The sequence below is a fragment of the Desemzia sp. C1 genome (genome assembly GCF_020882875.1).
Taxonomy (GTDB): Bacteria; Bacillota; Bacilli; order Lactobacillales; family Carnobacteriaceae; genus Desemzia; species Desemzia incerta.
This window is the reverse complement of the sequence record NZ_JAJIZP010000003.1, coordinates 1,127,786-1,243,128: the sequence shown is the minus strand read 5'-3', so window position 1 is coordinate 1,243,128 and position 115,343 is coordinate 1,127,786. Positions and strand designations below refer to the sequence as shown.

The 115,343-nt window shown below is 40.0% G+C and carries 102 protein-coding genes, 1 pseudogene, 3 riboswitches and 1 other annotated feature (1 of these 107 cut by a window edge); of the genes and pseudogenes, 38 read left to right on the top strand and 65 right to left on the bottom strand.

The window, feature by feature from the left end; all coding sequences use genetic code 11:
* The 4 genes in view from LMF32_RS06425 to pth are tightly spaced (at most 60 nt apart) and all read right to left on the bottom strand, a layout consistent with a single transcriptional unit that may run on beyond the window.
* On the bottom strand, positions 1–364 hold the 5' portion of the coding sequence (locus LMF32_RS06425) for a MazG nucleotide pyrophosphohydrolase domain-containing protein (protein ID WP_230524222.1). The gene continues 350 nt to the left of window position 1, outside the view; the window shows 364 of its 714 coding nt (coding positions 1–364); the start codon lies at positions 362–364; its stop codon lies off the left edge, out of view.
* Between the two features lie 8 nt (positions 365–372).
* Positions 373–1,953 carry a polysaccharide biosynthesis protein gene (locus LMF32_RS06420; protein WP_230524221.1) on the bottom strand — a complete coding sequence of 527 codons (1,581 nt, stop codon included), beginning with the start codon at positions 1,951–1,953 and terminating at the stop codon, positions 373–375.
* 24 nt (positions 1,954–1,977) lie between these two features.
* On the bottom strand, positions 1,978–5,490 hold the full coding sequence (gene mfd / locus LMF32_RS06415; protein WP_230525089.1) for a transcription-repair coupling factor: 3,513 nt from the start codon (positions 5,488–5,490) through the stop codon (positions 1,978–1,980).
* A gap of 60 nt (positions 5,491–5,550) precedes the next feature.
* A complete protein-coding gene (gene pth, locus LMF32_RS06410) occupies positions 5,551–6,111 on the bottom strand; it encodes an aminoacyl-tRNA hydrolase (protein ID WP_188204844.1) in 561 nt (186 codons plus the stop codon).
* Positions 6,112–6,383: 272 nt separating this feature from the next.
* Here pth and LMF32_RS06405 point away from each other — a divergent pair, with 272 nt between their 5' ends.
* Positions 6,384–7,358: an L-lactate dehydrogenase gene (locus LMF32_RS06405; protein ID WP_188204843.1), complete on the top strand. Its 975-nt coding sequence runs from the start codon at positions 6,384–6,386 to the stop codon at positions 7,356–7,358.
* Between the two features lie 325 nt (positions 7,359–7,683).
* Here the strand turns inward: LMF32_RS06405 and LMF32_RS06400 are convergent, their stop codons facing one another.
* From LMF32_RS06400 to glmU, 4 genes are all read right to left on the bottom strand, one after another.
* Positions 7,684–8,496, bottom strand: coding sequence for a nuclease-related domain-containing protein (locus LMF32_RS06400; protein WP_230524220.1), 813 nt, complete (start codon positions 8,494–8,496; stop codon positions 7,684–7,686).
* Positions 8,497–9,614: 1,118 nt separating this feature from the next.
* Positions 9,615–10,952 (bottom strand): M20 family metallopeptidase, encoded by a 1,338-nt coding sequence (locus LMF32_RS06395; RefSeq protein ID WP_230524219.1) that lies wholly within the window; start codon positions 10,950–10,952, stop codon positions 9,615–9,617.
* 140 nt (positions 10,953–11,092) lie between these two features.
* Positions 11,093–12,076, bottom strand: coding sequence for a ribose-phosphate diphosphokinase (locus LMF32_RS06390; protein WP_188204840.1), 984 nt, complete (start codon positions 12,074–12,076; stop codon positions 11,093–11,095).
* Positions 12,077–12,290: 214 nt separating this feature from the next.
* The gene (gene glmU / locus LMF32_RS06385; protein ID WP_092480290.1) at positions 12,291–13,661 is read right to left on the bottom strand and encodes a bifunctional UDP-N-acetylglucosamine diphosphorylase/glucosamine-1-phosphate N-acetyltransferase GlmU; all 1,371 of its coding nucleotides are present in this window, start codon (positions 13,659–13,661) and stop codon (positions 12,291–12,293) included.
* 223 nt (positions 13,662–13,884) lie between these two features.
* On the opposite strand from glmU, the gene LMF32_RS06380 reads away from it, so the two are divergent.
* Positions 13,885–14,400: a cupin domain-containing protein gene (locus tag LMF32_RS06380; RefSeq protein ID WP_230524218.1), complete on the top strand. Its 516-nt coding sequence runs from the start codon at positions 13,885–13,887 to the stop codon at positions 14,398–14,400.
* A gap of 1,686 nt (positions 14,401–16,086) precedes the next feature.
* On the opposite strand, the gene purR is transcribed toward LMF32_RS06380, so the two are convergent.
* From purR to metG, 12 genes are all read right to left on the bottom strand, one after another.
* Complete coding sequence (purR, locus tag LMF32_RS06375) at positions 16,087–16,914, bottom strand: pur operon repressor (RefSeq protein WP_230524217.1); 828 nt, start codon at positions 16,912–16,914, stop codon at positions 16,087–16,089.
* A 243-nt stretch (positions 16,915–17,157) separates the two neighbouring features.
* A complete protein-coding gene (locus LMF32_RS06370; protein WP_230524216.1) occupies positions 17,158–17,979 on the bottom strand; it encodes an iron chelate uptake ABC transporter family permease subunit in 822 nt (273 codons plus the stop codon).
* Positions 17,925–18,632, bottom strand: coding sequence for a metal ABC transporter ATP-binding protein (locus LMF32_RS06365; RefSeq protein ID WP_230524215.1), 708 nt, complete (start codon positions 18,630–18,632; stop codon positions 17,925–17,927). The genes LMF32_RS06370 and LMF32_RS06365 overlap by 55 nt, the downstream gene beginning before the upstream one ends.
* A gap of 32 nt (positions 18,633–18,664) precedes the next feature.
* A complete protein-coding gene (locus tag LMF32_RS06360; protein ID WP_188204834.1) occupies positions 18,665–19,594 on the bottom strand; it encodes a metal ABC transporter substrate-binding protein in 930 nt (309 codons plus the stop codon).
* Positions 19,595–19,947: 353 nt separating this feature from the next.
* The gene (locus tag LMF32_RS06355; RefSeq protein WP_230524214.1) at positions 19,948–20,418 is read right to left on the bottom strand and encodes a threonine/serine exporter family protein; all 471 of its coding nucleotides are present in this window, start codon (positions 20,416–20,418) and stop codon (positions 19,948–19,950) included.
* On the bottom strand, positions 20,418–21,176 hold the full coding sequence (locus tag LMF32_RS06350; RefSeq protein WP_188204832.1) for a threonine/serine exporter family protein: 759 nt from the start codon (positions 21,174–21,176) through the stop codon (positions 20,418–20,420). The genes LMF32_RS06355 and LMF32_RS06350 overlap by 1 nt, the downstream gene beginning before the upstream one ends.
* A gap of 96 nt (positions 21,177–21,272) precedes the next feature.
* The gene (ispE, locus tag LMF32_RS06345) at positions 21,273–22,124 is read right to left on the bottom strand and encodes a 4-(cytidine 5'-diphospho)-2-C-methyl-D-erythritol kinase (protein ID WP_230524213.1); all 852 of its coding nucleotides are present in this window, start codon (positions 22,122–22,124) and stop codon (positions 21,273–21,275) included.
* A gap of 769 nt (positions 22,125–22,893) precedes the next feature.
* A complete protein-coding gene (locus LMF32_RS06340) occupies positions 22,894–23,151 on the bottom strand; it encodes a Veg family protein (RefSeq protein ID WP_092480301.1) in 258 nt (85 codons plus the stop codon).
* Between the two features lie 163 nt (positions 23,152–23,314).
* Positions 23,315–24,199, bottom strand: a complete 885-nt coding sequence (gene rsmA, locus LMF32_RS06335; protein WP_230524212.1) for a 16S rRNA (adenine(1518)-N(6)/adenine(1519)-N(6))-dimethyltransferase RsmA — start codon at positions 24,197–24,199, stop codon at positions 23,315–23,317.
* Entirely contained in the window at positions 24,189–24,755 is a 567-nt protein-coding gene (rnmV, locus tag LMF32_RS06330; RefSeq protein WP_230524211.1) for a ribonuclease M5, read from the bottom strand. Before rnmV ends, rsmA begins: the two co-directional genes overlap by 11 nt.
* Positions 24,752–25,522, bottom strand: coding sequence for a TatD family hydrolase (locus LMF32_RS06325; protein ID WP_230524210.1), 771 nt, complete (start codon positions 25,520–25,522; stop codon positions 24,752–24,754). Before LMF32_RS06325 ends, rnmV begins: the two co-directional genes overlap by 4 nt.
* Before the next feature lie 300 nt (positions 25,523–25,822).
* On the bottom strand, positions 25,823–27,841 hold the full coding sequence (metG, locus tag LMF32_RS06320) for a methionine--tRNA ligase (RefSeq protein ID WP_230524209.1): 2,019 nt from the start codon (positions 27,839–27,841) through the stop codon (positions 25,823–25,825).
* Between the two features lie 376 nt (positions 27,842–28,217).
* On the opposite strand from metG, the gene LMF32_RS06315 reads away from it, so the two are divergent.
* From LMF32_RS06315 to LMF32_RS06305, 3 genes are all read left to right on the top strand, one after another.
* Positions 28,218–28,439 (top strand): DUF6290 family protein, encoded by a 222-nt coding sequence (locus LMF32_RS06315; RefSeq protein WP_230524208.1) that lies wholly within the window; start codon positions 28,218–28,220, stop codon positions 28,437–28,439.
* Position 28,440: 1 nt separating this feature from the next.
* Positions 28,441–28,713 (top strand): type II toxin-antitoxin system RelE/ParE family toxin, encoded by a 273-nt coding sequence (locus LMF32_RS06310; RefSeq protein WP_230524207.1) that lies wholly within the window; start codon positions 28,441–28,443, stop codon positions 28,711–28,713.
* A gap of 210 nt (positions 28,714–28,923) precedes the next feature.
* Complete coding sequence (locus LMF32_RS06305; protein ID WP_230524206.1) at positions 28,924–29,334, top strand: hypothetical protein; 411 nt, start codon at positions 28,924–28,926, stop codon at positions 29,332–29,334.
* 171 nt (positions 29,335–29,505) lie between these two features.
* Here the strand turns inward: LMF32_RS06305 and LMF32_RS06300 are convergent, their stop codons facing one another.
* The 6 genes from LMF32_RS06300 to LMF32_RS06275 form a co-directional block, all read right to left on the bottom strand.
* Positions 29,506–31,101, bottom strand: a complete 1,596-nt coding sequence (locus tag LMF32_RS06300; RefSeq protein ID WP_230524205.1) for a CTP synthase — start codon at positions 31,099–31,101, stop codon at positions 29,506–29,508.
* 178 nt (positions 31,102–31,279) lie between these two features.
* Complete coding sequence (locus tag LMF32_RS06295; RefSeq protein ID WP_230524204.1) at positions 31,280–32,092, bottom strand: carbohydrate ABC transporter permease; 813 nt, start codon at positions 32,090–32,092, stop codon at positions 31,280–31,282.
* A 27-nt stretch (positions 32,093–32,119) separates the two neighbouring features.
* Entirely contained in the window at positions 32,120–33,013 is an 894-nt protein-coding gene (locus LMF32_RS06290; protein ID WP_230524203.1) for a sugar ABC transporter permease, read from the bottom strand.
* A 102-nt stretch (positions 33,014–33,115) separates the two neighbouring features.
* Complete coding sequence (locus tag LMF32_RS06285) at positions 33,116–34,390, bottom strand: extracellular solute-binding protein (RefSeq protein WP_230524202.1); 1,275 nt, start codon at positions 34,388–34,390, stop codon at positions 33,116–33,118.
* A gap of 344 nt (positions 34,391–34,734) precedes the next feature.
* Positions 34,735–35,034, bottom strand: a complete 300-nt coding sequence (locus tag LMF32_RS06280) for a hypothetical protein (RefSeq protein ID WP_188204820.1) — start codon at positions 35,032–35,034, stop codon at positions 34,735–34,737.
* 28 nt (positions 35,035–35,062) lie between these two features.
* Positions 35,063–35,887, bottom strand: coding sequence for a Cof-type HAD-IIB family hydrolase (locus tag LMF32_RS06275; protein ID WP_230524201.1), 825 nt, complete (start codon positions 35,885–35,887; stop codon positions 35,063–35,065).
* Positions 35,888–36,202: 315 nt separating this feature from the next.
* Between LMF32_RS06275 and LMF32_RS06270 the strand changes: the two genes are divergently transcribed.
* The 3 genes from LMF32_RS06270 (at position 36,203) to LMF32_RS06260 (ending at position 39,259) form a co-directional block, all read left to right on the top strand.
* Positions 36,203–37,480 (top strand): ABC transporter substrate-binding protein, encoded by a 1,278-nt coding sequence (locus tag LMF32_RS06270; protein WP_230524200.1) that lies wholly within the window; start codon positions 36,203–36,205, stop codon positions 37,478–37,480.
* Positions 37,481–37,574: 94 nt separating this feature from the next.
* The gene (locus LMF32_RS06265) at positions 37,575–38,441 is read left to right on the top strand and encodes a sugar ABC transporter permease (protein ID WP_092480312.1); all 867 of its coding nucleotides are present in this window, start codon (positions 37,575–37,577) and stop codon (positions 38,439–38,441) included.
* A complete protein-coding gene (locus tag LMF32_RS06260) occupies positions 38,438–39,259 on the top strand; it encodes a carbohydrate ABC transporter permease (protein WP_092480313.1) in 822 nt (273 codons plus the stop codon). Before LMF32_RS06265 ends, LMF32_RS06260 begins: the two co-directional genes overlap by 4 nt.
* A gap of 1,326 nt (positions 39,260–40,585) precedes the next feature.
* Here the strand turns inward: LMF32_RS06260 and LMF32_RS06255 are convergent.
* Entirely contained in the window at positions 40,586–41,860 is a 1,275-nt protein-coding gene (locus LMF32_RS06255) for a transposase (RefSeq protein ID WP_230523769.1), read from the bottom strand.
* A gap of 188 nt (positions 41,861–42,048) precedes the next feature.
* Complete coding sequence (locus tag LMF32_RS06250; RefSeq protein ID WP_230524199.1) at positions 42,049–43,032, bottom strand: MsnO8 family LLM class oxidoreductase; 984 nt, start codon at positions 43,030–43,032, stop codon at positions 42,049–42,051.
* Positions 43,033–43,269: 237 nt separating this feature from the next.
* On the opposite strand from LMF32_RS06250, the gene LMF32_RS06245 reads away from it, so the two are divergent.
* Entirely contained in the window at positions 43,270–43,908 is a 639-nt protein-coding gene (locus LMF32_RS06245; protein ID WP_230524198.1) for an MBL fold metallo-hydrolase, read from the top strand.
* 53 nt (positions 43,909–43,961) lie between these two features.
* On the opposite strand, the gene LMF32_RS06240 is transcribed toward LMF32_RS06245, so the two are convergent.
* On the bottom strand, positions 43,962–45,248 hold the full coding sequence (locus LMF32_RS06240; protein WP_230524197.1) for a hypothetical protein: 1,287 nt from the start codon (positions 45,246–45,248) through the stop codon (positions 43,962–43,964).
* A gap of 27 nt (positions 45,249–45,275) precedes the next feature.
* Positions 45,276–45,908, bottom strand: coding sequence for a hypothetical protein (locus tag LMF32_RS06235; protein WP_230524196.1), 633 nt, complete (start codon positions 45,906–45,908; stop codon positions 45,276–45,278).
* A 169-nt stretch (positions 45,909–46,077) separates the two neighbouring features.
* Here LMF32_RS06235 and LMF32_RS06230 point away from each other — a divergent pair, with 169 nt between their 5' ends.
* Both LMF32_RS06230 and LMF32_RS06225 read left to right on the top strand, forming a co-directional pair.
* Positions 46,078–46,398, top strand: a complete 321-nt coding sequence (locus LMF32_RS06230; protein ID WP_230524195.1) for a transposase — start codon at positions 46,078–46,080, stop codon at positions 46,396–46,398.
* On the top strand, positions 46,395–47,303 hold the full coding sequence (locus LMF32_RS06225; RefSeq protein ID WP_347401930.1) for an IS3 family transposase: 909 nt from the start codon (positions 46,395–46,397) through the stop codon (positions 47,301–47,303). Before LMF32_RS06230 ends, LMF32_RS06225 begins: the two co-directional genes overlap by 4 nt.
* 44 nt (positions 47,304–47,347) lie before the next feature.
* Here LMF32_RS06225 and LMF32_RS06220 read toward each other — a convergent pair whose 3' ends face one another.
* The 3 genes from LMF32_RS06220 to LMF32_RS06210 are packed head-to-tail and all read right to left on the bottom strand — an operon-like array spanning position 47,348 to position 48,590.
* Complete coding sequence (locus tag LMF32_RS06220) at positions 47,348–47,515, bottom strand: hypothetical protein (RefSeq protein ID WP_230524194.1); 168 nt, start codon at positions 47,513–47,515, stop codon at positions 47,348–47,350.
* A complete protein-coding gene (locus tag LMF32_RS06215) occupies positions 47,512–48,201 on the bottom strand; it encodes an ABC transporter ATP-binding protein (protein WP_230524193.1) in 690 nt (229 codons plus the stop codon). Before LMF32_RS06215 ends, LMF32_RS06220 begins: the two co-directional genes overlap by 4 nt.
* The gene (locus LMF32_RS06210; protein WP_188204849.1) at positions 48,198–48,590 is read right to left on the bottom strand and encodes a GntR family transcriptional regulator; all 393 of its coding nucleotides are present in this window, start codon (positions 48,588–48,590) and stop codon (positions 48,198–48,200) included. Before LMF32_RS06210 ends, LMF32_RS06215 begins: the two co-directional genes overlap by 4 nt.
* Positions 48,591–48,818: 228 nt before the next feature.
* Positions 48,819–49,043, top strand: a binding site (T-box leader).
* Positions 49,044–49,104: 61 nt separating this feature from the next.
* On the opposite strand from LMF32_RS06210, the gene tyrS reads away from it, so the two are divergent.
* The 3 genes from tyrS (at position 49,105) to LMF32_RS06195 (ending at position 53,229) form a co-directional block, all read left to right on the top strand.
* A complete protein-coding gene (tyrS, locus tag LMF32_RS06205; RefSeq protein WP_230524192.1) occupies positions 49,105–50,385 on the top strand; it encodes a tyrosine--tRNA ligase in 1,281 nt (426 codons plus the stop codon).
* 746 nt (positions 50,386–51,131) lie between these two features.
* The gene (locus LMF32_RS06200; protein ID WP_230524191.1) at positions 51,132–51,620 is read left to right on the top strand and encodes a GNAT family N-acetyltransferase; all 489 of its coding nucleotides are present in this window, start codon (positions 51,132–51,134) and stop codon (positions 51,618–51,620) included.
* Between the two features lie 145 nt (positions 51,621–51,765).
* Positions 51,766–53,229, top strand: a complete 1,464-nt coding sequence (locus LMF32_RS06195; RefSeq protein WP_230524190.1) for an amidase — start codon at positions 51,766–51,768, stop codon at positions 53,227–53,229.
* Positions 53,230–53,468: 239 nt separating this feature from the next.
* On the opposite strand, the gene LMF32_RS06190 is transcribed toward LMF32_RS06195, so the two are convergent.
* The 3 genes from LMF32_RS06190 to LMF32_RS06180 form a co-directional block, all read right to left on the bottom strand.
* On the bottom strand, positions 53,469–54,128 hold the full coding sequence (locus LMF32_RS06190; RefSeq protein WP_230524189.1) for an SDR family oxidoreductase: 660 nt from the start codon (positions 54,126–54,128) through the stop codon (positions 53,469–53,471).
* A gap of 90 nt (positions 54,129–54,218) precedes the next feature.
* Positions 54,219–54,434, bottom strand: a complete 216-nt coding sequence (locus tag LMF32_RS06185; protein WP_230524188.1) for a helix-turn-helix domain-containing protein — start codon at positions 54,432–54,434, stop codon at positions 54,219–54,221.
* An 8-nt stretch (positions 54,435–54,442) separates the two neighbouring features.
* Positions 54,443–54,751 (bottom strand): DUF6442 family protein, encoded by a 309-nt coding sequence (locus LMF32_RS06180; RefSeq protein ID WP_230524187.1) that lies wholly within the window; start codon positions 54,749–54,751, stop codon positions 54,443–54,445.
* A gap of 396 nt (positions 54,752–55,147) precedes the next feature.
* Here LMF32_RS06180 and LMF32_RS06175 point away from each other — a divergent pair, with 396 nt between their 5' ends.
* Positions 55,148–55,912: an IclR family transcriptional regulator gene (locus tag LMF32_RS06175; protein ID WP_230524186.1), complete on the top strand. Its 765-nt coding sequence runs from the start codon at positions 55,148–55,150 to the stop codon at positions 55,910–55,912.
* An 82-nt stretch (positions 55,913–55,994) separates the two neighbouring features.
* On the opposite strand, the gene LMF32_RS06170 is transcribed toward LMF32_RS06175, so the two are convergent.
* The 3 genes from LMF32_RS06170 to LMF32_RS06160 are packed head-to-tail and all read right to left on the bottom strand — an operon-like array spanning position 55,995 to position 57,982.
* Positions 55,995–56,177 (bottom strand): hypothetical protein, encoded by a 183-nt coding sequence (locus LMF32_RS06170; protein ID WP_092480327.1) that lies wholly within the window; start codon positions 56,175–56,177, stop codon positions 55,995–55,997.
* A gap of 28 nt (positions 56,178–56,205) precedes the next feature.
* Positions 56,206–56,901 carry an NAD(P)H-dependent oxidoreductase gene (locus tag LMF32_RS06165; RefSeq protein WP_230524185.1) on the bottom strand — a complete coding sequence of 232 codons (696 nt, stop codon included), beginning with the start codon at positions 56,899–56,901 and terminating at the stop codon, positions 56,206–56,208.
* A 31-nt stretch (positions 56,902–56,932) separates the two neighbouring features.
* A complete protein-coding gene (locus LMF32_RS06160; RefSeq protein ID WP_230524184.1) occupies positions 56,933–57,982 on the bottom strand; it encodes a hypothetical protein in 1,050 nt (349 codons plus the stop codon).
* A 238-nt stretch (positions 57,983–58,220) separates the two neighbouring features.
* Between LMF32_RS06160 and dhaK the strand changes: the two are divergent.
* From dhaK to dhaM, 3 genes and pseudogenes are all read left to right on the top strand, one after another.
* Positions 58,221–59,209, top strand: a pseudogene (dhaK, locus tag LMF32_RS06155) (dihydroxyacetone kinase subunit DhaK).
* Positions 59,210–59,225: 16 nt separating this feature from the next.
* Positions 59,226–59,822: a dihydroxyacetone kinase subunit DhaL gene (dhaL, locus tag LMF32_RS06150; protein ID WP_092480331.1), complete on the top strand. Its 597-nt coding sequence runs from the start codon at positions 59,226–59,228 to the stop codon at positions 59,820–59,822.
* Complete coding sequence (dhaM, locus tag LMF32_RS06145; protein WP_218147495.1) at positions 59,809–60,186, top strand: dihydroxyacetone kinase phosphoryl donor subunit DhaM; 378 nt, start codon at positions 59,809–59,811, stop codon at positions 60,184–60,186. The genes dhaL and dhaM overlap by 14 nt, the downstream gene beginning before the upstream one ends.
* Before the next feature lie 432 nt (positions 60,187–60,618).
* Here the strand turns inward: dhaM and LMF32_RS06140 are convergent, their stop codons facing one another.
* Positions 60,619–62,025, bottom strand: coding sequence for an ISNCY family transposase (locus LMF32_RS06140; protein WP_230523607.1), 1,407 nt, complete (start codon positions 62,023–62,025; stop codon positions 60,619–60,621).
* A 188-nt stretch (positions 62,026–62,213) separates the two neighbouring features.
* Here LMF32_RS06140 and LMF32_RS06135 point away from each other — a divergent pair, with 188 nt between their 5' ends.
* Positions 62,214–63,428, top strand: a complete 1,215-nt coding sequence (locus LMF32_RS06135) for a chloride channel protein (protein WP_230524183.1) — start codon at positions 62,214–62,216, stop codon at positions 63,426–63,428.
* A 324-nt stretch (positions 63,429–63,752) separates the two neighbouring features.
* On the opposite strand, the gene LMF32_RS06130 is transcribed toward LMF32_RS06135, so the two are convergent.
* The 4 genes from LMF32_RS06130 to glpK form a co-directional block, all read right to left on the bottom strand.
* On the bottom strand, positions 63,753–64,619 hold the full coding sequence (locus LMF32_RS06130; protein ID WP_278046274.1) for an MFS transporter: 867 nt from the start codon (positions 64,617–64,619) through the stop codon (positions 63,753–63,755).
* Complete coding sequence (locus tag LMF32_RS06125) at positions 64,620–64,760, bottom strand: hypothetical protein (RefSeq protein WP_188204803.1); 141 nt, start codon at positions 64,758–64,760, stop codon at positions 64,620–64,622.
* Positions 64,761–65,014: 254 nt separating this feature from the next.
* A complete protein-coding gene (locus tag LMF32_RS06120; protein ID WP_230524182.1) occupies positions 65,015–65,740 on the bottom strand; it encodes an MIP/aquaporin family protein in 726 nt (241 codons plus the stop codon).
* A 164-nt stretch (positions 65,741–65,904) separates the two neighbouring features.
* Positions 65,905–67,428: a glycerol kinase GlpK gene (gene glpK / locus LMF32_RS06115; RefSeq protein ID WP_188204802.1), complete on the bottom strand. Its 1,524-nt coding sequence runs from the start codon at positions 67,426–67,428 to the stop codon at positions 65,905–65,907.
* Positions 67,429–67,667: 239 nt separating this feature from the next.
* Here glpK and LMF32_RS06110 point away from each other — a divergent pair, with 239 nt between their 5' ends.
* Positions 67,668–68,555 carry a fructose bisphosphate aldolase gene (locus LMF32_RS06110; RefSeq protein ID WP_230524181.1) on the top strand — a complete coding sequence of 296 codons (888 nt, stop codon included), beginning with the start codon at positions 67,668–67,670 and terminating at the stop codon, positions 68,553–68,555.
* Between the two features lie 53 nt (positions 68,556–68,608).
* On the opposite strand, the gene LMF32_RS06105 is transcribed toward LMF32_RS06110, so the two are convergent.
* The 6 genes from LMF32_RS06105 to LMF32_RS06080 form a co-directional block, all read right to left on the bottom strand.
* Positions 68,609–69,772, bottom strand: coding sequence for a cation diffusion facilitator family transporter (locus tag LMF32_RS06105; RefSeq protein WP_230524180.1), 1,164 nt, complete (start codon positions 69,770–69,772; stop codon positions 68,609–68,611).
* Between the two features lie 333 nt (positions 69,773–70,105).
* Positions 70,106–70,885: a serine hydrolase gene (locus tag LMF32_RS06100; RefSeq protein WP_230524179.1), complete on the bottom strand. Its 780-nt coding sequence runs from the start codon at positions 70,883–70,885 to the stop codon at positions 70,106–70,108.
* Between the two features lie 223 nt (positions 70,886–71,108).
* Complete coding sequence (locus LMF32_RS06095; RefSeq protein WP_230524178.1) at positions 71,109–71,750, bottom strand: copper homeostasis protein CutC; 642 nt, start codon at positions 71,748–71,750, stop codon at positions 71,109–71,111.
* A 7-nt stretch (positions 71,751–71,757) separates the two neighbouring features.
* Positions 71,758–72,369 (bottom strand): hypothetical protein, encoded by a 612-nt coding sequence (locus LMF32_RS06090; protein ID WP_230524177.1) that lies wholly within the window; start codon positions 72,367–72,369, stop codon positions 71,758–71,760.
* A 179-nt stretch (positions 72,370–72,548) separates the two neighbouring features.
* Positions 72,549–73,193 carry a hypothetical protein gene (locus LMF32_RS06085; protein ID WP_230524176.1) on the bottom strand — a complete coding sequence of 215 codons (645 nt, stop codon included), beginning with the start codon at positions 73,191–73,193 and terminating at the stop codon, positions 72,549–72,551.
* Positions 73,194–73,363: 170 nt separating this feature from the next.
* A complete protein-coding gene (locus tag LMF32_RS06080; protein ID WP_177192519.1) occupies positions 73,364–73,903 on the bottom strand; it encodes a guanylate kinase in 540 nt (179 codons plus the stop codon).
* Positions 73,904–74,167: 264 nt separating this feature from the next.
* Here LMF32_RS06080 and guaC point away from each other — a divergent pair, with 264 nt between their 5' ends.
* The gene (gene guaC / locus LMF32_RS06075) at positions 74,168–75,142 is read left to right on the top strand and encodes a GMP reductase (RefSeq protein WP_092480342.1); all 975 of its coding nucleotides are present in this window, start codon (positions 74,168–74,170) and stop codon (positions 75,140–75,142) included.
* A 673-nt stretch (positions 75,143–75,815) separates the two neighbouring features.
* On the opposite strand, the gene LMF32_RS06070 is transcribed toward guaC, so the two are convergent.
* From LMF32_RS06070 to LMF32_RS06050, 5 genes are all read right to left on the bottom strand, one after another.
* Positions 75,816–76,691: an aldose 1-epimerase family protein gene (locus LMF32_RS06070; RefSeq protein WP_230524175.1), complete on the bottom strand. Its 876-nt coding sequence runs from the start codon at positions 76,689–76,691 to the stop codon at positions 75,816–75,818.
* Between the two features lie 75 nt (positions 76,692–76,766).
* Positions 76,767–77,282 (bottom strand): ECF transporter S component, encoded by a 516-nt coding sequence (locus tag LMF32_RS06065; RefSeq protein ID WP_230524174.1) that lies wholly within the window; start codon positions 77,280–77,282, stop codon positions 76,767–76,769.
* Positions 77,279–78,259, bottom strand: a complete 981-nt coding sequence (locus LMF32_RS06060) for a biotin--[acetyl-CoA-carboxylase] ligase (protein ID WP_092480346.1) — start codon at positions 78,257–78,259, stop codon at positions 77,279–77,281. The genes LMF32_RS06065 and LMF32_RS06060 overlap by 4 nt, the downstream gene beginning before the upstream one ends.
* 156 nt (positions 78,260–78,415) lie before the next feature.
* Positions 78,416–80,131 carry a Na+/H+ antiporter NhaC family protein gene (locus LMF32_RS06055; RefSeq protein WP_230524173.1) on the bottom strand — a complete coding sequence of 572 codons (1,716 nt, stop codon included), beginning with the start codon at positions 80,129–80,131 and terminating at the stop codon, positions 78,416–78,418.
* Positions 80,132–80,225: 94 nt separating this feature from the next.
* Positions 80,226–80,397, bottom strand: a riboswitch (Lysine riboswitch).
* A gap of 19 nt (positions 80,398–80,416) precedes the next feature.
* On the bottom strand, positions 80,417–81,106 hold the full coding sequence (locus tag LMF32_RS06050) for a hypothetical protein (RefSeq protein WP_230524172.1): 690 nt from the start codon (positions 81,104–81,106) through the stop codon (positions 80,417–80,419).
* Positions 81,107–81,299: 193 nt separating this feature from the next.
* Here LMF32_RS06050 and LMF32_RS06045 point away from each other — a divergent pair, with 193 nt between their 5' ends.
* Both LMF32_RS06045 and pulA read left to right on the top strand, forming a co-directional pair.
* On the top strand, positions 81,300–82,199 hold the full coding sequence (locus tag LMF32_RS06045; RefSeq protein ID WP_230524171.1) for a DUF368 domain-containing protein: 900 nt from the start codon (positions 81,300–81,302) through the stop codon (positions 82,197–82,199).
* Between the two features lie 138 nt (positions 82,200–82,337).
* The gene (gene pulA / locus LMF32_RS06040) at positions 82,338–84,329 is read left to right on the top strand and encodes a type I pullulanase (RefSeq protein WP_230524170.1); all 1,992 of its coding nucleotides are present in this window, start codon (positions 82,338–82,340) and stop codon (positions 84,327–84,329) included.
* Positions 84,330–84,652: 323 nt separating this feature from the next.
* Here pulA and LMF32_RS06035 read toward each other — a convergent pair whose 3' ends face one another.
* From LMF32_RS06035 to LMF32_RS06020, 4 genes are read right to left on the bottom strand one after another with little or no spacing between them, the layout of a single operon-like run.
* Positions 84,653–85,672 carry a LacI family DNA-binding transcriptional regulator gene (locus LMF32_RS06035; protein WP_230524169.1) on the bottom strand — a complete coding sequence of 340 codons (1,020 nt, stop codon included), beginning with the start codon at positions 85,670–85,672 and terminating at the stop codon, positions 84,653–84,655.
* A gap of 55 nt (positions 85,673–85,727) precedes the next feature.
* Complete coding sequence (locus LMF32_RS06030) at positions 85,728–86,732, bottom strand: aldose epimerase family protein (protein ID WP_230524168.1); 1,005 nt, start codon at positions 86,730–86,732, stop codon at positions 85,728–85,730.
* Positions 86,719–87,390: a beta-phosphoglucomutase gene (gene pgmB, locus LMF32_RS06025; protein WP_230524167.1), complete on the bottom strand. Its 672-nt coding sequence runs from the start codon at positions 87,388–87,390 to the stop codon at positions 86,719–86,721. The genes LMF32_RS06030 and pgmB overlap by 14 nt, the downstream gene beginning before the upstream one ends.
* 15 nt (positions 87,391–87,405) lie before the next feature.
* The gene (locus tag LMF32_RS06020; RefSeq protein ID WP_230524166.1) at positions 87,406–89,697 is read right to left on the bottom strand and encodes a glycoside hydrolase family 65 protein; all 2,292 of its coding nucleotides are present in this window, start codon (positions 89,695–89,697) and stop codon (positions 87,406–87,408) included.
* 284 nt (positions 89,698–89,981) lie between these two features.
* Between LMF32_RS06020 and LMF32_RS06015 the strand changes: the two genes are divergently transcribed.
* The 5 genes from LMF32_RS06015 (at position 89,982) to LMF32_RS05995 (ending at position 97,341) form a co-directional block, all read left to right on the top strand.
* Positions 89,982–91,640 carry a PTS transporter subunit IIBC gene (locus LMF32_RS06015; RefSeq protein WP_230524165.1) on the top strand — a complete coding sequence of 553 codons (1,659 nt, stop codon included), beginning with the start codon at positions 89,982–89,984 and terminating at the stop codon, positions 91,638–91,640.
* Positions 91,641–91,643: 3 nt separating this feature from the next.
* Complete coding sequence (locus LMF32_RS06010; RefSeq protein WP_230524164.1) at positions 91,644–92,459, top strand: endonuclease/exonuclease/phosphatase family protein; 816 nt, start codon at positions 91,644–91,646, stop codon at positions 92,457–92,459.
* Positions 92,460–93,334: 875 nt separating this feature from the next.
* The gene (locus LMF32_RS06005) at positions 93,335–94,135 is read left to right on the top strand and encodes an SDR family oxidoreductase (RefSeq protein WP_230524163.1); all 801 of its coding nucleotides are present in this window, start codon (positions 93,335–93,337) and stop codon (positions 94,133–94,135) included.
* A gap of 21 nt (positions 94,136–94,156) precedes the next feature.
* Entirely contained in the window at positions 94,157–95,380 is a 1,224-nt protein-coding gene (locus tag LMF32_RS06000; protein WP_230524162.1) for an FAD-dependent oxidoreductase, read from the top strand.
* 314 nt (positions 95,381–95,694) lie between these two features.
* Positions 95,695–97,341: a peptide ABC transporter substrate-binding protein gene (locus LMF32_RS05995; RefSeq protein ID WP_230524161.1), complete on the top strand. Its 1,647-nt coding sequence runs from the start codon at positions 95,695–95,697 to the stop codon at positions 97,339–97,341.
* A gap of 98 nt (positions 97,342–97,439) precedes the next feature.
* Here the strand turns inward: LMF32_RS05995 and LMF32_RS05990 are convergent, their stop codons facing one another.
* Positions 97,440–97,811 (bottom strand): DUF3899 domain-containing protein, encoded by a 372-nt coding sequence (locus tag LMF32_RS05990; RefSeq protein WP_230524160.1) that lies wholly within the window; start codon positions 97,809–97,811, stop codon positions 97,440–97,442.
* A gap of 153 nt (positions 97,812–97,964) precedes the next feature.
* Between LMF32_RS05990 and opp3b the strand changes: the two genes are divergently transcribed.
* From opp3b to LMF32_RS05960, 6 genes are all read left to right on the top strand, one after another.
* Positions 97,965–98,906 carry an oligopeptide ABC transporter permease gene (gene opp3b / locus LMF32_RS05985; protein WP_230524159.1) on the top strand — a complete coding sequence of 314 codons (942 nt, stop codon included), beginning with the start codon at positions 97,965–97,967 and terminating at the stop codon, positions 98,904–98,906.
* A gap of 3 nt (positions 98,907–98,909) precedes the next feature.
* Positions 98,910–99,959 (top strand): oligopeptide ABC transporter permease, encoded by a 1,050-nt coding sequence (gene opp3C, locus LMF32_RS05980; RefSeq protein WP_230524158.1) that lies wholly within the window; start codon positions 98,910–98,912, stop codon positions 99,957–99,959.
* An 11-nt stretch (positions 99,960–99,970) separates the two neighbouring features.
* Complete coding sequence (locus LMF32_RS05975; protein ID WP_230524157.1) at positions 99,971–101,137, top strand: ABC transporter ATP-binding protein; 1,167 nt, start codon at positions 99,971–99,973, stop codon at positions 101,135–101,137.
* Positions 101,121–102,065 (top strand): ATP-binding cassette domain-containing protein, encoded by a 945-nt coding sequence (locus LMF32_RS05970; RefSeq protein WP_092480362.1) that lies wholly within the window; start codon positions 101,121–101,123, stop codon positions 102,063–102,065. Before LMF32_RS05975 ends, LMF32_RS05970 begins: the two co-directional genes overlap by 17 nt.
* A gap of 531 nt (positions 102,066–102,596) precedes the next feature.
* Positions 102,597–102,768, top strand: a riboswitch (Lysine riboswitch).
* 145 nt (positions 102,769–102,913) lie between these two features.
* The gene (locus LMF32_RS05965) at positions 102,914–104,491 is read left to right on the top strand and encodes an ABC transporter permease subunit (RefSeq protein WP_230525087.1); all 1,578 of its coding nucleotides are present in this window, start codon (positions 102,914–102,916) and stop codon (positions 104,489–104,491) included.
* Between the two features lie 12 nt (positions 104,492–104,503).
* Positions 104,504–105,238, top strand: a complete 735-nt coding sequence (locus tag LMF32_RS05960) for an amino acid ABC transporter ATP-binding protein (protein ID WP_230524156.1) — start codon at positions 104,504–104,506, stop codon at positions 105,236–105,238.
* 366 nt (positions 105,239–105,604) lie between these two features.
* On the opposite strand, the gene LMF32_RS05955 is transcribed toward LMF32_RS05960, so the two are convergent.
* Positions 105,605–106,759 carry a pyridoxal phosphate-dependent aminotransferase gene (locus tag LMF32_RS05955; protein WP_230524155.1) on the bottom strand — a complete coding sequence of 385 codons (1,155 nt, stop codon included), beginning with the start codon at positions 106,757–106,759 and terminating at the stop codon, positions 105,605–105,607.
* 135 nt (positions 106,760–106,894) lie between these two features.
* Positions 106,895–107,066: riboswitch (Lysine riboswitch) on the top strand.
* 83 nt (positions 107,067–107,149) lie between these two features.
* Here LMF32_RS05955 and dapF point away from each other — a divergent pair.
* Entirely contained in the window at positions 107,150–107,935 is a 786-nt protein-coding gene (dapF, locus tag LMF32_RS05945) for a diaminopimelate epimerase (RefSeq protein ID WP_230524154.1), read from the top strand.
* Between the two features lie 42 nt (positions 107,936–107,977).
* Positions 107,978–108,673, top strand: a complete 696-nt coding sequence (gene dapD / locus LMF32_RS05940; RefSeq protein WP_230524153.1) for a 2,3,4,5-tetrahydropyridine-2,6-dicarboxylate N-acetyltransferase — start codon at positions 107,978–107,980, stop codon at positions 108,671–108,673.
* A 198-nt stretch (positions 108,674–108,871) separates the two neighbouring features.
* Here dapD and LMF32_RS05935 read toward each other — a convergent pair whose 3' ends face one another.
* From LMF32_RS05935 to LMF32_RS05920, 4 genes are read right to left on the bottom strand one after another with little or no spacing between them, the layout of a single operon-like run.
* Positions 108,872–109,351 carry an S-ribosylhomocysteine lyase gene (locus LMF32_RS05935; RefSeq protein WP_188204116.1) on the bottom strand — a complete coding sequence of 160 codons (480 nt, stop codon included), beginning with the start codon at positions 109,349–109,351 and terminating at the stop codon, positions 108,872–108,874.
* A gap of 16 nt (positions 109,352–109,367) precedes the next feature.
* Entirely contained in the window at positions 109,368–110,021 is a 654-nt protein-coding gene (locus LMF32_RS05930) for a class I SAM-dependent methyltransferase (protein WP_230524152.1), read from the bottom strand.
* Between the two features lie 3 nt (positions 110,022–110,024).
* Positions 110,025–111,182 (bottom strand): cystathionine gamma-synthase, encoded by a 1,158-nt coding sequence (locus LMF32_RS05925; RefSeq protein ID WP_230524151.1) that lies wholly within the window; start codon positions 111,180–111,182, stop codon positions 110,025–110,027.
* Complete coding sequence (locus LMF32_RS05920; protein ID WP_188204119.1) at positions 111,179–112,111, bottom strand: cysteine synthase family protein; 933 nt, start codon at positions 112,109–112,111, stop codon at positions 111,179–111,181. The genes LMF32_RS05925 and LMF32_RS05920 overlap by 4 nt, the downstream gene beginning before the upstream one ends.
* A gap of 570 nt (positions 112,112–112,681) precedes the next feature.
* On the opposite strand from LMF32_RS05920, the gene LMF32_RS05915 reads away from it, so the two are divergent.
* Together LMF32_RS05915 and LMF32_RS05910 are read left to right on the top strand one after the other, a co-directional pair.
* On the top strand, positions 112,682–114,022 hold the full coding sequence (locus tag LMF32_RS05915) for an NAD(P)/FAD-dependent oxidoreductase (RefSeq protein WP_230524150.1): 1,341 nt from the start codon (positions 112,682–112,684) through the stop codon (positions 114,020–114,022).
* Between the two features lie 123 nt (positions 114,023–114,145).
* Positions 114,146–115,336 carry a coenzyme F420-0:L-glutamate ligase gene (locus LMF32_RS05910; RefSeq protein WP_230524149.1) on the top strand — a complete coding sequence of 397 codons (1,191 nt, stop codon included), beginning with the start codon at positions 114,146–114,148 and terminating at the stop codon, positions 115,334–115,336.
* The last annotated feature ends 7 nt before the right edge of the window (positions 115,337–115,343 follow it).

The window sequence follows — 115,343 nt, the reverse complement described above, 5'->3', positions numbered from 1 at the left end:
AATAAAACTGCAGCGTTTGGAACGACTTGGTACGTTCGTCTTGCTTTAAAGCGGGAACAAATAGCGCGCCTGATTTGGATTCCATTTGAAAAGAGGGTTCTTCATTCAAGGCGAACCATTCTACGTGTTCTTCTTCGGTTCCGGGTTGTTCAACGAAAGCTACCCGATGAGTCGAAGGATACTTTTTATCTAGGATAGACGCCACTAAGCTCAGCGCCGGAACCTCTTGGATGCCATCAATGATCACAGCTTGACCCGAAACGACTTGGTCGCCGTCCAGCTTGTTTACCGGGATCCATTGAAATCCAGCTGATGTATCTTGTTCGACTGCTTTAAAAACAGCTTCTAGTACAGATAATTCCATATGCTTCCCTACTTTCTCAGTACTCTTTTGCCAAATGGGAGTGACAACCATTCCCGAAGCGTCAAGAGTTTGAATGAAATAATGATTTTCACGAAAACGGCAGCACCCACTGCTACTCCAGCCAGAGCCAAGACAAACGACCCTAGACGACCAGCATCTAAACTAGTCAAGCTCAAAAGACTCACAGTTGCTAGAACGGTTGCTCCCATAATGAAGGAACTGGCAGCTAACTTCCAGCCGAATCCTTTTGCAAAGACCGCTATTTTGATTGGATCCGTCAGTTTCCACCAGCTGAAAGCCAGCGTAGACAAGAGCGCCAACACCGTTCCCAGACTAGAGCCTGCTGTGCCTAATAACACCACTAAAGGAGTATTGAGGATGCTTTTGACCACTAGCCCCAGCAGCAGACCTACAAAAGCTAAGCGGTGCTGATTGCGGCTTTGGAAAATAGCGTTCACTGCTCCGATCAATGAGGCTTCAAATACAGACACCACATAAATGGCGATCGTTACATCGCCTTCCTTGTCGCCGAACAACGTGTGGTTCAAGTAAGGCGTCAAGACGATCATCCCTATCGTTGCAGCTGCAGCGATCGTTGTCGTGATGCGTAAGAACGACTTCGCGATATGGTTAAAGTCGTTCGTTTTTCGTTCAATCACACTTGTCGTCAATGTCGGCAGCAAACTAGAAGAAAAGGCTGTGGCTACGACCATCCCTAATTGAACAAGCGGCTGGCCTCTGTCGTAAACCCCTTTGATGCTTCGGGCGACAGCAGGAGTGACTCCCGATTGAACCAATCCGTTATACAACGTGAACGAGTCGATCAATTGCAGCAAGATTAGCATGGCACTCAGTAAGCACAGCACCAATCCTTCTGTTCCTAACCGTTTCAACAGCGTTTGATAGGTCGGTAAAGGCACTGATTCTGGATACATGACACCAGAAAATGGGCTCTTTTTGTGATGAGATACCATAAACACCACCATCGTAACCGTTGCAGCCATTCCTGCGATCCATGCGCTGCTCATCGCATCCGCACCCATTTGATAAACGGAATCTTTGCTGGTTGTATAAGTATACGCCACCAACAAAATCACGGCTACTCGCACCACTTGTTCAACGACTTGAGAGACTGCGGTGGGAATCATTTGAAAGGTGCCTTGGAAATAACCGCGCGATACCGATAAGAAAGGCACCAGCAGAAATTGCCAGGACACGGCTTGAATGATGCCGCTGAGTTGGCGGTCTCCCATCCCGTCTGCGATCCTATTTGCGCCAAGATATAAAGCTAAAAAGATCGCAAGGGAAAATCCCGTTAACAGGATAAATAAGCGTTGTTGGACTTTTCGCTGCAGACCAGCTGGAGTTTCTGCAATGATCTTGGATAAGAAGACCGGCAACCCGTTCAGCGCCAGCGTCATCCCTAACCCGTACAGCGGGTAAATCTGCTGGTAGACGTAAAATCCCGTATTGCCGACCATATTTTGGAAGGGGACTCGGTAGACAGCGCTAAGGACTTTCGCTATAAAAGCAGCAATCGTTAAAATGACCGCACCGTTCATTGTTTTTTTCAGCTGCTGGTTTCCCATACATTTTCCGTCCTTCTTCTGCGTTTAGTTGTCTTGCTCTTTTTCTTTGATGCGGTATTCCGCAATGTGCTGCACAAATTTTTCGATGTGCCCCAACCATTTGTAAATGGATTTGAGGTAATCTTTTTCTAAGCGCAACGTTACTTTCAGCTGATCTTTTGCAGCTGCTACATTGGCTTTCAACGGTACCTCGCTTAACGCACGGAAGGTTTCTTCTCCAGGAAGAGTCTTCGTGCCTTCTTTTGAGAAGGTGATCTCTACTTCGTCGTCTTTGCGTCGGATATTTTCGACCAGCGCATATTCTCCGTAGTATTTGATAAGACCGATCGTCAACAGATCCGCTACTTCATCTGGGAAGTTGCCGAAGCGGTCGATCAAATCATCTTGCAGCTGCACGTATTCCTCGTGGCTGTTCAACTCGCGAATGCGTTTGTAAATCTCAATTTTTTGGCGTTGATCCGAGATGTATTCGTTTGGCAAGTAAGCATTGATGCCCAAGTCGATCTCCACTTTGGTTTTCTTCTCTTTCTCTTCCATACCGCGCTTACGTACAACGGCTTCGCTCAGCATTTCAGAGTACAAATCAAATCCGACTGAATCGATGAATCCGTGCTGTTGTTTTCCAAGCAGATTACCGGCTCCACGAATCGACAAGTCGCGCATCGCGATCTTGAATCCTGAACCTAATTCTGTAAAGTCTTTGATCGCTTGCAGACGTTTTTCGCTGACTTCGTTCAAGACTTTATTTTGCTGGTACATCAAGTACGCGTAAGCCACGCGGTTGCTTCGACCCACTCGTCCTCTCAATTGGTACAACTGAGACAATCCCATGTGGTCAGCATTTTCGACAAACAACGTGTTCACGTTCGGCATGTCGACTCCCGTTTCAATGATCGTCGTCGTGACCAGTACGTCATATTGACCATCCACAAATTCATACAATACATTTTCCAATTGCGATTCCGTCATTTGCCCATGCGCATAAGTGATTCGCGCATCCGGAATCAAAGCTTCCAGTTCACTAACTCGTCTTTCGATCGTTTCGACACGGTTGTACAAGTAGAATGCTTGTCCGCCACGAGCCATTTCGCGCTCGACAGCTTCTCTAATAGCACCTGGATTTTGTTCCATGACATACGTTTGGACAGGGTAACGACTGGAAGGCGGTGTCTCAATAACCGACAAGTCCCGCACTCCCAACATCGACATGTGCAAGGTTCTTGGGATAGGCGTAGCCGTTAGTGTTAGTACATCCACTTGTTTTTTCAGAGCTTTCAGTTTTTCTTTATGCTTCACACCGAATCGCTGCTCTTCATCAATGATCAATAATCCTAAATCACTGAATTCCAAGTCATTCGACAGCAAACGATGAGTTCCTACAACGACATCTATCTGTCCGTTCTTGATACCTTTCATCGTTTCCGTTTGTTGTTTTTTAGTTCGGAAACGACTCATGATCGAAACGTTCACAGGAAAATCAGCAAATCGTTCCACCATCGTTTCGTAATGTTGCTGCGCTAAAATCGTTGTCGGGACTAAAAAGGCGGCTTGCTTGCCTTCTTGAACAGCTTTGAAAACAGCTCTTAAAGCAACTTCCGTTTTCCCGTACCCAACGTCTCCGACCAATAAGCGGTCCATCGGTTTTTTTCGTTCCATGTCGCGTTTAATTTCTTCCGTACTTCTCAACTGGTCTTCCGTTTCTGAATAAGGGAAGGCGTCTTCGAATTCTTTTTGGTATTCCGTGTCCGGCCCAAATGCATACCCTACTTCTTGATCACGCGCTGCATACAGCTGGATCAATTCGTCGGCGATGTCTTCTACTTTGCTGGCTACTTTGTTTTTCGTTTTAGCCCATTCTGTTCCGCCTAGTTTGTTGACTTTAGGTTTCTTGGATTCAGAAGATACGTATTTTTGCAGCAAATTCAACTGCGTGACTGGGATGAACAATTTCGCATCGTCTTTATAGATAATGGACATGTAATCTTGATGGACCCCATTGATCTCAAGGGTTTCCATTCCGACATATTTCCCGATCCCGTGGTTTACGTGAACGACAAAATCGCCAGGATTCAATTCGCTGTAGCTCTTGATCCGTTCGGCGTTGGTCATCGTTTGACGGCGAGTCGGTTTTTTCTTCGCTACTTTATTGAACAATTCGCGCTCTGTCAGCAACACAAACTTCTCAGTCGGCAGCTCAAATCCATTACGGAAATTCCCGATCACGATTTGGACTTGTCCGGTTTCTACCGCATCTACATCGACGATCTTGCTATGGATTTCAAAGTCTTCAAATGTCTGATGTACTTTTTGCGCTCGTTCATTGGTTGGGACGGTCACTAAAACCGTATGGTGTTGCTTTTCCCAACGAGTCATCTCTGTTTTCAATAGTGGCATTTGCCCAAAGAATTGCTGCATGTTGCGGTATTGGAAAGCATGGATAGCGTCAAATCGCACATTTCCCATTCCTTTTTGGAACAAGACAAAATACAAACGATCCGCTTCTGTTTCTTTGATGACAGATTTAAAATCATGCGAAAACTTTTGATTCTGCAATATTTGACGAGCCCCTAATTTGTTGACGACCCATTCAGATTCTTCCGTTTCTGCATGGCGTTCCGCTTCCAAAATGCGCGGGTAATCGTCCAGTATCATCACACTGTCGTTCGACATGTAATCCAAGATACTGTTTTTTTCGTTGTAGATATAATCGGTGTACATCACCAATTCATTGATCGACTCTCCATAATTGAAAGCATCCACTATCGGCGCCAGATTTTTAGCAAATAACTGCTTATCGGCATCGTCAGTAATCAAACTCTTATTGTGTTCTACCGCATCATTGAAGGCTCCAGCGTTTTGCTGCAACAGCTCTTTTGTATAGATCGTGTCGCTGGCCGGTAAAATCTTGATGGATTCAATCGTGTTCACAGAACGCTGCGAACCGACTTCAAAAAAGCGCATCGAATCGACTTCCGTATCAAATAAGTCAATACGAACCGGATTTTCTTCCGTTAGAGGATAAATGTCGATAATCCCTCCGCGAATACTGAACTCCCCGTGATTTCCGACTAATTGTTGGCGCACATACCCCATATCGACCAGCTTTTGCGCCAGTTCGCTGGGATCCAATTCGCCGCCCATTTCCACTTCAAATGAATTCTCTTTCCATAGTTCCACAGACGGTAATAATTTGCGCACACCAGCCACCGGAACCAGTACGATCCCCGGCTTACCGGACAATAAGAAATCCATCGCCGCAATCCGCTCACTGCGGGCTTCTGGCGAGGCAATGGCCATTTCGGCATACACCATTTCATCTACCGGAAAAATGTGCAGCTGGTCTTCATCGACCATTCCGCTGAAATCTTCCATCAATTGATTGGCATGGAATAAATTGTGCGCAATCACAACGATCGGCTTTTGCTTTTGCTCTAAGATGGCAGCTATAACTAAAGTTCTAGCTGAACCAGACAAACCGGTAATCAGTTGCGATTGCTTCTTACCGATAGGATCGATCACTGCTTTTACATTATCCATACCAGCCAGTAACTGTACTACATCTCCCATATCAAATTTCCTCCGTTTGCATCTTCTGCATTAGTTAAAATGGTTCATTGTATCAATAAATTCATGACCTTCCAGCCAATAGTTCGTTGCTTCAGCACTTTTTTTGACAGCATTCAACATGTCTTCATGCACTTCTTTCGGAAAACCGCTCAACACATGTTGAACTACTGTTTGTTTAGGATACGGGCGATCGATTCCGATTCGGATGCGGTTGAAATCTTGCGTTCCGATGTGTTGGATGATGCTCTTGATCCCGTTGTGTCCGCCAGCACTTCCTTTTTGGCGCAAGCGAACTTTTCCGACCGGCAAATCTAAATCATCGTAGATCACTAATAGATCTTTTGTGTCTATATTGTAATAATCCATCAATGGTCGAACAGCTCTTCCAGACTCATTCATGAAAGTTTGCGGTTTAATGAACAACGTCTTTTCTCTGCCTACCCAACCTTCTGCTACGTCTGCTTCAAATTTTGATTTGTTGAAAGTAAATTTGTGTTGATAAGCTAATTCATCTAATGTAATAAAACCAATATTGTGTTTTGTGTCTTGATATTTTTTCCCAGGGTTTCCCAGGCCTACAATCATCTTCATTGTGCACTCTCCAATTTGATAGTTAATGGACGCAAAAAAGCGCTGCACGAAACAACTTTCGCCCAGTACCACTCTTTTTTTACTTTTTACTAGTATAGCACAATTCAAATCACAAAAGGAATAGGATGCTTGATTTAAAAAGTTTATGAAACTTTTCACATGATAGCGTTTTAATTAATCGCTAACTCTGTAAAAATGATTCCTTTTCAAGTATACTGAAAGTAGTCCAAAGAGGATCTAACATACTTACAAAGATTATGGGGGAATTGAACATGGAGACTAAAAAAAACAACGACAATCAAAAAATTATTTTGGTGGGGGACGGAGCAGTAGGTTCTAGCTACGCATTTTCTCTGGTCACACAAAATATTGCTCAAGAATTAGGGATCATCGACATCGACAAAGCAAGAACAGAAGGCGACGCATTGGATTTATCTCATGCTTTAGCTTTTACTTCTCCAAAAAAAATCTATTCAGCTAGTTACAGCGACTGCCACGATGCGGATATCGTCGTCATCACTGCAGGAGCAGCACAAAAACCCGGCGAAACTCGTCTGGATTTAGTAAAGAAAAATATGCGCATTTTTAAAGACATCATTGGCCAAATCATGGACAGCGGATTTGACGGCATCTTCTTAGTGGCGACAAACCCAGTGGACATCTTAACTTACGCAACATGGAAATTTTCAGGACTTCCAAAACACCGCGTTATCGGATCAGGTACATCTCTAGACAGCGCTCGTTTCCGTCAAGAGATTGCTACTTTATTGGACGTCGATGCTCGTAACGTGCATGGTTACATCTTAGGCGAACACGGTGACACTGAGTTCCCGGTTTGGTCACACGCCAACGTTGCCGGTTTACAAATCTACGAATGGATCAAAGAAAATCCTGGCGTAGACGAAGAAGCTTTAGTAGATGTTTTCTTCAAAGTTCGTGACGCTGCTTACGACATCATCGAGAAAAAAGGTGCTACATTCTACGGTATCGCCGTAGCATTGACGCGTATCACTAAAGCAATCTTAGACAACGAAAACGCCGTATTGCCGATCTCCGCTTATTTAGACGGCGAATATGGTCAATCAGACGTTTACATCGGAGTTCCAGCAATCATCAACCGCCAAGGAATCCGCAAAGTCGTAGAGATTCCACTAAACGACTCTGAACGAAGCAAAATGACTCACTCTGCTGAAACCTTAAGAAAAATTGGTTTAGAAGCATTGGAAGAAGTTATGAACGAGCAATAGCCTATGAAATTTTGCAAGCCTCTCTTTTTGAGAGGCTTTTTTGTTGATGTGGTATTGATTTTCGGCCATGAGCACGGTAATTAGTTCGCTCATGGCCGGAATTCAAAATTAATGTGCCATGAGCCTACTGTTTTATCGTCTGATGGCTGAAAGGCTGCTTCATTTCGGCCATGAGCACTTTATTTACTCTCTTCATGGCCGAAAAAGGTCTGCTCTACAATTTACCCCACCTAAAAAGACCATTGCTTAAAGCAGGTAATTTATAAGCCTGCTTTAAGCAATGGTCTTTTCCCGATATTCTTTCAAAAGTCATCAATCTTTTAAGTCATTTCTTTTTTAAGACTTGTCGTATTCTCTTTTCTGGAACCATCCCACCGCACCACTCTTTTATAGCAGAAACACCCACTTTGCGTTCAGGAAACAAAAGTTGATACTCTTTCACATGACGCTCGATTGCTTCTTGAACCTTCTCTCTGCTCCCACACTGCTCACAACAGATCGATTGATGTTTGGGTGCCAACGACTCAATAAACGAGTTACAATTTAAACAAATCATTCCTTTTTTCAACATTTCGTATTCATACTGCGGCAAGTTATCTTCGTACTTTTTAGGTTGGTTTAAACTGCATAATTTATCTGCGAGTGCTGTATGCACATGAGTCAACGGTTCTAAATTTTTTTCTACTTGTTCGAAGTAGCTGTTTATATTTGTCGGTAAAACAAGATGAGAAAAGTAAGGAGCTTCATACAAAGAAAAATTCGGATTTACATATACAAGAACAGCTTCAACCGGCATATGACCATAATTGAGTTCTTTGAGCACCTGCTTTAGTAATAGTTTACTACGGGGAAGCCTCAGCAGTGGATTATAAATTTCTATTTTAGAATCTAGTTTGTATAAACTCTCTTCTCTATACACAAACTCCCCTTCATAATTCTTCACCTCACATAAAATAACTTCCTTACTAGTAATGATTACCGTATCTAATTGAACATCAACGCCTCCAATGGTGAAGGACAAATCTTTAAGTACTATGCAATGTTTTATTTTATCTATTCTGTCATCTAAACAGCATTCGCCACCATACCCTTTTGACAAATTCACATAACGGACGTGGTATTTATGTTCTAAAGTCATTCGATTCCCGAGCGCCTCCAACACTAGTAAATCATACGGCTTTCCCCTCTTTTGAGTCATCACCTTTACATCCCCTCACCAAATTCAACAGTCTCTATCTATTAAGATACGCAAATGAAATGAGATTCGGTGTATAAAGACTCTCTAGTGAGTATGTTCTTTTAGGTAATCAGCTTTTTCTGTTGTTAATGAAGCAAAGAATGATTACTTTTCGGCCATCAGCTGGTCTTATTCCCCCTTCATGGACGGAGATGGCCGAGATGTCGGCTATGGTGATCTGGATTTTCTGGCTCATGGCAGGATTTACTTGCCCAAACGGCCATGAGCACTCAACTTTCTTTGCTCATGGCCGAAAAACACTAAAACAAAAAGCTTTAGTGAAGATGCTCTTTTAGGTAGTTGTCTTTTCCACCTCTAAACCAAGCAAAGATTGATTACTTTTCGGCCATCAGCTAGTCTTGCTGCCCCTTCATGGACGAAGATGGCCGAGATGTCGGCCATGGTGAGCTGAATGTTCTGGCTCATGGCCGAATTCACTTGCCCAAACGGCCATGAGCACTCAACTTTCTTTGCTCATGGCCGAAAAACAAACTAAAAAAAAGCTCTAGTGAGTATGTTCTTTTAGGTAATTGTCTTTTCCTCCTCTAAATCAAGCAAAGATTGATTACTTTTCGGCCATCAGATAGTCTTGATTCCCCTTCATGGACGGAGATGGCCGAGATGTCGGCTATGGTGATCTGGATTTTCTGGTTCATGGCCGGATTTACTTGCCCAAACGGCCATGAGCACTCAACTTTCTTTGCTCATGGCCGAAAAACACTAAAACAAAAAGCTTTAGTGAAGATGCTCTTTTAGGTAGTTGTCTTTTCCACCTCTAAACCAAGCAAAGATTGATTACTTTTCGGCCATCAGCTGGTCTTGTTGCCCCTTCATGGACGAATATGGCCGAGATGTCGGCCATGGTGATCCGGATTTTCTGGTTCATGGCCGGATTTACTTGCCCAAACGGCCATGGGCACTCAACTTTCTTTGCTCATGGCCGAAAAAGAGCAACCTAACCCCAAAAAAAACTCCATCTCTCCGAAAAAACGGAAAGATGGAGCCTAAATTCAATAATGTTACTTACCAGCCAATTGATAAATCGCTTCTGCATAGATTTCCATTGCTTTGTATAATTCATCTAAGGGCAGGGCTTCGTTTTCTTGATGAGCCAAGCTTTTAGAGCCTGGGAAGTGTGCGCCGAACGCTACCATGTTTGGCATTTGGCGAGCGTACGTTGCTCCACCAGATACGAATGGTTCTGTTTGGTCGCCAGTTTTTTCTTGGTAAACGCTCATCAATGTTTTTACTAATTCACTGTCTTTTTTCACGTATAATGAAGGAATTGAGTCGTACTCTTCGTACATCAAGCCGTAATCTTCCGCTGCTTTAGTAATTCCTGTAACTAATTCTTCTTTGTCATACGTTACTGGGTAGCGGATATCCAATGTAATCACTGATTTATATTCGTCGATCACTAATTTACCTGTGTTCAGCGTCATTTCTCCAGATACTTCATCTTTGATTTCGCCTAAAAGACTGTATCCGTTTGTTTCGTTGCCGATTTTTTCAGCAATGAAGCGTAACGCTGGATGAGATTCTACTTTGTTCAATCCTTGAACTAATTTGTTGATCGCATTGATTCCTTCACCTGAAACACTTGAGTGAACGGATTTACCTTTGACGATAACTTTTCCGTCTTCTTCAACGAACTCAACATCCAATTGTTTCAATTCATCTACCAAAGCTGCTGCTTTGTCGCCATCATAGATTGCTTCTCCTGGAACCACGTTAGAAGCTTCTCCTAATGCCAAATTCAATGAGTCGCTGCCTGGACCGATCAAGTTGATTTCCCATAATCCTTTTTCAGCATATGTCAGAGGGAATACACCATCCGGAACGAAACCTAATGATGGAATCTCTTCTTTTTTCGTATAGTGTTCCATACAACGCCATAGACTTTCTTCGTCAGTTCCGAAAATGAATCGAATGCGTTTATTGAAGGTTACGCCCTCGTCTAAAACTGCTTTAAATGCATATAATGCAGCTATCGTTGGTCCTTTGTCATCTTGAGTCCCGCGACCGTAGATTACGCCGTCACGAACATCGGGTTCAAATGGAGGAGTGATCCATTTAGCTAAGTTTCCGCCTGGAACAACGTCTAAATGACAGAGAATACCCAGCATTTCTTCCCCTTCGCCGTATTCTGCATATCCGTAATAACCTTCTGGATCAATGAACGTTTTCATGCCTAATCGTTCAGAGATTTCCAATGCTTTTTCTAAACATTCTTGGATTTTTTCTCCAAATGGCGGGAAACTCGAACCGTCTCCAGCATTTACTGAACCGATAGCAATCAGCTCTTTCAGTGCTTCAATACTTTCTTGTTGGTGATTTTCTTTTACCCATGTTGTCATTCCTTGACCTCCTAGCTGAATTTTAATCTTAAATAAATAGTACCATAAAAAAACAGCGAACATACACCCTAATAGGCTAAATATTGAATGAATATACAAAAAAACCGGATCTGCAGCTGCGCAAATCCAGTTCATCGTACTTATTTATTATTTGATGGGAATTTCTTTTCAAATAGTGGGCTGACAGATTTATTTTCATGAATCCGTTTAATGGCATCTCCCATTAATTCACTCACACTGATTTGAACGATTTTGTCACTCATTTTGTCCTCAGTCAGTTGAATCGAGTCCGTAACAATAACTTTCTTCATAACTGAATTTTCAATCCGTTCGATCGCTGGACCGGATAAAACTGGGTGTGTACAACATGCATAAACTTCTGTTGCACCCGCATCTTCTAAAGCTTGAGCAGCTAAAGTGATTGTTCCAGCAGTATCGATCATGTCATCGATCAAAATACATTTCTTGCCTTCAACGTTACCGATAATATTCATTACTTCTGCTACGTTTGCTTTAGGACGACGTTTGTCGATAATCGCAATTGGAGCTTTCAGGAATTCAGCTAATTTACGTGCACGAGTAACTCCACCATGATCTGGTGAAACAACTACTGTGTCTTCATTAGCAATACCGTTGTCTAAGAAATAGTTAGCTAATAGTGGAGCGCCTAATAAATGATCCACTGGCATATCAAAGAATCCTTGAATTTGAGCAGCATGTAAATCCAGTGTTAAGATACGATCTGCACCAGCTCTAGTAATCATGTTCGCAACTAGTTTAGATGTAATCGGTTCTCTTGAACGAGCTTTACGGTCTTGACGAGCATATCCATAGTAAGGAATAACAATGTTAACCGTTTTTACACTTGCACGTTTTAAAGCATCAATCATGATCAACAATTCCATTATATTATCATTTACTGGACTCGAAGTTGATTGAATGATGTAAACATGATCTCCACGGATACTTTCTTCAATATTGATTCTAATTTCTCCGTCACTAAACTGATTTACTGAAATTTTCCCCAGTTCAACACCAACAACTTTAGCGATTTTTTCAGCTAAAGGCTTGTTTGAGTTTAAGGCAAAGATTTTTAACTTCGGATCGAAATATTGTTCGGACATAATGACCTCCACTTTCTTTTTTAGACGAGCTGCGCAAGGCTGCTTCCACGTCTATAAGTGGAATACGCCCTGTTAGTGAAAAGAACTAACTGGTCGTGTTCCTCTTATAGCCGGAAAGCATGACGCCTTGCTTCACTCTCTCATAACGTATCTTATCATCAAACTAATGTTAGTCATTTTCGTTCAAGAAATCAAGCCTTATTCCAAATTTTGCTTATTTACGAGGCATTTTTTTATAGTAATCTAATTTATTCACTTGTTTTGCTCTTGCAATAGCTAATGATTCGCTCGGAACGTCATCTGTGATCGTAGAACCGGCAGCCACATAAACATTTTCTTCTACTGTTACAGGTGCGATCAAGTTGGCATTACATCCGATAAAGGAGTTGTCGCCGATCGTTACGCGGTGTTTTTTCGCACCATCGTAATTTACGAATACTGTACCGCATCCGATATTGATGTTTTTGCCCAAATCAGCATCTCCAACATAAGTTAGATGTCCGACTTTCGTATCTTCACCAATGTTCGCGTTTTTCACTTCAACAAAGTTTCCGATATGAACAGATTTCCCAATATTGCTGTTAGGACGCAAGTGGCTGTAAGGTCCGACATTGCTGTCTTCTTCCATAACTGAATCTTCAATATTACTGCTGACAACACGTACACGGTCGCCGATCTTGCTGTTTGAGATCTCAGAATTTGCTCCGATAAAGCAGTCTTCGCCGATCACTGTTTTCCCTTTTAATACTACACCGGCTTCTACTACTGTATCCGAACCGATCACTACTTCACTGTCGATGTAAGTCGATTGAGGATCCATGAAAGTCACACCATTGCGCATGTGCTTTTCATTGATTCTTGCACGCATCAAACGAGTCGCTTCAGCTAAAGCAACACGGTCGTTTACACCTAGAGATTCTGCTTCGTGTTCCATTTGGTAAGCTCCGACGATCTCGCCTTTGTTTTTCAAGATCTCAATTACGTCCGGCAAATAGTATTCGCCTTGAGCGTTGTCATTACCTACTTCATTCAATGCTTCAAACAACAATTTGTTGTCAAAGCAGTATGTTCCAGTGTTGATTTCTTGAACCGCTGCTTCTACAGGAGAAGCATCTTTTTGCTCAACGATTTTTTCAACCGCTCCAGATTCGCTGCGGATCACACGTCCGTACCCAGTTGGGTCTTCTGCATGAGCTGTCAGGATTGTTGCTTTTGCTCCTTGATTTTGATGATAATCAAATAGACCAGTCAGCGTTTCAGCTGTCAATAAAGGCGTATCTCCACAAATGACTAATACCGTTCCTTCTTTACCGCTTAATAACGATTCTGCTTGCAATACGGCATGTCCAGTTCCTAATTGCTTTTCTTGTAAAGCATATTCTGAACGGTCTCCTAAGTATTCTTGAACTTTTTCAGCTCCAACGCCTACGATTGAGACGATTTTATCTGCTCCAGCTGCTTCCACTTGGTCTACCACGTGACCTACCATCGGTTTACCTGCTACAGGATGCAATACTTTGTATAATTTAGATTTCATACGTGTTCCTTGACCAGCTGCTAATACCACTGCGAATCTTTGTGTCATTTTCAAACTCCTCATAAGTGTAATTTTTAATTTTCATTATTTAAACGTTTTTATTTTTTCAACTGTTTTTATAATAGCTTAATAAAGGCTTGTTTTCAAGGAATGCTCATATATTCGTCTTTCGCACACTTTGGCCGCGTCAAAACTTTGCCACCTTTAAAATAGGTTTTGCATTCTCTCTTTAACTCGCTTAGACTAAAAAGAAAATGATAGGAGCGCATTTATGACCACACACTCAGAACAATTTTGGATAGACCAATTGCAATTGGACCCGCATACTGAAGGCGGTTTTTACAAATCAGTCTACAGCAGCGATCACTCTACGACCACTTGGGACAAACGCGAGCGTCCTTATTACACGAGTATTTATTTCTTGTTGAATCTATCTAGTCCGTCTCACTTCCACCGTTTGAAATCAGATGAAATTTGGTATTACCATACCGGTGAGTCCCTGACTGTCCATATGATCCACCCGAACGGCAAGTATGAAGCTGTCAAATTAGGTTTGGCGGCTGACAAGGGAGAAGTTCTGCAGTATGTGGTTCCTAAAGGGACGATTTTTGGTTCCAGTGTAGAATCCGATGAGCCAGACGCTTTCTCTCTGGTCAGCTGCATGGTTTCACCAGGATTTGACTACCACGACTTTGAATTGTTCACTCAATCTGAATTGCTGAAAGAGTACCCAGATCACCAAGAAATTATCGAGAAATTGGCTTATAAAAATTTACCTGAAAAATGATTCACGTGAAACATTTTGTGAAACTAGCGAAAGTTTTCGCCCGATAAAACTTGTGCAAGAATGTCGAGTTTCACTGGGGCTGCTTTGGTAATATGCTTGGTTAATTAGAAGTCTCCATTCTTTAATTCTCCAAGCCAAAACCTGATTACTCATATTAAAAAGGCCATGAGCTTCGTTTATAGCTGTCTCATGGCCGTCAACCAACTTCAAAAGCATCAGTAGCTGTACTTTTAAAATATGCACTTGGGTAATAGAGGTCTTAACTCTTTAACCATCTAAGTCAAATCCTGATTACTCATATTAAAAAGGCCATGAGCGGGGGAAAATTCACACTCATGGCCGAGTTTCTGTTCTAAAACTGCCATGAGCATTCAATTTAATCTCTTCATGGCCGAACGCAACCTCTAATTCGGCCATGAAGTTCGTTCCTAGGTGTCTCATGGCCGTCAACCAACTTCAAAAGCATCAGTAGCTGTACTTTTAAAATATGCACTTAGGTAATAGAGGTCTTAACTCTTTAACTCTCTAAGTCAAAACCTGATTACTCACATCAAAAAGGCCATGAGTGGAGAAAACTTCATACTCATGGCCGAGTTTCTGTTCTAAAACTGCCATGAGCTTTCAAGTTAATCTCTTCATGGCCGAAAGAACCATTAATTCGGCCATGAGCTTCTTTTTTTGCTGTCCCATGGCCGTCAACAAACTTCAAAAGCATCAGTAGCTGTACTTTTAAAATATGCACTTAGGTAATAGAGAAAGGTCTTAACTCTTTAACTCTCTAAGTCAAAACCTGATTACTCACATCAAAAAGGCCATGAGCGGAGAAAACTTCATGCTCATGGCCGAGATTCTCTCCTAAAACTGCCATGAGCATTCAATTTAATCTCTTCATGGCCGAACGAACCATTAATTCGGCCATGAGCTTCTTTTTTTGCTGTCCCATGGCCGTCAACAAACTTCAAAAGCATCAGTAGCTGTACTTTTAAAATATGCACTTAGGTAATAGAGGTCTTAAATCTTTAACTCTCTAGGTCAAAACCTGATTACTCACATCAAAAAGGCCATGAGCGGGGGAAAATTCATGCTCATGGCCGAGATTCTCTCCTAAAACTGCCATGAGCATTCAATTTAATCTCTTCGTGGCCGAACGCAACCTTTAATTCGGCCATGAAGTTCGTTCCTAGATGTCTCATGGTCGTCAACAAACTTCAAAAGCATCAGTAGCTGTACTTTTAAAATATGCACTTAGGTAATAGAGGTCTTAACTCTTTAACTCTCTAAGTCAAAACCTGATTACTCACATCAAAAAGGCCATGAGCGGGGGAAAATTCATGCTCATGGCCGAGATTCTTTCCTAAAACTGCCATGAGCACTCAATTTAATCTCTTCATGGCCGAATGTGCAACTTAAATCGGCCATGAGCCAGGTTTCTTGCAGTCTCATGGCCGTAAATTATCTTCCAATACTGCTTGAGTGTTTATTCATGACTTCAATTATTAATCAAAATAAAAAAGCGAGGCATCTGCCTCGCTTTTTTACTCTCTTCAATCTTCAAAACGCCTTGCTTAGCGCTCTTTTCTTAGACGCGCTGCGTAAGGCTGCCTTTCTATGATTTCATTTAAGGTTTTTGTTGGTAAAGAACACCAACTAAAACCTTAAAGTGAAATCTACAAAAGTCAAAACGCCTTACTTAGCGCTCTTCTCAAAGTAATTGCCTGGTTTTACGTGGATGGATTTGTTGCGGACGTCTACTTCGTCTACACATAACAATGAAGTATAGTCGTCTACCATTCGATTGCCTTGGAAAGTGGATTCTGCAAATACAGTGATACCCACCAATTCGGCTTCGAACTCTTCAATCAAGCTCTTCATTCCGTTGACGGTTCCGCCGCCTTTCATGAAATCATCTACCACTAAAACACGCGAACCTCTCTTCAGGCTGCGTTTGGACAATTCCATTTTTTCCACCCGATTGGATGATCCAGAAACGTAATTGATGCTTACTGTTGATCCTTCTGTAATTTTTGAATCTCGTCTCACCATTACAAATGGGACATCTAAGTAAGTTGAAACAGCTTGTGCAATAGGTACACCTTTAGTAGCTACGGTCATAACTGCATCTACTCGTTGATTCAAATACTGAGTAGCAATAATTTTTCCAATTGTTTTTAAAACGGCTGGTTCTCCAAGCATATCGGACAAGTACACATATCCTCCAGGAAGAAGACGGTCTACTTCTGATAAACGTTCACACATTTGTGTGATGAATTCTTCGGTTTCTTCTTCTGTGATGCTTGGGATATAACGGACGCCGCCTGCTGCTCCGGCGATGGTTTCTAAAATACCTGTTCCTCTATCTTTGAATGTTTTTTTGATGATAGTCAAGTCTTCACTAATCGATGATTTTGCTGAATCATATCGATCCGCGAAAAAGGTCAATGAGACCAATGCATGCGGGTTCTCCAGCAAATAACGAGTCATATCTATCAATCGTTCACTTCTTTTTACTTTCATTATGACACCTCTCTTTCTTAAGTCATTTTCTGGCCAAAGGGCTCTCTTCCTATTATACGCATTTATATGAATAAAAGGTAGTAAATCGGTGTGAAAAAGATAAAAATGTTCGTTTTTCCTCCTCATTTAACCTTTTTTTGACTTCAACTTTCGTATACGCGGAAAAATGATAGTTCGTTTTTTGCCAAATGAAAAATCACCCGATACTAGAAAGCATCAAGTGATTCCATTTGCAAAAGAATGTTATTTGCTTGCTCGAGCCAATGTCATCAGCTTTTTGCCGGCTGAAGTCAGGATGAATAAAGCAATAAAGACTAATGCAATCGTAGCTCCTGCTGGTGTTCCAGCATAATATGAGACCGACAATCCAGACAGCATACCAATCACACCGATCACCATACCGACTAAGATTACTGTATTGAAATGTTTACTCAATCGCATGGCAATAGCTGCCGGCAAGATCAAAATCGCTGATACTAATAATGACCCGGCAATCGGCATGATCACTGAGATTGCTACTCCGACCAGCACGTTGAAGCAAACTGACATCAAGCGGACAGGCAACCCTGTTGTGTAAGCTGTGTCTTCATCAAATGTCAAAACGTACATCGGCTTGCGGAAAACCAAGTACATCACGACTGTCAGCACACATAATACCGCTAAAATCAGTACTTGCTGCGAGCTGATGGTAACGATCGATCCAAATAAGAATTGGTCGATACTGATATTGGTTCCGCCGTCTACTAGGCTCATCAGTACTAAAGCCAATGCCAAGCCTCCAGACATCAAGATAGCTAAAGACACTTCAGAGTACGACTTAAACTCCAACCGCAAATATTCTAAAATAACCGCGACTACGATAACCACTAATAATGTCATGATAGTAGGGTTGAAATTTAATAAAAATCCGAGCGCAATTCCGACTAAAGAAACGTGAGACAGCGTATCTGCCATCAAAGACTGTCTGCGCAAAATCAAGAACAGCCCTAATATCGGTGCAATGACGGCGATTAAGAGTGAAGCTTGGAAGGCTCTTTGCATGAATCCATAGAAAAACATCTCCAAGGGGAATCCTCCTTCCGTACCAAGTGAATGTGGCGATCTGCGTATTCCTTGATGTCTTCGTGGTCATGCGTGACCATCAAGATGCCTTTGCCGTGAAATTCACTGTTGTGTTTTAATAATTCATAAAATTGCGTCCGCGACTCGATATCCATTCCAGTCGTCGGCTCATCAAGGATAAACAAATCAGGATCTGTCGCAAATATACGTGCTAACGAAATCCGTTGTTTTTGCCCACCGGAAAGATCCCCGACTTTTTTATTGCGCTGATCCCACATGCCGACAGAGTCTAGTGCTCGTTTGACATGGACATGGTCTTCTTCATCTAAGCGCTTGAACCATTTACCACGCTGGTAACGCCCGGATTGCACCAGCTCCAGTACTGTGCTGGGAAAACCGGCATTATAAGAAGCCACTTGTTGAGAGATGTAGCCTATCGCCAATTTTTCATTTCGTGTATTAACGGGAGAGATTTTTGCCGATCCGTGAGACGGCTTCAATAAACCTAAGATATTGCGCAATAGTGTTGATTTTGCTGCTCCATTTTCGCCGGTCAAGATCACGAACTCGCCTGGATCCACTGTGAAATGAATGTTTTGCAAGACCGGTTCGTCTTCGTAACGAAACGATAGATCGTCCACTTCAATATAGTGCATAGTATTCCCTTCTTTCTGTTCCATTCCTGTTTTTATCGGATGCTTAATTTCAAAGCTTCCAAATTATTGCGCATGGCTGTTACGTAGTCAATGCCTGCTTCTTGGTCTTCTTTAGTAATGCCTTCGATCGGGTCTAAAACAGCTAACTCAGTGTCTGTTTCATTTGCTAACGTTTCTGAAATGTTAGAAGATGTTGTTTTTCCAAAGTAAATGTAATCCACGTTTTGATTTTGGATGAATTCTGTCATCTCTGCCAACTCAGACGGACTTGGTTCTGCGTCTGTTGATAAGCCGGCAATCGAAATTTGTTCCAAATCGTAACGCTCTGCTAAGTAAGCAAAAGCTGCATGCTGTGTTACAAACAGACGATTCTCAGCATTTTCAAAAGCAGCCGCATACTCTGCATCCAATTCTTGCAATTCAACTTGGTAAGCTTCAGCATTTTTTGTGTAATCCGCTTCGTTTTCAGGGTCTGCTTCCACTAATCCTTCTTTGATGTTCATCACTTCGTCTTGCGCCAAAACGGGATCCAACCAAATGTGCGGATCCACTTCACGCGAGTGTCCCTCTTCTTCGTGGTCGCCGTCCAGCAATTCAATGCCTTCGCTGGCATCAACGATCACGATGTCTGTTGAATCAATCGTTTCTAGAATACTTGGCACCCAAGTTTCCATTTCGACGCTGTTATACACGAATACATCAGCTTCTTGAATCTTCGCAACGTCTTTCGCACTTGGTTCAAATCCTTCTATGTCTGTCCCTGATGGAACCAGGACACTAACCTCTGCTAAGTCTTGGGCTACGTGTTTTGTAAAGTCGTACATTGGATAAAATGTCGTAACGACTTGCAGCTTTTCTTCTCCAGCTTGTTGTTCCGTCTCTTGCGCCGAACCGCAAGCCGCTAAGAATAATACTAAACTGGAAACAGCTGCGACTAAGGCTCCTTTATGTAATTTTTTCATTGTTACCTCCAGATAAATGCTTTTTTTAGGTTCTTTTTTCTAAATCGTAATTGTTCCTATTTACGAACCCTTAAGTAGCTTATCACTATCTCTCGTTTACGTCAATAAAAAATTTTGGAAGATTACTGGCTCCTTTATTTTCTTCTCAAATTAGCCTCTGGCACGGGTTTTACGTACCATTTTGGCTCTATATTTTATAAAAATGAAACACAAATTTTATTTGCGTCCTATTTTTTAAGTTAGATTGTCTAAAATGGCTCTAAAATGAAACGCAAATCCTCACTCGGATTCCATTTGCGCATAAAAAAGGCAGGACCTGTACGCCAAGTCCTGCCTGTTCAAATCTAATTCTATTAAGCTGTACGTTTTTTACGTTTGTTGAAACGCTCGATTCCTCGAACGATTTGGTAAATCGCAGCTGCGGCCATGATTCCTGCAGCAATACTGACAGCAATCGTCACCGTCTCGATACCCATCTCAGAAAACAGCGTCATCTCTCCGTTTAATGCATAGCTCATTGTGTAGTACAGCCCTCTTCCGGGAACAAACGGAATGATTCCAGGAGACAAGAAAACTACAGCCGGCATTTTTAATTTGCGCGCCATGAACTCTGAATACCACGTTACCAATGCTGCTGCGAAGAAGTATTGGACGATTTCATTTGGATAAAAATACCCGATCCCTAAGTAAAGTGTCCAAGAGACCATCCCGCCGATCCCAGCCAAGTTGACCGCATTTCCTCGAATGTTGTACAACAAAGCAAATGATACGGAAGTGAAATAAGCGGCTATAATCTGTATCACGTCCTGCATATCCATCATCATTAGACCAGACCTCCCATCAGCAATGTTGCCAAACTGAATCCGGAGGCAATCGAAACGGCAATCACAAAGGCTTCATTCAACCGTAATAATCCAGAAATCGTATCGCCGCTGATGATGTCTTTGATAGCATTTGTCAACGCTAATCCAGGAATCAACAGCATGATATTTCCGATAATGATGTGGTCAACATTGGTCCCGAACCCCAAACTAACGGAGAGGATCGTGACCAATCCTACGATAAAGGAACAAAATACGTTTGTGATCACGGTGTTCTTGTCGATTTTCCGTATGAATCCCATCATTAATTTCAACAGCATCCCAATCAATGCAGATACTATAGCATCACTGACGTCTCCTCCAAAGAAGACTGTAAACGATGAAGCCACCAAGGCATAGATTCCGTATTGTTGTTTAGGGGAATAAATGCCTACTTCATCGACGATTTCGATTCTTCGTTCGATCTCTTCCAAATCTGGTTTATGGTCGCAAATATACCGCGACAGATCATTTAATTTGTCTAATTTATTCAAGTTCGTCAGATAAGATCTGATGCGTCTCGTTTGAGTATACATCTCGCCATCATCCATCTTTACCGTCACTAAAATACTTGACGTGATCGTCAACACATTTACGCGCTTCGCTCCGTATGCGCTGCACATTCTCGTAATCGAATCTTCCACTCGATTGACTTCCGCTCCACTGATAAGCATTTGTTCACCAATATCTAAAACAAATGTAATCAATTCCTTCGTCCTCATGTCTAAAACTCCAATCTACCCAATCTTGATGACGCAACTGCTTATTCAGTTTAATTATATCTTTCATTTAAAAGAATGTAAGCATTACGGGTTATCTTACTTCAACGTGCGGACTAGATAGACCTCGTTGCAAAAACCTTTTAATCCATTGAATACGCGTTTTGCCCGTGAATATTTCTGACACAATCCATAAATCGTTGGTCCTGTCCCGCTCATCAAAGCAGTGTCTGCCCCAAACTGCAGCATCTTATCTTTGATCTGCTCGATTTTCGGCTGTTTTACGATCGAAACGTTTTCCAATGCATTTCCTAAGCAATTGGTCATTTCTTCATAATCAACCTCTTCTATGGCTCTTAAAATGTCTTCTGTGTTGGGATGAGTCAGTGTATCGACTTCCAATCCTTCAAATACAGTCCATGAAGAAATTCCTCTACGTGGTTTTACCAATACGACCCAACATTGAGGAATTTCAGTTATCGGTTCAATTTTTTCGCCGCGACCATACGCATACGCTGATCCGCCATATACACAAAATGGTACATCTGAACCAATTCTAGCACCCAGTTCAGCCAATTCATCCATACTCAATCCTAAGTTCCACAAGCGATTCAATCCGCGCAATGTTGCTGCCGCATCACTGCTGCCGCCGCCAAGACCAGCTGCTATTGGAATATTTTTTTCGATATACACATGAACGCCTTGCTGCACATCAAATTCTTTCTGCAGCATCAGTACCGATCGGTAAACAATGTTTCGTTCGTCTAACGGTAAAAAGCCATTATTGCTCTCAATGACGATACGATTTTCATCCAGTAAGTTCAGCGTTAAGCGATCCGCCAAATCAATCGAAGTCATCACCATTTCCATTTCATGGTAGCCGTCATCTCGTTTATGAAGGACATCCAGACTCAAATTGATCTTAGCGGGCGCTTTTTCTATAATTTCCATGATCGTTCCTCCTTTCTGCTTTTCTTTTGCTTCTCTGTAAAATATAGTAGCTGAAAAAAGCCGCTTTGAAAAGGACGAGTTGTCAATCTCATGAAAAGTTCATGAAACTATTAAGATATTGCGTCTTTTGAAGGATGAGAATAGATAATTTTACTATAGTCGGCCATGAGTGAAATGTAATGGGTGCTGTCGATTGTTTTTGATGTGAGTAATTCGGTTTTAGGCTAGTTAGTCAAAGATTCAAAACCGTTTACTACTCAAGGGCATATTTTAAAGACTTAAAGAAAGGTGTGTCATGGTTTAAACGGCCATGAGCGGTCAGAAAAAGATGCTCATGGCCGTTTTGAGCGGTGGATTGGGCCATGAGAACTTTCATTCAGGTGCTTATGGCTGTTTTAGGAATGTGGTCGGCCATGAGCAGCAAATTTTCTCAGCTCATGGCTTTTTTAATAGGAGTAATCAGGTTTTAAGGTGATTAGTTAAAGATTCAAAATCGTTTATTACCCAAGAGCACATTTTAAAGACTTAAAAAAAGGTGTCTGATGGTTTAAACGGCCATGAGCTAGCAGAAAAAGATGCTCATGGCCGTTTTGAGCGGTGGATTGGGCCATGAGAACTTTCATTCAGGTGCTTATGGCTGTTTTAGGGTTGTGGTCGGCCATGAGCGGCAAATTGTCTTAGCTCATGGCTTTTTTAATAGGAGTATTTCTGACCACAAAAAAAGCCAAACCTATCAGGTTCAGCCTACTTTGGTTTTACTATTTCTGTTTTAAGCGTATTGCATAACTTCTTCGTCTAAAAATTCGACTTCAACAGCGTGAGTCAATACGTCCGTGTAACTATAAGAAACACGTTCAAATGCATTTTCTTCTTGGTCTAATTCTACTACAAATACGGAATGATAAGTATCTCGTAAAATACCTTTTCTTTCTGTCTTTCTCTTACGACCAGTTTGCGCGGTCACCATAATCTTCTTACCTAATCGACAATCTAAGCTTTCTTTAATGCTTCCCAATGTTATTGGCATTCAGATTCACCTCACCTAATATATTCTATTATAACACATTTAGGCAAAGATTTAAAGTGTATCATAAGAAATAATTTTGCACAAATAATATTTCTCTAATAATAAAGCGCTACTAAAACCTTTAAATAAAGGTTTTAGTTTTTTTACTCGCTTAATTTTAATCCTATTTTAACAATTCAATTCGCAAGCTGTCTGCTAATTTGGCGAACTCGGCAATGCTCAATGATTCCCCGCGGCGCTTAGGATCAATACCTGCTTTTTCTAATCCGGCAGTCAATTCCGCTTTTATCTCATCCGTTTTGCCGTAACGAATCAGCAAGTTGTTCCAAATCGTTTTACGACGCTGTACAAATGAAGCGCGAATCAGTTCAAAGAAAAACTTCTCGTCTTTGACTTCCACAACCGGTTTATCTCTGCGGGTCAATTTGAGGATCGCTGAGTCAACATTTGGTTGAGGCACGAAAACGGTTTTTGGCACGATGAACGCTATTTCTGCTTCCATATAATATTGGATGGCGATCGACAACGAGCCGTAAGCTTTGCTGCCTGGAGCCGCTGTGATGCGATCTGCAACTTCTTTCTGCATCATAATAACTAATCCGTCTATTCTTAATTCCGACTCTAAAAAGTGCATAATAATCGGTGTAGTGATGTAGTAAGGCAAGTTGGCAACGACCATTAAAGGTTCCTCTAGATCAATTGTTTCAGCTAATACTTCTTTCAAATTAGCTTTCAATACATCTTGGTGCACCACACGAATATTGTCATAAGGACTCAAAGTGTCTTCCAGTACTGGGATCAATCGGTCATCGATTTCGAATGCAACGACTTGTTTACTGCTTCGCGCCACGTATTCCGTTAATGCACCAATTCCTGGTCCAACTTCGATGACATTTGTATTCTCATCTAGTCCAGCAGCTTTTACGATGTTGGCTAAAATGTTGGGTTCGACAATAAAGTTTTGACCCAAACTTTTCTTCAGTGAAAAACCATGTTTTTGTAAAATTTCTTTTGTTCTGCTCGGAGTTGCGATATCTTTAAGATTCATTTTGTTGTGCCTCCATTATTTGTTCCATTGTCTGAATCAGGGTTTCGGGTGTAATTTGAAACATTTGCAATCGTTTTTGAAGTTGTTTGCCGTTAGTATAGCCGATTTTCAACGCGTCACCAAGTTGTTTTCGGTATTGACTGGCGTTTGGTCCGCTAGTCAATCCTAAGTGGATCAGCAACTCTCTAGGAATCAATTCCTCTTGGTCGATTGTTTGCGTGTAAGCTTTTGCCAGCGCTTCTTGGATACTTTGAGGTGTTGCATGTTCAATACCTAAGCTGCCTTTGTATTTTGGACGAGCTTCGTCGATCGTCAAAAATGCATGCTTCACACCGGGAATCGCTTGAGAAATCGTTTTGCGGATTTTTTCGCCTGGGTAATCAGGGTCCGTAAACACGATCACGCCTCGGTCGTGCTGCGCCTTTTCGATCAACGCCAATGTTTGTTCGTTGATCGCTGATCCGTTTGTTTCGATCGTGTCCGCAATAACGGATTCTTTGATGCGACGGGTATCGTCTCGCCCTTCGACTACAATGATCTCTTTTATTTTTTTCATGCGTCTAACCCAAACAATCGGTTAGCATTGATCATCGTTTGCTGTCCAACTTCTTCATATGTGATGCCGCGTTGTTTCGCGACTTCTTCCGCTACATATTTGACATAAGCTGGTTCGTTGCGTTTGCCGCGGAAAGGAACCGGAGCCAAGTACGGCGCATCCGTTTCGATCAAGAGCTTATCAAATGGAACAGCTTTAGCTACTTCGCGTACTTCAGGAGCATTCTTAAAAGTCACCACTCCGCTCAATGAAATGTGCATGCCTAAATCCAAAAAGCGTTCCATCCAATCTGTGCTCTCACCAAAACTGTGCATGATTCCGCCGATATCTTCAATGTGTTCTTCTTTTAGAATCTTGTAAACATCTTCAGTCGCTTCACGGTTATGGATCGATACTGGAAGTTTCAATTCTTTAGCGATCCTAATTTGGCGGCGGAAAGCTTCGAATTGTTCTTCTTTCGTTGAATCCGGCCAGTGATAATCTAAGCCCATTTCGCCCATAGCAACGATTTTCGGCAATTGCAATTGGTGGTACAGCTTTTCTTCGATAGCGTCCGTATAAGAATGACTTTCTGTTGGGTGCCAGCCGACGATGCTGTAGATGTGATCGTATTGTTGACTCAAAGCAAGTGATTTGTCGATCGTTTCTGCATCAAATCCAACAACTGCCATTCTGGTTACATCATGTTCGGCAGCTTTTTGAACCGTCTCAGGAACATCTTCATCAAATTGCACAGCATTCAAATGTGTGTGTGTATCAAATAACATAACTACATTATCCTTTCTCTCAAACTGTAAACCAAAAGAAGGGCTGGGACAACTGATCCCATCCCTTACTTTTGGAGTTTTTTATTGGTTGATTTTACAGATTTCTTATTTTGCGTTCCCTTTTTTACTGAATTTCCTCAAAAAAGGTACGCAAAACTATAAGCGGTCGGTTTTAAAACGCGTTGCGAAAAGCAGCCTATGCGCCTATAAGCTAATTCCAACTGCCAGGTGAAAAGAACCTGTCTGTTGGAATTTTCTTATTGTCGATAGGCTGAGCGCTTTTCTCCACGCTCTGAATCTCTACGCTACTTCTGACCCATTAGGTGCATCAGCTGGTGCTTCGATGATTTTTAGTTCGCCGTCTTTTTCAGCGGATAGGATCATGCCTTGGCTGATTTCGCCGCGCATTTTGCGTGGTTTCAAGTTGGCTACGATAATGACTTTTTTACCGATCAATGCTTCTGGATCTGGATACCATTGTGCAATTCCGGATAGGATTTGACGGTGTCCTTTGTCTCCAGCGTCCAAGCGGAATTTCAAGAGTTTGTCGGCTCCTTCAACTTTTGAGCACTCAATAACTTCTGCTACTTTCAATTCTACTTTTTCAAAAGCATCAAATTTGATTTCTTTATCTTTGATAGAAACCAATTCTGTTTCTTCTGGGTTCCATTCTGCTGCAGCTTCTTCCTCTTCGACAGCAGGAGTTCCGCCAGCCATTTGCTCTTGGATGTAGTTGACTTCTTCTTCTGTTTCTAAACGTGGGAAGATAGGTGTTCCTTTAGCCACTACTTGAGTTTCAATATTCATTGAACCAAATTTAACTGTCTCCCATGAACCGGCTGCATCTTCCATACCTAGTTGAGTGAAGATCTCTTTTGGAGAATGCGTCATGAATGGTTGTAATAAGGTTGCAGTTACGCGCAAGCTCTCTGCCAAATGAACCATGATATTAGACAACTCTTCTACTTTGCTTTCGTCTTTAGCCAGTTTCCAAGGTTCTGTTTCATCAATGTATTTGTTCGCGCGAGAAACCAGTGTCCATACGTGGCTCAATGCACTGCTGAATTGCATATTGTCCATTTCTGTTTGGTATTCTTCAACGACTTTGTCCGCTAGAGCTTTTAAGTCCGCGTCAAATTCTGTTTGATCGCCTTTATAAGCCGGCAATTTGCCGCCGATATATTTGTTGATCATGGCTACAGTACGGTTCAACAAGTTTCCTAAGTCATTTGCCAAATCATAGTTGATTCTTGAAATGTAGTCTTCTGGAGTAAACACGCCGTCGCTTCCAAATGGAACTTCACGCATCAAGTAGTAGCGCAATGAATCCAATCCATAACGTTCTACCAGCATTTCTGGGTACACAACGTTTCCTTTAGATTTAGACATTTTACCGTCTTTCATCAATAACCATCCGTGTCCAAAAACTTTTTTCGGCAATGGCAAATCTAATGCCATCAACATGATCGGCCAGTAGATGGTATGGAAACGAACGATTTCTTTTCCAACCATGTGCACATCTGCAGGCCAGAATTTGTTAAACAATTCGTCGTCTTCCGTACCGTATCCCATCGCAGTGATGTAGTTTGCCAACGCATCGATCCACACATATACAACGTGCTTAGGATTGCTTGGAACTTTTACTCCCCAGTTGAAAGTTGTACGAGAAACCGCTAAATCTTCCAATCCTGGCTTGATGAAGTTGTTGATCATTTCGTTTTTACGCGATTCTGGTTGGATGAAATCCGGGTGCTCTTCATAGTATTTCAATAAACGGTCAGCGTATTTGCTCATTTTGAAGAAGTAAGACTCTTCTTTGACCAATTCTACAGGGTGTCCGCTGTCAGGTGATTTTCCGCCAATGACGTTACCTTCTGCATCGCGTTCAACATCTTCTAATTGAGTTTCAGTATAGAATGTTTCGTCTGGAACAGAGTACCAGCCTTCGTATTCGTCCAAATAAATATCGCCTTGCTCCAAGAAACGCTCGAAAATAGCTGCGACAACTTTTTCATGAGTCGGATCTGTTGTGCGGATGAATTTATCATTGCTGATATCCAAGGTTTTCCATAATTTTTGCATTCCTTCAGCCATACCATCTACGTATTCTTGAGGAGAAACACCTAATTCTTCAGCTTTTTGCTCAATTTTTTGACCGTGCTCGTCGCTTCCTGTCAAATAAAATACGTCATACCCTTTCATGCGTTTGTAACGTGCCATAACGTCGCACGCAATCGTTGAGTACGCATTTCCAATATGCAATTTTCCACTTGGGTAATAAATCGGGGTCGTAATATAAAATGTTTCTTTATCTGCCACGGGAAATCCTCCTTAGTTTCAGTAAAATCATGAGTGTCTAGTTTATAAAGCATAAATCATTTACTCGTTTTCATATCAATAGTTATGTTTGTATCCATTACTCTATTGGTCTTTTTTCAAAAATCATTCCTGAATAGTATACCACAGAACTGTAGTGTTATGCGACTTCTTCTTTGATCAATGGCTCTTTATAAACGCTTTGTGTTCATTTATTAGTTACTAGCTAGACTTCATAGATTGGATGTTTGTCATTTATACATTACACACAACGAAAGTGCTTTTTTAAAAGTCACAAGGCATGTGAAAAATTTGCAGCCTCTTCGCTTTTGTAATACAATGTATATACAAACAAAGGAAGAAAGAGAGGTTGATTATAATGGCCGTCATATCATTACGAATTGATCCTGAAGAAGAAAAATTGATCAAAGAATACGCTAAGACTAAGAATACTTCGGTTTCGGCTCTCTTTAGAGATTCTGTCTTGGAAAAAATAGAGAATGAGATCGATTTGGGATTGTACAATCAAGCAATGAAGGATCACGAAGATAACCCACAAAGTATATCTTTTGAAGATATGCTAAAGGAGCTAGCTGATTAAAATGAGCTTGGGATATCAGGTGGAGTTTGAAAAAGGAGCTCGAAAAACGTTAAAAAAATTGGATAAGCACCAAGCGGTTTTAATCATGGGATGGATTCAAAAGAATTTAGTAAATTGTACCGATCCGAGGCAGCACGGAAAAGGGTTAACAGCGAATCGATCAGGTGCATGGCGCTACAGAATTGGCGATTATCGTTTAATAGCTGATATCAATGATAATACTGTAACCATTTTGATCTTAGAAATTGGTCATAGAAAAGATATTTACAAGTAATCTTAAAATCAAACCTAAATTATTTCGATTAAAAAAGCGAACGCCCATCGGCTCTCGCTTTTTTGTTATTTTTCATGGATGCTTCAATCAATCCTAAGAACAATGGATGCGGTGCATTTGGTCTGGAAAAAAATTAATTTTTGTCATATATGACCCAATACAAAACGTTTGCACTTTTTAGTGCTATAGTTATCCTAAGGGGGAATAAGAATGAAACGAAAAAGTTTATTGGTTTTTCTTAGTGTATTGATGATAGGACTATTTTTATCCGCTTGTTCAAATGAGGAAGCTTTCAACGACGAATGGCACAGTACAGCTGAAGAGGAAGGTATCTTGCTTCAAGCTACTGATCCGGTCACGTTGATGTTTTCTGAACAGGGAATTGAAACAGACTACAGCTATTGGGATCCGGCTAATATCATTGATTTTCCATTTGAAAACGGGAAAGTTTATGAAAATTATGAAGTGAGCCGAAAAGATGATACCATCACGATTGAAGTAGATGAAAAGATTCGTTACGAATTGACTGTTTTAGGAAATCGATTATTTAGGGATGAAGTGAATGCTCTTTTGTTTAAAACTGATGATGCTTTCTTGGATTTAGAACCTATTGAAGAGTAATCAAAAAAGCGAAAGGGAGATAGTTTACGAATATTGAATTCGTAAACGTGCTCAAAAAGGCAGCCCCGACATCCATTTCACAAACAAAGCTCGGATGGTCTTCGACCACTCGAGCTTTCTTCGTGCATGGATATGGGGCTAAACGTTTTTTTTCACACTCTCGCTTTTTTGCTATTTTTTCATGGATGCTTCAATCAATCCTAAGAACAATGGGTGTGGTGCATTTGGTCTGGAAAGAAATTCTGGGTGGTATTGGCTGGCAATGAAGTATGGATGATCAGCCAACTCGATCACTTCTACTAAGCGTCCGTCTGGAGATAATCCGGAGAAGACCATCCCTTTATCTTCAAGCACTTGGCGGTAATCGTTTTTGAATTCATAACGATGGCGATGGCGTTCTTCAACCGATTCTTTTTGGTACAACGAACGCGCCAGTGACCCTTCTTTCAACTCACACGGGTACAAGCCTAGACGTTGTGTTCCGCCTAAGTCGCCTTGCTCATCTTGATCCGCCATCAAACTGATGATCGGATGTTCAGCGTCTGGATGAGTTTCTGTAGAATGAGCGCCTTTCAATCCAGCCACATTGCGGGCAAATTCAATACTTGCCAACTGCATTCCTAGACAGATCCCTAAGAATGGCACTTTATTTTCACGGGCAAATTGAATCGCTGCGATTTTTCCTTCCAATCCTCTATGGCCGAATCCGCCGGGAACTAAAATGCCGTCTGCATCTTTCAATCGTGAGGTCACATTTTCTGGCGTCACTTCTTCAGAGTTCACCCAATCGATATCGATTTTGTGTTTGGTTTGGTAGCCTGCGTGTTTCAACGATTCCACTACGGATAAATAAGCATCCGGCAACTCTACATATTTTCCAACGACCGCGATGCGGACTGTGTCTTCCAAATGAGTGATATTGTCTACTAAATGTTCCCAGTGAGCCATATCAGCTTGAGGAGCTTCGATATTTAATTTGCGCAAAATGTTGTCGTCCATTTTTTGTTCTTTCAGCAATAACGGAATTTCATAAATAGAGTTCACGTCTTGGTTTTCAATAATGTCTTCTTCTTCGACATCGCAGAAACTAGCCAATTTGCTTTTAACAGATTGCGGCAAATCTTCTTCTGTACGCACGACTAATAAGTTCGGTTGGATTCCTAAACTACGCAATTCTTTTACACTATGTTGTGTCGGTTTGGTCTTCAACTCTCCTGAAGCTTTCAAATAAGGAACCAATGTCACGTGGATATACAGCACATTGTCGCTTCCAGCGTCTTTCCTCATTTGACGCAAAGCTTCCAAGAATGGCAATGATTCGATATCCCCAACAGTTCCGCCGACTTCTGTGATGACGATGTCAGAACCGGTCGACTCTCCGGCACGAACGATCTTATCTTTGATTTCATCGGTGATGTGGGGAATGACTTGGACTGTCCCGCCTAAATATTCGCCTTTACGTTCTTTTTGGATCACGGACGAGTAAATTTTACCGGTCGTCAAATTGGAATACTGATTCAAACGAATGTCGATAAAACGCTCATAGTGACCTAAGTCTAGATCCGTTTCTGTACCATCATCCGTTACGAACACTTCTCCGTGTTGATAAGGACTCATGGTTCCTGGATCCACATTGATATATGGATCGAATTTTTGGATCGTGACGTTCAGTCCGCGCTCTTTCAATAATTTCCCTAAAGAAGCTGCTACGATACCTTTTCCAATAGAAGAAACGACTCCTCCGGTTACGAATATATATTTTGTCATGATAAATCCCCCTAGCTTGAATATAGAGGAGAAATAAAACAAAAAAATCCCCATTCCATCTAATCGGAACAGGGAGTCAAATTCATTTTATCTTGCTCTCACCAAATCGTGCGAGCCCATTTAAAATCATACTTATTTTCATAGTGAACGTCAAGATTTTTTTCAAAAAATTGCTCTGCTACATTTTCAACGATCCTGTCATTCCTTTTACGAAGCCTTTCTGCATAAATAAGAACAAAATTAAGGTTGGAATCGTCGCAATGATGATGGCGACCATTTGCGTACCGTAATTGGCAACGTATGAAGCAGAAGAAAGACTTGAGATCAATAATGTCATAGTATATTTGTTTTCCGTTTGTAAGAAAATCAACGGCAATAAGTAACTATTCCATGAATTCATGAACGCATATATTGCAGCAGCTGCGTAAGTCGATTTCATCATCGGAAATACAACTCTGAAGAAGATTTCGTAGTTGCTGGCTCCTTCTATTTTACTGGCGTCAATGATTTCATTTGGAAAAGACTTGAAGTTCTGTCTGAAAAAGAAAATCAAAAACAAGTTATTGATAGCAGGCAAAATGATCGCCAAATGCTGGTTGACCAATTGTAATCCAGCCATCATTTTGAACAGCGGGATCACTAGTGACGCCAATGGAATCATCATAAATAAAAGAATGAGTCCATAAATCAGTTCACTGGTCTTGGTGGTGAATTTTTCAAATCCAAAAGCGGCTAATGAAGTGATGATCAGGCTTAAAAGGACTGTGACACCTGAGATCTTCAGCGAATTCCACATGATCAGCGGAATATCATAAGCTCCAAACAAATCTTGCAAATTGACGAATAATTGATCCCCAAGAGTTAATTTCCCTTCCGCTATTTGGTTGGCGGTATTGGTCGCTCCTGCGATCATCCAGTAAAAAGGGAAAATGGAAATAAAGGAACTGATGATCAAAAACGTATATTTTAATAGACTGGTTAATTTTTTCATATGTCCTCCTCCCTTCGCCGTTATGGGTTATTCTCGATTAGAAATTTTCAGTTGAATAATCGACAAAATAGCGATAATGATGACTAACGCCCAAGATAAAGTAGCTGAATAGCCAAAATTAGACGTATAAATAAACGAATGATTGTAAATCAATTGCGCTGCCGTCAAGGTTTCATTTGAAGGCCCGCCGCCCGTTAAGTTGACCACTTCATCAAACAATTGAATCGTTCCAATCGTTGAAGTAATCGTTGTGAAGACGATGACCGGTTTCAGTTGCGGAATCACGACTTTGAAAAACTTTTGAAATCCGTTAGCTACGTCGATCTCAGCAGCTTCTAAAGTATCATCCGAGATATTTTGCAGACCTGCTAAATAGAAAATCATGTTGTACCCTGTCCAACGCCAGCATAGCGCTATGATGACGGTCACTTTTGCCCAGAAAGGACTGTTCAGCCAATCAATCGGGTTTTGAACAATTCCGATAGCCATCAAGGTATCGTTGACGATTCCGCCCATTTGAAACATCATTTTGAACAATACAGCGTAAGAGACTAATGATGTCACACAGGGTAGGAACAGCGCGAGTTTAAAGAACGTCCGCCCTTTCAAATTCGGCGTGTTCAACAAGAACGCCATCAACAATCCTAAAACGACCATAATCGGCACTTGGAAAATCAAAAACGTAAAGTTGTTCATCAGCGCTTTCCAAAAAATGTCGTCTTGGAACATGCGCAAGTAGTTCCCAAATCCAACGAATACGGATTGCAGTCCTTGCATATTATGTAAGGACAGATAAATAGAATACAAAATCGGGTAAAGCAGGAATACGCTGCTTAACACGACGGAAAAGATAATGAATTTCCAGACATCCTGATTTTGCCGGCGTCCACGTTTGTCTTTTGACCGGATTTGCATATTCATCCTCCTTTTGCTGTACGAAATTAGTTTTAATGACACAACAATCAGTGAGGTAAAGCCCCACTGATTGGCTGTCGACTTATTGTTTGATGTTGATGCGTTCAGCTATTGTCCTACTTGCATCGTGTAAGTTTCTTCGGCTTTTTCCAACATTTCGTCTAACGTCATGGACCCGTCAAAGTAGCCTTGTAATACAGAGCGCAGTGCATCTACTGCAGCTTGAGTGTTGTTTCCGTAGTCTACACCTGGTATTTCTGCCATCCATTCAGAAAAATCTTTGTAGATTGGCGCATCATTGAAGAACGGATCTTCAAATTGATAAGCTTCTCCCGTTTGTGAAGGCAAATAGGTTCCTACTGCTCCATTTTCCACTAAGATGTCTTGATAAAACTCGTCGTTTCCGGCAAATTCAGTTTTCATGAAGTCGATGGCCAAGTCTTTATTTGGCGACTCTTCTAGGATGACCCAGCTCGCACCACCTAAGTTAGTGTATGGGGTAGCTGTCTCCACCGTTTCCAATTGAGGAACATTGGTGTAAGCCCATTTGCCAGCTTGATCTTCTGCCGAGCGAATGGTTGCTGAGAACCAAATCGCTGAATTGACTGCCGCAACTTCTCCACTTGTCACTGCCCCGATTCCTTCTGGAGCAAAGTAGTCCACTGGTTTCGATAATTCATTTTCTTCAATTTGTTTTAAGATCTCCGCCATTTCACGGACAGCTGGGTTGTCTTTCAAATAAATGTTTCCATTTTCATCGAAATACCACAAACCTGCTGATTGCATCGCCATTTGAATGTAGTGAGTACCTCTGTTTGGAATGAACGCTACGAACCATTTGCCCGTTTTCTCTTTCACGTCTTTTCCGATCTGCACAAATTCAGACCACGTTAAATCTTGCATATCTTCTTGTGAGTAACCCGCTTCTTCTAGATAATCGGTGCGATAATACAAACCGGCCGATCCTGAATCGAATGGAAGTGCATATACCCCATCGTTTTTTGTAGCGTTATCAACTTTGTATTCAGCAAACTGACTGAAATCGATATCCTCTGACAATTCAGCAAATTTGCCTTCGTAATTCGTGATGTAGTTTTGCACATCGTAATCGTCCATCAAAACGATATCCGACAGCCCCTCTGAAACGCCTGATGTAAAGCCTGAAACCAATTTCTGTTTAGTGTCTTCATTAGACATCTCAACAACATTTATTTTAAATTCTTCGTTTCCATCTTGAACGTAATATTCCCCTGCTTTTTCCATGATTGGAATGTTAAAGTTGGTATCCCAAGCCCAGACAGTCAATGTGTTGTCATCTGCGCTGGCAAAATCTTCTGAACTAGCTTCTTCTCCTCCTCCTGAACAAGCTGCTAGTAAAATCAAACTCAATGTACTCGAAAATAATAGCCCTAATTTCTTTTTTATTTTTTTACCCCCTAGGAAAGATTTTATAGTTGAATGTATGTACTTGAACACATGAAAAATGGTGCGTAGTAATGATGTGAAAAAACGGAGTGCCTTTTACAGCTTTTTCTTAAAAACTAACTGGACTGCAGGCGGTTTCAATGCCTAATTTTGTTATAATTTTCTTCTCAGAAAAATCCAAATGATTCGCCTCTCATTTCCTCTTCATCATTTGAAATCAAAAAAATAAGACCTCAGCATAAAAGGTCTTATTTTAGTAGTTCTATTTTAGAAACAAAGAAACGCGTTTTACAATTGATAAATTAGGGATAAAATAATGGGATCTCAGGTGGGATACCTGCTTCTGGAAGCAAATACATAAACACAGTAAATAAGATAAGGAAGATGGCAAAAAGACTTGCTAATAAAGATAATCCTCGTCTTGTTTCTTTGATAATAGAAAGGATAGAAAGAATAAAGCTGCCGATAGACAGTACAACACAAAACAGAAACCCAGGCCATGGGCTCATTACAACTAGTCCACTACTCCAAAACAAAACCATATAAAGCAGTATACAAATCCAAGCTGATTTTAAAAATACATTTTTGTTCGTTTCTGACAACAGCTTCCCTCCTAAACGACCCTCTTTTTTAAAGCAATCCTAATTTGTCCAACCCTTTATAAATGCCGTCATTCCAAACTGTATCGGTAATCATGTCAGCTTTATGTTTCAACTCGTCTCTTCCGTTCCCCATCGCTACACCGACACCTGCTGTTTCGATCATTTCCAGATCGTTCAATCCGTCTCCAAAAGCTACCGTTTCTTCAATACCAATGTTTAAGTGTTCAATGATTTTTTGGATTCCGACAGCCTTCGAGCCTCCTCTGCTGATGACATCCATAGAGTAAGGATTGGAACGGGTAAACGTGTATTCCGGAAATTTCTCCTCGTAAAAAGCATCAAAAGATTCGTCTGCATTTAAAATACATTGATACACTTGATGACTTTCGTATTCACTAGGATCAACCGGTTTGGTAGATAAACGATGATTTACAAACTTCATCGCTTTTCTAGGAGCTAACTTTGACAAAAACGGACGAACGCGCTTAATCAGACCATTGTTTGCCAGTTTGATCGCTGAGTTGCCCGTGATTTTATCACTGCCGCAAAACGCAATGCCTTGTTTGTTGTTGTGAGCTTCTTTAGCCAATCGACTCATTGATTCATTGGATAAAGGGCGCTTATAAATGACTTCTCCTTCATAAACTACATGTTGTCCATTAAGAGTAATTATAGTATCAATAGCGAGTTCGTCTGCGATTTCTCGCATCAAAATAGGTGCTCTACCTGTTGAAATAGCAGGGACGATCCCATTATGTTTCAGCTTTTTTATCGCTTCTTTGGTGGAATCTGGAATCGAATTGTTATGCGTGACCAATGTACCATCAATATCAAAGAAAACTATTTTCGCCATTTTATTCTCCTATATGAAAAATTCTTATTGTTTATAGCTGCAATCATTGTAGCGCTACCACCTTTGCAAATCAATAAATTATTTCTCAAATCATATCGTTATGAATACGCTATCAATTTTGTTAATATTTAGGTGTTCATGATGCAACAAAACATCAACTTCACTTTTCCCCTTCAGGAGTTTAGTTCCATCATTCATTCTACATTTCAAGCGGAAGTTGACGTCTGATCCATTTTTTAATGGTTCTTTTGCTGTGTCTGTGAATAATTGTTTCATTTTACTTATTACTTACTTATCACGAGGAGGTTAAACATAATGACAAAGTTAAAAAAACTGGGAATGACTCTTTTATTCACCACAACACTTCTTGCTGCGTGCGGCGGAGGTTCAAATGAATCTGGCGGCGACAGTGAACAAGTAGTGGTAGAATTTTTCAGTCAAAAGCCTGAAATCACTACTCAGCTGCAAGATTTAGTGGATACTTATACAGAACAAAATCCAGATGTTCGTGTGAACATCACTACGGTAGGGAGCGGGGAAGGTTCAGCAGCTCTTCAAGCTAAATTCTCCTCGGGAGATGAACCGGCTTTGATGATGCTTGGGGGATTGCCTGAAGTTGAGCGTTATAGCGATTCCTTATTAGATGTTACTGAATTGGAAATGACGGATACTGTTATTGACGGCATGTTGGAAGGCGGTACAATTGATGGCGTTCCATTAGGAGTTCCGATGAATATTGAAGGTTTCGGCTGGATGTACAATAAAGAAATTTTTGAGAAAGCCGGTGTCAATCCAGACGACATCCAAAGCTATGACGATTTTGTAACCGCTGTAGAAACATTGGACAGCCAAAAAGAAGAGTTGGGAATTGATGCTGTTTTCGCTTTTAGCGGGGCAGAAAATTACATCGCTAACCAATTTTCAGCCAACTTTACTTCTCCTGAATACGACAACAGTATTTTAGAAAGTTACAGTGCAACTGAATTGAATTGGGAATACGGCGACCAAATGAAGAAATATACAGACCTATTCAATCAGTATAACGTTCAACCTATTTTAACGATCGATTACAGTCGTTCTGTAGAAGAACTCTTCATCAATGACGCTGTAGCGATGGTGCATCAAGGTAACTGGATCGTTCCTACTTTAAACGGTATTGATCCTGAATTTTCCGCTAACAAAATGGGCATCCTGCCTGTATTTGGTGAAAATGATACAACAGGTAAAATCATTGCTGGAGCTCCTTGGTACATTGGAATCAATAAAAATCTAGACGAAGCTGTTGTGGAAGAAGCAAAAGCATTTATAGACTGGATGTACACTTCTGAAGAAGGAAAAACAGCTATCGTTGAAGAATTCAACTTTGTACCGGCTCAAGAAGGATACGAAGCGGACAGCATCAGCGACCCTGTTTCTCAACAAATCTATCAAGCTTTGCTAGATGGAGAAACGGGCGCTATGACGCACAAACAATATCCTGACGGCTGGTTCCAACAAGTTCTTTTCCCTGAATATCAAAAATACTTGAACGGCGACATCAGCTGGGAAGATTTCGAAGCCAACACTTCCAAAGGCTTCGCAGATATGCGCTAACTTTCTTCTAACAGATAACGGGAAATAGATCAGCCTTACCGTCTATTTCCTGTGTGTCTGTTTTTTTATCCTAAAGCGAAGGAGCAACATCCATATGAAACGAAAAAACGAAAAATATTTCTACTGGGCCTTTTTATTCCCCAGCATATTAGCTGTATCATTAGTGATCTTCATTCCTTTACTTTATGGGATCTATACTTCATTTACAGACTCTGACGGTTACAACATGGCCTTTACCGGTCTGGAAAATTATCGACGTTTACTTAGCGATGATCAGTTTTTGCATAGCTTATGGTTCACGATTCGATTTGCAGTCGTTTCCGTTATTGGAGTCAACGTGATTGGTTTAGCCATGGCCTTATTAGTCACACAAAAGACCGGTCGTTTAAGCAATCTTTTCCGTACAATCTTTTTCATGCCTAACTTGGTGGGCGGAATCATTCTAGGATTTATCTGGCAATTTATCTTTGTCAAAGCTTTTGAAGGGATCGCACAATTGACAGGGCTGAGTGCTTTCAGCGGTTGGTTAGCAGATACCAGTACAGGTTTTTGGGGGCTGGTCATTGTCTTTTTATGGCAAATGAGCGGGTATATCATGATCATTTATATTTCATTCTTGAATGGTATCCCGGCAGACATCAATGAAGCCGCAGCTATTGATGGAGCAAACACTTGGCAGACTTTTTGGAGAGTCAAGCTGCCGATGTTGGCACCTGCCTTTACCATCAGCCTCTTCTTGACGTTGGCTAATGCTTTTAAAGTTTATGACCAAAACTTGGCGTTAACAAATGGAGCTCCTTTTGGTTCTACCGAAATGGTGGCTATGAACATTTACAACACGGCCTTTTTCCAATACCAGCAAGGATACGCTCAAGCTAAAGGGATTCTTTATCTCTTACTAGTCGCAGCTATTTCATTGACGCAAGTTTACTACACACGAAAGAGAGAAGTTGACCTATGAAATCTGAAAAAATGCATAATTGGTTGATCATCATTTTAGGCGTAGTGGCTTCTCTGACTTGGATCTATCCATTTGTACTGATTTTTATCAATTCATTCAAAACGAGACGAGAAATTTTTACCAATACTCTTTTCTGGCCAAATGAAACCACTACGGAAAATTACCCAAGAGCTTATGAAGATTTGAATTATACTGAAAGTTTTATGAACTCCTTGATGATCACAGTAGCCAGCATCATTGTGATTGTACTGTTCTCCTCCATGTCCGCCTATGCGTTGTCGCGCTATCCCGGCAAAATGAGTTCAGTCATTTACTTTATTTGTGCCATCACGATGTTGATCCCTTTTCAATCCTTGATGATTCCTTTAGTCAGCTTGTTTGGTCGGTTTGATATGCTGAACAGAGTGGGACTGACGTTCATGAACTTAGGATTCGGGTCCAGTATGTCGATCTTTCTGTACTTCGGTGCGCTAAGATCGGTACCAAAATCACTAGACGAAGCAGCTATTTTAGACGGAGCCAATCCGTTCCAAATCTTCTGGCGCGTCGTCTTCCCATTATTGAAGCCGACAACCGTCACTGTCATTATTTTGAACTCTATTCGAATTTGGAATGACTACTTACTGCCTTCATTGGTGATCAATAAAGATGGCATGTACACTATTCCCTTGCAAATGTACTATTTCTTCGGACAATACACGATCCAATGGGAATTAGCACTGGCAGGGTTGGTTCTTGCAATCATCCCGATCATCCTGCTTTACATGTTCTTGCAAAAACACATCATCCAAGGAATTACAGAAGGAGCCACTAAATAATCGATTTTTAAAAGTCTGCCAAATGAGTCATGATGCATTTGGCAGGCTTTTTTCATTGTTGGTTACTATTTCTTCAATGACGAAAGATTTTTTGTGTAGTGTTTCGGCCATGAGTGAGGAATTTTGAAGGCTCATGGCCGAGGATGTATTGCAAACCAGCCATGAGCAGGTAAATTCTGTTCGCCATGGCCGGCATCTCGGCCATTTCCGGCTATGAAGCGGAAGAAAAAACGACTGATGGCCGAAAAGGTAATCAGCTTTGAATTAACTAGGATAGAAAAAGATAATTACCTAAGAGCGCATCTTTATTAAAGACTTTTATTCAGTGTTTCCTTCTTGTTTAGGTCTTATTTCGGCCATGAGCGAGGCATTTTGAAGGCTCACGGCCGAGGAGTTGACTGAAATCAGCCATGAGCAAGTAAGTTTCCTTCACCATGGCCGACTTCTCGGCCATTTCCGGCCATGAAGCGAAAGAAAATCCGCCTGATGGCCGAAAAGGTAATCAGCTTTGACTCTCTTATAGCAGAAAAAGATGATTACCTAAAGGCGCATCTTTATTAAAGACTTTTATTCAGTGTTTCCTTCTTGTTTAGGTCTTATTTCGGCCATGAGCGAGGCATTTTGAAGGCTCATGGCCGAGGAGACAACTGAAAACAGCCATGAGCAGGTAAATTCTGTTCACCATGGCCGGCATCTCGGCCATTTTCGGCCATGAAGCGAAAGAAAATCCGCCTGATGGCCGAAAAGGTATTCAGCTTTGACTCTCTTATAGCAGAAAAAGATGATTACCTAAAGGCGCATCTTTATTAAAGACTTTTATTCAGTGTTTTCTTCTTAGTTAAGTTGTTTTTCGGCCATGAGCGAGTAAATTTGAACGCTCATGGCCGAGGATGTATTACAAAACAGCCATGAGCAGGTAAATTCTGTTCACCATGGCCGGCATCTCGGCCATTTTCGACCATGAAGCGAAAGAAAATCCGCCTGATGGCCGAAAAAGTATTCAGCCCTGAATCAGAACACTACCGCATATCGAAAAAAGCGACGAACACAAGGTTCGCCGCTTTTTTCGGTACTCATTTGCTCTTATAGCAGTTCTTTCGCTAATAAGCGGTAAGTGTCTAGTCGTTTTTCTTGTGAATAAATTACGTTGTACCATTTTTTGTGAAAATAACTAGCATAGAAATAAGCCATAGGCTTCATTATTTGTAAAATAGCGAAAAGTAGTCAGTTCATTCCATGGTTTGTGTAAAAAAAGCGTCTGTTTTTTAACTCTGCTTTTATTTTTGCGCACGCCAAATAAGCTATCCCTTCTAATTTTTTAAAAAATTAAGCTACCCAAGCAGTTAGATGAGCTAGATGGTTTTTACTGATCTTATCTTTCGCAAAGGCTAACATAATGAGAAAAGTCATTGTCACAAAAAGATTCAGTTTCTTTTTTCCTCGTATCGTATGATTCTCAAATAGGTAATCTCGATCGATTCGTCCATTTACTCGCTCAATAGAGGTTCGCTTTTTGTAGATTCGTTTGAACTTAAAACTATCCCTAGCGACTTTGTTAAATATACGTCTGTCTTCTTCACATTTTATTCTGAAAAGCCGGTTATCCTGATATTGAGGTTTAAATCCATAACGTAAAGAATCTGTTTTCTTATCATATCCCTTATACGCTAGCTTTATCTCATTTCCTTTTCCATCGACATAGGAAACCGCTCCGTTATACGTATAAATCAAATCTGTATCTCGATATTGTTTGGTTAGCGTATCTTTATCCCACTGGTTTTTAATATCAATAATAGGGATTATTTCTTTAGATTCAATGAGACTTAATAATGGAGCTCCATCATATCCTCTGTCAGCTAGAAGATAGTCACACTGTTTCGCTTGTGAGGTAGAAAAATGTTTGATCAGTCTTTTTGCGACCGTCGGTTCGCCTTCAGATGCTTTAGTCACTTCGTAGGCTACAGGCAATTCATAATTTGCATCAACGATTAAATGAAGTCGATAACCAAACCATGTTTTCTTCTTTGTTATCTTCTCGCCATTGGCTGTCGTAGTGGTATATTGTTTTAGTGTGAAATCTGCTTCAGTATCTCTTCTGCCATCATATTCTACTTTTTTATTTGGTTTTGTAGCATAAGAAGGGATAATTTTTCCATCTAAAGCTAAAGTTTGCCCAAATCCATCCAGTGTTTCATATAAATTAGTGACCAATTCAGTAAACATCTCATCTAATAGGTGTTGATGGAGCAGTAACTTTTTTAAAAATCGAGAAAAAGCAGCTTCTGTGGGAGCTAGTTGAACCCTATACTTTCCTTTTTGTGAGCGCGAAAAATGAGGTTGAAATCCGCATAGTTCTCTGAGTTGGCTATTCCGCTTCAACTCTCGAATCAAAGAAGCGACAGAGCGATGTTGAAAGACAAAGCTAGCTACGAAAGCACGCCACATGGTATGAACTGGATAATCATTTCTGCCCTTTCCGCGTTCTTCTTCTAATGCAGTTAACAGGTTTTCATCCGGTAATGCAGTTAATACATCATTCAACTTTTCTAAATCGCCTAATTCATGGTTTTCAAATAATGATAATTGTGTTATTCTATTCATGGAAAAAGTGACCTCCTTATATGAGTCTGATAACCATATTTTACTACTGTTTCAGTAGTTTGAGGCACTTTTTCTCTTATCTTTTTTAGTTAGTCGCAAAATATCAAAAATGATAAATCGCCAATAAGAAAATGCTGATACAGCAGTCTTTCTTATTGACGATTTTTATTTTAACCACATTTACAGCCCTAGAGCCCCATGGGCTCGCCAACAACGTGATTTATTCCTTGTGAATGCGGGATGCTGCAGATCATAGCTTCATCGAATCCGTAATGTTCTTGTTGGCGTGTCAATTCCGCTGCAACTTCTTTAGCAGACCCTACGATATGTTGAGAACGGCTTTCTAGGATATTCATTCGGTCTACTTCTGTCAGCGGGAAGTTTTGCGCTTCTTCCGGAGTCAATATTGGGCCCATTTTCCCTTGAGACATCCATAAGCGAACAATATCTTGCGGCAACGCTTCGTACTCAGCTTCTTCAGTCGTTTCTGCAGCTGTTACCATGTAAGCCACATTGATTTCAGATTTTTCCATGAATGCACTCGGCACAAATGAATTCCGGTATTGGTCTAGAACTCCTTTGTCCATATAACCGGTAAAGAATTGCGCATATGAATAGCCGATTCCTCTGCGACCAGCTTGAACAGCACTGCTTCCGCTAGAACCAAGTAGCCATGCCTCTGGTACAACGATCTGGCTTGGAGTGGCAATAGTTTTGTTGTACAGCTCATCTTGTGGAACTTCATCATTCAATAATTGCAGAGAAACGTCCAGCTTTTCATACATATTGTCCAGCTGCGGACGATTCCCTTGAGCCAAGGCAAACATAGACGCGTGGTCTCCGCCTGGAGCTCTTCCTACTCCGAAATCAATTCTTCCTGGAGCAAAAGCACTCAATGTTTTGAATACTTCCGCCATTTTCAAAGGAGAATAGTGCATCATCATCGTTCCGCCTGTCCCCAAACGGATATTTTTCGTTTTAGCTGCTAAATGAGCGATCGTGATCTCAGGCGCGGAACTAGCATAGTTTTCGGTACCATGATGCTCTGCCATCCACATCCGTACATAACCTAACTCATCGGCTAATATCGCCAGCTCTTCCGCTTTCAATAATGCATCTGCGGCTGTATTTCCATGGGTCACTGGAGCTTGATCTAAAACACTTAATTTCATTAAATATTCCCCTCTCTATTCTGAACAAAATCTTCCTCTTACCAGACATTCACTTTTTTATTATCTTTTTACTAATTCAAAGTAAGTCCTTTTGCAGTTAACTGTAGCACTTTTTTTATTGGATAGAAAGTTTATTGCAAAAATTCTTAGGCATCTCTTATGCAATCTCTCTTTTGTAAGACAACCTCCAGCAAATCCTTTATACTGGAAACAAATGAATTTTAGGAGGCAGTAAGAATGGAATTATATGTAGCAACAGTTGGACAGCTCCAAGAGAATTGTTATTTTTTGGTCGGAGACAATAACCGCGACACCATCATTTTTGATCCAGGTGCAGAACCGGACACATTGAAAAATGTGATTGAAGAAAATGAATTGAATCCTATTGCTATCGTTTTGACGCATGCGCATTACGATCATATTGGAGCTTTGAATGAGATCAGAGATGCTTATGAAATACCGGTCTATCAAAACCCTATCGAAAAAGAATGGCTGGTCGATCCCGCTCAAAACGGTTCAGGGAATCATCCTGGCATGGAGAATATTGCCAGCACTCAAACAGCAGACGTATATTTGGAAGAAATGGGTCCTTATTCTATCGGCGAATTCCACTTTGACATGCAGCACATTCCAGGTCATTCACCAGGTAGTACAGTATTCATTTTTAAAGATAGTCGCTTTGCGATCGTTGGAGACGTGATCTTTAAAGGCAGCGTAGGAAGAAGTGATTTCCCTTATGGCGACCACGAAAGCTTGATCGCTGGAATCCACAAACATATTGCGCCATTGCCCGGAGACACAGTTTTATTCCCTGGCCACGGGGATGCTACGACCGTAAAAGACGAACTGAATACCAACCCATTTTTGACTCATTAAAATGCAAAAAACAGCTTTCTACAAAAAGTAGATAGCTGTTTTTGTTTGCAAAACTAGAACGCAAATGAGTCAATGGTCAAAGTGACATCTTTAAAGACGTCGTTCATTTTCTCGCTGTTTTTAATCGTTCCGTCGTATAAGACTTGGCCGTTTTCCAGATCAGCGACGACTATGCCGACATCATGTCCAGCTTTGTCTTTCAGTGTGCTGACATAGCAAATTTGATTTCCCTTGATAGAGACTAATGGAGTGGCATAGCCTTCAGGATTGGTTAAGAAATTCTCCATCACTTCACTTGGTAATTCTATTAATTGAGCTTGTTCCATAGTATTTTCTTCTATATTAAATCTATTCATCTCAAAACCATTTTCTTTGAGCGTAGTGTAGTAAATATACTCGTCTTCTACGTTTGTTACCAATGGATACATAGACTCAGACCAGCCTTTGAACTCATTTGGAACAGCTAGTTCTGAAACTTCACTTGTTTCTACATTGTAAGCCATCATTGTAATGTCTTCTGGGTTGATCTCTACTCCGGATTCAGTAGTCTCTGGTTGTACAGTAGGGTTTGATGAAATAATAATATAGGGTTCTGGCGTCATTTCACTGTTCGTTGAGCCAATATTAACAATATAAGACGTATAATCCATATCGTCATCGCTAGATGGTGCTAGAATCAAGTCTTCTACAATCTTTTGACTGTCTAAATTGATTTTATAAACGTGCAATTCTGTGATGGGTTGATATAATTCTGTCTCCCCTTCGATGTAGTTTGTTGTAAATACATGTAGAATGTTCCCGCTTTTTTGCACATCTTCTACATAAAAACTATCGTAATTTTCATAACCAGGAACTTCCACTTCAAAGTTTGTTTCTTCTTCTGTTTTCTTGTCTAGTACTGCTATATCTAGTTTGTCGTGGATCTCCTCATAATCGTCGACCACAGTATAGAAGTTGTTGGCGTAAGTAATAAAGTCCTCGTCTTCATGATACTGGAACATATTCCAAGTTTTCCCTCTGAAAAATCCACGGTGCTCACGATATAATTTCTGAACGGAAAAATCATGTTGATGCGTCATATCTAATTGTTGGGTAAACGGAACGTCTTTGTTCCCGATCGTTCCTTCTGCTTTAATTTGAAACATATCGCCGTAATCGCTATTTTCATCAAATGTACTCGCAGCCAGAACCAAGTCTTTAATAACTGCCTCGTCTCCAGAACGTGTCTCGATAGAGTATTGAGGATAACTATTTTCAGCAGAAACGGTCACAAGATAAAAAGTGCTGATACTGATTACGCTGAATACTATTAAAGTGATTAATTTCCAATACTTTTTCATTTTTTACTCCCCCGTGTGTAGTTTGTTTTAAACCGTTACTTTTTTATTTAATAATCTATGGCTGATCCAAATCGAAAGGGCACTTGCCACAACCGTTAATACTAATGAAATCAAGAAAATTTCGCTGGCAAACAGGTACAACATAACATTGTAAAATTGCATGAAATAAACAGCGGAAAAGATCAATTGAACAAATGTTGCATAAGCAACGCCTATGATAAGTCCTTTGATTTTGTAACTTCTCTCAAAAAGAACGACTGTGGAAACCACTAAAAGTCCCAGTAATCCTTTACTGTATCTCGAGATAAAGACAAGTCCTGAAGTCGGGTAAAACATCATCAAATAATAAGAGCTTTGAATCATTTGATTCAAGTTGGCGTAATTGAAATAAGCTGTTGGAAGAAGCATTTGGAATAAGTTGTTTTCTATATACAGCAGCACTAATTGCAAAGCAATCAATCCAATGACCATTAAAAAGATCGTTGTTACTTTAGAGAATAAGATGTTCAACCGTTGCGTCGGCAACATCAACAAACGGTAGATGAAAGTATTTTTCCCCAGCCAATCTCGGTACCAAATGAATACACTATAAAGCATCAATACCGCTCCGCAAAACATGATCGGACCTAAAAACCATAAGCTGTTTACGAAATCGGTCATCCCCATTTTCCCAATATTTGCAACGATTTCAGTATCGTTGACTATTCCTGATTGTTTTTGCTCGCTGACAGATCTTAGATAACCATTTTAAGGTAGTCTAAATACTGGACACTGGTTTAAGGACACTTTTTCAGTACAATGAAACTATAAACTAAAGGATGTGTTCAGTATGCCAAAATTGTATGATTCAAAATATAAAGAATATGTCTGCCGAATGGTTGTGGAAGAAAACCGAAAAATGAAGGAACTCTCCCGTGAATTAGGTCTGCCTTACGGCACTTTACGTGGTTGGATTCGAGAATATAAAAACCAAGAAGATTGGCTACAAAAAGACCACAAAAAACAAGACGTTACTGAATCAGATAAGTATAAAACTCCTTCAGATTATAAAAAAGAAATACAGGAACGAGAAAAAGAAATAGAGAAGCTCGCAGAGGAAAATGAAATCTTAAAAAAAGCCATGCATGTCTTCACGAAAAACCGGGAATAAAGTTTCAGTTCATTGAAGACTTCCAGGATGAATTTTCGGTGGTGAGGATGTGCGAAGTACTTGAAGTTTCAAGAAGTGGTTATTACAATTGGCTAAAGATGAAGCAAAAAGAACTCACTGAAAATCAGTTGTATCGTCAAAAAGTCAGACAAAAAATCTTCCAATTTTTTCATGAAAGCTTCGGTACTTATGGCGCTCCACGTATCCATAAAGACCTAGTAGCCAACGGCTATTTTGTTTCTGAAAAGACAGTTGGCCGCTATATGAGCGAAATGGGCTTACGCGCTATTCCAAGTGAACCCTTTATGATTACAACAGATTCTAATCATTCTCAACCTATTTTTGAAAATCTTCTTCACCAAGATTTTGAGACCAATCAGCCAAATGAAGTGTGGGTAACCGACATGACCTATGTTTGGACCTGGGAAGGCTGGATTTATTTAGCCGCTATTTTAGATTTGTATTCGCGTAAAGTAGTAGGCTGGCACATCGCAGACCATATGCGGACGGAAGTGCCCATAAGGGCACTTAAAATGGCCGTTGACTTGCGCAAACCAGGAAAAGGTTTGATTCACCATTCTGATCGAGGTAGTCAGTACGCTTCAAAAGAATATCGAAAAGCTTTGGAAGCTTTTGAAGCTGTTGGCAGTATGAGCCGAACAGGCAATCCCTATGACAATGCGTGCAGTGAATCGTTTTTTGCGACATTGAAAAAAGAATTGGTTTATCGCAAACAGTTTAAAACAAAAGCTGAGGCAATCCAAACCATAAACTGGTATATTTCTGCATTCTATAATGAAAAAAGACGGCATTCCTCCAACAACTATCTTTCGCCTAATCAATATGAACGTCAACAACCTAAAATCGTTCTTGAAGCGACTATTCCTTCTCTTCAAAGCGTTTGATTAAATAGATTACTGTTTTTTTTAATGGCTTGTGTCTAGTCTTTTTATATAAATTTTTGACTATTTTGGTGTCCATTTTCTTGACAGAGGTCCACATTTGTCGTAACAAATACGCCAATCAATTGAATAAGTGCTGTTAATACAGCTAATGTTGCATAAATTGGAGCAAAACGGTTGAATTCAAACCGAACTAATTTGACAAAGTTTTTCATGGTTGGTACACCTCTCTCATGACATCTACGACTGATTTACCCTTCTCTTCGCGCATTTCTTCTGCATTAAATTCGGTAACGACTTTCCCATTCTCAATCAAAACAGCTTTGTCGATCAAATGTTCAATGTCGCTGATTTCATGAGTGGTGATCAAAACGCCTCTATTTTCGACTAAATTGCTGGTAAATACGGACGCTATTTGTTCTCGGCTGAAAATATCGATTCCTGAAAAAGGCTCGTCCATCAGTAAGTAATCCACATCCAAGGCCAATCCCAAAACCATATTTACTTTCATCGTATTTCCTTTAGATAACTGAGAAATTTTATCTTTGGCACTCAATTTGAAAAAGTTCAACAATTCTGTCGCTCTTTCCTGATTCCAAGAGGTATAGAACTCAGCCATAAACTCCATCGCCTCTTGAATCGTCATAGAAGGCATCATCGTGATCGCATCTGGAAAGAACGCAATCGTTTCATAGGTCTCTTTATCCAACGCTTTTCCATCAATGAAAATTTCTCCTTTTTCTAGAGGAGTCAAATTCATGATCGCTTTTAATATCGTCGTTTTCCCTGAACCATTTGTTCCGATCAAACAAGTGATTTCTCCTTTATTTGCCGTAAAAGAGATTCCGTTCAACACTTTTCTTCGTTTGTATTTCTTCTCTAACTGTCTGACTTCGATCATTCGTTGTCGCCTCCGTTTTGATTGGCTTCCAATAGGTACTGTTCTTCTACTTTGTCTTGTATTTCTTTCAAAGTAACCCCGATTGGCTTAACAGCCGCAATAAAGTGTTCTACCGCATCCAACATTAGTTCAGACCGGACTTGACCTAAAATAGATTGATCTTCTGTGACTCTGCTTGGCATATTTCCTTCTGTATACAATAAGTTTTCTTCCTCCATTCGTTTGAAAGCCCTCTGAACTGTGTTGGGATTGATTCCTAATGTGTTAGCTAATTCTCTTCTGGACGGCATTTCATCTCCAGGCTGCAATTCGCCTGAGGCTACTTTTTCTTTGAAATGACGAACCACTTGCAAATAGACCGGTTCTCTTTGATTAAACATCTCTGACATGGTTTCAGTCCCTCCTTTTTCTGTATTAACCACTTAATACACCATAGTTAAAGTAGTGTACTGCTCACTTAATACACCTCTTGATGTGTATTATATGCTTAATACACTAAAACTGTCAACAAATTATTTTACTTTTTCTGCAATTGACATTTTGAGGGTAATTTTCTATACTGAACTTAACTCTTGTAGTTATAAATTTATAAGTTTATAACTCTCTTAAATATTCTAACTTTTGCGATGAAGGAATACAGTAGAAGTATTGTCCCTGTTTTATAGAGAGCTGATGGTCGCTGCAAATCAGCACACACAATACATCGAATTACACTCTGGAGCAACTTGATTAACCTCAAGCGCGATACTGGCGATACTAGTACTGAAGAGGCAGCGAACTCCTATAAAGGAAGTTTGTTTGCAAATTGGGTGGTACCACGGAAACTAACATTCGTCCCGATGAAAAGACACGTTCTTTTCATCGGTTTTTTTTGTGCAAAAATATAGAAAAGGGGCAAACAACATGAACATTATTGATGAATTAGAATGGCGCGGAGCCATCAACCAACAAACTGATGAGGCTGGATTGCGCGAATTGATCTCAGAAAAAGAAATCGGTGTCTACTGCGGAATCGATCCGACTGGAGGCATGCATATTGGCCACTTGATTCCTTTTATGATCTTAAAAAGATTCCAACTAGCCGGCCACAAACCCGTTATTTTAATTGGCGGAGCGACAGGCTCGATTGGAGACCCAAGCGGAAAATCAGAAGAACGTGTTTTACAGTCGACAGAACAAGTTCAAGCAAATATCGAGAAGTTAACAGTACAAATGCAAAAATTATTTGATGCAGGAAAAGATGAAAAATCGATCCGTTTAGTCAATAACTTAGAATGGACTGAAAACTTAACCCTGTTGGACTTTTTGCGCAATGTCGGAAAAAGCTTCAACGTTAATACGATGTTATCTAAAGATATCGTAGCAAGCCGCTTGGAAACTGGGATTTCCTTTACTGAATTCACTTACCAAATCTTGCAGTCTATGGACTTCTTACACTTATACCGCAATGAAGATGTTCAATTGCAAATTGGTGGAGCAGATCAATGGGGAAACATTACTGCTGGTCTAGAATTCATTCGTAAACAAGAAAGTGCTGAAGCTAAAGCATTCGGTCTAACGATTCCATTATTGTTGAAAGCTGACGGGACTAAATTTGGAAAAACTGCCGGCGGAGCTGTCTGGTTAGATCCAGAAGAAACAACTCCTTACGAATTCTACCAATTCTGGTTGAACCAAGATGACCGTGACGTCGTTCGCTACTTGAAATACTTTACTTTCTTGAGCCAAGACGACATCAATGATTTGGCTGAACAAGTAGAAACTGAACCGCATAAACGTGCTGCTCAAAAAACATTGGCACGTGAAATGACTTTATTCGTCCATGGTGAAGAAGCTTTAGCAGATGCTGAAAAAATCACTGCTGCTTTATTCTCAGGCGAAGTAAAAGACTTAACTGCTAAACAAATCGAAGAAGGCTTCAAAAACATGCCGACTTTCGAAGCACCAAAAGAAAAACGCAACATCGTAGAATGGTTGGTTGACGTTGTCGGCATCGAACCATCAAGACGCCAGGCTCGTGAAGATATCAAAAACGGTGCCATCTCCATCAATGGCGAAAAAGAAACCGACGTAGAAGCCATCATCAAACCAGAAAACTCATTCGAAGAACGCTTCATCCTAGTCCGAAAAGGCAAGAAAAAATACTTCCTGGTGAAACTAATAGAGAGTGGAGAAAAGCGTTAAGCCTATCGAATAGAAGAAAAGATCAACTGACAGGTGCTTTTTACCTGACAGTTGAGCTTGGCTTATAGGCGTATAGGCTGCTTTTTGCAGCTCGTTTTAAATCAGAGAGCGGAGCGAGGCGTTTAGCTTACCGAATATAAGAAGAAGCCAGCCAGTTGATGCTTTTTATCAACAGGATGGATTCAGCTTATATACGCGTAAGCTGCCTCGCGTAGCTCGTTTTAAAGTAGAGAGCGGAACAGAGCGTTAAGGATTCCGTAGAGTTCGAATTTCACCTTTTCATTGGGTGCTTTTCCCGATAAAAAGGTGAAATCGAAATCATAGGAAGCCTGCTTTTCGCAGCTCGTTTTAGAGCAGAGAGCGGAGCGAGGCGTTAAGCTTACCGGATATAAGAAGAAGCCATCCAGTTGATGCCTTTTATCAACAGGATGGTCTTCAGCTTATAGATGTGTAAGTTGCCTCGCGCAGCTCGTTTTAGAACGGAGTATGGCGTTAAGCCTACCGAATAGAAAAATTAGCTGCTACTCTCACAATTCCAATTTTTGGGATTAAAAACGAGGAAGCAGCTACTTTTATAGGTTTTTGGTGATAAAAGATATCTCTCTAACAAAACCAGAGGCTTGCACTCCATTCTTGTGAGTGAGAAGGCTTCTCTCTAACAAGTTTCTCCTGTTTTCACCAGATTTTGTTAGTCAGACAATAAAACATTCATTCCCTACCCAACTTTTAAAGGAGATGATTACCATATGATTCAAATCAAAACAGCTCAACCTGCTGATGCGCATGCATTAGCTGAGCTAGCTCGTATCATTTGGAAAGAGCACTATACTTCTATTCTTGGAGAAGAACAAGTTCATTACATGTTGGAGACGATACAGTCCGAACCAGCTATCCAACAAGATCTTGAAAAGGGAAAAATCTATTGGTTGGTTCAGGAAGATGGTCAAGATGTTGGTTATGTCAGTTACGAATTGGAGGAAAACACTCTTTTCTTGAGCAAATTCTATCTGACAGAAGCTGCTCGCGGTAAAGGTTTGGGGCGTTTTTTATTTGAAAAGCTGAAGGAAGTTGCGGCAGATCAGAGTAAACAGTCGATTGAACTGACGGTCAATAAATACAACGCTCCTACAATAAAGGCGTACCAAAAAATGGGCTTCGAACAAATTCGAGAACAAGTCGCAGACATTGGGAATGGTTTTGTGATGGACGATTATGTTTTTAGGTATAGTCTTTAAAAACAACTTTGCTTATTTAGTGGATATCTGCAGCTGCAAGCGGCTGGATATCCACTTTTTTTGACTCATTTTTTGCCCTGTACGTTCTTTTCTCAAATCAGGAATGCTACACTAAACAAGAATAATTTCAGAAAAGAGGGATTTTGTGAGCATTCTTAATCGTGAAGAAGATGGTTTATTTTACGCAGAACAATTACAAAACAAGGTCATTTCTCCAAAAGAATTGGTAGAACAATGTTTTCAAGTCATCGAAAAAGAAAATCCAGCATTAAATGCTGTGATTCATCAACGCAAAGAAAAAGCGTTAAAAGAAGCGGAAGAACGAGACTTCAGCGGTAAACCGTTTGGCGGCATCCCAATCCTGGTGAAAGGGTTGGGGCAATCTTTAGCTGGCGAGCCTAGTACATCAGGGTCACATTTGCTGAAAAATTCTGTGGCTGCTCAAACGAGCCACTTCACTCGAGCTTTGATTGACGCAGGGTTTATCGTAATTGGACAAACCAATGTACCAGAGTTCGGCTTTAAGAACATCACTGAACCAGAACTGTATGGACCTTCACGCAATCCTTGGAATACTGATCACTCACCAGGCGGGTCTAGCGGCGGTGCAGCGGCGGCCGTGGCTTCGGGTATGGTGCCGATTGCCGGTGCCAGCGACGGAGGCGGTTCTATTCGGATTCCAGCTTCATTTACTGGATTGGTCGGCTTGAAGCCTACACGTGGGCGAACGCCCATCGGTCCCGGATCTGGTCGAAATTGGCAAGGGGCTTCGATTAGCTTTGTACTGACCAAATCGATCCGAGATACTGCCGCTATGATGGATGTACTGCAAACTATCCAACCAGCCGCAGCTTTCCAGACTCCACTTTTTACTGAAGGATACATGAATCATTTGCACTATGCACCTAAAAAAACGTTTAGGATCGCTTACTCTCTGGAATCTCCTGTACTTTCCAAAGTCAGCAAAGAAGCGCAACAGGCAGTTTTGAAAACCGTTGAATGGTTAAGAGCTCAAGGGCATTCAGTTGTTGAAAAAACACCTGAGATCGACGGGGTACATTTGATGAAGAGCTATTACGTCATGAACTCGGGCGAAACAACAGCAATGATGGGAAATATCGAGTCCGCCCTTCAGCGCAAATTGACCATCAACGACATGGAATTGGTCACATGGGTTTTATACAATGCCGGAAAAACCATTTCTGCTGCTGCTTACTCTAACACATTAAGCACTTGGGACCAAGCTGCTGAAGTCATGGCGAATTTTAATGAGTCATTTGATTTATTCTTGACTCCTGCCACAGCTGACAGCGCTCCAAAAGTCGGGACAGACTGGCAAGATGAAACAATGTTGGAACGCATGCGCAATATCACTGAAGTCGACTCCACAGAGCAGCAGCAAGTTGTCTGGGACATGTTTAGTGAAAGCTTGCCGATCACGCCATTCGGCATGCAAGCCAACTTGACTGGGCAGCCTTCGATCAGTTTGCCGGTTCATTTGACCAAAGACGGACTGCCTCTTGGAGTTCAATTCACTGCTCCTAAAGGCAGAGAAGAATGGCTGCTGGCGATTGGGCGCGACATGGAAGCCGATGGACAGTTTATTTAATAAAAAATCTAGGCCGCAAACGTATATCAACGTTTGCGGCCTAGATTTTTTCTCTTTGAAATGGATCTATTAGTCAACTGAAGTATGAAATCAGCTTCACTTGATTAATAGAATAGGTCTATTGATTAAGTGAGCAGTTATTGAGCCTCCATTTGACTAATAGACCAGTCCTATTAATCAAGTGGAACTTTTAAAACATTCCGGTTGATTAATAGATCACCTTATTACCATAATCTCTTCTATAGTTGGTCTAATGCTTCTTCAATCGACTGTTCGCCAGACACTAAGTCGAAGGCTTTATAGTATGTTTTCTCATTGTCTAAGCTCTCGAACACCACTTTAGCCACGTCTTCACGCGGAATAGTCCAGTCGTCCGAATCAGCCAACTGCATATTGTCAGACACGACCACTTTGCCTTTGCTTGCGTCATCTGTCAGACCCCCAGGACGAACGATCGTATAATTCAATCCGCTTTGCATCAATTCTTTATCCGCATAGTATTTCGCTACATAGTAAGATTTGATTTCTTCATTCCATTTCTCGCGTTGATCTGCACCAAATGCACTCACCATCAAGAATCGATCCACACCAACATTTTTGGCTGCTTCAATGACTTTCACCGCACCATCTAAATCGATCAGCAACGTTTTATCTGCCCCAGTGCTGCCGCCAGAGCCTGCTGTAAAGACTACTGCGTCAGTTCCTTTGACTGCCTCTTCCAAATCGCTCACAGAGCCTTCTAAGTCTCCCAAGTGAGTTTCGATACCGTTGCTTTCCAGTTCTTTTGCTTGTTCCTCTTTTCGGACAAATGCTCGAACAGAATGTTTCTCACTTTTATTTAACAAGTCGACCAATTGTTTTCCTATTTTTCCATTTGCTCCCACTACTAATACTTTCATGTATGCAATCTCCCTTCGAGTCTGATTCTTTTTCAACCTTAACACAAAAAGTAAGTAGAATAAAAAGGTGTGCTTCGTATGTAGGATCTCTTAAAAATAAAACAGCTCTTCAAACCTTTTGTCTAAAGCAATGCACAAAATCAGAGCAAGTTTCGCTGTAGGGTTAAACTGCCCCGTTTCAACCGAACTGATCGTATTTCTGGATACTCCTATCATTTCAGATAACTCTCTTTGGGACAATTGCTGCTCTTTTCTAGCTGCTTTTATATTATTTTTTAAAACCAATTCTTCCTTTTCCAAATCCATTTCTCCCATTATAAAGTTTGTAAAACATACCAGATAAGAAAAGCTGCGCACAAAAAACTATTTACTATACTAAAGTATAAAATCCCCTTCTCTTTTCTTAAACGATATCGTAAAAATCCTCCGGTCGCCATGAATGCAAAAAGCAACGCCGTTATATCACCAAAAGGCAAGTTATTGAAAATTTGATACATCATTATTAATAATGCTAAGAAGCACAGTGCGTAAAACCCTTGGTCATCTGCATGCTTATTTTCATAATTTTTCCCTTCATCCTTGTTTTCAGTGCGGTACTTGTTCAGTATTTCTTCTTTATCCATTTCATTCCCTCTTTTCGCCAAGTTTACTTGTCAAATACATCTTATACTTGCCAAGCATACTTGTCAACAAAATCAAAAAAACACGCATTCAGCTGACCAAGTACGTGTCTTTCTTGCAGGTTAATTGTCTTATACATAGTTTCAATAGTTTATTTTTACACAAAAAAGAACCACAGTTGTTATACAACACAAACTGGAAAGGTCTAGTTGTTTTTCGTTTAATCGCTTCCAGCGACTGTTGTCACAAATAGTTCATATGCTTATTTTTACATACTTGATACGAGATGGATTTCTCAAACTCAACTTGTACAACTAAAAGTTATCTCATATAATAAAACATGTCGTGAAAGAGTCATTCGGGTAATCAAGAAATTAACTTTTAAAAGGAGTAATAATATGACGAATAATTCCACTGGTGGGGTACAAACAATAGATAGAGCCCTGACCATTCTAGAAACCCTTTCCAATTATGATAATTTAAGTTTAATGGAGATAAGCGAAAAAGTTCAGTTGCATAAAGCTACGACACATCGTTTAATCAACTCTCTATTGCAAAACGGGTACATTGAAAAAGACCCGACAACCAAAAAATACCGTATCTCTTTAAAATTATTCCAGTTAGGGAACAGACGAGTTCAAAATATCGATTTTTTGAATGTTGCTAAAAGCATGATTCGTCAGTTGTCTCAAGAAATTAATCAAACTGTTCATTTAGTTATAGAAGATGATCATGAAGTTTTATATATCGATAAACACGATGCTCAGCAATCAGATACTCGCATGCACTCTAGAATAGGAAAGAAAGCTCCTATGTATTTAACTGCTGTAGGAAAAGCCATTCTGGCTACTAAACCTAACAGTGCAATCATCGAGTATTGGGAGCAAGCAGATATTCAAAAGAAAACAAAAAATACCATTACAGATTTAGATGCTTTTTTAGCTGAAATGGAAACTGTCCGCCAGCAAGGTTATGCTTTGGATTACGAAGAAAACGAAGTGGGTATCGTCTGTATCGGTGCTTCATTTGCTAGTTACAAAGATTTAGCCGCTGGAGCTATCAGCATTTCTCTGCCTGTTTCAGAAATTGAGAAAAAAGATCAGTATATTGCTAAAATAGTGGAAACAACCAGAAAAATATCTAATTTATTAGGTCATTTCTAGTCGTTCATCAAATAAAAATACTCCGCAATGGACTATTCTATGTCAATTGCGGAGTATTTTGTTAAAAGAATGAACTAAACCGTTATTCGCTCCAATTTCTTGGACTCCATAAGGTTCCATCCAGTTCTCCTTCCATTTGTTGGATACGCACTGTCTGTTCTTGAATCAAACGCTTAGCTGCTGCTAACAGTGCTTTTTGCTTATAGTCCCGACTCATTTCAAAAGCACGTTCCAGTTCTTGAATCATCCATTCGTTTTGATCCATCTCATTCTCTCCAATGCTTCTTCGATTATTAGGAATTCATTTCATCTAATACCATTTTTAATCCATCTATCGTATCTCGATTTTCTTCAATAAGATCTACTGCATGCTGCATCAGCAGTTCATCTCCTGGAGCTAAGGTTTCTTCTGGTGTTTTTTCCAACTCTTGAATGATCCATTTTTCCCGAGTCGCTAAACTGTCATCTGCTTCTCTCGTAACAGCTTGCTGATAATCGATCAGTAAGGTCATTTTCTGTTCTTCTGTCATATATGGAAATTGGTAAATCACAAACGGCTTCAAGTAAGTCATTCCAGTTTTCACTGCAACAGCTTGAAAAGGTTTCGTTAATTCGTTGATACTGAAGACTTCTTTGCCTCCTGCTTGGTACTCGCTTTCCTTGATCCCTACAGATAAAACTAAACCGAACTCTTTTCCATTCAGTGCATGTCCATTTTTACCATAAGCAAATCCATACGTCAGTACTTCATCTTGCCATTGCTTCAATAACGGCGGCGAGCTGTACCAGTAAAATGGAAATTGAAACAAGATACGGTCAAATTGTTTCAACAACTGTTGTTCTGCTGCTACATCTATCTGATTGTCTGGATAGGCTCCTTCTAAATGGTGAACTTTTACCGATTCACTTTCAGGAATAGAACTCAACAAAAACTGCTGGCTGCCGGATTCAGAGATCTCCGGATGTGAAATGATCACTAAAGTCTTCATCTTTTTTCCTCCAATACACTGAAGAAGGCTTTTATTCTGCATCTTCTTCATCAAAAAATTCTATCATATCATTTTGTACAGCTGAGATCATCGGAAGTTTATAGACTGGAACCAGCTCAATATCTAGTTTTCTCAGCAACTCTCCCATTATACTCGCTATTCTGTGGTAACGACTAACATTGACAACAACAGTTGGCGGTTTTACATCATTAGCCAGCAGCGCCTTAATGAAGAGCCGTTGAATTTTTTCTATTTCTTCAAATTCAACCAGTTCACCTAAAAGGATTTCGGTGCTTTTGGCATCTATGATCATCAACATAATAGAAAAACGAGGACGTTCTTCATCCATCCCTTCTCTAGGAACCGCAATATAATTCAATTCCAACTCCCAAATCGAACTGCCGATTCTTAATTGATTCACACGTCTGAGCTCAAAATCCGTTACTTTAACTGGCTCTTTAGCGTACTTTTGGGCAGCTAAACCTTGTAAGACATCCGATGGCAAGACAAACATGCTGTCTTCATACTGTCCGTCTTCTGTATAAGTCCGCAAAAATACACTTTCTTTATTTTCTTCAGCATCATATAAATCTAATTCAGTTCGGTATTCTTCCGCCATTTCCATAAATCTTTCCAGCAAATCAATCATAAATGGAACTTCATTTTCTGGTAATGGGTCAGGATAATATCCTGGCTTATAATCTAAAAACAAAGGCCACGCTTTTTTCCCTCTGAAAGGAACACCGCTGTTTTTGATTCGTTGGTAATCTTCCGTTGGCAAATCAAGACGGTTTTCGTACGTGAGAGAGAGCCCATTCTGAATCAGCAGCCATTCTAATGTCGCTTCGGCGTCTTTCAACTGATCTTGCTTTACCAATTCAAAATAGTACCTTAATTCTTCTAAATCACGGTAAAAGAGAAACCCATAGTTGTCTTCTGTTTTCCCTAGAATAGACATGAAAACCGGATCGGTTCTCCCAGGCAACTGCAGCGCTAAAATATCTGTATCCCAGTAATCTTCCCAGAACGCTGCCTGGTAAAGTTGTTTGGCTAGTTCGAATAATCTTGTTTCAGCTTCCATCGCTCACACTCCTAGAGAACTAAGTTGAATTTCTCGTCCCGCTTTTATATTTCCTGTACACTAAAGTCAGATTTATCATTCCATTTTAGTGTTTCCTGTTTATTATCTCAATAAATGCTTTATCTCACAACACATTCTCCATTTTTAACTTGTTTTTCTTTCGAGTTACTATTTGTTCTTATGAGAGGAAACGGTTACAATAGTAATGAAGCAACTATATTGAAGTGGAGGAAAATTCATGAAAAAAATTATTAATGATCCATCTGCAGTTGTTGATGAAATGATTAAAGGTATGGTTTTTGCTTATGATGGTTTGGTAGAGCGTTTACCTGAAACAAACGTAGTCCACCGCAAGCATTCGAAAAACGGCAAAGTCGGTTTAGTGAGCGGAGGCGGAAGCGGTCATGAGCCAGCACATGCCGGTTTTGTAGGTCAAGGTATGCTGTCTGCCGCTGTTTGCGGAGAAGTCTTTACCTCTCCTACTCCTGATCAAATTCTTGAAGCCATCAAAGCAAGTGATGAAGGCAACGGAGTATTATGGTCATCAAGAACTACTCTGGCGATATCATGAACTTTGAAATGGCTAAGGATTTAGCTGATATGGAAGATATTCCTGTAGACTTTGTTGTTGTGGATGATGACATTGCTGTAGAAGACAGTACTTATACAGCAGGTAAAAGAGGAATCGCTGGAACTGTCCTAGTACACAAAATTTTAGGCGCAGCCGCTGAAGAAGGAGCTTCTCTTTCCGAGATCAAAGAACTGGCTGACAAATTAGTTCCTGCAATCAAATCGATCGGTGTGGCATTATCTCCTGCCACGAATCCAGAAGTGGGTAAACCAGGATTCGAAATCGGCGATGATGAAATTGAATTTGGTGTCGGTATCCATGGGGAACCTGGGTATCGCAGAGAAAAATTGCAACCGTCAAAAGACTTAGCCGCTGAGCTGGTCAAACAATTGAAAAAAGAATTCCAATGGTCTGGTGATGAACAGTACGCACTTTTGATCAACGGAATGGGCGCTACTCCTTTAATGGAACAGTTTGTTTTTACAAACGACGTACGCGAACTACTAGCAGCCGAAGGCATCACATTAGTCTTTAAGAAAGTCGGAGACTACATGACTTCTATTGATATGGCTGGAGTTTCGATCACATTACTAAAATTAGAAGACGAAAAATGGGTAGACTATTTAACTGCACCCGTAAATACAATTTCTTGGTAAGAAGGGAGTTTACACAATGCTATCAGTTGAAACGGTAACAAAATGGATGGAACTATTTGGTGAGCAATTAACGGAAAACAAAACGTATTTGAGCGAATTAGACACGGCCATCGGAGACGGTGATCACGGCAACAACTTAGCTCGTGGCGCTGCAGCGTTGAAAGAAAAGCTTGGAGCTAATGAGTATGAAGCTTTAACTGATTTATTGAAAGATGTCGGAATGGTCTTCGTCAGTAAAATCGGCGGGGCTTCTGGTCCTTTATACGGTTCAGCTTTCATCAGTATGGCAAAAGCCAGCAAAGACAATGACAGTTTGGAATTAGCTGATTTGTTGGCAGCTGGTTTAGACGGCATCCAAAAACGAGGAAAAGCTGAAGCCGGCGAAAAAACGATGGTGGACGAGTGGGTTCCTGTCGTAGAAGCTGTCAAAAATAACTCATTAACAACAGAGACTATCGAAGAAGCTGTAGAGAAAACAAAAGATATGAAAGCTACAAAAGGAAGAGCTTCTTATTTAGGAGATCGTTCTATCGGACATTTGGATCCGGGAGCTATGTCCAGCAGCCTTCTTTTCAAAACCATGTTAGAGGCAGGTGTCTATGATGGCAAATAAACCAGGAATTCTGCTTGTTTCTCACGTTTCAGACATTGCTGACGGATTGGCTACATTGTTAGGCCAAGTAGCGGGCGACGTGACAATAATAGCAGCCGGCGGAACTGAAGATGGTGAAGTCGGAACAAGCTTTGATAAAATCTCTGCTGCCGTAGAGAAATTTGAAGAAGATACTATTCTGGCTTTTTATGACTTAGGCAGTGCGAAAATGAACTTAGAAATGGCGATTGAAACAACGGATAAGAATATTACTTTATACGACACAGCTTTCATCGAAAGTGCATATACTGCAGCTTCTCTGTTGCAAGTCGATGTGCCTGTTGAAGATATCGATAAACAATTAGCCGAATTGAAAGTGAAATAATCGGTTTGGATGCCTCTATTAGTCAAGTGAGACGTATTTGAAGCTTCACTTGATTAATAGAACGCGTCTATTGATCAAGTGGGACGATTTTGAGCGTTCATTTGATTAATAGGACTGCTCTATTAGTCAAGTGACGCAGATTTCGATGTCCGCTTGATTAATAGACGGCTATCGCTTACTCTCTCCTCTTGCTCTTTTTTGAGCAAGAGTTTTTTTTGCTGCCTTCATGTCAATGATAAATGAAAATGTCCCGATTTTATTCAAATTTGAGTTAGGTTCACTGTCATTATTTCGTTGATCCTATTCCTGGCAAAACTACCGCGCTACGCTTGGTAAAGTTGATTCAGGAAATGGCTTCGAAAACCACGAAGCCATTTTCTGAATCAACTGAAATTAGCGTTCTAAATCTATTTTCTAGTTAAAAACTTGTATTCATGTTCTAGAATTGGTTTTAAGAGCTTCCTTTTGGTTTTTCTTCCGAAGATAGCGATCATAAGATGCTTTTTTCCAAGGATGGCTCATTGGAGGGATATGCACCTGCATCTTTTTACGTTCGATTGGCTTATCGAATTCTTTTGAAACTTTTTCGTGAAGCGGAATTTCTTTTAACATGAAAAGTGAATCCTGATGACTAGCATACAGTTGATTTTCTTTAGTATGAATAATCATTAACTTCGTTTTTGGGGCCAATAAGACGTGCTGATTTTGATTATATAAATGATATAACTTGTTCTGATATTTGAGTGCGTGTCCCTTCTGGACAACTCGGTGTGAAAAGCGAGCCAGTATATAATCTAAATGGATATCTTTTGGTAGCTTTTCAAAAACACTTTTGGTATCGTTTAGCTGTAAAGCAAATTTGGCGTTATATGTAGGAATATAATGTTTCAAAAATTGGTTTGCTTCTTCAATGGATTGGATATTTTTTAAGGCCATTTCATTTAGGAGACGATCTTGGAGGGTATTCCATAATCGTTCAATTCTTCCTTTTGCTTGAGGAATACTTGTTGTGGTTAACTCTATTCCCAAGTTATGGCAGGCATATCCATATTGTGTAAAAGTGTCCTTCTCTTCTGAAGGGCTCTTTTCTTGTTTATAGTGAAAGATGGTTCGATTATCCGTCAAAATATTATACGGAATACCGTAGGTAGTCAGACACTGATGTGTTACTTCGTAATAGGCATCTAATGTTTCTTCTTTATCAAAGTAAGCCCCAACCACGATTCCAGTGGCGTCATCTATAGCAGCGTGGAGATGCGCATATTTTCCGTTTTGAAACCAATCGTGTCTTGAAGCGTCCATTTGAAGCTGTTCACCTTTATATTTCTTTCGTGAGCGGCTAGGATGAGCTTTCACAGGATCTACGTATTCTAATTCATTTAAAACTTGGCTCTCTTTCTTTGTTAGTAGTTGGTCAGACCGTTCTTTCTCTTTTAATTCTTTGCGCTTCGTTCGTTGTGTTTTTTTAGAAGCACGAGGAGAAAGAATATGTTTTTGATATAATAAATTGCGAACGGTCGTATAAGAGACGGTTACTTGTTCTTCCTCCTGCAGTTTTTCTGTAAAATGGAACAAATTAAAACCATCATATTTCTTTCTGTAGAGTCGAATAATCTTTTGTTGGGTTTCTTTTGACAACGTTGTAGCGGGAGTTCGTCCCTTGTTCCCATGCTTAAAACCTTTTTTTCCTTGCGTTTTATAGCGATTAACCAATCGGTTAATCTGCCTACGGGATAAATCTAGTTCAATCTCTGCCCGCTCCTTTGAACACTGACCATTACATACTTTTTTTATGACTTCATATTTTTTGTTTTCAAACATAGTTAATTCTGCTCCCATTCTATCTCTCCAATCCAATAAGATTAGAGTAACGTAGTTATGGGACATTTTCATTTGTTATTTATTAAGACATTATCATTTGTTAATGACAGAGCAAGAGTTTTTTTTGCTGCCTTCATTGACACTCTAACAGCAAATAGCTAAAATGATGTACTGAAGCGGCAATTATCAAGCAAGGGGTGGAATAAATGAAGCATCATTGGAGACTAGATCGCCAGAAAATCAAGACATGGATTCTATTAGGATTCGCCAGTCTTCTAATCGGCTGTGTAGTCGGAGCTCTTGACACATTATTTGGTAGAGTATTATTAAGTTTATCTGATTTCAGAAGTGAACATTTTACACCTCTTATTTTATTTCTGGCACCTGCTGGAATGTTGTTTGTTTATCTGTTTTCGTCTTATGGCAAAACAAGTACACAAGGAATGAACCTTATTTTTCAAGTAGGTCATGAAGAACAAGACATGATTCCTAAAAGACTTATTCCGTTTGTGATCAGCGGAACGTGGCTGACACATTTATTTGGCGGCAGTGCCGGCAGAGAGGGGGTCGCGGTCCAATTAGGAGCCGCAATTTCAAATGGGATCGGTCGTAAAGTGAAGTTAGCGAATACGAATACGACCAGTATGTTTCTCATAACGGGTATGGCTGCAGGGTTTGCTGGATTATTCCAAACACCGATCGCTGCTGTTTTTTTTGCACTCGAAGTCTTAACCGCTGGACGATTGCGTTATGATGCTCTTTACACTTCTGTAATTGCTGCTTTTACTGCGAGTTTTGTTTCCAATCGGCTTGGTCTGGAGAAATTTTCTTTCGCTTTGCGTTCACCTGTACATATGAGCTTTGAAGTGCTTTTAAAATTGTTGATTTTAGGTATTGTATTTGGCTGGACGGGAGGATTATTTGCTCACATTCTAAAAAAAGTAAAATCTTTTTTAGCGCATAACTTGCCTGATCCAGTCAAGAGAATCGGATGGATAGGAATTGGTTTGAGTATATTGTTATGGTTCTTATTTCAAGGTCGTTATGCTGGATTAGGAACTAATTTGATCGATGCCAGCTTTTTTGGACAGACGGTTTATGCTTATGATTGGGTACTGAAGTTTTTGTTGACGATACTGACGATTGGAGCAGGTTTTCAAGGCGGTGAAGTCACTCCCTTATTTTCTATTGGAGCTTCATTAGGCGTTGTACTGGCTGCTGCTTTAGGACTTCCAATCGAATTTGCGGCTGCTCTAGGTTATGCGAGTGTATTCGGCAGTGCGACCAATACCTTATTGGCTCCTATATTGATTGGTGCAGAAGTCTTCGGCTTTACTTATCTTCCTTATTTTACTATCGTCTGCTCAGTAGCCTATCTGTGCAATAGAAGCAAATCCATTTATCCTCTTCAAAAAAAATAGTAGGGGTGGGAAATAACTCCTAGCTATGGGTTGCGTAAACGTGCTCAAAAAGGCAGCCCCGACGTCCACTTGCACCCGAAACAAATCCAACAGCACTTAAGGCAAATCCACCTAATCCTCCAGCAAAAGCTTGTCCGATTTTACGAGAGAATGAGTAAACAGCATAAATCGTTCCATCTTCACGTTTTCCAGTACGTACTTCTTGATAATCGATAATATCTGAAATGAATGCTCAGATAATAATGTTAAAGTAGTTCATTCCTAAGTTTCCAACAAGCGCAAACGCCAGGAAAGCCTATACATTATTGATTTGCAAAAAGAAAATTATCCATACATAGTAGCACTAATCAGTAAAGCAACAGTTCCAGATTCTTTCTTACCAAAGCGAGCAGCAATCTTACTAGCAAATGGTGCTAAGACTAAAACCCCTACTGTTCCTAAAATACCTGCAGCAGCTAAACCTGAAGCACTATTAAAGTAAGTTGTGTACAAGTAAGCGTTCATTGTTCCAACTAAAATTTGCGCCAACAATAGAAATATTGCTGCAGAAATGATGCCTAATAAAGCTCTGTTAGTCGTTAATCCAATTACGATTGATTTCATTTGCTGTCCTACAGTTTCTGTACTGGAAGCATCTTTTTCAGGAAGTTGAATTCTCTCCATTGACCAGAAATACAATACTCCATACATTACTAAAGCAACAATACCAAATACAAAAGCAATCATTGTAAATCGTTCTGGAACAATAACTTGATCTCCCGAACTATTTGTTGTGTAAACCACTAAAGGGGCTACAAAAGAAATGACCATAGAAGCAATACTTGCTCCTACACTACGGAAAGTAGAAAGTGCTGCACGATCCTCTGCTTTGTCGCTGATAACAGAAGCCATAGAACCGATACCTGTATAACAAAAACTGCCCCAGAATAAATAAGTCACATTAGCATAAATCATTTTAGCTGGCATAGAACAGTCTTTTACCACATATAAGAACATTAAGAAACCAGCAATAACCGCAAATGGTGCCATTCTTCGAATCCAAGGTCTGAGTCGTCCGTCTTTGGCTGGTTTGAACGTATCTACAATTCTTACCATCTCAACGCCTGTAAACGCATCCATGATTCTGGAAACTAAAAATAATGTTCCGACCGCTGCTCCGCTGATGCCTAAAACGTTTGTGTAAAAAACCATTCAGAATGAACTAGCGAAAATGAAAAACATATCATTAGCAATATCTCCAGCTATGTACCCTAACTTGTCCTTAATTCCAAATGGACGGATTTCTTGTGTTCTATCATCTACAACAGGATTTGCATAACTTTCTTTTGCCATAATTTCTTTACCTCTTTTCTGACAATTTCAAAATCTAACATGTGTGCCTCATAATGTAATACATAATACCATCAAAGAGACCTTTAACAAGTTTATTGAGACAAAAAGTAAACGTTTTGTTGAAAACGTTTGTTTTGCAGCCGAATTTTTGTCAAAATAAAAAACTTGTGTCCTGAGATATTATTTCTCAGGACACAAGTTTTTCTGTTAACTATCGATTATTTCTGTAAGATTCGGCAATTAGTTGTGCATTTTTAGCCTAATGGTAAAATTTGGTAAAGTAACGCTGCTAAAGCTGCTCCGATAAAAGGTCCTGCAATTGGAACCCAAGCGTAACCCCAGTCAGAGTCTCCTTTGTTAGCGATCGGCAGGATTTGGTGAGCGATTCTTGGTCCTAAGTCACGAGCCGGGTTGATTGCATAACCTGTCGTTCCTCCTAATGAAAGACCAATGGCAACGATTAGCAAACCAACAACAATCGGGTTTAATCCATCTGTAAATTGTCCTTGAGTAAAGGCTAATAGACCAAATACCAGCATTGCCGTTCCAATGGCTTCACTGATCACGTTATTGATTGGACTTTTGATTGCTGGACCTGTAGAAAATACACTTAAGATTGTTTCAGAATCGTCAGTTGCTTTCCAGTGTGGCATGTAGTGGATCCAAACGATCACTGCACCCGCAATACCTCCAAGGATTTGAGCTCCAATATATGGTAAGACTGAACTCCAAGCAATCTCGCCAGCTATAGCCATTCCTAATGTTACAGCAGGGTTAAGGTGAGCCGGACTTAAGAACCCTGATGAGTAGACAGCAATGGTAACAGCAAGCCCCCAACCAAGAGTAATCATCAACCAACCTGTATTGAATCCTTTTGTTTTATTCAATACAGATCCAGCTACTACCCCGTCTCCAAGTAAAACTAAAATCATTGTTCCTACAAATTCTCCTATTAACTGTTGCCATAATGTCGTATCCATGATAATTTCTCTCCTTTAATGGTAAATTTTATCTAAAAATAAGTTCGTTGAATGTTTATAAAATGAATTTTATTACATAATCGTAATGATTAGAAGGATCCGTTTGAAGACCCTTCTAACCACATCTTTATTGACAACATCTTACGGTCTTACAAATGATTGTTTTATTCAGCTGATTTTTTTCTTAATGGTTTGTGCTTGAATACTTTTGTGGCTTCAACAGCGTTTTGCCATCCCAGATACAAGTCTTCACGTAAATCTTCGTCCATTTCTGGATTGAATGTAGCATCTTTTTCCCAGTATTCTTTGATTTCTTCTTGGCTGCTCCAGAATCCTGTTGCCAGTCCTGCAAGGTAAGCAGCACCTAAAGCAGTTGTTTCGCTGACTTTAGAACGTTCGATCGTAAGATCTAGAATATCGGCTTGGAATTGCATCAAGAAGTTATTGTTGGCTGCTCCTCCATCGACACGCATTGTTGTCGTTTCAATTCCAGAATCTTTGTTCATTGTGTCGATAACATCTCTTGTTTGATATGCTAACGATTCTAAAGTAGCTCTGATAAAGTGTTCCTTAGTAGTTCCTCTTGTCACACCAAATACCGAACCGCGAGCATCTTGATCCCAGTGAGGAGCTCCTAATCCAGTAAATGCCGGTACAACATATACGTTATCTGTCGTATCCACTTTTGTCGCATATTCTTCTGATTCAGGAGATGTTCTAAACATCCGCATACCGTCACGCAACCATTGAATCGCTGAACCGGCTACGAAAATACTTCCTTCTAAAGCGTACGTAACTTCTCCGTTCAATCCGTAAGCAATAGTCGTTAATAAACCATTGTCTGATTTGATCGGCTCTTTTCCTGTATTCATGATGATAAACGCACCTGTTCCATAAGTGTTCTTCACCATTCCTTTTTCGTAACCCGTTTGCCCAAATAAAGCGGCTTGTTGGTCACCAGCGATTCCCGCAATCGGTACTTCTGTTCCATAGAAGTGTTGAGGAATTGTTTTTCCATAAATTTCAGAAGAAGATTTTACTTCTGGAAGCATGACTTTAGGAATGTTCAAGATCTCTAGAATCTCTTCATCCCACTCTAAATCGTAAATATTGTACATCATAGTACGACTAGCATTAGAGTAGTCTGTAACGTGAGCAGCTCCGCCTGTTAATTTCCATACTAACCACGTATCGATTGTTCCAAATAACAACTCGCCTTTTTCAGCTCTTTCTTGAGCTCCTTCAACTTTGTCCAATAACCATCTTACTTTAGTTGCAGAGAAGTAAGAGTCGATCACTAAACCAGTTTTATTGTGGATCATTTCAGTGTAGCCGTCATCTTTTAATTTTGTAGAAATGTCATTTGTTTGTTTAGATTGCCATACCACTGCATGATAAATCGGTCTGCCTGTGTTTTTGTCCCATACAACAGTTGTTTCACGTTGGTTCGTGATTCCGATACTGTCGATTTCACTTGGTTTAAGTCCAGACTCAATTAAAACACCGGCAATAACAGTCAGCACAGAAATCCAGATTTCATTCGCATCATGTTCTACCCAACCTGGTTCTGGGAAGTATTGTGTAAATTCTTTCTGGAAGCTCCATTTCGGATTCCCTTCCTTATCGAAAATAATAGCTCTCGAACTGGTCGTTCCTTGGTCAATCGACATAATATATTTCTTTTCCATCTTCTTGCCTCCTATTTTATAATAACGCTTTCATATTGGTGAAACATAAATCTCCTATATCCACTATAACGTTCTTTATTTAAAGAGTAAAATATAAATACCGTTATTCATTGTTTTTTATTTCAGGATTAACTTCGTTATACAGTGCCTATCTTTTTACCCTTTGTTGAATGCTTGTTATACTGATAGCGAAAAAGATTATTCTATCTTTCAAAAAAAACTAAGGAGCTGAGTTTGTTGTGAATCAAGCACAAATAGACATCATCAGAAACGGAAATGGTTTTATAGCTGCCCTCGATCAAAGTGGTGGAAGTACACCCAAAGCTTTATCTCTTTACGGCGTGGACGAAGGATCTTATTCAAGTGAAGATGAAATGTTCAATCTTGTTCATGAAATGCGGACTCGTATCATCACTTCACCAGCATTTAGTTCAAATTATATTCTAGGAGCTATTCTTTTCGAACAAACAATGGATCGCAAAATTGAAGACTTTTACACGGCAGATTATCTGTGGGAAAAGAAAGGAATTGTTCCTTTCTTGAAAATCGATAAAGGTTTAGCTGATGAAAGCGAAGGCGTTCAATTGATGAAGCCAAATCCAGGATTGAATGACTTATTAAAAAGAGCCAATGAACGAAATATCTTTGGTACTAAGATGCGTTCGTTAATCAAAGAACCAAATAGAGATGGTATCCACCAAGTGGTCGATCAACAATTTGAAGTGGCTAAACAGATTCTTCATGCAGGCTTGGTGCCTATCATTGAACCTGAAGTAAATATTTACAGTGAAGACAAAGAAAAATGCGAAAGCATCTTAAAAGAAGAAATCTTAACGTATTTAGATCAGTTGGAAGAACATGAAAATGTCATGTTGAAGTTATCCATTCCTACCGTATCTGATTTTTATGTCGAATTGATTGAACACCCTAGAGTATTGCGTGTAGTGGCTCTTTCAGGCGGCTATTCTCGTGAAGAAGCCAATGAAAAATTACGAAACAACCGCGGCTTGATTGCCAGCTTCTCACGTGCTCTCTCAGAAGGTTTATACGCGAATCAATCAGATGAAGAATTCGATGCCATTCTTATGGATTCTGTCAAAGAAATCTACGAGGCTTCGGTTTCTTAAAATAATTTATTAAAAAAGCAGCTGGAAAATTGTTCCAGCTGCTTTTTTTGTCTTCACTTTAATAAGTAAATACGGTCGAATTCAATTTCTACTTCAAACGTACCGATGTTTTCAGCAATATCTTTCTTAATTGCTTCCAAAAGTTCTTGGTTGGTTTTTTCAATATTATCTGGGACTACGATATCAAAATGAATCGTTGATAAGCCCTCGTCCTCTTCTACACGAAAATCATGAAACTTCAAATTTAGTTCGTAAGATTGCAAAATGCGTTTTACTTGTTGGTAAATAGTTGTCTGTTCCTCACTCTTGATAGCGATTGGATCTAAATGGCATACCAATTCTACACCTAAATATTCTTTAAAATCTTTTTCAATGGCATCAATCACTCGATGGGCTTCCGTCAAGCTCCAGCTGTCATCAATCTCAATGTGAATCGTTGCAAATGTTTTATTTGGCCCATAGTGATGCATCAATAAATCGTGGTAGCCAATAATAGAAGTGTAATAATCTAAAAAGTGTTTAATTTCATTGATCTGCTTTTCTGTTGGTCCTTTTCCCAATAAATCATCAATGGATTCTCGAATGATACTAATCCCATTGTATAAAATGTATAGTGCGATAAATACTCCGGCGTACCCGTCGATCCGCCAACCAAAAATTGTCTCGACAACGGATGCTCCCAATACTACTAGCGTCGTGTAAACATCATTAAAACTATCTTGAGCTGCTGCATCGATGGCATTTGAATGGATTTTTTCACCTACTTTTCGATAAAAGTAGCCTTGAATTACTTTGATGATGATCGAAATAACCAATAAAACAAATACCAATGTCGTTGTGTTTAGCGCTGTAGGGTCCATGATGCGTTGAATCGAATTCAATAAAAACTGAAATCCGACAAATAAAATTCCTAAAGAAACTACTAGTCCTGTAATATACTCCGAACGCTCGTGTCCATATGGGTGCTGCTTGTCCGCCGGCTTTGCTGCTATATGAAATCCAAACAACGTTAATATGGAAGAAGCACAATCCGCTAAACTATTGATGGCGTCCCCTACAATAGAGACACTTCCTGAAATCAATCCCGCACTCATTTTAATCAAAAAAAGGACCAAGTTGGAAAACAGTCCTACTTTTCCAGAAAAGAGACCTAATTGATTCCGTTGATTCTTTGTATGCTTCTTATTTAAATAGCGCTCCAACCATTTTTCTATCATGTTCAAAACTCCTAAAAAATTTTTCTATCTATTATAACACATGATTCACCCCCGATAATCGAGATTGACTATCGGGGGTGAATCGATTTTTGGTGCGTAGTTCTTAGACGCGTTGCGTTCGGCAACTCACGCTACCATTTCCCAACCCTAACTGTTTGGAAAAAGCCCAAACTGTTAGGGTTGGGAGATGTACGGTGAGCTAAATGCCTCACTTCACGCTCTGATTTTTAAACGCGTTGCGTTCGGCAGTCTTCCTATGATTTTCCTGATCCTTTTTGTTGGGAAAGTGCCCCAACTAAAAGGATCAGTGAAATCTACGGAAGCCTAGACGCCTCACTCCACGCTCTGGAAGATGTGTTTTCCGATTTCTTGCATCCAGGCGTAGACTTGGGCTTCATTTTCGGCTTCTTGGGTCATTGCTGCGACGTAGATGTTTTTTTCTTTGTAACGGAACAGGGCTGCGTCGTGCAAGACAGTTTTGTCTTCATCTGTTTTGTTTAAGATTTCTAATACCGGGATTTCTTTTTCCGTCAGCGATCCTGGTAATCCGGTTCTGAATTGTTGATTCAATAATGGAAATTCGATGCGTTTTTGCCAATCTGGATTTTTTTCTCCCAGCTGGATAATTTCTTTCAAGACTGCGACCGCTCCTTGAGGAGACATTTCATTTACTAATCCTGAAGCATAATCCATCAAGTAGCGTCTCAATTTGACGTCTTCTTTCCATTCTTTTGTTTCAATCCATTCTTGGATAGGATTTAATCCCACATGGGCGATCAACTGATTGGTTGCTTCATGATCTGATACAGCAATCATTGCTTTTAACAGCTCTTCTACTGTCCAGACTTCTATTTCCGGCAATAAGTGTAAAATGCCTTTTCCTGAGATCCGTCCTTGAGATGGAACAGAAATTTCTTCCAATATATCCAATTGCCCGTAAACAGCGTGTTCATAGTAATACAAGTAAATGGGTAATTTGATCAAGTTAGCTGCACTGAATAGTTTTTCTTCATGAAATGAAAACAACGTTTCTCCGTCAGAAATAACTAGCCCTTTTGTTGGCAAAGACTCGTATTTTTCATTCAATTTCTCCAGTTCCTTTTTCCATTCCATACAAATCCCCTCGCTTTCACAGAATTTAGGTAATGCCTAGAATCTACATACGAAGTTAAGATGAATACTTTAGTTGATTTGATCTTCATTTGAAAAAGGTTTTATCTGCTTTCCTTACTATCATCATATAGGGGTTTTTCTTAAATTGCCACTAATTCGATGGAAAGAAAAAAAGAAGTCAGAATGAAATTCCGACTCCATTAAAAGTTTTTACCGTTTATTTTTACTCCAGCGTTCCGACTATTTTTGTTCCGTGTAGTTCTTCTACTGATAATTCTTTTTGAAGACGACTGGAATTGTCACTGGTGATTCCTCCGCCCGGCAAAATAGTGATTCTCCCCTTAGAATAAGCGATCAATTCTTTTAAAGTAGTGGTATGTTGGTCTATTGGATTGGTTAAAGGACCGCCATGCGTCAAAATTCGTGAATATCCAGCTTCAGAAAGCCAATCAATAGCCGTTCGTTGCTGTTCTTTCGGCAATTCATCAAACGCCATGTGGAATGTGCGCTCCATATTCTCACTGACTTGAATGACTTTAGTTAAAAAATCAGTGTCCAGTGTATAATCAGTGGTCAACGCCCCAATCACGATTCCTTCTGCTCCCAATTCTTTAGCTGTTTGAATATCCCTCAGCATAATCTCTTTTTCGACTTCAGAATAGATAAAATCCCCACCTCGAGGACGAATAATAACCATAACAGGAACAGCTTTTTGTTTACAATATGTAATCGTTGTTTCCATTACGCCAACACTGACAGTCGTGCCGCCAACGGCTAAGTTATCACATAATTCTATGCGATCTGCTCCTGCTTGGATAGCATTTGGAACAAGAGTAAAATTTTCAACGCAAACTTCTCTAATCATTTTATTTTCACTTCCATTCTAACCGTTTTTGACACTGCTTGAAAAAGTGATGCAACGCTTCGCGCAAAGTTGCTTCTTGTTCTAAATAAAGTTCAGGTTTTTCTTGGATCAAGTAATCTTGCACTTTCCCTTCATAAACCAATTCCACTTGTTCGCATTGCCTGAAATCATCTGGAGTGATCAAATGCGTCGGTTTGTCGATCAAAGAGATCCCTGCTTCTCCTATCACATAAGCCACAAATTGAGAACAAAAATAAGCATTCTCTCGGTAGATGTCTCGTCTCAGGGGAATGGCTAAAACTCCCAACAAGTTATACTTATACTGCTCTTTATCCCATTCAAATTGTTCCAAGATCAGCTGCAAGTGTTCATATTGTAAAGGTGTGATTGTCAAACAATAGATTTCGCACGACGCTTCATTCAGCAAATGTTTCGTCACGTCCTCTTGAACAAATCCACCAATAAAAGGATTATAGACTTTTTTCCGAGCGAAGCTGTACACTTCTGTCAACTGCTGATCTAAAGCTAAGGACGCATGGTTATATGGCTTGCGGGTATATTTTTTGATAGCTGTGCTGAAAACAGTCCCAGTATCTGTCAAAAGTAAGTAAACGTTCATTAGTTCCCCTCATAAGTAACTATCTTTTCCGAATTTTTCAAGCAGCTGACATCTTTTCAAATAATTTCTGAAAAACGTCAACCTGCATGAATTCTCGTTCAGTATAGCACATTTTTCAGCATAAAATAGGGAGAAAAAAAGTTTGTGGAAACCCTTTTACTCCCTATCCAATCAAAGTTCTATTTGGGGTAACGAATGTATTTTTGCTGGCTCAGCATTTGCTCTTCATTCAGTTTGATCGTCTGTTCGTAATTCAATTGAAGCATCTTTTCTTCATCTTCATGCTCAATCAAATTCAGCTCATCCAAACTTTTCTTTAACTGCTCTTTAGTCGAAGTTATTCCAGTAATAAATTCACGCTGATGGTTAGTCATCGTTTTCCACGCAGATGTGCTTTCAATATAAGCAGCAAAAGCTTTCAAATCATCATTTTTTTCCAATAATGTCTTCAATGTCTTGTATTGATACATATTGAATTTTGAGGCTGTTTTTTGAGTTGTCCTTACATCATCAACGGTGATCTCTTCTCTCACCATGACATCTTTTTCATAATAGTCTTTATATGCCGAAAAATCTTGCAAGTAATCTTGGTGCACATTCCATAGCTTGGTAAAAGCTTCCGCGCCTTCTTTCACTTGTGATTGATCAGTCGTTAATGGTACCGCTAGAGGACCCGTAAAGTAAGCAGGATCTATTTTCATCCGTTCTTCCCCGCCAAAAAGAATATTTTTGCTGATGTCTGCAAAGTTGGACAACATAAGCTGTGCTTCATAGGCTTCCTCCCGTACTTCTTCTCCGTCCAGTGTTACACACGCCGTAGCCACTACTTCATTCCCTTTTTGAAATCCGCCATGTAATACAATTTGTTGTTCACTCGATAAGATATGGGATTAACAAATATTCCTTCTGTCCAAGTTTTATGCTTTTTGATTTTTTTCATCAGTTTTTTTATGATTGGTTTTTCCATAAGCTCTCCTATCGGCTTCAGATATGTTTATGAAGCAAATTCATTTAAAATTTGGTGCAAAATTTCTTCAGGGGTTCCATGTGAAACAACGAAATCAGTGTTTTCAACAGGCTCCAACTCTTCAGTAGATCGACTGAAATGGATACGGTGTTCAATAGCTTCTATGGAATCGCCGCGTTTTTTCATTCGTTCAGCCATTTCTTGTTCCGTAATTTTGAAAAAAATGATTTTAGTTTCTTCAGGAAACTGTTCTTTCATCACCTTTGCACCATTTTTATCCAACGTTACATGAACCATGTCGTATTTTCCCAATTTGTCTTCAACTTCCTTTACAGACAGACCATAAATATTTGACGCATAAGTTGTTTGTTCAATAAAGGGTTCTTCGGTCATTTGCTCAATGGTTCGGAAATGGTAATGGATGCCATTCACTTCACCTGGTCGCGGCTTTCTAGTGGTAGATGTCACCAATTTAGGAATTCCTTTTTCAATCAACAAATCACTGACCGTCGATTTACCGCTTCCGCTTGCCCCCACTAAAACCAAAATCCTTTTTTGACTAGGCATTTTGTTCCTCCTCATTTCTTTTTGTATCTAGTTTATTGTATCAAATAACGAACAAAAAAGTGTCCTAATTTAACTTAAGACAAGCTCCTTGATCAAATTTGTCAAAACTACCCATATTTTCCCTTTTTACGGCGGATTTCCTTTGACAAAAAAGAATATATAGTGTAAATTGTTCTAGGTGCGAATTTTAATTAGACGTCGATCTTAAAAAGTTCGTGTTTTTTTTGTGTGCTAATAACACTATTAATGAAACGAGGAATAGTCATGAAAATTTTTGATTACGAAGATGTTCAATTGATTCCAAACAAAAGTATCGTAAGAAGTCGTTCAGAATGTGATACTACTGTTACTTTAGGAAATAGAACTTTTGCATTGCCAGTGGTACCGGCTAATATGCAAACAGTTATTGATGAAGAATTAGCTGAAAAGTTGGCTGCTGACAATTACTTCTATGTTATGCACCGTTTTGATGAAGAAAGCCGTATCCCATTTATTGAAAAAATGCACGCTAAAGGTTTATTTGCTTCTATTAGTGTAGGGGTAAAAGAAAATGAATATTCATTTATTGAAGAACTAGCTGAAAAAGAATTGGTTCCTGAATACATTACGATTGATATTGCTCATGGACACTCACAGTTTGTCATTGATATGATCCAACACATCAAGAAACATCTACCAGGATCATTTGTAATTGCTGGTAATGTGGCAACTCCTGAAGCAGTTCGTGAATTAGAAAATGCTGGAGCAGACGCGACTAAAGTTGGTGTTGGTCCAGGTAAAGTATGTATCACGAAATTAAAAACAGGTTTCGGTACTGGTGGCTGGCAATTAGCGGCTATCAACTGGTGTGCTAAAGCAGCTCGTAAACCAATCATCGCTGACGGTGGTATCCGTGATCACGGCGACATCGCTAAATCTATCCGTTTCGGCGCTTCAATGGTTATGATCGGTTCATTATTTGCTGGACATGAAGAATCTCCAGGGCAAACGATCGAAAAAGACGGCAAGAAATACAAAGAATACTTTGGTAGTGCATCACAATACCAAAAAGGCGAACACAAAAACGTAGAAGGTAAAAAAATCCTTCTTGAACACAAAGGAAACATCAAAAACACGTTGATTGAAATGAAACAAGACTTACAATCTTCCATTTCATACGCCGGCGGTAAAGACATCGAAGCCATCCGCAAAGTAGATTACGTACTAGTTAAGAACTCCATTTTTAACGGAGACCGCTAGAGAGCGGAGAAAAGCGTTTAGAAGACCGGAGAGTTCATCTTTTCCATTTTCTTGGGAAAGAGCCCCAAGTAAATGGAAAAGTGAAATCATAGGGCTTCTGGTTTGCCTAGCTCGTTTTAGATAGAGAGCGGAGCAAACCGTTTATCTAAACAGAATTATTCAAATCAACCAATAAAACACCGCTTGGATTTTTCAGTATAAAAACTGGAAAATTTCGAGCGATGTTTTTCTTTTTACGGTATACTTCATCTGACATCACACAGTTTTTACACCCTTCCTAAGAAAGAGCTGATCAAATTGATGGATAATTTATCTCTAACAGATTTTTTCACCGTTATTTTTCTAGTACTGCTTTTTTATCCTTTAGTATGCGCATTAATAGCTTTAGTTGTCAGTATATTTAAAAAAATCACCAAAAAAGCTCCATTCAAAACAACTTTCAAGGAAACCTTTTGGAACTTTTTTCTCGAATTGTTCAATCCACTCAATTACTTCTAACTCAAAAACCACCCTATCGTTTCAGGGAATGGTCTATTGATCAAGTGAACAGGAAAAATATGCCCACTTGATTAATACAGCGTCTCTATTAATCAAGTGAGCGAGAAAAAAGGTTCCATTTGACTAATAGCGCCAAAAACTGAACTTTCTTTCTCGTTTAAGTTTGTTTAGAGAATCAAAAAAGGTCCATCGTGAAGCCGAGTTGTTTTACTTCTCCAGATTCCAGCAGAATAATGCCGCCTTTATCTTCTAAGGTACCGATTTCGCCAGCGATATCCGGCAATCCGAAGAATGGCTCTATGCAAATAAACGGCGCATCCGCTTGTTCTTTTGTCCAAAGACATACATAGGGGAAATCAATGACGTTTAGTGTGACGCCGTGTTTTTCAGGACTTTCTAGTGTAATGGCATCTAGCTTCGGCTCATCAATGATAATTAGTCCTTCACGGAACGTCTCGTGACTCAATGTCATCACGCCGTCTTTCATTTCTTGGAGGACTTTTCGATTTCCGCTTCTGTAAGGCAATGGATTGCTCTCAAAGTATTTTACTTCTTCTTTAGGTTGAATGGTGATGGTGTAATCTTCATAGCTGCCTGCTCCATTTAAAGGCACATTGAACGCTGGGTGTCCTCCAATTGAAAATGGCATACGTTCTTTCGAATGATTTTCTACTCGATAGTCGACCGCTAAAAGCGCTCCAACCAATGTGTATTCAATCGTTAATGTAAATTCGTATGGATACATAGCGATTGTTTCTTCATTATTTTTCAATGTAAAAACAGCTTTGATGTCTGACTCTTGGTGTACTTCAAATGTCATATCTTTCGCAAATCCGTGTTGCGGCAATTCATAGACTTGATCGTCTTTTTTGTACTTGTATTCATTCAAACGCCCAATGATAGGAAAAAGATTCGGTGCACGGCTGCCCCAAAAGTCTGCATTGCCATTCCAAAGATAATCAAACTGTTCTTTTTTATTGTAGACTTTTTGCAATTCTGCCCCATTAGCGGAAATTTCCACTAGTAAATCGTCATTTTCGATTGTTATCACGTTTATCCCTCCAGAAATAGAATCAAATTCTTTTTCATCATAAGGCTTTTTCATCTATTTTTCTATTTAAACGGGTTAGCGTAGATGTCTTTTGATGCGTGTCGCCACTACAATTGCCAGACCTGCTTTTAATACATCTCCAGGGATAAACAACCCCATACCTGTCCAAAATAATTGAAGGATGGAGTAATCCGCCCCTAAATAGCCGTTCAATAAAATCCCCATATAGGGCATGCCGACAAGGTAAATCAAGAGTGTTCCTATAACTGTGACTCGGATATAAGCAGAGAGGCTTTCTTCTCGTTTCAACAATAATCGGCTCATCACAGTTGCAGCTAAGATAAAACCGAACAGGAAGCCAAAACTAGGACTCAAAAATAGTTGTCCGCCTCCGAGCAAAATTTTTAACAGCAAATGTACCACTTGTGTTAAAAAAGCTGCTTTCGGTTTCAACAGTAGAGCGGTCACTAACACAAATAACGTTTGCAGCGTGAACGGAACCGGACCAAAAGGAATCATAATAAAGCCGCTGATAAATGTCAGAGCTGCCAGTAAACTGATTTGAGTGAGGTCTTTGACTGTCAGCTTCATTTTTTGATCCCCTCTACTTGAATACTGATTTCTCCAAAACGCACTGTTTTCCATTCTCCGCTTTCCAATTTAACGACCAAACCGCCTTCATCATCAATACTTTTAGCAATTCCTTTGTACGTCGTTTGCCCTTCTGTGAAAGTTACGGATCGTCCTAAAACAAAACACCGTTCCCGGTAATCATCTAAATAGTTGTTGTGGTCTAAGTTTTGATACATGATATCTAGCTGATTGATGATTTCCGCCGCAAATTGATTACGCGTCACTTTACTGGTTTCTTCGTGAGTATAAATGGAACCAATGATCGACTGGAATTCTTCAGGAATCATAGAAGCTGCTTTTACATTCAGCCCAATTCCTACAATGATGGAATCAATCGTTCCTGTTTCAAAGTTGATGACGCCTTCTGTTAAAATACCGCAGATTTTACGACCCTCTAAAAAGATGTCATTGACCCATTTGATAACGGGCTTTTTGTCGGTCAGTTTTTCAATGGCTTTACAGACAGCAACTGCTGCTGCAGTCGTTACAGAACCAGCATTTGCTTGTTGTTTATTTGGATAAATCAAGCTCATATACAGGCCTGTTTGAGTAGGGGAGTAAAATTGCCGACCCAATCGTCCTCGGCCGTTCGTTTGCTCTTCTGCTAATAGGACTCCTTTTCCAACAAACCGTTCAGTGACTAATTTTTTTGCCTCATCATTTGTCGATCCAACTTGTTTATGTACTTCTAAAACGTCTGGTTTGTCAGTCAATTGGGAATATAAAAATGATTTAGACAACACATCTGGTTCATGAGCCAACAAGTACCCCTTATTGGTTGTGGCCTCGATTTGATACCCTTCTGTCTGCAACGTTTTGATTGCTTTCCAAATAGAAGTTCTTGAGATAGCTAATTTGTCAGCTAATTCCTGACCTGAAATGACTTCACCTTTGTGCTCGATCAAATACATTAATACCTTTTCTTTTGTCGTCATGTTGACACTCCTTGCATTCATTTACTGATTCTAGTTTACTTTTCAGAGAATGAATGTCAACCATTTTTTCACCAAGGGTAACAATGATGAAACAAACAAACAGTACAAGTTTCCATTAGAATAGTACTTGTACTGTTTTATCTAGTTTGACTGTTTTTATTTTTGAGTAACTGGTTCTTCTATGGGTTTACCAATAAAGTAAACAACTCCGATGGTTACTAGGATGGAAATAGGTAAAATAATCCAAATCGGCATACCTAAACCTGCTGGAAGGAAGCCGAATAGAACGGATATGGTTCCTACCGTAAGCGCATAAGGCGTTTGTGTTTGCACATGATCAATATGGTTTACACTAGCTCCCATAGAAGACAAGATTGTTGTATCTGAGATCGGTGAACAATGATCGCCAAATATTGCTCCTGTCAAAACAGCCCCAGCTGAAAGGACAATAAACTGCGGATCTCCAGATAAGCCAGCTGCTAATGGAATAGCTAACGGCATCAAGATCCCCATCGTTCCATAAGAGGTTCCTGTTGCAAAGGAAATGACTGAGCCTGAGATAAAAATAACCGATGGCAATAGGAACGCCGGCATCGTATCAGACAATGAAGAGACTAGAAATTGGGCAGTACCTAAATCAGTGATCGAAGCACTTAGAGACCACGCCATCAATAAGATCGCTCCTGTAACTACTAGAGACTTCATACCGCCAATCCAAGTATCAACGGCTTCTCCCCAAGTAAAGGCTTTTTGATGTACCCCCATCACCATGGCCACTATACTAGCAAATAAGGCTGCTTGGAATAAAACCACACTGGCATCAGAAGCACCGAACGCTTCTTGAATCCCTGTAAAAGAAAATGGACTGTTTTTCAGGTCCGCAATCAATGCTGCATCTTCGCCAGACATAATAGTGTTGTATCCATTAAAGTAAAAACCGATCAAAGAAGTGACGATCAGCGTACCAACAGGCACTATCGCATTCCAAATACTTAATTTGACCCCTTTAGCAGGTTTCATTTCATCCAACTCACTGGACATTGCATGAGGATCAATTTCTTCTTCATTCGTTGCATCGTATTTTCTAGCTCTTCTCTCGGCTTTCAACATTGGGCCAAATTCTCTTAAAAACAATGCTGTACAGACCACAAACAACAGCATTAGAATATTGTAAAAGCGATAAGGGATCGTTTCTAAGAAAATACTATACGCATTTACGTTTTGTCCGATAGCTTCGTAGCCATCTTGAATCAACCCTACTTCGTAACCTACCCATGTTGAAATCAATGCGATACCTGCTACAGGGGCTGCAGTAGCATCAACAACGAAAGCCAATTTTTCACGAGAAATTTTCTTTTCATCTGTTACCGGTCGCATAACGGGTCCAACGATTAAGGCATTAGCATAATCATCAAAAAAGAGCAGCAGCCCTAATATCCAAGATATCACTTGAGCACTGATAGGACCTTTAGCTTTATTTGCTAAAGCATTTGCTACAGCTTTTGTCCCGCCCATTTTAGTCATTAAGGCAATCAGTCCTCCGATGACTAAAACTTGTAAAATAATCCCTGCATTGTATCGATCTGCAAGTGACGTTAAACTGTACTCCACAATGCTTAAAAATGACTGCACGATTGCGCTGAAAATCGAACCATCCACAGAATGCAAAACGAAAGCCCCTGCAAAGATTCCTAAAAATAATGAAATCAGAACGTTTTTGGTTATAAATGCTAATAGTATGGACACTACTGGAGGAACTAATGAAAACCACCCAAATTGGATTGCACCATCTGCACCTGTTGTAAAATCAGTCGCTAAAGTTATTGCCACAAAAGCAATGACGACTATCCCGATCAAAATATTTTTCTTCAACCTTTAAACTCCCCTTCTTTTAGACACAAAAAAATGCCTTGAGTTCTATTCAACTCGAGGCATTATGTTATCTCTAATAGACGTCATGTATCCGTTCGTTAATAGTCCTCCACAAATTTTTGCAAAAATTTATGACAGTGATAAACATTTTCTGCTTACCCCCAGCAAACAACAATTGGCATCGCTGTTAACTTCGGCAATTCATCCTTTCAAGTCATTTCATCGTGCCACCTCTACGACTTTACGAACTAGTTGCAATCAAGTTGCCTAGACAGCGTTATTTTTCTAACGATTTACTTTCTTTTTTAATGTAAAAAAACCTATAATACAAACTGCCAGAGAACTCAATGCATCGACAATCAAATCTTCCATCGTATCTGCTAAAGCGTCACGTCCAACCAGCACTTCTCTATCAGCTGTAATAAATTTTTGCATATTCGTCCCTAAAAGACCATCAGCTAAAAATTCATATATTTCCCATAACGTTCCGGCTGCCAGCGCAAAACAAAAAGCAAATAAAGTGACAAAAATTGGGCTTAACTGCATATTCACTTTTTCGGAATCATTGAAGAAACTGACCAAAACAAAACCTAATGCACCCAGCATAGCTCCACTAAACATGTGAAGAATCAGATCCCAGCTTGGAATGCGGTAATAAAAATCTCTCACTTCTCCCAAATAAATAGCACAAAACAAAAACACAAAATAAAGCATTTCCATCACATCTGGAATATCCACTAAAAACTTTTTCTCAATAACAGACGGAATAAACATCACGATAACACCTACTAAACATTGCAATAATGTCAGTACGTAATCGCTCTTTACTTTTTCAAATCCGTTATCTGGCACACCTGAAGGGGCCGTAAACAACATATACACAGCATAGATAACAGATATACCAAGCAAAACTAACACGATTTGACCTACTCTATCTTTCCATTTAGCTGTATGATCTTCCTTTTTATGATCCACTCTGTTAACTCCTCCAAAATAATTTCTAAAATCTTATTTTAGCACATGTATCCTTTTCTACCCTATTCCTGTGATCATTCTAATTCTGACTTCCAATTCTGAAAAAACAGCAATTTGAAAGAATTATTGCTATCTACTCGAGATTTCCGTACAATTGTTTTATGTATTTTACCATAAATAAAGGAGATCGATGATGAGTTATATATGGATGATTTTAAAAGGAATGTTAATGGGAATAGCAAATATTATTCCAGGTGTTAGTGGAGGGACTATGGCGGTCTCATTAGGTATTTATGATGATTTGATTTATTCGATTACGCATTTGGCTAAAAATTGGAAAAAAAGCATGAGGGTGTTGCTGCCTTTAGGTATAGGTCTGGTTTTAGGTATTATTGGGTTTTCTTATTTGATTGAAGTGTTGCTCAGCCAGTACACTTTACCGACAGCACTAGCTTTTATTGGGTTGATTTTGGGTGGGATCCCGATTTTGACAAAATCCTTTTTGCTTGCTTTACGTCAAGATAAAAAGAACATTTCTTTCTCCCACATTGCGTTATTTCTTGTGTTTTTTGCTCTCGTTGTCGGCCTTGCATTAGTTCAAGCAGAAGGAAATACGATGTCAACGATCACTCTGTCTTTTGGATCTATTATTAAAATGTTCTTTGTCGGAGTCGTTGCTTCGGCTACGATGGTCGTGCCAGGAGTTAGCGGGTCGCTTGTACTGATGGTTCTTGGTTATTATTACGGTATTCTAAATTCAGTCACTGGATTTTTTAGCGCCTTGACTTCTATGAATATAGAACAACTATTGCATTACACAGGAATTTTATTCCCATTTGGCATAGGCGTTTTAGCTGGGATCTTTCTTATCAGCAAATTGATTGAATACTTGTTTAAAAACCAACCTGCTTTAACATATAGCGGGATTTTGGGATTAGTTTTAGCTTCGCCTTTTGCTATTTTGTATAATACAAATGCATTAGCTGATCTCCAAAGCTCGAACGCTGTCCTCTTTTTAATTCTTGGATTGTTATTTGCAGGACTGTGCTTCTTGTTAACCTATTACTTAGGAAAAACAGAAGACCCAGCTTAATTACTTTAAAACATGAACTGGTGTTGTTTCCCAGTTCATGTTTTTTTTGACAGCTTTTTCATTCAGAAAATGCTAAACTGTAGAAAAGAAACTAAATAAGGGTCCTCCCCTACTTCAAGCGAGAAAGGAAGTTCATTCATGACTGATCATATCACGACTCTAGAAGACAAGATAACTTACTTGGAAAACAATGCTTATTACGGAGACGATTTAGGTGCCACTTATTCTCTAACACACACTCGCTTCAAAGTGTGGTCGCCGCTTGCTGAGAAGGTTGCTGTCAATCTTTATCAAACTGGCGATATCCATGACGATTCATTGCTTGATTCTTACCCTTTAACTCTTGAAAACAACGTTTGGACCATTACATTAGACGGAAACTTTGAAAATCTTTTTTACACTTATACGATTGATATGGATGGCGACTCAAAGGAAACCATTGATATTTATGCCAAAGCTGCCGGCATCAATGGAAACCGAGCTGCCATCATCGATTTTGCAAGAACTAATCCACCCCACTGGGAAAAAGATACTCATGTAACTCAAGAAAATTTGACCGATGCGTTTATTTGGGAAGTTCATGTAGCTGATTTTTCTTCGCATGAAAATTCTGGCATCAGTGCTGAAAATCGCGGGAAATACCTAGCGTTCACAGAAGAAGGCACTACTTACAATAATGAACAAGACTTCCCTACTGGAATCGATTATTTGACTCATTTGGGTGTAAACTATGTTCACTTGCTGCCGGCGTTTGACTTCGAAAATGATGAAGCAGGTTCGGATTACAATTGGGGTTACGATCCCAAAAATTATAATGTTCCAGAAGGGCGTTATTCTTCAGATCCCTCGGACCCTATAGCGCGTATTAACGAGTTTAAGCAAATGGTCCAAAGCCTGCACAAAAAGAATATCGGTGTTGTTCTGGATGTTGTTTACAACCACACTCTAGAAACAGAGCTGTCCAGTTTTAATTTGACGTTGCCCGATTATTATTACCGCCAAACAGCATCAGGAGAATTTGCAGACGGTTCCGCTTGCGGCAATGAAACAGCCAGCGATCGAGCAATGATGCGCAAATACATAATCGATTCTGTATTGTACTGGGCAAAAGAATACCATTTAGATGGCTTCCGCTTCGATTTAATGGGTCTTCATGACGTAGAGACTATGAACGCCATCCGCACTGCTTTGAATGAGAATGGCTTAGAACATGTCATTCTTTATGGAGAGCCTTGGGATGCCGGTAGCAACGAAATCAAAGAACCAAATATTCCTGCTAATAAGAGCAACAGCGCTCATCTTATGGAGGGAATCGCAATTTTCAATGACGATTTCAGAGATTCTATGAAAGGTCATGTATTTGAAGAAACAGCGGGTGCTTTCCTTCAAGGCAAAAGCGGGACCACTGTTCAAAATACAGAGGTGATGGCAAGCATTTGTGCAAATACCATTGGTGCTGATCATTCAGAATATGGCTTGGCTGACAAAACGTGGGCGAAAAACCCAACTCAAGTCATCACGTATCATTCTGCTCATGATAATTTGACCCTTTACGATAAATTAGTTGCCAGCTTATACGAGACGCCACACTATAGACGAAATGATTGGCTGATCGAGCTGAATAAATTAGCTGCTGCTGCGCTGTTCACTTCACAAGGTGGATTATTCATGCAAGCTGGGGAAGAGTTCGCTCGGACAAAACATGGCGATGAAAATAGTTTTATTTCTCCTATTGAAGTCAACCAGCTGGATTGGGAATTGACTGTGAAGAATCGCGACTTGGTTGATTACTACCGGGGATTATGGCAATTGCGCAAACAGTATGCTCCATTACGAGACGCAACTCCAGAAACCGCTAAAGCCATCTCATTTTCGAAAGACACTGCTGATAATTTGATTGCTTATACTATTCCAAATCTTTCAGCTGAAGGGAACAATTGGCGTTGGATGGCTGTAGTGTTGAACTCATCTAACGAGGCTCGAGAAGTCGCTCTAGAAAGCCAAATGGAGTTGCCGAACGAGTGGTCAATTGCAGCGAATAAAGAAGCTGTATCTTTGGACGGACTAGGAACGATCACGGGAAATACAGTTACTGTAGAACCGCACAGTGCCGTTATTTTAGTAGCATAAAGATGACAACGAGGTAAGAGATGAGTGATTTCTCTTACCTCGTTGTTTTTTTGTTGGATTGAAAGGGTAATTTGCCGTCGGAATCTTGTGCTATTAGTCAAGTGAGAGGTGAAATTCTGTTCACTTGATTAATAGGAGCGCTCTATTAGTCAAGTGGGGAACGGAATTTCGCTCACTTGATCAATAGACCCATTCTATTAGTCAAGTGACAGCTGAAACTTTGCTCACTTGACTAATAGAGCCCATTTCGATCAATGTAACCTCCTACAACAAAAAAGCACAAGAGACCGGGATCAGAATCCCAGTCTCTTGTGTGTAGTAAGCTATTTTCTTCGGCAAGACTGCCGTTCGATGATCTGGTGCGGAAGAATCATTTTTACAGCCAACGATTGTTTCACTTCGATTCGTTGAATCAACTGGTAGACCGTTTGCGATGTCAGCGAATCGATATGTAGATCGATCGACGTCAATTCAGGTTGCGCTTTTTCTGCAAAAATCGAATTGTTGAACCCGATAATCGACACATCTGCGGGAACCTTCAATCCATAATCACTCAGCACATAAACCATGTTCAAAGCAATCAAATCATCACTAGCTACGATGCCGGTCGGAAAATCATCGTGATCGAACAGTTGTCGCATCTTCTCACGGTAATCCGCTTCAGGAAGCGTAATATCAACCACCATTTCCGGATTCATTTCAAGACCTGCTTCTTCTAAAGCTTGTGTGTAGCCTTTTAATCGTTCTCGAATCACCATTTGTTTAGTGTCTTCACCAATAAACGCAATCTTTTCATGTCCCAGCTGCAGCAAATAATTCGCTGCGTCTTTTCCTGCGACAACATTGTCGTTGTCTACGTACAGCATCGCATTTTCGTATTTGTAAGGCTTCCCGATCATGGCAAATGGAACCTGTTCTTGGTATAAATATTCGATGACGGCATCGTCTTTCCTTGAATATAAGACGATGAAACCATCTACACGTCCGCCTTCTGCCATTGTCTGCACACTGTCCAGCAATTCTGCTTCAGTGGTTCCTGAAGCGATCGAAACCATGTGCTTTTTCTCGTTGCACGCTTTACTGATGCCGCGGAGCATGCTTAGGAAAAACGTATTCTGAAAAGCTTCTCCTTGAGAAACCGGCAAAATAACACCGATCGTTTGAGTCGTTTGATTGACTAATCCACGTGCAGTCAGGTTGGGTCGATAACCGATTTCATCCATGACTTTGCGAACATTTTGTTTTGTTTTCTCGCTGATGCTTGGAGAATCCTGCAAGGTGCGGGAAACCGTCGAAGTCGCGACCCCGGCTTTTTTTGCTACATCTTTAATGGTTACAGCCATTTTCCCGCTTCCTTTCCTGGATTGCTTGATTACCCTTTATTCTAATCTACATCTTTTAAACTGTAAACGTATACTTGGTTGAATAACGATACGTTTTTCCAGGTTCGATCACAATAGAGCGGAAATCAGGATGATGAACAGCGTCCGGCAATTCTTGGGTTTCCAATGCAATTCCCCTGTGACTGCTCATTTTTTCTCCCGCTACTAAATAGTCTTCTTCCATTCCTGTCGTCGAAAAGACCACTACTGCTTCTCGATCTGTTTCGATCGTTACTCCTCGACCACTTTGTGCATCATGCAGTCGAATCTTTTTCTCTCCTGTTAATTTGAACGGTGTATCAAATCCTTCAGGTCTTTGTTCTATGGCGTCTTGAAGGTTTTTCGCTATTTTGAAATCAAAAGCTGTATCTAAAACCGGCAGCAGATTTCCTGTGGGCAACTTTTTCGAGTTGATTTCTGCATACAAGTCGGCATCAATTTGCAGCGTGTGATCCAAAATTTTCCTTTTAACATCCCCACTCAAATTAAAGTAAGTATGATTGGTCGGATTGAAAAGCGTTTCTTGATCCGTTTCAGCAGTGATCAGCATCTCCCATACAGAATCTTCTGTCCAATAGTAGGTGACCGTTGTTTTCAGATTACCGGGATATCCGTTATCTCCGTCTGGGCTGGTTAATGAAAACACCACGCCGGCTTTGTCTTCTTCTTGAATCAACGCACTTTCCCACACTTGATGACTGAAATTCACTGGACCTCCATGAATGTGATTGCTTCCTTCGTTTTGAGTCAGTTGCACATCAGACCATTTCCCATCAGCGATTCTTCCAGCCACTCTGCCTACTAAAGCTCCAAAATAAGGTGAATCCGTTACATAATCTTCCAGTCGGTCAAATCCAAGAACGACATTCTCGACGTTCCCGAATTTATCCGCCACTTCAATCCCAGTTACTACTGCACCATAGTTGATGCAGCGAAAAACATGACCGTTTTGATTTGTTAAGACATATTCAAAGACTTCTTGACCATTATGATGTCCGTATAGTTTTTTATGAACGTCCAACCGCTTCACTCCAAACTTCTTCTAGCAATTCTACCGTCAATGCACCTGTCTCAGGAACGACTTTTGTAGCTTTACCTAACGTATCCGCATCGCCGACTCCAACAGAAACCATATCAGCAGCGGCAATAGCTTCGACTCCTGCTGCTGCATCTTCAACTCCTACACAATCTTGAGGTTTAACGCCAAGGTCTTTAGCACCTGTCAAGAAAATCTCAGGGTCTGGTTTTCCAGCTTTTAATTTAGCCGGGTCAACGATTTTATCAAAGTAATCTGTCAATTGGAGCTTTTCCAAAATGGTTGGTCCGTTTTGACTAGCTGAAGCTAATCCAATCAAAATGTTTCTTTCTTTTAATCCGTCTAACAACGCTTTGATCCCTGGCAAAATGTCTTTTGGAGACATCTCTTCAATCATTGTTTTGTATAACTCGTTTTTCTCAGCTGCCATAGTTTCTTTTTCAGTTTGAGAATACGCTTCTTCCTTGTTTCCTTTAGCTAAAATACGGTTTAATGAATCTGTTCGGCTGACACCTTTAAGTTCTTCGTTGAACTCCTCGTCAATTTCAATACCGATTTTTTCCCCTAAAGCTTTCCATGCGTGATAATGGTACACGGCTGTATCCGTGATCACGCCATCTAAATCAAATAAGACTGCTTTCATCTGTTCTCGTCCCTTCTATGAGTTGATTGAAACCGGTTGAGCTGTTTGTACTTCACAAGTATAAACTGTTTCCAATAAGATTGTCTCGTTATAAACAGAAACTTCTAAAGCTTCTCCTTCGATCAATGTGATCGCTACTTTTTCATTTGTAACCGAAATGTTCAGTAAACGTCCGCGGTAGTTGATATGGAATGCATAGTTTGTCCAGTTTTCCGGCAATAGCGGTCTGAATGATAATTGACCATTTACTGTCTGCATCCCTGCAAATCCTTCAACGATCGTTAACCAGCTTCCAGTCATAGATGTGATGTGCAATCCGTCTTCTGTATCGTTGTTGTAGTTGTCTAAGTCTAAACGAGCAGTACGTTCATACAATTCTACAGCCTTGTCCATTTTCCCTAGATCAGCGGCTAAAATCGCATGGATACTTGGCGACAAGCTAGATTCGTGAACCGTCATCGGCTCGTAGAAATCAAAGTTGCGTGCAATTTCTTCTTTCGTGAATTGATCGCGGAAGAAGTACATTCCTTGTAGAACATCCGCTTGCTTGATGAATGGCGAACGCAAGATTTTGTCCCAAGACCAGTTTTGGTTCAATGGTAAATCTTTCGGATCCAATTCAGATACCGGACGCAAATCTTTGTCTAAGAATGTATCGTGTTGTACGAATACATCACGTTCTTCATCATACGGGTAATACATTTTTTGGATGATTTCGCTCCATTTTTCCATTTCTTCAGCCGACACGTGCAAGCTTTCTTTTTTCTCAGCTGCCAATTCTAATGATTCAAGCGTGTATTGAAGTGTCCAGGCAGCCATTTTATTTGTGTACCAGTTGTTGTTGATGTTGTTTTCGTATTCGTTTGGCCCCGTTACCCCATGCATCATGTATTGATCTTTGAAACGGTTGTAATGCACACGGTCAGCCCAGAAACGACTAATGCCCACTAATACGTCCAATCCTTTATCTTTCAAATACGTTTGGTCGCCAGTGTAGTTCGTGTAATTGTAGATAGCATAAGCCATTGCACCATTTCTGTGGATCTCTTCAAATGTGATTTCCCATTCGTTATGGCATTCCACTCCCGTAAAAGTTACCATTGGGTACAAAGCACCTTTTAATCCTTGTTGGCGTGCGTTGTGTTCAGCTTGCGGCAATTGGTTGTGGCGATACTGCAGCAAGTTTTCCGTTACTTCCGGATCAGCTAAAGCTAGATATAACGGTACAGCATAAGCTTCTGTATCCCAGTAAGTTGCTCCGCCGTATTTCTCTCCAGTGAAGCCTTTTGGTCCAATATTCAAGCGCTCGTCTTCTCCATAGTACGTTGAAAACAATTGGAACAAGTTGAAACGAATCCCTTGTTGTGCAGCAGCATCTCCGCCGATCACGATGTCTGCTTTCTTCCAGCGTTCGATCCATAGCGATTCATGACGCATACGCAATTCTTCAAATGGTAATTGATCCACCATTTTGCTGATTTCTTGAGCTTTGTCTGCCACGTCTTCTTTGTCGTAATCACGAGAAGTAGTGATCACAATGCGTTTTTCCATGATGGCTTTTTCGCCGGCAGCTAACTGACCTGCATAAGTTTGAGAAATGTGCATTTCTGTCGAAGATTCAGTCGTTTTTTCAAGATTTACAGCATGATTCGACATCACTGCGCCTACCGTAAATTGCTCGATCCCGAAATCATTCGGTTTAGTTTCGATCACTAATTGGTTTTGACCATAAGAAACTGGCAACCAGAATTTTTCTTCATAGTTAGAGTCTTCATTCGTCACGTTTCCATCTAATGCAGGAACCATTTCAACACGAATATCATCAGATAAACTTGTTACTTCTATTTTAATCGCACACAATTCTTTTTGATCCAAGCTGACAAATCGTTCTACTGCAACTTGTACTTTTTTACCTTCTTTTTCTACTATATAACTTCTTTTCAAAATTCCGCGCTGCATATCTAATTCCAGTTCGAAGTCTGATACGTTATCTGTATACAAATCAACTTTGACACCGTCAATCAGGATATCGATTTGGATAAAGTTCATTGTATTGATCACTTTACCAAAGTATTCAGGGTAACCATTTTTCCACCAGCCAACACGCGTTTTGTCTGGATACCATACTCCTCCGATATAACTTCCTCTATGATGATCGCCTGAATAAGCTTCTTCAAAGTTTCCGCGCATCCCCATATAACCGTTTCCAATACTGGTCAAGCTTTCTTGTAATCTGCGTTCTTCTTTATCTAATACCGTTGTTTTTACTTTCCATTCATCAATTTCAAATAGTCTATTATAAGCCACTTTTTTTCCTCCTGTACATTCATTGCGTAAGTCAAAAATGGTGCAATGCTGGTTTTCTAAGTTCTTTAACGCAAGTTTAAACGCAAACGTTTGCGTTGTCAATTTGAAAAGGCTTTAATTTTTATACAAGGAGTTAAACAACGTTGAAATAACAGCATTCCTCATTTCTGTTACCGGTAACAAAATTTCCAACCAATAAAACGCTTGCATTTTTTAAAGTTAGAACGTATATTTAAAGCAATCGTTTGCATAAGCAAATTGAATAGTTTAAGGGAGGATTTAAAATGAAACAATTATTTTCATTTGATTTTTGGCAAAAACTAGGTAAAGCGTTAATGGTCGTTGTGGCTGTTATGCCTGCCGCCGGATTAATGATCAGTATTGGAAAAATGATCGCTATGTTCAGCGGCGATATTTCACTTGTAATGACAATTGGAAGCGTTATGGAAAACTTAGGTTGGGCTATTATCAGCAATCTACATATCTTATTTGCAGTGGCTATTGGTGGTTCTTGGGCTAAAGAACGGGCCGGTGGAGCATTCGCTGCTCTTTTAGCTTTCATCTTAATCAATATGACTTCAGGCGCTGTCTTCGGAGTTACTTCAGATATGTTAGTAACTGAAGGCGCTACAACAACTACTCTATTTGGACAAATAATCCCTGTAGATGGTTACTTCACTTCGGTTTTAGGCTCACCTGCTTTAAATATGGGTGTGTTCGTCGGAATTATTTCTGGATTTGTAGGGGCCGTTATTTTCAATAAGTATTATAACTACCGCAAATTACCGGAAGCCCTTTCTTTCTTTAATGGGAAACGTTTCGTACCATTTGTGGTTATTTTATGGTCAGTAATCGTTTCTATCGGTTTAGCACTTGTCTGGCCAGTTGTTCAAACTGGTATTAACAACTTCGGGCAATGGATCGCAACTTCTAGTGAAACAGCGCCTGTATTTGCGCCATTTATTTATGGTACATTGGAGCGTCTGTTGTTGCCATTTGGATTGCATCATATGTTAACGATCCCAGTGAACTACACAGCTCTTGGTGGTACTTACACTGTCTTGACTGGAGCTGCTGCAGGAAGTCAAGTATTTGGGCAAGATCCACTATGGTTGGCATGGGTCAGCGACTTAGTTAACTTAAAAAATGCTGGCGATACAGCTGCTTACAATGAATTATTGACAACTGTTACTCCTGCTCGTTTCAAAGTAGGTCAAATGATTGGTGCAGCTGGGACTTTACTGGGGATTGCATTTGCTATGTACCGTCGTACGGATAAAGAAAAACGTCCGAAATACAAATCTATGTTTCTATCTGCTGGTTTAGCTGTTTTCTTAACAGGTGTTACTGAACCGCTTGAATTTATGTTTATGTTTGCCGCACCAGCTTTATATGGTGTTTACGCTGTTCTTCAAGGGGTTTCATTTGCGCTGGCAGATATTATTGCCTTGCGGGTCCACTCGTTCGGTATCCTTGAATTCTTGACTCGTATCCCAATGTCTATCAATGCCGGATTAGTCTGGGATGTCGTCAACTTTGTCATCTCTTGTGTGGTCTTCTTCTTCTTGGCTTACTTTGTTTCTTACTGGATGATCGGCAAATTTAAAATCGCTACTCCAGGTCGTTTGGGCAACTATATCGAAGAAGGAAATGCTGACGGTGAAGTTGCAACTGAAGGAGCTCCCGCGGCAACAGGCACTGCTGATGCACAAGTTACTGGAATTATCGAAGCTTTAGGTGGAAAAGACAACATTTCAGATGTAGATGCTTGTATGACACGTCTTCGTGTAACGGTTAAAGATCCTGAGGTCGTTAAAGATGAAGCCGCTTGGAAAAGACTTGGCGCTTTAGGTTTGGTGAAAAAAGGAACAGGTATCCAAGCCGTTTATGGACCAAAAGCTGATGTCTTAAAATCAGATATCAACGATACTTTAGGAGTGTAATGTTTGAAATTTTTAACACTGAATACGCATAGTTGGATGGAAGAAAATCCTTTGGACAAATTGGACGACTTATGCGAAGCGATCCTTCGTCACTCATTTGATGTGATCGCCTTGCAAGAAGTCAATCAGCTCATAGCTGCTCCCTTGGTAGACCCATCTTTATTGAGCACTTTTGCAGAGGCCAACAAGGAGCGTCCTATCAAAGAATATAATTTTGCTTTTCTGTTGCAAGAAAAGCTGCAGAAAAAAGGTTTGGATTACTACTGGACATGGGAGCCTTCTCATATCGGATATGACATTTATGATGAAGGGGTGGCTGTTTTGAGTTTGCAACCTATTCAAGACGTCTGCTCTTTCTTTGCTTCAGAAAATACAGCTTACGATGATTACAAAAGTCGAAAAGTGATTGGCATCAAATCAGCCAATCAATGGTTCTTTAGTTTGCATTTGGGCTGGTGGCAGGATGCACACGACCCTTTTCAGGCGCAATGGAAAAAATGTACTACTATTTTTGACAGCTTAAGTGAACCAATTTTTTTACTAGGTGATTTCAACAATCCTGCCCATCTTAAGCAAGAAGGTTACGAATTGGTCACGCAAACGTGGTTTGATACCTACCACTTGGCGGAGCACAAAGACTCCGGTTATACGGTTGCTGAAGCTATCGATGGTTGGACAGACAACCAAAGTGGTTTGCGAATCGACTATATTTTTGCCAATCGACCTGTCAAAACATTATCGTCTCAAGTGATTTTTAACGGGACAAATGAACCAGTTGTTTCCGATCATTTTGGGATTGCTTTAGAGATTGAAGAGTAACAATTGAAACAGGTTTCCACATTTATCCCTTTGTGAAAACTTATGGCTGGGATTTATTATCTTAGATAAATAAATACAAGGACTGCCCTAAATTCGAGTATTCTCGAGTTTGAGGCAGTTTTCTGTTTTATGTATGCCTCTAAGATTTAAGGTAGCCATAACGTTGATTTGTCAGAGCTAATGTTCTTGGCGTTGTGCTTCTAGTGGTCATGAGAGGGCTTATCAGAGCGATTAACCCTTGTTTTGCGACCCCTAATGGTCTTGAGAGGGCTTATCAGAGCGATTAACTCTTGTTTTACGACCCCTAATGGTCTTGAGTGGGCTTATCAGAGCGATTAACTCTTGTTTTGTGACCCTTAATGGTCTTGAGATCGCTTATCAGAGCGATTAACTATTGTTTTGCGACTCTTAATGGTCATGAGATCGCTTATCAGAGCGATTAACTCTTAATTTGCGACTCCTAATGGTCATGAGAGGGCTTATCAGAGCGATTAACCCTTGTTTTGCGACCCCTAATGGTCATGAGAGGGCTTATCAGAGCGATTAACTCTTGTTTTACGACCCCTAATGGTCTTGAGAAACCTTATCAGAGCGATTAACCCTTGTTTTGCGTCTCTTAATGGTCATGAGATCGCTTATCAGAGCGATTAACCCTTGTTTTGTGACCCCTAATGGTCATGAGAAACCTTATCGGAGCCTTTACTCCTGAATTTGTAATCTCGAATGGAACCTATCAACTAAAGTTCTTAGCATATGGTTCCTCGCCCCTTTTTTTAAGCCAATTATTTGAATCTATTTCGGTGAACGTGTACCATTTTAAGAGTAAAGAAAAAAAACGTAAATGAATTATCTACTTATAAAAGGAGGTTCTTCAAATGGATTTAGGGATAAAAGAAAAGACAGCCTTAGTGGTTGGTGGTGATTCGGGTCTTGGCTTAGCAACAGCTAAAACACTCTTGGAAGAAGGAGCAGCAGTCATCATCACTGGAATTGAGCAAGAACAACTCAACAAGGCTGCTGAAAGCTTAAAAGACTATCCTCGTCTACATCACTATCTTGTTGATGTGACTAAAAGCGAGTCATTAGCAAAATTGCATCAGCAAATCCAGCAAGATGTGGGTAAAATCGATATTTTAGTGCACTCAGCAGGTATTTCAGGTACAAGTGGGCTATTCCATGAAATTGAAGAAACAGACTGGCTAGAGACGTTAGATGTTGATTTGATGGGTGCTGTACGCACGGTTAAAGAATTTTTACCTGACCTAAGAACTGGTGGCTGGGGCAGACTTATCATGATCTCTTCTGAGAATGCAAAAGAAGCCTATCTAGATGAAATTCCTTATGACTGTGCTAAAGCAGGTATCTTGGCTTTAGTTAAAGGTTTGTCCAAAACTTATGCCAAAGAAGGGCTTTTAGTCAACGCTGTCTCTCCAGCTTTTATTGAAACACCTATGACAGACGCTATGATGGAGCAACGTTCTGAAGAATTGAACGTGTCTAAAAAAGAAGAAGCCATCGCATCATTTCTAGATGAAAAAAGACCCAATATTGAACTGAAACGTCGTGGACAACCGGAAGAAGTCGCAGCTGTGATTGCTTTTCTTTGTTCAGACAAAGCTTCTTTCGTGAACGGTTCTAATTACAGGATTGATGCTGGTTCAGTCTCTACGATTTAATTTGGAAAAGGAGGAAGAGAAATGGCAGAAGAATTAAGCGATATCCAAAAAATGCAGCAAGCAAATCAAGCTTATGATTATTTGATTATTGGTGGCGGGATGGTTGCTGGCTATGCCGCGAAAGGGATTCGAGAACTGGATAGTACTGGGACAATCAAAATCTTGTCCAATGATAAAGATGTTCCTTATACACGTCCGGCTTTAACCAAAAAATTATGGACAGATAGCTCTTTTACAGACGACCAAGTTCCTTTGAATACTACGGAAGAAACTGGTGCTGAAATCCAATTAGAATCTGAGGTTACTGCAATTCATCGCGGCAGACATACAGTCCAGCTAGCAGACGGATCGGTTATCGGCTACCAAAAATTATTATTGGCAACCGGTAGTGAACCCAATAAGATTGACGGCCCAGAATCAGATAAAGTCCTCTTTTTCAGAAGTTGGGAAGATTACCGTAAGCTACGCTCTCTTTCAGGTCACCATCAACACATTTTAGTCGTTGGTGGCGGTTATATCGGCGCTGAATTAGCAGCTGGCTTGATACAGAACGATACACGTGTAACCTTAGTCTATCCTGACGAAGTATTAGGTTCCAGTCAATTCCCTGAAGAGATTGCTGCTGAATACGAAGCAGCTTTCAAAAAGGCTGGCGTTGAACTGGTGAGCGGAAAACGCGTTGAATCTTACCGAAAAGAGGATGACGAATTTGTTTTGACCCTTGACGATGAAACAGAATTAAATGGTGACGCCATCGTATTTGGTCTAGGCGCCTCTCCGCGCGTTTCTTTAGCTAAAGAAAGTGAGTTGAATGTAGAAGATGGAATTGTGGTAGATGAATTCCTCAGAACGGATGACCCTGACATTTACGCGGCTGGAGATATCGTTGCTTACCCTGACCAAATTCTAGGACGCAACCGTATCGAACACGTAGACCACGCTCGTCATTCAGGACAATCTGTTGGAAAAGCTATGGCTGGGTCAAATGAGCCTTATACTCATACCCCCTACTTTTACTCTGTTGTATTTGACATTTCATGGAAAGCTATCGGAACCTTGGATCCTGAATTAGACACGCTGATCGACACAGTAGACGATGGGAAAGTTGTTTATTATCTGAAAGACGATAAACCAGTCGGTATTTTATTATGGAATGTTGAAGCGGATTTAGATGATGTCCGCACTATTTTGAGCGACCCTCCTGCTGATTCATCCGCATTAAAAGGAGCCATTCACGAAAAATAGCAGCACTTCTTAAACGAAGCACTCTTTTTCCGCTGTCTTAGCAGCAGAAAGAGGGTGTTTTTTATTTTTGTTCATCATTTTAGAGTAACAATTACGATAAGAAAGGTCCACTAATTAATTTTTTTTACTTCGTTCAACTTTAGCATTTTTTTTTGAAACTCCTTATTTTAAAGCGTTTTTTGAATATTCAGAATATGCAACATTGTACACAACGTTAAAAATGAGAGGTTTTGTTAAATTCAAACTTGTTTTTAATAATGAGTGCACTTATACTAGTACAGTATCAAAAAAAAAATTGATGGAGGAAATAATAAATGATAAATAAAAAAACTGCTACGTTATTATTATCATTAAGTACTGCTTTTATATTAGCTGCCTGTGGCGGTGGTTCAAGCGAAACTTCAGACACTGCTTCTTCAGACCAACAAGTACTAAACTTAGTCGAAACTGCTGAAATCCCTACTATGGATTCAACACAAGCTACAGATACTGTTGCTTTTACTGTTTTGACAAATGTTAACGAAGGATTATACCGTCAAAAAGAAGACGGCTCTTTAGAATTAGGTATGGCAGCTGAAGAACCAACTATCAGTGAAGATGGTTTGACATACACATTCAAAATTCGCGAAGATGCTAACTGGTCTAATGGAGACCCAGTAACAGCTCAGGATTTTGTTTATGCATGGAAAAAATTAGTTGACCCAGCTTCTGCAGCTTCTTACTCTTACATGATGGACGGTGTTATCGCTAACGCTTCAGAAATCATTAATGGAGATATCGCAGCTGACGAGTTAGGTGTTACAGCTGTGGATGATAAAACATTAGAAATACAATTAGATTCAAATCTACCATATTTCAAAGATTTACTTTCTTTAGCTATGTTCTACCCTCAAAACCAAGCTTTTGTAGAAGAACAAGGTGAAAATTATGCGTTGTCTAGTGATGCTTTAGTTTACAATGGTCCTTTCGTACTTGAAGACTGGACTGCAGCAGGAGTATCTTGGACATACGCTAAAAATCCAGATTACTGGGATGCAGCAACAGTTGCTCTAGACCAAATCAATGTTGAAGTTATTAAAGAAACTTCAACAGCTTTGAACTTATACGACACTGACGCTACTGACCGTATCTTGCTAAAAGGTGAATACGTAGCTCAAAGAGCTGGTGATGCAGAAATCCACACTATGCCAACATCTTCTGTATTCTATTTGAAATTTAGCCAAAATGACCCTGAAAGCCCATTAAACAATGAAAACATTCGTAAAGCATTGTCAATGGCATTTGATAAAGAAGCTTACTCAGAAGTTGTATTGCAAGATGGTTCTATCCCAGCTAACGCTTTAGTACCTCAAGGCTTGGCTACAGACCCAGAAACTGGCGAAGACTTCCGTGAACAAAATGGCGACTTGTCAACTTATGATGTAGCTGCTGCTCAAGAATTCTGGCAAGCTGGTCTGGATGAATTAGGTGTAGATTCTATTGAGTTAGAATTATTATCTGATGATACAGACAACTCAAAACGTTCTTCTGAGTTTATCCAAAGTGAATTAGTGACTAACTTACCTGGATTGAGTATCAACTTACGTAACGTACCGTTCAAAGTTCGTTTAGCTTCTGATAGTTCTGGAGATTACGATATCCAAGTAGCTGGCTGGGGTGCTGATTACGCTGACCCGATCAACTTCTTAGAATTGTTTGAAACAGATAACGGAAACAACACTTTAGGTTACTCTAACCCAGAATACGATGCATTGATTCAACAAGCTCGTGCTGAAGTAACTGACTTAAGTGCTCGTTGGAACCTATTATTGCAAGCAGAACAAATCTTGATTGAAGATGCCGCAATTGCACCTATCTATCAACGTGCAAACGCAGTTTTAGAAAAAGATTACGTTAAAGGTATTGCAGAACATTTAGTAGGAGCACAATACACTTACAAATGGGCATCTGTTGAAAAATAATTTTTTTAACCGTTTAATCGATCTTTGATGAAGGAACAAAATAAAGCAATCATCAGCCTCCGTTAATTCGAGTGACTGATAATTGCTTTATTTTATGGTTATAACAAGTAATTCCATAAGAATAGGATGCTGAGAGCCAGAAGAATGAGTCCAACCGTAAGAATAGATTGATAACTTTTTCCTACTGATTTAGATAGTGCATCTAGACTAGAGTTGTCTTCTAATTCATCTGGTTCTTGCTTTCTTTTTCTTAATTTTATTACTTTTTTCATGCTGTAGTGAAAAAAATCAAATGTCCCTTTAGATAAAACTAAGCCGAAAAGTCCGATGATCAATAGCGGCAAAGATACCAAAAACAGGCTGTTGGATAAAGGAATCCATTGAATGGTTTGATATTTGATCCACTGAAACAGCACAACTGCAATAAATAAAGCCAATGAAATCAAAAGATTTTTTTTAGTGAATTTCATGAGATGTGAATCCTTTCTTTGAATGAATATTTCTAATGTAACTAAAAACTCATTTAAATACAATTTAATTATACAATTCTAGATTATTTTTTTCGCTACTGATATGGTACAATACCATCTATGAACAAATTTTATTACGGAGGTTGGATTACAATGAAGAATTATGCAAAGTACTTTGGAAAACGCGTTTTATATATGATTCTTACTTTGTTCCTGATTGCTTCGATAACATTCTTTCTCATGAAGCTCTTACCTGGTACTCCTTATAGTAACCAAGATAAGTTAAGTGAAGAACAAATTTTTATTATGAATGAGAAATATGGTTTGAATGAACCAATTATCGTGCAATATGGAATTTATTTATTTGGACTTGTTACAGGTGACTTGGGAACTTCTTTCCAATTCAATAATACTCCTGTTGCAGAATTGATAGGCTCAAGGATAGCCCCTTCTGCCCAGATTGGTATTCAGGCGGTAGTCGTCGGAACGATTCTCGGGATTGTACTGGGTGTCGTTTCCGCGATGAAACAAGGAACTTGGATCGATACAACAGCAACATTAACCGCGATTATCGGCCGTTCCATTCCTAACTTTGTATTTGCAGTACTGCTGCAATTAATTTTTGGAGTTTGGTTAGGTTGGTTCCCTATCGCTTTATGGACTGGTTTTGCATCGTCTGTTTTACCGTCTATTGCATTAGCAATCTCCCCACTAGCCGATTCGGCACGATTTATGCGGACCGAGATGGTAGATGTATTAAGCAGTGATTACGTAGAATTGGCAAAAGCTAAAGGTCTAAGTAAGTGGGAAGTAGCTTTTAAACACGGAATCCGTAATGCTTTGATTCCACTGGTTACCCTTTTAGGACCAATGGCCGTAGCTTTAATGACTGGTTCTATGGTTGTTGAGAATATTTTTGCGATTCCTGGAATCGGAGAACAATTTGTTAAATCGATTTTAACAAATGACTACCCAACAATTATGGGTGTTACTATGCTGTATTCAGCGTTATTGGTTTCCGTTATTCTATTAGTGGATATTCTTTACGGAATTATTGACCCTCGTATTAGAGTAGCTACAGAAGGAGGTAATTAATTTATGGTGAGCAACAATAACTTTCATTCTGAACAACCACTACCTGAATTGACACCAGATCTATTTAAAAAAGCAGATAGTTTAGATGTTCAAGATAACGAAAAAATTACTGCCCCTTCTCTAAGTTTTACGCAAGATTCTTGGCGTCGACTAAAGAAAAACCAAGTCGCTATGGTCAGTATGGTTCTTTTAATTGTCATTACTTTATTGAGTCTCTTTGCTCCAGTAATTGCTCCTCAAAGTCCAAATGTTCAAACTATTGAACATGCGAATTTACCGCCTAAAATCCCTGGTTTGGATATTAATGGTTTAAACGGAACAATTGATCAAAATGGAACACGCGTAGATAAATATGAACAACAAGGCGTTGATAGTGACGTATCCTACTATCTAGGAACAGACAGCCTAGGCCGTGACTTATTGTCGCGTATTCTATATGGTACACGAGTATCGCTGTTTATTGCATTCGTGGCTGCCTTATTGAATCTGGTTATTGGAGTAACTTACGGGCTATTATCCGGCTGGATTGGCGGAAGAGTAGATACTGTGATGCAGCGTATACTGGAAGTTCTTTCTGGGGTACCCAACTTGGTTATTGTTATCTTAATGTTATTAGTGTTTGATCCTGGTATCAAATCTATTATCATTGCCTTAGCTTTGACTGAATGGATCTCAATGGCTCGTATTGTTCGGGCACAAACCCTTAAATTGAAAAACCAAGAATATGTCTTAGCGGCTAAAACACTTGGACAATCTTCTTTAAGTATCGCCTTTAAACACATTATGCCTAACTTATTGGGTATTATTATTATTCAAGTTATGTTCTCAATTCCGTCCGCTATTTTCTTTGAAGCTTTCTTAAGCTTTATCGGTATCGGTATTCCTGCTCCTGAAGCTTCATTAGGTACATTGATCAATGATGGATACAAAACATTCCGTTTCTTACCTCACTTGATGTGGTACCCTTCTGCTGTTATGAGTATCATTATGATCAGTTTCAACTTATTAGCAGATGGTTTACGAGATTCGTTTGATCCAAAACTGAGAGATTAGGAGGAAGCCTCATGGAAAATATATTAGAAGTAAAAGATCTGCACATTTCATTTGATACGTATGCAGGACAAGTCCACGCCATTCGCGGAGTAAATTTTGATTTGAAGCCTGGCGAAACACTAGCCATCGTTGGTGAATCCGGATCCGGAAAATCGGTTACCAGTCGAAGCATTATGCGCTTGTTAGCTAACAATGCTAATGTTGACAGTGGTGAAATTCTCTTCAAAGGTGAAGACCTTGTCAAAAAATCTGAAAAAGAAATGCAAAAAATTCGTGGTTCAGAGATTGCTATGATCTTCCAAGATCCAATGACTTCTTTGAATCCTACTCAAAAAATTGGTAAACAAATTGCTGAGCCTATTTTGAAACATCAAAACGTATCTAAAGACGAAGCTTACAAAAAAGCGGAAGAATTATTGCGTTTGGTTGGTATTCCAAACCCTGAAAAAAGAATGAAGCAATACCCTCATCAATTTTCAGGTGGCCAACGTCAACGTATCGTTATTGCGATTGCATTAGGTTGCAACCCTGATATTTTGATTGCTGATGAACCAACTACTGCTCTTGATGTAACCATTCAAGCTCAAATCTTAGAATTAATGAAAGAATTGCAACAAAAAATCAAAACGTCTATCATCTTTATCACTCATGATTTAGGTGTTGTAGCAAACGTTGCAGACCGTGTAGCTGTTATGTACGCTGGTAAATTTGTGGAAGTGGGAACGGTTGACGAGATTTTCTACAATCCACAACACCCTTACACTTGGGGACTATTAAGTTCTATGCCTACTTTAGAAACAAGTGGTTATTTGTACGCTATTCCTGGAACACCTCCAGACTTGTTGAATCCTCCTAAGGGTGATGCATTTGCTCCTCGTAGCGAGTATGCGTTGAAAGTAGATACAATGTACGAACCGCCTTTATTCAAATTATCTGACACTCATTTTGCAGCAACTTGGTTATTACATCCGGATGCTCCAAAAGTTACTCCTCCAGCTGGTATCGTAGCCCGTCAAAACGGCTTCCGTGCTAAGCAAGTGGACCTTGCTCCGTCAAGCGACCTGACAAAACTGAGCGGTCAAGATGTTGAGATCGATCAAGAACAAGGCAATCTTTCAGTTGATGAAATCACAACTGAACGTGATTCGAGAGGAGAAGTAAATGAGCCAAGATACTAATCGTAAAAAACTTTTAGAAGTAAAAAACTTAAAACAGTACTTTAACGTTGGTTCTAAAAATGAAGTCAAAGCCATTGACGATGTTTCTTTCGATATTTATGAAGGTGAAACTTTCGGGCTTGTAGGGGAATCTGGTTGTGGGAAAACGACAACTGGACGTACGATCATTCGTTTGTACGACCCAACTGACGGTGAAATTTACTTTGATGGTACTAAAGTTCATTCTTTACACGGAAGAAAAGATCAATTAGACTTTCGTAAAAACATGCAAATGATTTTCCAAGACCCTTATGCTTCTTTGAATCCTCGTATGAAAGTAAGAGATATCATTGCTGAAGGAATTGAGATTCATAAATTAGCCAACAGCGAAGAAGAAGTTACTGCTCGTGTAGAAGAATTGCTGGAATTAGTTGGATTAAACAAAGACCACTCTTCTCGTTACCCGCATGAATTTTCAGGTGGACAACGTCAACGTATCGGAATCGCTCGTGCTTTAGCAGTGGATCCTAAAATGATCATTGCGGATGAGCCGATTTCTGCTCTTGATGTGTCTATCCAAGCGCAAGTAGTCAACTTGTTGATGGAATTGCAGAAAAAACAAAAATTAACGTTCTTGTTTATTGCACATGACTTGTCTATGGTGAAATACATTAGTGACCGTATCGGTGTAATGTACTTTGGTAAAATCGTTGAATTAGCACCTGCTGATGACGTATACAACAAACCATTGCATCCATATACAGAAAGTCTGCTTTCAGCTATTCCATTGCCTGATCCAGATTACGAACGCAATCGTACTCGCTTTGCTTACACTCCTCGTCCTTCAAATGGCGAAGAAGAAAAGCTGAGAGAAATCGCACCAGGACATTTTGTGTACTGTCGTGAATCAGATGTACCAGGTCTTCAAGAAAAATTAGCTAAATACTAATTATTCTATCCCCTGCTATTCGGCAGGGGATTTTTTGTTTTCTTTAATTTCTAACAAAATTTCTTCCGACTTATAGGGGAATTATAGACAGCCATGGGACCACCTCGAGCCAAAGATCATGTCCTAAGGCTACAAGCACTCCCATGTTTCTCCTGAAATTTTTAGACGTATGTTTCTCATGAATTTAGAATTAAAAATAAATGTATTTAGTCAACTCTTTTCAGTTCTAGTATTTGCATAAAAACCAGATTGTATACTATTTGATGTTAATAAGTTACGATCGATTCGTGAAGCTGTGACATACTGTCTTCGCCACTTCCTTGTTGGCTTTGAACGGTGAATTTTTGTCGCATTTAAAGAGTTTATTGAATTCCTTAAAACTAAAATAGTTTTTATAAAGACGCGTAAATAAACAGTCTCGTCTTTACTTAATAACTACAAGATGGAAAATTTTACAATAAAAAATTGACAACTGCATAGTTTTCTTCTAAAATCTTATAAAGATCACCAATTAAATACGAGTATCCTTAATATTTTGATAGAGGTCGCGAGGTTCATTAATCCTGCTGAGTGAGGCAACACTGTGAAGCAGAGCTAGGGGACATCGCCGAAACAAAATGATTCTTGCTTGAACATTTTGTTGGGTTGCAAATGAACAATTTGTAAACTGTCTCAGCTATTGCTGAGTTGCGCTATGCTTGTAAAAGGTTTGCCGACGTAAAGTCTTCAGCCATTTTCCAATCATGGACGATGGCTTTTTTTGTACCTTTTTTTCTATCATTTGTTCAGACCTCGTGAAAGGAATGAGTCATTTGAAAAAAAATATTTTACTTTTACTACTAAGTGTCATTTGCTTTGTCTCTTTAGCACAACCTCTAACGGTGAAAGCACAAGAACAAAGTCCAGATAATGAATTTCGGGTTGGTTTAGAAGCCAGTTATGCACCTTTTAATTGGACACAGACATCTCCAGATAACGGTGCTATTCCTATTTTTGGAGAGGAAGGGTCTGCTTATGCTGGTGGATATGACGTTCAGATCGCGAAAAAAATCGCAGACGGATTAGGCAAAGAATTAGTCATTGTCAAAGTCCAATGGGATGGCCTGGTTCCTGCGTTGCAGTCTGGAACGATTGATGCCGTTATTGCCGGAATGTCTCCAACTGAAGAACGCCGTGAGCAAATCGACTTTACCGATGCCTATTATGAGTCAGATTTAGTGGTAGTCACTCGAAAAGACAGTCCATTTGCCGATGCACGCAACCTGTCTGATCTTTCTAACGCAAAAATCACTGCCCAACAGAGTACGTTTCATTACACTGTTATTGATCAAATACCCGATGTACAAAAAGAACAAGCCATGAAAGATTTTTCGGCCATGCGTACTTCCCTTGCTTCAGGTGTCATTGACGGTTACGTTAGCGAACGTCCTGAAGGGATAACAGCTACTGGTGCTAATCCAGACTTAACCATGGTGGAATTTGATGAGGGAGAAGGATTCCAAACCAATCCCGAAGACGTGCAAGTGGCTATTGGAATGCGTCAAGGAGATCCAGATCTTGAACGAATCAATGAAATCATCGCAACCATTTCCGAAGATGAACGTACAGAATTAATGGACACTGCCATTAAAGAGCAACCTGCTGCAGTAGAAGAAGTACCTGATGGCGAAACTGCAGAATCTGATTCAGATGAAGGGTTGCTTAGTGATTTTAGAAACATTTTAGATGAATATGGTATCCTCTTTCTTCGTGGAACAGGTCTGACTCTTTTTATCGCTGTATTTTCAACTATTGTTGGGTTGCTGATTGGATTGCTCATTGGTATTTTCCGTTCACTGCCCTCTGCTGAAAATCCATTTAGCCGTTTCCTCCAAAAAATTGTTCATGGACTTTTGACTATCTATATTGAAGTCTTTCGTGGAACTCCCATGATCGTGCAAGCAATGGTCATTTATTATGGAACGGCATTAGCCTTTGGTGTCTCTATGAACCGGACAGTTGCAGCGTTGTTGATTGTGTCGATCAATACTGGAGCGTATATGTCTGAAATCGTCAGAGGGGGTATCTTCGCTGTTGACAAAGGTCAAACTGAAGCTGCTCAAGCCATTGGAATGACACATGGCCAAACAATGATCAAGGTTGTCCTTCCCCAAGTAATGCGGAATATCCTGCCGGCAACGGGTAATGAGATCATTATCAATATTAAAGACACGGCTGTTCTGAGTGTTATTAGTGTTGCTGACTTGTTCTTCCAAGGAACAACCGCTGCGGGTACTAACTACCAATACTTCCAGACCTTTACGATCGTTGGTGTTATCTATCTTGTCTTAACAATTTCAGCAACTCAGCTCTTGCGTCTGGTCGAACGAAAAATTGATGGTCCAAGTGAATATGCCATGCTTGATGAATTAAATCCTGAGGAATAAGGAGGTCTTCTCGTGTCAGCAACTATCGAAATTAATCATTTAAAAAAGAATTTTGGAAAAAACGAAGTCTTGAAAGATATCAGCCTTTCCGTTACTAAAGGGGAAGTTGTTACTATTATCGGCTCTTCCGGGTCAGGAAAATCTACACTGCTTCGCTGCATAAATTTATTAGAAAAACCAACCAGCGGAGAAATCATTTATAAAGGTGAAAATGTTCTGAAAAAAGGATACAGTTTGCCAAAATACCGTAAAAATCTAGGCATGGTATTCCAATCTTTCAACTTGTTCAATAACATGAACGTTTTGGAGAACTGTGTCACTGGACAAGTAACTGTATTGAAAAGAGATCGTGAGGAAGCAGAAAAAATTGCTCAAGAAAACCTGCAACTAGTTGATATGGAAAGATACGTCAATGCTAAACCGGATCAACTTTCTGGGGGACAAAAACAGCGTGTAGCTATTGCACGGGCTCTGTCTATGAATCCAGACGTTATGCTGTTTGATGAGCCGACTTCTGCTTTGGATCCAGAAATCGTCGGAGAAGTTTTGAAAACTATGAAACACTTAGCAGAAACAGGTTTGACGATGGTCATCGTCACGCATGAAATGGGTTTTGCAAAAGAAGTTTCCGACCGCGTGATCTTCATGGATAAAGGCGTCATCGCTGAAGCTGGAACTCCTGAAGAAATCTTCAACCATCCTAAAGAAGAACGTACGAAAGCCTTTCTGTCTCGAGTATTGAACTAGCTTTAGCATTGCATTTAATATTGTTTTTTTAACGTAAGTTTTAAACGACGAGGTTCAAGGAGCTCTTGCCGATAATCTGATGGTCTTGAAATTTTATCGTTTAACCCATAGAAGAGTCCCATACAGTAAGCATTCTATGCTCTGTCTGTATGGGACTCTTCTTTTATTTGCTGGTTTAGGTATTGCGGAATCTGCGAGAACGCTTTCCGTCCCCTTTTTGAGGATTTTGATGCCTTTTAGGAACGCAAATGTTGCTTTCGTTCCTTTATTTCTCTTTTTACCGAGAAAACGGTACGCAAATGATTTTTGCGTACCGTTTTTCTGCTGTTTCCGCTAATAAAGGAACGCAAACCATTTGAGCATACCTTACTGCTCTTCTGCTTTAGGTAAACGAGAAAGGAAAAGCTCCAATCTGTCCATCGCTTCTTCTAAAACGTTCCTGTCGACACAAAAACTGATTCGTACATAATCATCTGCTTCAAAATAGCTGCCTGGAATCAAAGCTACTCCTTGATCAAGAACTAATTGTTTACAAAATTCATAGGAAGTCATCCCATATTTTTTGATCGATGGCAGTATGTAAAAAGTACCGTCTGGCAATTCCACGTCCACGCCCATAGCTCTCAAACGGTCATAAACATAATCTCTCCGTAAGCGGTAAGAATCCAGCATCTCTTTCACATCGTAATCCAGTGCAGCTATAGCGGCATCTTGAATGAAGGTGTTGACGCATGAAAGCACATATTGGTGAATTTTGAGGGCTTCTTCAATAAATTCCTGATCCGCTATTAAGTATCCGATACGCCAACCAGTCATAGCGTATGGTTTCGAGAAACTTTGACACGTGATGATATATTTTTTGATATCCGTATATTGCGATAATGGACTAGGTAACTCAGTAAACACTAATTGATTGTACACTTCATCGCTGATCACAAAAAGCTCATGTTTCTTCACAGCTTCATAAATCACTTTTAGTGAAGAAGCATCCAGCATCGTTCCTGTAGGATTGTTTGGAGTATTGATGATAATAGCTTTAGTCTTAGGAGTGATCGCTGCTTCCAGCATTTCTTTTGACAGTTGAAATTGGTTCTCAGAAGTATCGATTGAGACGCATACTCCTCTATTCATTTGAATCAATTGCCGATATAAAGGAAAAGCGGGTTGTAAAATAATCACTTCTTCTCCAGGATTCAATAGGGTCGCTAAAGCCGTTGAAATAGCTTCTGTAGAACCAACTGTGATCATGACTTCCTCTGGTGAATAATCTACGTGATTCGTTTTTTTCTCAAATGCACAAATGGCTTCTCTTAGTTCAAGGCTTCCTTGAGCTGATGAATAGCGTGTTTGGTTTCTATTTAAGGAATCGATTGCCGCTTCTTTTATAGATTCTGGTGTTGGAAAATCTGGTTCTCCTAAAGTTAGAAACAGTGAAGCCTGATTATCTACTGCATATTGGTTAAATGCCCGTATTTCGCTTGTTTGCAATTGAAGGACGTCTTTATTCAACAGTTCTTTCATTCGATCACTCCTTTTTCTTATGAAAAAAAGTGTACCAGTTTGCAGAAAAAAAACAATCTTTAATTTTTCTTTTTTGACAAATAGACAAAGAAAACATTTAGTGGTAAGATATAAAAAATCAAAAACGTAAATTAAAAATTGAATAGAGGTAGCAATGTAGATGAGTACTACACCAAAGAAGGCATTCTGTGACGGTGTACGAAAGGCAGCCATTGCCGAACGATAAAGATTGGCGGATCTTTTTTCGTGGGGATATGGGGAATACCTATGTCACTCCTGCTGGAACAGCAGAGGCGCTATTATATGTCTGCAAAACAATTGCATACATTTAAGACGCCAGCAATGGGTCTTTTTTTGTTGCTTGGAAAAAAATATAAAAGGGGTTTTGGTATGTCGACTTATAAATACAACGGTTGCGGCAATACTTTTGTGATCCGTGATTTTGAAGATGGAATGAATTATGCGGAAGAGGCTGCTGTTTTATGCAGTTCAGAACAATTTGATACAGATGGGCTTATCGTCGTCAAACAAAACCCTTTGGAGATGCTGCTGTTCAATCGTGACGGCTCTCAAGCTCCGATGTGCGGCAACGGAATTCGTTGTTTTGCCAAATACGTTCTAGACAAAGGATTGACTGCAGAAAACCAATTTGCTGTCCAAACCTTGGCGGGCGAAATGATCGTAGACATCCTCCAACATGAGCCCTTCTATTGCGAAGTCAATATTGGCCGGCCTGATTATTCAAATGAAGCTTTTGGAGCTGCGGATGATGCTTCTTACGTCAATCGAACGATTTATATTGATGGGAAAGAGATTACATTCACTAGTTTATTTATGGGAACTGTACATACGGTTGTTTTTGTAGAAGATGCACCGGCTATGCTGGAATCCGATTTAGGCGAAAAGCTTTGTCACCACCCTTTATTTGCACAGCAAACCAATGTTAATTTTGTACAGGTGTTGAATCAAGATGAACTGATCGTGCGGACTTTTGAGCGCGGTGTCGGCTGGACATTGGCTTGCGGGACTGGATGCAGTGCCAGCTTCGTCGTAGCCAGAGACGCAGGTCTCGTAAAAGATAAGGTGACTGTACATTTAGAACAAGGGGCATTGACCATTTCTGGAACAGAAGATGTTTATATGAACGGTCCAGCTGTATTTGAATACAAGAAATAATTTTAGCAAAATATTCTTTAACCCACTAGGAGGACATTTCCCATGAACGCACAAGACATTATTCTATTTATCCAACAAGCTAAAAAACAGACACCGGTAAAAGCTCATATCAACCTGACCGAGTCTATTGATTTCCCGAACTGTAAAGTATTTGGAGAAGGACTCTCTAAAGTTGTTTTCGGAGATTATGAAGATTTGAAGGTCATTCTTGAACTAAATAAAGAATACATCAGTGATGTAGAATTGGAATACGATCGTAGAAACAGCGCTGTTCCTCTTCTTGACGCTACCGACATAAATGCCCGCATAGAACCCGGAGCTATCATCCGAGACCAAGTGGAAATCCACGATCATGCTGTGATCATGATGGGAGCGGTCATCAATATTGGTGCTGTCATCGGTGAAAAAAGCATGATCGATATGGGAGCTGTTCTTGGCGGTCGAGCTATTGTTGGTAAAAATTGCCATATCGGTGCTGGTGCTGTTTTAGCTGGCGTAGTTGAACCCGCTTCAGCCACTCCTGTAGTAGTCGAAGACGACGTTTTGATTGGCGCTAATGCTGTTGTTATTGAGGGCGTTCGAATCGGTAAAGGAAGTGTTGTCGCTGCTGGAGCAGTGGTGATCGAAAATGTTCCAGAAAATGTGGTGGTTGGCGGTATTCCAGCGCGTGTTTTAAAAGCAAAAGATGAAAAAACCGCCAGCAATACTGAATTGATTGCTGCTTTGCGCGAGTTGTAAAAGCAAGAAATGGCCCGTCCCAAAAGATACGCTGCTTCTAAAGTGTCGAAAGTCCATTTGCGCTCCCTTTTTCCAAATAATGAATGCAAAAGGGAACGTAAAAGAGCGAGGAACTGGTATATTACACCATTTCCTCGCTCTTCATTTTCTAATTGATTAGAGCCATTTGAAGCGCAATCTCCTACTAAGTGAACCTACCTATTCTGCTTCTGCATGTTCAAACACTAAATGCCATTCATTGCGCTTAGCTAAGAAGTCACGAGCAATTTGTTGTGCTCCCGCTAAAGTGTGGTGAGCTGCCCAGCCACATTGTTTTTCGTTGCTGGCTGGAACTTCTACAGCTACCAATACATCTTTCATTGTTTTTTCAAGTAATTCCAAGATATCTTGATAGTCTTCGTGATTCACAACTGTCAAATAAAAACCTGTTTGGCATCCCATCGGTCCAAAATCAACCACATAATCTGCATGATTGCGGATCAATTCTGCCGTCAAATGTTCTAAAGAATGAACAGACATCATATCCAAGTGCTCTTTATTGGGTTGTGCCATACGCACATCGTATTTTAATATACGGTCCCCATTCAATCCTGTTTTTTCACTCGCTAAACGTACATATGGTGCACGGACTTTTGTGTGGTCCAAGTTAAAACTTTCAACATTCATTTTTTCTGACATATTAAAAACCCCTTTTCTAATTCAATTTGCTTTCTTTCTTGCCTTCTACGATCCAAACATACGGGTTCATTTGCGTAAAGGAAACCCTGAAACCAGCATCTTTGAAAGAATGATACAAATCAGGTATCAATGGATAATATTCTCGTTTTAAATCTTCAGCTAGACCATAAAATTGGTTGTGAGCAGCTTCAGCTGTTTTTTGGTCATAAGAATCTTGATCTATAAACATGGTGTCCGCAAAAACTACGCTTCCTCCATCTTCCAGAAGGTCATAATATTGGTACAGAACTTCTGCTTTTTCGCCGGCATTCAAATGATGAAACACATATGAACTCAAAATAGTGTTTATTTTGTACGGTGGTAACGGAAAATTTTGCATATCCCCATCGATGATATCGACAGTTCCCAACAGTTTAGCATCTGCTAGTTGCCGCATTTCTCCAGAAGGCTCAATGGGATAAACTCTTTTCCCCGCCGCCAACAGTTTTCGCGTTAAATTTCCAGTCCCGACCCCCAGCTCCAGAACAAATTCGCCACTTCGTTTGACCAGTTCTTGCAAAATCAAGTCGTACCCTGAAAAAACTTCCTTATACTCTTCGTCTTCTCCAGTTACAAAATCATCGTAATCCGTTGCCCAATCTGTGAAAATATCCAGAAACTCTCTTCCCATTCATTATCCCTCCATAGATGATGAAACATGTGTTAAAGCCTGCTCTAAATCTGCGATCAAATCTTCAGCATCTTCCAAGCCTACTGAGAATCTGACCAATTCATCTTTGATACCTGATTTTTCGCGGTCTTCTTTAGGAATGGAACCGTGAGTCATTAAGGCTGGAATCTCGATCAGACTTTCGACTGCTCCCAAGCTTTCCGCTAAAGTGAGCAATTCCAGCTTCTCTACAAATGCTTTAGCAGATAGTCCTTCTTTCAATTCGAATGAGACCATTCCGCCAAATCCGCTTGTTTGTTTCTTCGCGATCTCATGTCCGACATGGCTTTCTAATCCAGGATAGTAAACTTTTTCGATAGCCGCATGATTGTCTAAGTACTCTACGATAGCTGCAGCATTTTTTTCATGAGCATCCATCCGAATACCTAATGTTTTAATCCCGCGTTGTAAAATCCAGCTATCTTGTGGTCCTAAAATACCGCCGATCGCATTTTGCAGAAAACCAATTTGTTCCGCTATTTGTGAGTCACTTGTAGTTACTAGACCAGCCACGATGTCACTGTGCCCACCTAGATATTTAGATGCGCTGTGTAAGACAATATCCGCACCTAATGTCAATGGACGTTGATGATAAGGTGTAGCAAATGTATTGTCTACAATCGTTATCAAATCGTGTTTTTTAGCGATTTCAGCCACTGCTTGAATATCAGTGATTTTCAATAATGGATTAGTAGGCGATTCTAAGAAAACGGCTTTTGTTTCTGGAAGAATAGCTGGTTCGATAGTCGTTAAATCACTCATATCTACTACCGTAAAGGTCAACCCCAATCTTTTCAATACAGAATTGATCAGACGATAAGTTCCACCGTACACATCGTCACCTACTATGATATGATCCCCTTGTGAAAATAACGAGAAAATAGTATGCGTTCCTGCTGAACCAGAGGCGAAAGCAAAGCCTTTGACTCCACCTTCAATATCTTTGATCAATTCTTCGACTGCAAAGCGAGTCGGGTTGCCCGTTCGTGAATATTCAAATCCTTTATGCACCCCTACTTTTTCTTGTTTGTACGTTGATGTTTGATAAATCGGCACATTCACTGCACCTGTTGCTTTGTCTCGACTGACCCCGCCATGGATAAGAGCTGTTTTTAAATTCATTTTGTCTGATTCTCCTTTTGATAGATATTTTTACTTAAATAACGTTCACTGCTGTCTGGAAAAATAGTCACGATCGTACTTCCTGGTGGCAGCATTTCTGCTTCTTTCATACTGGCTGCAAATGCTGCTCCACTTGAGCTTCCTATCAACAGACCTGATTTTCCGGCTAATTCTCTGGCATAGAAAAAGGCTTCTTCATCCGAAATAGTGTAGACAGCATCAAATTGTTCTCTCTTCATAAAGTCAGGCATAAATTCCATTCCAATACCTTCCGTTTCATGGCCGTGAACTGGTCCTCCTGCAATGATCGAGCCTTCTGGTTCAACGATCGCCGTTCGGATGCGGCTGTCCCATTCTTTTAGATAAGCAGCTGTCCCTGTAAACGTCCCGCCACTGCCTGCACCTGCCACAAATGAAGTCAACTTCTCATTTTCTAAGTCCCGTTTGATTTCCGGACCGAGTGTTTCGTAATACGTTAAAGGATTAGCCGGATTTTCAAACTGCAATGGAATATAACTATTGGAGATTGCTTGCTGCAGTTCGCGAGCTTTTTCGATCGCTCCTGTGATGCCTTTTTCAGTAGGTGTATGCACGATTTCTCCTCCCAAAGCCTCCATCAATATTTGTTTTTCCAGACTGAATTTTTCTGGAACCGTAAAAATCGTCCGCAAGCCAAAATTTTGTGCTGCCAGAGCCAACCCAATACCTGTGTTGCCGGCAGTTGGTTCGATGATCGTGGTATCTTTATTGATCCATCCTTTATCGAACCCGTCCTGCAGCAGTTTGAAGCCTAAACGATCTTTTACACTGCCGCCAGGATTGAACGATTCCAGTTTGGCTAGGATACGGTTGCCATTTGGAATTTTGATTCCTTCAATTTCGACAAGCGGGGTGTTCCCAATCAAGTCTATGATTGTTTTAACAGGCATTTTTTTACTCCTTTTCTAATTTAAGGTACAAAAAAAGCGCACATGAGTAACGTTCTACTCATGCACACTTTGGCATTCATCATTTGTTTTTATAAGTGTTTTCAACAGAACAAACTAGTTTCATTCCTTTAAATCCAATTATGGAGAAAAAGATTGTATGAAACCGTTATCTGTCTTTATAGAAAAGCACTATAAAAAGAGAGAATTACGCAAATGAGTCTGGTGTTAAGCATGAGTGTTTATTTTCATTTAAACAACAACAACATACTAAACAACAACAGTTCATTTTGCGCATGGAATTCTCTCCTTTCTTTTTTACGTATTTTTTAACTAAGATCATCTTACACAACTAATTTTTTTCTGTCAAATTTTTTTTAATTTTGTTTTTCTAAGTTGTAAATTTATTGTTGCATCTCTTCCGATTTTATACATTTATTAATTTCCCTACTCATACCCTTCCGAATAAAACAGCTTTTACAAGCTCTTTCGTTTTTATTGTCACAATTTCTGTGTTACAAAGAGGATACAGATAATTAGCGGAAAAAACATTTGGTAAAGGAGTTTTTAACAATGGAAAAAAAATTCGATATAGTAGTCATTGGTAGTGGCGTAGGTGGTATGGCAGCAGCTTCTGGTTTAGCCTCTGCGGGTAAAAAAGTTGCTATAATAGAGGAAGATCTATGGGGAGGAACTTGTCCAAACCGAGGTTGTGATCCAAAAAAAGTTTTGGTTTCCGCCGTTGAGGCTATAGATCGTGCACAGCAACTACAAGGTAAAGGATTAGAAACTGTCCCTCATGTGAATTGGACAGAACTCATGGCTTTTAAAAAAACATTCACTGCCCCTGTGCCGAAACAAAGTAAAGAAAGCTTGGAATCGTCTGGAGTAGAAACGTTCACTGGCAAGGCAGAATTTATCAATAGCCAAACTTTAAAAGTAAATGAAGACAAACTAAAAGCGGAGCACTTTGTCATTGCCACTGGTGCACGTCCCTCATTGCTGGATATTGAAGGGAAAAAGCATTTCCTAAACAGTAATGACTTTTTGTCTCTTCCAGAAATGCCTGATACTATCACCTTAGTGGGCGGTGGTTATATCTCTTTTGAATTTGCGGCCATCGCTAATGCGGCAGGTGCGAAAGTACATGTGATCCAACACAATGATAGTCCTCTTAAAGCCTTTGACCGAGAACTGGTCGACCTTTTAATGGAACAATTAGAAGCTAAAGGGGTGACTTTCCATTTGAATATAGAAGTTTCTAAGATCGAAGCGACCTCGAATGGTTATTCATTATCTGATGATTCGGACTTTCAATTAGACAGCGATTTGGTTTTCTGCACTACAGGACGGATACCGAATACGGAAGCATTAGCCCTTGAAAATGCCGGAGTTGAGTGGGATAAAAAAGGGATCACTGTTAATGATTCTCTCCAAACAAGCAATCCAGCTATCTTTGCGATCGGAGATGTCTTGTCTAAAACCCAACCTAAATTGACCCCTGTTTCGAGTTTTGAAGCGGACTATTTAGTGTCACATTTGACTGGACAAAATACTAAACCTATATCTTATCCAAGCATTCCTACGATGGTTTTTTCCGGTCCCAAATTAGCCCAAGTTGGCGTAACGCCAGAAACAGCAGCGAATAACGAAAATGACTACGAACTGTCTACTATAGACGCCAGTAAGTGGTTCAGTTACAGACGATTAAACGAAGCTATCTCAAAAATCAAAGTCGTTACAGATAAGAAAACTGGTTTATTAGTAGGCGCCACTTGTTTGAACAATGAAGCAGATGAACTGATCAATTATTTCAGCCAGCTGATCGAGCAAAAAGTTACCGCTGCAGCAGTCTCTAAACACATTTTTGCTTATCCAACTATTGCCAGCGATTTGTCTTATTTTTATTCTTGAGGTTGGTAAAAGAATTCTGATTTTTACATGATAAATCAAGACCAATAATTTACAATTTTGCAATAAAAAGGTATAGTTAATAATGGTTTGAAATTAGGTTACCTTATTAGAGGAGAGATCATATTGGAAAGAGTAGTTGGAACAGTAGTAAGAGGACTTCGTGGTCCAATCATTAATCAAGGAGACGACATTGAGCAAATCGTAGTAGATACAGTTTTAAATGCAGCAAAAGTTGAAGGTTTTTCAATTGAAGACCGCGATATTGTAACTGTAACTGAGTCTATCGTTGCTCGTGCGCAAGGAAACTATGCAACAATTGATGATATTGCAGCAGATGTTCAAGCTAAATTTGCTGGAGATACAATTGGTGTTATCTTCCCGATCCTTAGCCGCAACCGCTTTGCAAACAACTTGCAAGGAATCGCTCGTGGAGCAAAAAAAGTTGTTTTAATGTTGAGCTACCCATCTGATGAAGTAGGAAATCACTTAGTAAATATTGATGAGTTAGATACTAAAGGTATCAACCCTTGGACTGATATCTTAACTGAGCCTCAATTCCGTGAACACTTTGGGCAAGTTGTCCACCCGTTTACTGGAGTAGACTATATTGATTACTACAAAGGAATTGTTGAATCAGAAGGCGCTGAATGTGAAGTTATCTTCTCGAACAATCCAAAAACCATTTTAACATACACTAAAAGCATACTGACATGTGATATCCATTCACGTTTCAGAACAAAACGTATCCTAAAAGCTAATGGTGCTGAAAAAGTATATGGTCTTGACGACATCCTTTCAGAATCGATCAACGGCAGCGGCTTTAATGAAGCTTACGGTTTGCTTGGATCAAATAAAGCAACCGAAGAAAGCGTAAAATTATTCCCTAATAATTGCCAACCTATCGTAGACGGCATCCAAGCAAAAATCAAAGAATTGACTGGAAAAACAGTTGAAGTAATGGTTTATGGCGATGGAGCTTTCAAAGATCCAGTTGGAAAAATCTGGGAACTTGCTGATCCTGTAGTATCTCCAGGTTTTACTGAAGGTCTTAAAGGAACACCTAATGAAGTGAAATTGAAATACTTAGCTGACAACAACTTCTCTCAACTACGCGGAGACGAATTGAAACAAGCTATTTCTAAATACATTGAAAACAAACAAGAAGACTTGGTTGGATCAATGGAAGCACAAGGAACAACTCCTCGTCGTCTGACTGACTTGATTGGTTCATTGTCTGATTTAACTTCTGGAAGTGGAGACAAAGGAACACCTATGGTCTACATCCAAGGATACTTCGACAACTACACAGTTTAGAGAGCGG

Excerpts from the sequence above, each read along its gene's own strand:
- opp3b (WP_230524159.1), top strand. The coding sequence starts at position 97,965 with ATGAAGAATTATGCAAAGTACTTTGGAAAACGCGTTTTATATATGATT.
- LMF32_RS06180 (WP_230524187.1), bottom strand. The coding sequence starts at position 54,751 with ATGGATAAAGAAGAAATACTGAACAAGTACCGCACTGAAAACAAGGAT.
- LMF32_RS06190 (WP_230524189.1), bottom strand. The coding sequence starts at position 54,128 with ATGAAAGTATTAGTAGTGGGAGCAAATGGAAAAATAGGAAAACAATTG.
- LMF32_RS06160 (WP_230524184.1), bottom strand. The coding sequence starts at position 57,982 with ATGGAAGCTGAAACAAGATTATTCGAACTAGCCAAACAACTTTACCAG.
- LMF32_RS06390 (WP_188204840.1), bottom strand. The coding sequence starts at position 12,076 with ATGTCCGAACAATATTTCGATCCGAAGTTAAAAATCTTTGCCTTAAAC.
- LMF32_RS05930 (WP_230524152.1), bottom strand. The coding sequence starts at position 110,021 with ATGGGAAGAGAGTTTCTGGATATTTTCACAGATTGGGCAACGGATTAC.
- LMF32_RS06060 (WP_092480346.1), bottom strand. The coding sequence starts at position 78,259 with ATGACGACAAAAGAAAAGGTATTAATGTATTTGATCGAGCACAAAGGT.
- pgmB (WP_230524167.1), bottom strand. The coding sequence starts at position 87,390 with ATGAAAGCAGTCTTATTTGATTTAGATGGCGTGATCACGGATACAGCC.
- LMF32_RS05990 (WP_230524160.1), bottom strand. The coding sequence starts at position 97,811 with ATGAAATTCACTAAAAAAAATCTTTTGATTTCATTGGCTTTATTTATT.
- LMF32_RS06240 (WP_230524197.1), bottom strand. The coding sequence starts at position 45,248 with ATGAAAAAGTATTGGAAATTAATCACTTTAATAGTATTCAGCGTAATC.
- LMF32_RS06045 (WP_230524171.1), top strand. The coding sequence starts at position 81,300 with ATGAGTTATATATGGATGATTTTAAAAGGAATGTTAATGGGAATAGCA.
- LMF32_RS06405 (WP_188204843.1), top strand. The coding sequence starts at position 6,384 with ATGGAGACTAAAAAAAACAACGACAATCAAAAAATTATTTTGGTGGGG.
- LMF32_RS06290 (WP_230524203.1), bottom strand. The coding sequence starts at position 33,013 with ATGAATATGCAAATCCGGTCAAAAGACAAACGTGGACGCCGGCAAAAT.
- LMF32_RS06120 (WP_230524182.1), bottom strand. The coding sequence starts at position 65,740 with ATGGATACGACATTATGGCAACAGTTAATAGGAGAATTTGTAGGAACA.
- LMF32_RS06185 (WP_230524188.1), bottom strand. The coding sequence starts at position 54,434 with ATGGATTTGGAAAAGGAAGAATTGGTTTTAAAAAATAATATAAAAGCA.
- LMF32_RS05935 (WP_188204116.1), bottom strand. The coding sequence starts at position 109,351 with ATGTCAGAAAAAATGAATGTTGAAAGTTTTAACTTGGACCACACAAAA.
- LMF32_RS06165 (WP_230524185.1), bottom strand. The coding sequence starts at position 56,901 with ATGAAGACTTTAGTGATCATTTCACATCCGGAGATCTCTGAATCCGGC.
- LMF32_RS06100 (WP_230524179.1), bottom strand. The coding sequence starts at position 70,885 with ATGGAATGGAAAAAGGAACTGGAGAAATTGAATGAAAAATACGAGTCT.
- LMF32_RS06340 (WP_092480301.1), bottom strand. The coding sequence starts at position 23,151 with ATGCCAATAACATTGGGAAGCATTAAAGAAAGCTTAGATTGTCGATTA.
- LMF32_RS06325 (WP_230524210.1), bottom strand. The coding sequence starts at position 25,522 with ATGTTATTTGATACACACACACATTTGAATGCTGTGCAATTTGATGAA.
- LMF32_RS05955 (WP_230524155.1), bottom strand. The coding sequence starts at position 106,759 with ATGAAAGAACTGTTGAATAAAGACGTCCTTCAATTGCAAACAAGCGAA.
- pth (WP_188204844.1), bottom strand. The coding sequence starts at position 6,111 with ATGAAGATGATTGTAGGCCTGGGAAACCCTGGGAAAAAATATCAAGAC.
- LMF32_RS06080 (WP_177192519.1), bottom strand. The coding sequence starts at position 73,903 with ATGCCTAGTCAAAAAAGGATTTTGGTTTTAGTGGGGGCAAGCGGAAGC.
- LMF32_RS06400 (WP_230524220.1), bottom strand. The coding sequence starts at position 8,496 with ATGACTTTAGAACATAAATACCACGTCCGTTATGTGAATTTGTCAAAA.
- LMF32_RS06170 (WP_092480327.1), bottom strand. The coding sequence starts at position 56,177 with ATGGATCAAAACGAATGGATGATTCAAGAACTGGAACGTGCTTTTGAA.
- LMF32_RS06065 (WP_230524174.1), bottom strand. The coding sequence starts at position 77,282 with ATGAAGCTGACAGTCAAAGACCTCACTCAAATCAGTTTACTGGCAGCT.
- rnmV (WP_230524211.1), bottom strand. The coding sequence starts at position 24,755 with ATGAAAAAAATAAAAGAGATCATTGTAGTCGAAGGGCGAGACGATACC.
- LMF32_RS06420 (WP_230524221.1), bottom strand. The coding sequence starts at position 1,953 with ATGGGAAACCAGCAGCTGAAAAAAACAATGAACGGTGCGGTCATTTTA.
- opp3C (WP_230524158.1), top strand. The coding sequence starts at position 98,910 with ATGGTGAGCAACAATAACTTTCATTCTGAACAACCACTACCTGAATTG.
- LMF32_RS06235 (WP_230524196.1), bottom strand. The coding sequence starts at position 45,908 with ATGACCGATTTCGTAAACAGCTTATGGTTTTTAGGTCCGATCATGTTT.
- LMF32_RS06260 (WP_092480313.1), top strand. The coding sequence starts at position 38,438 with ATGAAATCTGAAAAAATGCATAATTGGTTGATCATCATTTTAGGCGTA.
- dapD (WP_230524153.1), top strand. The coding sequence starts at position 107,978 with ATGAACGCACAAGACATTATTCTATTTATCCAACAAGCTAAAAAACAG.
- LMF32_RS06105 (WP_230524180.1), bottom strand. The coding sequence starts at position 69,772 with ATGATAGAAAAATGGTTGGAGCGCTATTTAAATAAGAAGCATACAAAG.
- LMF32_RS05925 (WP_230524151.1), bottom strand. The coding sequence starts at position 111,182 with ATGAATTTAAAAACAGCTCTTATCCATGGCGGGGTCAGTCGAGACAAA.
- LMF32_RS06230 (WP_230524195.1), top strand. The coding sequence starts at position 46,078 with ATGCCAAAATTGTATGATTCAAAATATAAAGAATATGTCTGCCGAATG.
- LMF32_RS06095 (WP_230524178.1), bottom strand. The coding sequence starts at position 71,750 with ATGATTAGAGAAGTTTGCGTTGAAAATTTTACTCTTGTTCCAAATGCT.
- LMF32_RS06015 (WP_230524165.1), top strand. The coding sequence starts at position 89,982 with ATGAAACAATTATTTTCATTTGATTTTTGGCAAAAACTAGGTAAAGCG.
- purR (WP_230524217.1), bottom strand. The coding sequence starts at position 16,914 with ATGAAAGTAAAAAGAAGTGAACGATTGATAGATATGACTCGTTATTTG.
- LMF32_RS06350 (WP_188204832.1), bottom strand. The coding sequence starts at position 21,176 with ATGAGGACGAAGGAATTGATTACATTTGTTTTAGATATTGGTGAACAA.
- pulA (WP_230524170.1), top strand. The coding sequence starts at position 82,338 with ATGACTGATCATATCACGACTCTAGAAGACAAGATAACTTACTTGGAA.
- tyrS (WP_230524192.1), top strand. The coding sequence starts at position 49,105 with ATGAACATTATTGATGAATTAGAATGGCGCGGAGCCATCAACCAACAA.
- LMF32_RS06305 (WP_230524206.1), top strand. The coding sequence starts at position 28,924 with ATGAAACGAAAAAGTTTATTGGTTTTTCTTAGTGTATTGATGATAGGA.
- LMF32_RS06005 (WP_230524163.1), top strand. The coding sequence starts at position 93,335 with ATGGATTTAGGGATAAAAGAAAAGACAGCCTTAGTGGTTGGTGGTGAT.
- glpK (WP_188204802.1), bottom strand. The coding sequence starts at position 67,428 with ATGGAAAAGAAATATATTATGTCGATTGACCAAGGAACGACCAGTTCG.
- LMF32_RS06140 (WP_230523607.1), bottom strand. The coding sequence starts at position 62,025 with ATGGGAGCAGAATTAACTATGTTTGAAAACAAAAAATATGAAGTCATA.
- LMF32_RS06210 (WP_188204849.1), bottom strand. The coding sequence starts at position 48,590 with ATGTCAGAGATGTTTAATCAAAGAGAACCGGTCTATTTGCAAGTGGTT.
- LMF32_RS06125 (WP_188204803.1), bottom strand. The coding sequence starts at position 64,760 with ATGGCAAAAGAAAGTTATGCAAATCCTGTTGTAGATGATAGAACACAA.
- LMF32_RS06250 (WP_230524199.1), bottom strand. The coding sequence starts at position 43,032 with ATGAAATTAAGTGTTTTAGATCAAGCTCCAGTGACCCATGGAAATACA.
- LMF32_RS05995 (WP_230524161.1), top strand. The coding sequence starts at position 95,695 with ATGATAAATAAAAAAACTGCTACGTTATTATTATCATTAAGTACTGCT.
- LMF32_RS06300 (WP_230524205.1), bottom strand. The coding sequence starts at position 31,101 with ATGACAAAATATATATTCGTAACCGGAGGAGTCGTTTCTTCTATTGGA.
- LMF32_RS06255 (WP_230523769.1), bottom strand. The coding sequence starts at position 41,860 with ATGAATAGAATAACACAATTATCATTATTTGAAAACCATGAATTAGGC.
- LMF32_RS05970 (WP_092480362.1), top strand. The coding sequence starts at position 101,121 with ATGAGCCAAGATACTAATCGTAAAAAACTTTTAGAAGTAAAAAACTTA.
- LMF32_RS06090 (WP_230524177.1), bottom strand. The coding sequence starts at position 72,369 with ATGAACGTTTACTTACTTTTGACAGATACTGGGACTGTTTTCAGCACA.
- LMF32_RS06315 (WP_230524208.1), top strand. The coding sequence starts at position 28,218 with ATGGCCGTCATATCATTACGAATTGATCCTGAAGAAGAAAAATTGATC.
- glmU (WP_092480290.1), bottom strand. The coding sequence starts at position 13,661 with ATGACACAAAGATTCGCAGTGGTATTAGCAGCTGGTCAAGGAACACGT.
- LMF32_RS06245 (WP_230524198.1), top strand. The coding sequence starts at position 43,270 with ATGGAATTATATGTAGCAACAGTTGGACAGCTCCAAGAGAATTGTTAT.
- dhaM (WP_218147495.1), top strand. The coding sequence starts at position 59,809 with ATGATGGCAAATAAACCAGGAATTCTGCTTGTTTCTCACGTTTCAGAC.
- LMF32_RS06360 (WP_188204834.1), bottom strand. The coding sequence starts at position 19,594 with ATGAAAAAATTACATAAAGGAGCCTTAGTCGCAGCTGTTTCCAGTTTA.
- LMF32_RS06200 (WP_230524191.1), top strand. The coding sequence starts at position 51,132 with ATGATTCAAATCAAAACAGCTCAACCTGCTGATGCGCATGCATTAGCT.
- LMF32_RS06000 (WP_230524162.1), top strand. The coding sequence starts at position 94,157 with ATGGCAGAAGAATTAAGCGATATCCAAAAAATGCAGCAAGCAAATCAA.
- rsmA (WP_230524212.1), bottom strand. The coding sequence starts at position 24,199 with ATGAATCTTAAAGATATCGCAACTCCGAGCAGAACAAAAGAAATTTTA.
- LMF32_RS06380 (WP_230524218.1), top strand. The coding sequence starts at position 13,885 with ATGACCACACACTCAGAACAATTTTGGATAGACCAATTGCAATTGGAC.
- LMF32_RS06365 (WP_230524215.1), bottom strand. The coding sequence starts at position 18,632 with ATGCACTATATTGAAGTGGACGATCTATCGTTTCGTTACGAAGACGAA.
- LMF32_RS06355 (WP_230524214.1), bottom strand. The coding sequence starts at position 20,418 with ATGATGATGGATATGCAGGACGTGATACAGATTATAGCCGCTTATTTC.
- LMF32_RS06220 (WP_230524194.1), bottom strand. The coding sequence starts at position 47,515 with ATGAAAAACTTTGTCAAATTAGTTCGGTTTGAATTCAACCGTTTTGCT.
- LMF32_RS06215 (WP_230524193.1), bottom strand. The coding sequence starts at position 48,201 with ATGATCGAAGTCAGACAGTTAGAGAAGAAATACAAACGAAGAAAAGTG.
- LMF32_RS05920 (WP_188204119.1), bottom strand. The coding sequence starts at position 112,111 with ATGCCTGTTAAAACAATCATAGACTTGATTGGGAACACCCCGCTTGTC.
- dhaL (WP_092480331.1), top strand. The coding sequence starts at position 59,226 with ATGCTATCAGTTGAAACGGTAACAAAATGGATGGAACTATTTGGTGAG.
- dapF (WP_230524154.1), top strand. The coding sequence starts at position 107,150 with ATGTCGACTTATAAATACAACGGTTGCGGCAATACTTTTGTGATCCGT.
- LMF32_RS06395 (WP_230524219.1), bottom strand. The coding sequence starts at position 10,952 with ATGACAACATGGGTAAAAGAAAATCACCAACAAGAAAGTATTGAAGCA.
- guaC (WP_092480342.1), top strand. The coding sequence starts at position 74,168 with ATGAAAATTTTTGATTACGAAGATGTTCAATTGATTCCAAACAAAAGT.
- LMF32_RS06130 (WP_278046274.1), bottom strand. The coding sequence starts at position 64,619 with ATGGTTTTTTACACAAACGTTTTAGGCATCAGCGGAGCAGCGGTCGGA.
- LMF32_RS05975 (WP_230524157.1), top strand. The coding sequence starts at position 99,971 with ATGGAAAATATATTAGAAGTAAAAGATCTGCACATTTCATTTGATACG.
- LMF32_RS06265 (WP_092480312.1), top strand. The coding sequence starts at position 37,575 with ATGAAACGAAAAAACGAAAAATATTTCTACTGGGCCTTTTTATTCCCC.
- LMF32_RS06175 (WP_230524186.1), top strand. The coding sequence starts at position 55,148 with ATGACGAATAATTCCACTGGTGGGGTACAAACAATAGATAGAGCCCTG.
- LMF32_RS06295 (WP_230524204.1), bottom strand. The coding sequence starts at position 32,092 with ATGAAAAAATTAACCAGTCTATTAAAATATACGTTTTTGATCATCAGT.
- LMF32_RS06270 (WP_230524200.1), top strand. The coding sequence starts at position 36,203 with ATGACAAAGTTAAAAAAACTGGGAATGACTCTTTTATTCACCACAACA.
- LMF32_RS06035 (WP_230524169.1), bottom strand. The coding sequence starts at position 85,672 with ATGGCTGTAACCATTAAAGATGTAGCAAAAAAAGCCGGGGTCGCGACT.
- LMF32_RS06135 (WP_230524183.1), top strand. The coding sequence starts at position 62,214 with ATGAAGCATCATTGGAGACTAGATCGCCAGAAAATCAAGACATGGATT.
- LMF32_RS06275 (WP_230524201.1), bottom strand. The coding sequence starts at position 35,887 with ATGGCGAAAATAGTTTTCTTTGATATTGATGGTACATTGGTCACGCAT.
- mfd (WP_230525089.1), bottom strand. The coding sequence starts at position 5,490 with ATGGATAATGTAAAAGCAGTGATCGATCCTATCGGTAAGAAGCAATCG.
- ispE (WP_230524213.1), bottom strand. The coding sequence starts at position 22,124 with ATGGAAATTATAGAAAAAGCGCCCGCTAAGATCAATTTGAGTCTGGAT.
- LMF32_RS06310 (WP_230524207.1), top strand. The coding sequence starts at position 28,441 with ATGAGCTTGGGATATCAGGTGGAGTTTGAAAAAGGAGCTCGAAAAACG.
- LMF32_RS05915 (WP_230524150.1), top strand. The coding sequence starts at position 112,682 with ATGGAAAAAAAATTCGATATAGTAGTCATTGGTAGTGGCGTAGGTGGT.